Here is a 115,343-nt window from a genome sequence, read left to right on the forward strand (position 1 = left end):
CCTCCAGGCCACCCTCTTCGCGGTTGCGCAACTCAACATTGCCACCATGCATCGAAGCAATCCGCCGCACAATCGCCAACCCAAGGCCAGTGCCCTTGCCACCCCGGGCACGGTCGCCACGGGTGAAGGGGTTGAAGATGCCTTCCAGCTCGTCCGGGTCGATGCCCGCCCCCCGGTCCATCACGCTGAGCACCACATAGGGCGCTGCACTGTCGCCAGACACATACGCCGCCACTTCCACGTCAGAACCGGCGTGATGCAAGGCGTTGCCAATCAGGTTGTTCAACAGGCGTTTCATCGACACCCGACGCAACGCAAACGGCCGGATCGGCTCCAGACGCATGCGCACCTGTTCGCCGTTCTGGTTATAGGGCGCGACCACCTCACGCACCAGGTCCGTCAGGTCGACTTCTTCCACTACCTCATCACGGCCATCGCGGATAAACGCCAGGAACTGGTCGAGAATCGCGTCCATGTCCTCAATGTCGCGGACCATGTCATCGGTGAGATCAGTATGGTTGCCCATCAACTCCAGCGACAGGCGCAATCGCGTCAACGGTGTGCGCAAGTCATGGGACACCCCCGCCAGCATCAGCTCGCGCTCGCGCCCAGCCTGTTCGACGTCTTCCGCCATCTGGTTGAACGCGCCATACACCTCGGTCATTTCGCTGGGCGTATCGCTGACTGGCAGGCGCACACTACGCCCCTGACCCAACTGGCGGGCGGCAAACACAAGACGCTTGAGCGGCTGGTTGAGCTGACGCACAAAGATCCACGCCGACGCCGTTGAAAGCAGCCCGATCGCCAGGAACCAGCCCAGCACGTTCCAGATTTTCTGCCCCCGCAGCGGATGCGGATACAACGGCACCTTCAACCAGTCCTCGCCCAGGCTCGGCGCACGCACCCACAATGCCGGCGATACATGCATGCGCAACCGCACCTCGGTGTCTTCACCGAGTTCAGCCTGCATCTGGCGCTGGTAGATCTCACTGTAGGGCCAATGCTGCTCGCCTTCCGGCACACCCGCGCCCGCCACACGAACCAACGTAGCGGCCTTGGCGATTTTTTCGCGATTCTCAGGGTCAGCTGCCCAATAGGCACGCAGGGTAAGGGCAACACCGTGACTGTATTGTCGATCCACCAGCACGTCCTCGTTCATCAACAGATAAACCAGCGTGAGTGCCTTGGAAAACAGAACGACGATCAGCACCAGCCAAAGGGTGCGGGAGAAGAAACTTTGGGGGAACCACAACGGGGTTTTCATAGAAGACAGCTGGATACCTTGCAGAAACGAGCGGCGCTCGCAGAATTGCAGACGCCGGGCATCCCGTCGACCCTCATGGAGTCAGACACCGGGAGGCCCGTAACTGCAAATCATCGGTCAACTGGTTTTGTTGCCATCCGGCACAAACACATAACCTACGCCCCACACCGTCTGGATATACCGTGGCTTGGACGGGTCCGGCTCGATCATCCGACGCAGTCGGGAGATCTGCACGTCGATGGAGCGCTCCAGCGCGTCCCATTCCCGGCCACGGGCCAGGTTCATCAGCTTGTCGCGGGTCAGCGGCTGTCGAGCGTTCATCACCAGGGCCTTGAGCACGGCGAATTCGCCGGTGGTGAGCATGTGCACTTCATCGCCACGCTTGAGCTCACGGGTCGCCAGCGACAGTTCGTAGTCGCCAAAGGTGACACTTTCATCTTCGCTGCCCGGTGCACCCGGTACCGGTGGGGCCTGCCGACGCAGTACGGCCTTGACCCGCGCCATCAGCTCGTCGGGGTTGAAGGGTTTGGCCAGGTAGTCATCAGCGCCCAGTTCCAGGCCCTTGATGCGACTCAGCTCATCGCCCTTGGCGGTGAGCATGATGATTGGAATCTGGTTGTTCGCGCCGCGCAGGCGCTTGCAGGCCGTCAGGCCGTCTTCACCGGGCAGCATGAGGTCGAGTACGACCAGGTTGAAGACTTCGCGCCCCAGCAGTCGGTCCATCTGCTCGGTGTTCGGCACCGCGCGGGCACGGTAACCCTTGGAGTTGAAGAAACGCTCCAGCAGGCTGCTCAGCCCCGGATCGTCATCAACGATGAGAATTTTTTCGCCTTCAGCAGTTTGTGCAGTGCTGCTCATTGGATGCTCCTCTTATCTCGGCGCGCATTATGGCCTAGCTGCCGTTATACGCACCGTGTGCATTGTTAGCAGATTTTTCCTCTACCGCCAGCGAACCCGCGCCCTACAACCGTTGGCGCAATCCCCCCCAAGGACAGAACGCTGGTTATAATGCGCCGCCGCCGTGCAGGGCAACGTCAGATCGTTACCGTTTGCTGCCGAGGCTTTTTTCACCCGCTTGTCGCGATTTTTTCGATTTCGAGGGTCAATAGGCAGCCTCTTGACCCAGGCAGCGGCGCCAGTCGGGCCGCTCAACCAGCCTCCCAGGGCCTTGTTTTCCGGGCCTGCGAGCTGCTTTTCAGAATTTCAGGTGGTTTTATGGACAGCATCAACAGCCGCATCGCCGAGGAACTCGGTGTACGCCCACAACAGGTCGAAGCGGCCGTCGCTCTACTGGATGAAGGCTCCACGGTGCCGTTCATCGCCCGTTACCGTAAAGAAGTAACCGGCAGCCTCGACGACACCCAACTGCGTCACCTGGAAGAGCGCCTGCGCTATCTGCGAGAACTCGACGAACGGCGCATCAGCATCCTCGCCAGCATCGAGGAACAGGGCAAGTTGACCCCGCAACTCGAGCGCGACATCAAGCTCGCCGACACCAAGACCCGCCTCGAAGACCTCTACCTGCCTTACAAACAGAAGCGTCGCACCAAGGGCCAGATCGCCCTGGAAGCCGGCCTGGGCGAGCTGGCCGACGGTCTGTTCAACGACCCGTCGCTGACCCCGGAAACCGAAGCTGCCCGTTTCATCGACGCCGAAAAAGGCGTCGCCGACGTCAAGGCCGCCCTCGAAGGTGCCAAGTACATCCTCATGGAACGCTTCGCCGAAGACGCCAGCCTGCTGGAAAAGCTGCGCAGCTACCTGAAGCAGGAAGCCATCCTCAGCGCCCGCGTCATCGCCGGCAAAGAGGAAGAAGGCGCCAAGTTCCGCGATTACTTCGAACACGACGAGCCGCTCAAGAGCATGCCGTCCCACCGCGCACTGGCAATTTTCCGTGGCCGCAACGAAGGTATTCTCAGCTCCGCATTGAAGGTCGGCGACGAATTGCCGGGCACCATGCACCCCTGCGAAGGCATGATCGCCCAACAATTCGGCATCCAGAATCAGAACCGTCCTGCGGACAAGTGGCTCGGTGAAGTGGTGCGCTGGACCTGGAAGGTCAAGCTCTACACCCACCTGGAAACCGACCTGCTGGGCGAGCTGCGCGACGGCGCCGAAACCGAGGCGATCAACGTGTTCGCCCACAACCTGCACGACCTGCTGCTGGCCGCCCCGGCCGGCCCGCGTGCCACCCTGGGCCTCGACCCGGGCCTGCGTACCGGCTGCAAGGTCGCCGTAGTCGACGCCACCGGCAAACTGCTGGACCACGCCACGGTGTATCCGCATGTGCCGCACAACAAATGGGACCAGACCCTCGCGATCCTGGCCGCCTTGTGCGCCAAGCACGCGGTGGACCTGATCGCCATAGGCAACGGTACCGCCAGTCGCGAGACCGACAAGCTGGCCGCCGAACTGATCAAAAAATACCCGGCCATGAAAATGACCAAGGTCATGGTCTCCGAAGCCGGCGCTTCGGTGTACTCGGCGTCGGAACTGGCGTCCAAGGAATTTCCGGACCTCGACGTGTCGATCCGTGGCGCGGTATCCATCGCCCGTCGCCTGCAGGATCCGCTGGCCGAACTGGTGAAAATCGACCCTAAATCCATCGGCGTCGGCCAGTACCAGCACGACGTGTCGCAGCTGAAGCTGGCGCGCGGCCTGGACGCAGTTGTGGAAGACTGCGTAAACGCCGTGGGCGTCGACGTGAACACCGCCTCCGTGGCACTGCTGGCGCGAATCTCCGGCCTCAACGCCACCCTGGCACAGAACATCGTCAGCCACCGTGACGAAAACGGCGCGTTCAAAACCCGTGCCGCGCTGAAAAAAGTCGCACGCCTGGGTGAAAAAACCTTCGAACAAGCCGCCGGCTTCCTGCGCGTCATGAATGGCGACAACCCGCTTGACGCGTCTGCGGTCCACCCGGAAGCCTACCCGCTGGTGCAGCGCATCGCCGCCGAGACCGACCGCGACATCCGCTCGCTGATCGGCGACGCCGCTTTCCTCAAGCGCCTGGATCCCAAGAAGTACACCGACGAAACCTTCGGTGTGCCGACCATCACCGACATCCTGCAAGAGCTGGAAAAACCTGGTCGCGACCCACGCCCCGAGTTCAAGACCGCCGAGTTCCAGGACGGTGTCGAAGACCTCAAGGACCTGCAACCGGGCATGATCCTCGAAGGCGTGGTGACCAACGTGACCAACTTCGGCGCCTTTGTGGACATCGGCGTGCATCAGGACGGTTTGGTGCATATCTCCGCGCTTTCGGAGAAATTCATCAAGGATCCCCGCGAAGCGGTCAAGGCCGGTGACGTGGTCAAGGTCAAGGTCATGGAAGTCGACATCCCGCGCAAACGCGTCGGCCTGTCGATGCGCATGAGCGACACCCCCGGCGAGAAAATCGACGGTGCCCGTGGCGCGCGCCCAGGCTCGGCACCGCGCCAGTCGCAAAACAATACGGCTCGCAAGGAAACCGCCACCGCAGCCCCAAGCAACAACGCCATGGCCTCGCTGTTCGCCAACGCCAAGCAGTTGAAGAAGCGCTGATGGAGATCCCGGCCGGCTTGACCCAGAGCGCCTTCAGCGAACTGATCGGCTGCCGCCTGCAACGCGTTGAAGAAGGCGTTGCCGAGGTGGCCCTGACCCTGGAGCCGCAACTGCGCAACCGCGCGGGCAAGCTCCATGGGGGGGCGATTTTCAGCCTCGTCGACATTACGATGGGGCTGGCCTGTTCCAGCGTCCATGGTTTCGACCAGCAGAGCGCGACCATCGAGTGCAAGATCAATTACATCCGCTCCGTGTCGGACGGTGACGTGCTGTGCACCAGCCGGGTGATTCATGCCGGCCGCCGCACGCTGGTGGTCGAGGCGGATGTGTATCAGGACGAAAGACTTGTCGCAAAAGCACAGGGCACCTTCGCTGTCCTATAGCTCCCCACCCCCGATTTGAGTTAATTTCGGCGCTGCACTAACGGCGTCGGAATTTTCTCGCTGCGCTGTAGCCAAATTCATGGAGTGAAGTCGGCATATTCAGAGCGGGTCAAATCGACTCAAAACCAGGCGATCACGCCAGTTTCAACTTCACCCTTGTAGACCGTCCTGCCCACCCCCATATTGGGGCGACTGACGCGTGAAGGAATCCAACTTGAGCGAACTTCTCAACCGCCGCCTGGCCCTGCTCGGCAAGCGCGAACACCTCTCCCTGCTAGAGCAGTGCTTGCACGGCATCGAGCGCGAATGCCTGCGTGTCACCGGTGAGGGTCGACTGGCGCAAACGCCGCACCCCGAAGCCCTGGGCGCCGCGTTGACCCACGAACAGATCACCACCGACTACTCGGAATCGCTGCTGGAGTTCATCACTCCCGCCCTGCCCGACCCGGCCGATACCCTGAGCAGCCTGGACAAGATCCATCGCTTTGCCTATACCAAGCTCGGCAGCGAATACCTGTGGAGCCCCTCCATGCCGTGTCCGTTGCCAGCCGAGGAAGATATTCCGATTGCCTACTACGGCACCTCCAATATCGGCCAGCTCAAGTACGTGTACCGCAAGGGCCTGGCCCTGCGTTACGGCAAGACCATGCAGTGCATCGCCGGCATCCACTACAACTTTTCCCTGCCGGAACAGCTGTGGCCGCTGCTCAAGGAGACGGAAGGGTTTGTCGGCACCGACCGCGACTACCAGTCCAACGCCTATATCGCGCTGATCCGCAATTTCCGCCGCTACAGCTGGCTGTTGATGTACCTGTTCGGTGCTTCGCCGGCCCTGGACGCCGGGTTCCTGCGTGGTCGTTCGCACCAGTTGGAAGTGCTCGACGCCGACACGCTGTACCTGCCCTACGCCACCAGCCTGCGCATGAGTGACCTGGGTTACCAGAGCAATGCCCAGGCGGGCCTCACGCCGTGCTACAACGACCTGGCCAGCTACACCGACAGCCTGCGCGAAGCGGTGGCAACGCCCTACGCGCCCTACGTCGAAATCGGTACGCACAAGGACGGTGAGTGGGTACAGCTCAACACCAACATCCTGCAGATCGAAAACGAGTACTACTCCAACATCCGCCCCAAGCGCGTGACCTATACCGGCGAGCGGCCGATCCAGGCGCTGATGGCCCGTGGCATCCAGTACATCGAAGTGCGCTGCCTGGACATCAACCCGTTCCTGCCCATGGGCATCGACTTGCAAGAGTCGCGCTTCCTCGACGCCTTCCTGCTGTTCTGCGCACTGAACGACAGCCCGCTGTTCGCCAACAACGAGTGCGGCAACGCCACGTCCAACTTCCTCAGCGTGGTCAAGGAAGGTCGCCGTCCGGGCCTGCAATTGCAACGCCAGGGCCAGCCGGTGGACATGAAGGAGTGGGCGTCCGAGTTGCTGGAGCAGATTGCACCGCTGGCTGCCTTGCTGGACGAGAGCCACGGCATCACTGAGCACAGCCAGGCGCTCGACGCCCAGTTGGCCAAGGTCAACGATTCGTCCATGACCCCGTCGGCCCAGGTGCTGGCGGCGATGGCCGAGCGTAAAGAGAGTTTTGCGCAATTCTCCCTGCATCAGAGCCAGTTGCACGCCGAGCATTTCCGCAAGGAGCCGCTGGCGGCTGAAGAGCAGGCGCGCTTTGAAGAGCTGGCGCGGACGTCGCTGGCGCAGCAAGCTGAGCTGGAGCAGAACGAAGTGGGCGATTTCGATGTGTTTGTTGGGTCGTACCAGGCCAGCATTCTCGCCATCAGCAACTAAGTAAGATGAAACCGGGGCAAATATGGGAGGGGGCAAGCCCCTTCTCACATTTGACGTCATTTCAATTCACGATCAGCGCTCACGGTTCTTCTCATAAGCTAATTCGAAAATGTTATTTATTTTCGGATTCTTAGATCATTTAGGCTCCTCACACGCCGACCCTCGGCCGCCTGATTGAGGAGCTTCCCCTTGAAACTGCTAACCCCTCTGCGTCTCCTGGCCGCATTGTCCCTGGCCGGTGCCAGCCTGTTTGCCCAGGCGGCGGACGTGACCATCGCTTACCAGACCACCGTGGACCCGGCCAAAGTCGCCCAGGCCGATGGCGACTATGAAAAAGCCACAAACGCCAAGATCAACTGGCGCAAATTCGACAATGGCGCCGACATCATCGCCGCCATCGCTTCCGGCGACGTGCAGATCGGCTACCTCGGTTCCAGCCCGCTGACTGCCGCGATCACCCGCAAGGTACCGGTGGAAACCTTCCTGGTCGCCACCCAGATCGGCGGCGCCGAAGCCCTGGTAGCGCGCAACGGTTCTGGCATCAACAGCCCGCAGGACCTGGTCGGCAAGAAAGTCGCCGTACCCTTCGTGTCCACCGGGCACTACAGCCTGCTGGCCGCGCTGAAGCACTGGAACATCGACCCGTCCAAAGTGACCATCCTCAACCTCGCGCCACCGGCGATCATCGCCGCCTGGAAGCGCGGTGATATCGACGCCACCTACGTATGGGATCCTGCCCTGGGCGTGGCCAAGGAAAACGGCAAGGTGCTGATCACCTCGGGCGAACTGGCCAAGTTCGGCGCGCCGACCTTCGATGCCTGGATCGTGCGCAAAGACTTCGCCGAGAAGCACCCGGAAATCGTCACCGCGTTCGCCAAAGTCACCCTGGATGCCTACGCCGCGTACCGCAAAGACCCACAAGCCTGGCTCGCCGACAAAGGCAACGTCGACAAACTGGTGAAACTCTCCGGCGCCAAGGCCAGCGACATCCCACTGCTGCTGCAAGGCAACGTCTACCCGCTGGCCGCTGACCAGGTGACCCTGCTGGGCGCACCGACCACCAAGGCTGTGACCGACACCGCCGCGTTCCTCAAGGAACAAGGCAAGGTCGACGCCGTGCTGCCGGACTACGCCCCTTACGTCAGCGCCAAATTCATCACTCACTGATCGGGAGTTCATTGCGATGGCCTTGCTACAACTGGAGCGCATCAGCGCACAGTACCCAGGCGCCACAGAACCGGTACTGTCAGACATTTCACTCGACCTGGGGCCCCAGCAGTTGCTGGTGGCTCTCGGCCCGTCCGGCAGTGGCAAGACTTCGCTGTTGAACCTGATTGCCGGTTTCGTCGAACCTTGCGCCGGGCGTATCACCCTCGATGGCGTGCCGGTCAACGGCCCCAGTGCTGAACGCGGCGTGGTGTTCCAGGACGACGCCCTGCTGCCCTGGCAGGATGTGCTGGCCAACGTCGGCTTCGGCCTGGAGCTGGCCGGCGCGCCCAAGGCGCAACGCGAAATACGCGCCCGGGAAATGCTCGCGCTGGTCGACCTGGCCGGGTTCGACAACCGACGCATCTGGCAGCTTTCCGGCGGCCAGAAGCAACGTGTCGGCCTGGCCCGCGCCCTGGCCGCCGACCCTCGTGTGCTGCTGATGGACGAGCCCTTCGGCGCCCTCGACGCCTTCACCCGCGAACAGATGCAGGAGCTGTTGCTGCAAGTCTGGCGGCGCACGGCCAAGCCGGTGTTCCTGATTACCCACGACATCGAAGAGGCGGTCTTCCTCGCCACCGATTTGATCCTGCTGGCGCCCAACCCCGGCCAGATCGTCGAACGCCTGCACCTGGACTTCGGCCAACGCTACGCCGCCGGTGAGTCGGCGCGGGCGATCAAGTCCGACCCACGCTTTATCGAAACCCGCGAACACGTGCTGGGCAAAGTGTTCTCCCAACGGCAGGTGTCCGCATGAGCAGCTACGAACTTCCCGCCACGGTGACCAAACCGGTGGCGCACGCAGTTGTCCCGGTACGACGCAGCCTGAGCACGCGCTGGATCAGCGTGTTGACCCTGGTCGCCTTGCTGGCCCTCTGGTGGGCCGTGACCGCCAGCGGCTTGATCGAACCGCTGTTCCTGCCGCCGCCGTCCGCCGTGCTGCAAAAGGGCTGGCTGCTGGCGACCACTGGCTATATGGACTCCACCTTGTGGCAGCACCTTGGCGCGAGCCTCAGCCGTATCGGCCTGGGCCTGGGCTTCGCGGTGCTGACCGCCGTGCCGGTTGGGATCGCCATCGGTTCCAACCGAATCGCCCGTGGCGTCCTCGACCCGCTGATCGAGTTCTACCGACCGATCCCGCCGCTGGCCTACCTGCCGTTGATCGTGATCTGGTGCGGCATCGGCGAGCTGTCCAAGGTGCTGCTGATCTACCTGGCAATCTTCGCGCCGATAGCCATCGCCACCGCCACCGGCGTGCGCACCGTCGACCCGGCCAGACTGCGTGCGGCGCAGTCGCTGGGTGCCACCCGTGCCCAGTTGATTCGCCATGTGGTCCTGCCGAGCGCCCTGCCCGACATCCTGACCGGCGTGCGCATCGGGCTGGGTGTGGGTTGGTCCACGCTGGTCGCCGCCGAGCTGATCGCCGCCACCAGCGGCCTGGGCTTCATGGTGCAGTCGGCGGCGCAGTTCCTGGTCACCGATGTGGTGGTGCTGGGGATTCTGGTGATCGCCCTGATCGCCTTCGCCATGGAAATGGGCCTGCGTGCCCTGCAGCGTAAACTGGTGCCGTGGCATGGCCAGGCACACTGAGTGAATGAGAACCGCATGAGCAGCCTGACCGTTACCCCATTAAGCACCGCCCTGGGCGCCCAGATCAGTGGCGTCGATATCACCCAGCCGCTGCCCCCTGAACAGCGCGACGCCATCGAACAGGCGTTGCTCACCCACTCGGTGCTGTTCTTGCGCGGCCAGTCGATCACCCCGCAGCAGCAAGCGCGGTTCGCGGCGAATTTCGGTGACCTGCATATCCACCCGATCTACCCCAACGTGCCGGACCAGCCCGAAGTGCTGATCCTCGACACCGCCGTCACCGACGTGCGCGACAATGCTGTGTGGCACACCGACGTGACCTTCCTGCCCACTCCGGCGCTCGGTGCAGTACTCAGCGCCAAGCTGCTGCCGGCGTTTGGTGGCGATACGCTGTGGGCCAGCGGGATTGCAGCCTATGAAGCGTTGTCCGAACCGCTGAAGCGCTTGCTCGATGGGCTGACGGCGACCCATGACTTCACCAAGTCCTTTCCGCTCGAGCGCTTTGGCAACACCGCCGAAGACCTGGCACGCTGGGAAGAAACCCGCAGGAAGAACCCGCCGTTATCGCACCCGGTGGTGCGTACGCATCCGGTGAGTGGGCGCAAGTCACTGTTCGTGAGTGATGGGTTTACCACCAGGATCAATGAGCTGGAACCGGCGGAGAGTGAAGCCATCTTGAAGCTCTTGTTCGCCCACGCGACACGCCCGGAATTTACCATTCGCTGGCGTTGGCAGGAAAACGATGTGGCGTTCTGGGATAACCGCGTGACACAGCACTACGCGGTGGATGACTACCGGCCGCAGCGGCGGGTGATGCATCGGGCGACGATTCTTGGGGATGTGCCGTTCTAAGGCCAGGCCCGTTAGTCATCACACCAGAAATCAAATGTGGGAGGGGGTTGCTCCCTCCCACATGGACTGTTTATTCAGCCGTGGATGGCTTTTCCCACAGGTTGATCCCGCCTTCCTGGGCAAACCGATCGATCTCCGCCAGTTCTTCCACGCTAAAGTTCAAGTTCTTCAACGCACCGACGTTCTCGATAATCTGCTCCGGCCGGCTTGCACCGATCAGCGCACTGGTCACCCGTGGATCACGCAACGTCCAGGCCAGTGCCAGTTGGGCCAGGCTCTGACCACGACGCTGGGCGATCTCGTTCAGCGCACGCACGTGGGCGATGTTGGTTTCGGACAGGTGCTTGGCCTGCAACGAACCACCGCCCGGGCGATTCACCCGTGCATCCGCCGGTACGCCGTTGAGGTACTTGTCGGTCAGCAAACCCTGGGCCAGCGGCGTGAAGGCAATCACCCCGGCGCCGAGCTCTTCGGTGGTGTCCAGCAGGTCTTTTTCCACCCAGCGGTTGAGCAGGTTGTAGGCCGGCTGGTGAATCAGCAGCGGCACTTTCCACTCTTTGAGCAGGGCGGCAATTTCGCGGGTTTTTACCCCTGAATAGGACGAGATACCGATGTACAACGCCTTGCCTTGTTGCACAGCAGTGGCGAGGGCACTGGCGGTTTCTTCCAGGGGGGTGTCGGCGTCAAAACGGTGGGAATAGAAGATATCCACATAGTCGACACCCAGGCGTTGCAGGCTCTGGTCGAGGCTGGCCAGCACGTACTTGCGCGAGCCTCCGCCCTGGCCGTAAGGGCCGGGCCACATGTCCCAGCCGGCCTTGCTGGAGATGATCAGTTCGTCGCGGTAGTGCTTGAAGTCTTCACGCAGCAAACGGCCGAAGTTGATCTCGGCGCTGCCGTAGGGCGGGCCATAGTTGTTGGCCAGGTCGAAGTGGTTGATCCCCAGGTCGAACGCGGTGCGCAGCAAGGCGCGCTGGGTGTCGATCGGGGTGCTGTCGCCAAAGTTGTGCCACAGGCCCAGGGACAGTGCGGGCAGCACCAGCCCACTGCGGCCTACGCGGCGGTACGGGATAGATTCATAGCGGTTTTCGGCAGCAATGTAAGTCATCGAATCCTCTCTTGGACGTCGGCAAATAAGGCCTGGGAATAAGGGTATTCCCAGGCCTTTTAACCAGCTGAATCGCTTAAGTCTGCCGTTCCGTTCTACAGCAATTGCCTACCAGAGTGGAACGACATAACTCACATAGAAGCGGTTTTCATCTTGCACGGTAGCACCGCTGATGTCCGGGCTGGCATGGGCGTTTTTCCAGGTGACACCCAGGCCTTTGAGGGTGCCGGTAGGCACTTGATACGCCACGGCGACGTTACGTTCCCATTCGCTGGTAGTGCCTTGCGCCGTGCGGATGTCATCGCCGTGGGCATAGGCGGCGGAGAACGTCAGGCCCGTGAGGCCAAGCTTACCGAAGTCATACTTGTACTGCGCAAGCCAAGTGCGCTCACCGGCGTGTTGAAATTTATTCAACTGCATGTTGGTCAGCGCCGGCGTGTCGGCGCCTGAGCCTGGGCCCTGGCGGTTGTCGCCGCTGTTCAGGCCGGAATCCAGGTAGGGGAAGTCGCTGTCGCCGCTGTTCTTCTGGATGCCCAGGCCGACGGTATGACCTTCCAGGCTGTAGCTCTCAAGCAGGCTGGCGGTGGTCTGGTTGATACGCCCCTTGCCCGTGCCGTCACCGTAGAGGCCGGCGGCTGCGTAGTCTTTGTCGCCATCGGCGTTGCCGCCCACGCCCAGGCTGCGGAACACCCGCAAGTCGGTGTCGATCGCGCCCACGGACAAGGCGTCATGCCGCTTGGCGCCGAGGAAGAACTGCTGGTAGTAATCCTCAAGGTTGGAGTACCACAGGCTGACCGTGGTGTTCTGGATGCCAGTGTAGTCCGCACCGCCGAACAGGAAGCGATCGCTCTCTTTGGTGCCACCGGCGGTGATCATGCCCTGGTCGCCGGTTTCGTTGCGGATCTTGGTCTTGAAGATATCGCCGCCGGTGAAGGTGAAGTCACTGAGGTCCTTGGACACCAGCTGCACACCCGTGTTGGTCTGCTGGTAAAGGCGCCCGTCGGTGTTGGCCAGCACCGGGTTGTTGCCGTAGAGCGTACCCAAGCGCAATTCATCCTTGGCGAAACGCATCTTGAACGTCGGGCTCAACACACCGAACTGGTCGGCGGACTTGCCGTTGTCCAGCGGGAACATGCTGCCCGGGTAGCGGCCCTGGTGATCCTTGTCGTTGAGGTCGCCGCCAGAGTCCAGCTTCAACCCATAGAACGCCTGCAGGTCCAGGCCAAACCCCACCGGGCCTTCGGTGTAGCCGGACTTGAAGTTGAACTCGAAACCCTGGCCCCAATCGCGAATGCTGTGGGCCTTGGCGTTGCTGTTCACCACGTCACGCCCCTGCTGGTTGAGGTAGCGGTTGAGCAGGGTCACATCGGCGTGGCTGTCATCGATAAAATCGGCATGGGCGGACAGCATAAAGCTCGCCATGGCGGCACCCACCATAGGGCTTATCAACGTCTTCATTGGTACCGGTCTCCGTCACTGTTCTGAAATGAAAGCGTCAAACGCTTCACACAATTACGCAGTGACCAGATGACAGTTACGCGTCAAACCGTGGCGTGAACGGATGAAATTAAATTTAAGAAACCCTTCTATTACGCGGCTTAGCGGGCATTTTCGAAGACTTCGGCAAGCCAGTCGACGAACACCCGCACCCTCGGCGACAAGTGCCGGTTCTGCGGATACAACACCGACACCGGCATCGACGGCGGCGGTGTGTCAGGAAGGATTTCACGCATCACGCCCTGCTCGATCAATTCGGCCATGCGGTAGTGCGGGCACTGGATAATGCCCAATCCCGCCACTGCGCTGGCGGAATAAATCTCGGCGCCGAACACCGACAGCGCACCCTGGATACTCACTTCCTGCAGCTCGCCGTCCACCATGAACTCGAAGGGAAACAGTTTGGCCGTGGTGCGCGAAACATAGTTCACCGCGCGGTGCTCACTCAGCTCGGCCAGGCTCTTGGGTTCGCCGTATTTACGCAAGTACGCAGGGCTTGCGCAGGTGACCTGGCGCAGGTTGGCGACGCGTCGGCCGATCAGCGCGGAGTCACCCAGGGCGCCTGCGCGCAGCACGCAATCCACGCCTTCGGCGATCAGGTCGACAAAGCGATCCGCCTCGCTGATCGACAGCTCGATCTCCGGGTAACGCGCCATGAATTGCGGCAGTGCCGGCACCACAAAATACTTGGCCAGCGTACCGTGCAAATCCACGCGCAAACGGCCCTTGGGCGCCACGCTGCGAAATGCCAGTTCGGCCTCTTCCAGCTGCGCCAGCAACTGCAAACAGCGTTGGTAATACGCCTCGCCATCCAGGGTCGGGCGCACCCGGCGGGTGCTGCGTTCCAGCAGGCGCGTGCCCAGCCACGCTTCGAACTGGTTGAGGGTGTGGGTCAGGGTCGCCCGGGGCAGATTCAGGTCATCGGCCGCCAGCGTGAAGCTGGAACGCTCGTAAATCCGCACGAAAACCTTCATGGCCTTGACTTGATCCACGCTGCACTCCGTCGCGCCGATTGTTGGCGATTATTGAACAGTCAAGGCAACTCTGGCGCATTTATCGCCCTGGGTAAACATGTGAACCTGCTTCCACCTACCGTTAAAGGAACCCAGATCATGACGACTCAAGTAGCAATCATCACCGGCGCTTCCCGTGGCATCGGCGCCGTCATTGCCAAGCAACTCGCCGCCGACGGTTACGCCGTGGCCATCAACTACGCCAGCAGTGCCACCGAGGCGTCGAAACTGGTGGTGGAACTGCGCCAGGCCGGTCACCGGGCCATAGCGATTCAAGGCGACGTCGCCAACCCCGCCGACATCACGCGCCTGTTCGACCAGGCCGAGGCACAGTTGGGCAAGGTCGACGTACTGATCAACAACGCCGGCATCCTCAAGACCCTGCCCCTGGCCCAGCACAGCGATGAGCTCTACAACCAGAACTTCGATATCCACACCCGTGGCACCTTCAACGCCCTGCGTGAAGCCGCCACGCGCCTGAACGACGGCGGGCGCATCGTCAACTTTTCCAGCAGTACCGTCGGCCTCAACTTCCCCGGCTACGCGGTGTACATCGCCAGCAAGGCGGCGGTGGAATCCCTGACTCAAGTGTTCGCTAAAGAGATGCGCGGGCGCCGGATTACCGTCAACGCGGTGGCGCCAGGCCCGGTCGCCACCGAACTGTTCCTTCACGGCAAGACCGAAGAACAGATCCACGGCATGGCCAAGATGCCGCCGCTGGAACGCCTGGGCCAACCGGAAGATGTCGCCCGCGTGGTGGCGTTTCTGGTGAGCCCGGCCGGTGGCTGGGTGAATGGGCAAATCCTGCGCGCCAATGGCGGGCTGGTCTGAGTCGTACATCTGGGCCAGCGATGTTCACTTTGTGGAGTTCTTTCATGCCAACCTTATCGATCCCCGCACTCGCCCCGCTTTACCGCTTTGCCGAACCCCTTGCCTACGCGCTGCTGCGCGCAGGTTTCGGGGTAATCATGCTCACCCACGGCCTGCCCAAATTGCTGGGCCGTGCACATGGTTCGATGGCCGATCCGATGGCGGCATCCATCAACCTGATCGAGAATCGCCTGCACCTGCCGCAGCCGGAGTTGATCGGCCTGCTGGTCGCGTTGTTGGAAGCGGTGGGCGGGTTGCTGTTGATCCTCGGCCTGGGCACACGGCTGGTCGCGGCCATGATGACCGTGCAGATGCTGACCATTGCTTACTTATTGGGGCCGACGTGGGCATGGATCGACCGGGGCATCGAGTACCCGGTACTGATGGCGCTGCTAGCGTTGTACCTGGTGTTTCGCGGTGCAGGCCGTTACTCCCTGGACAATGCGTTGGGCAAGGGGTAGTCACTGCCGGCCAGCCCAGGTGTCAGAGCTGGTGATCGGCAGTGGCGTGTCCGGCGCGCCGTGAGTGGCACTGGCCCTGTACATCAGGGCCTGAACCTCAACGCACCAAGTGCAGGAACTGCAGGTGCCGTTCGTACTGGTCGAGGATGTCGTTGATGATCTGCTCCTTGGTGTAGCCCACCAGGTCGTAGTCCTGGCTGCCCTCGGCCAAGTGCACTTCCGCGCGGTAGTAGCGGCGGTTGTTGATCTCCTTGGAGCCCATGCCGCCACGGGCGAACGACGGCGTGAAGTAGCCGCGCATCTGCACCTGGTAGACGAAGGGATGTTCCTCGCCATGGCCGATTTCCAGGCTGACGCTGTCGTTGGAAGGGTCGGGCTGGGTGACCACACTCAGGCCCTTCTCGACGAACACCGCCGTTACCTCCTCAATCGCCGGACGCACGGTTGATTCCAGGAAGCGATACACCTCATCCCGCGACGGGAAATGCACCGCCTGGCTCAAACGCTGACGCCAGCCGCCTCGGCCCTTGCGCGCCGCCGAAACCGGCGCCAGCGAATGCAACTGGGCGATCTGCTTTTGCGACTCCAGGTAGAACGCCTTGTGCAGCCCCCACATCATCAGCAGCAGGATCATCGAGAACGGCAGCGAGGTCAGTACTACCGCTGACTTGAGCGAATCAATACTGCCGGCGAACAGCAAGGCGCTGGTGACCAGCGCGGTCATCGCCCCCCAAAACACACGCAGCCATTTCGGTCCGTCTTCATCGGCGTTGCCGCCCTTGGACGACAGGGTCGACAGCACCACGGTGCCGGAGTCGGCCGAGGTGACGAAGAACACGAAGCTGATAAACACCGTGACCGCGATGACGGCTTTGCTCCAGGGGTAGGTTTCCAGCAGCAGGTAGAGGCTCATCGACGGATCATCGATGGCCGACTGGCCGAGCGCGGCCATGCCGTGGTTGAGCACCTGGTCGATGGCGCTGTTGCCGAAGATCGACATCCAGGCCAGGGTGAAACCCAGCGGGATCAGCAGCACGCCGAACACGAATTCGCGGATGGTACGACCACGGGAAATCCGTGCGATAAACAGGCCCACGAACGGCGACCATGCGATCCACCAGGCCCAGTAGAACACGGTCCAGCCACCCAGCCAGTCGCTGGGTTTGTCGTAGGCGTATACGTCGAAACTCTTGGTCGGCAAGGCGCCCAGGTAGTCGCCGATGTTCTGGATCAGGGTGTTAAGCAAATGCTGGGTAGGCCCGGCGAACAACACGAACAGCAGCAGCGCACAGGCCAGCAGCATGTTGATGTCGGACATCACCCGCACGCCCTTGTCGACGCCGGCCACAGCGACCAGGATCGCGGCTCCCATCATCAGCGTGATGAGACCGACCTGGATCCACTGGGTATGGGCAATGCCAAACAGATAATCGAGACCGGAGTTGAGGTGCAGCACCCCAAAACCCATATCCGCGCCGAGGCCGAACACCGTGGCGATAATGCCAAAGCCATCCACCGCGTAACCGATGGGGCCATTGATGCGTTTGCCAATCAGCGGGTACAGCGCCGAGCGCAACGCCAGCGGCAGGTTATGCCGGTAGGCAAAGTACGCCAGGGCCATGCCCACAAACGCGAACACGCCCCAGCCATGCAGGCCCCAGTGCAGAAACAGGATCTGCATGGCCTGGCGCGCAGCGTCGGCGTTCATCGGCGCGCCCTGCGGCGGTTGCACCAGGTGCGTCAGCGGCTCGGAGACGCAGAAGAAGAACAGCGTGATGCTGATCCCGGCGGCGAACAGCATGCCGGCCCAGGACAGGTAACTGAATTCGGGCTCGTCGTGGTCGGCACCGAGTTTTATCTTGCCGTAGCCCGATAGCGCGGTGACCACCACGAAGACCAGATACAGGGTCATCGCCAGCATGTAGTACCAGCCGACCGTGTTGGCCGCCCAGTTTTGCGCCGCCAGCAGCCAGGCACCGGCCTGTTGCGGGATAGCGATGACGGTGATGCCGAACAGCAGGATAAACGTCGCGGCAAAGTAGAAGACCGGCGCATTCATGCGCACCAGGCCGCTGGATGGGGTGGACGATGCACTCATGAACGATGCACCCCAAGGATGAGGGATATGGCTGTGAAAAACGGACTCAGCAAAGGTAAGCCTCCTGTTGTGAGCGGGCAGCGAACCACCGGGTTTAACTTGAACGAGCATTCAAGTTAAACATGGATAGGCGGTCTGGGACTAATCGCAGGGCTGAGTGGTAGGTGATTCCTACACAAGCTCAAGGAAAGGTATGACGGATCGCGCTGAAAAACGTTCAGCACGCCTTTCAATATGTGCAGCCTGTCTCCTGTTGCATTCACCACAATCGAATGACCACTGCCCACCTGAGGTCATTCAGTCATGCCAGAGACATTGAAGCATTTTGATTTTATCCGGCAACAATTGCCGCCATGGTTGCGGAGCACGTCACTGCAACGTTTTGCGGCGTTGAAAAAACAGCGCCCAGACTTCACGGAACTCTATCGCAATGCCCCTGGCTCGGAGCAGCGCCTGCCCTTCAAGCACGCCCTGGACACCCACTGGGCCAGCCAGAACGCACTGGACACGCTATTCGAGAAACTCACCGACATTAAGGCCTTCGCCGAGCCCTTGCTGAAAAATGCCCTGCGTGACTACGGCGCTATTGATGTGTCGAATACTTCGATCCGTCTATACGCGCCGGCCACATTGCCCTGGTGGACGTTCGGGACGCACCCGGGTGTCTCCGTCCGGACAACGACGCTGCTCGACGCCGCCTTGCACAACTTTTCAGCTTCGGAAACCTTTGTCGATTACGCTTTCCTTGCGGCAGAGGATGCCCGTGGGCAGCGTGAGATACTCACGTTCAAACACAGGGTGACAGGTCAACCCCTCACCGCCGACCATTTCAAAACCTTGTGCCGAAACCTGGATATCGGTGCGCGCTATATGCAAAACCTCACCCTGACAGTGGGGTTCGGCAATGCCTCGGTCGCCACCTCCTTCCGACAAAAAGTCATCCACAACCTGAAAGCCGCCCTCAACAGTGCCGCTCACGTGGCGCTCGCCAAAAAAGACATCACCGAAGACAGTTACACCCTCATTCAGTCGCTGCTCCAAAGAGACGGCCCGCTTCAACTGGGCGGGCAAACGATGGACGTCTACGCGCTGAGCCTGCTGGATACACGCCTGCCGGGCATTTTCATCATCGCCCCCGCACGGTTGGACGCAGCGCTTCATAAAATCCTGGTCTATATCCCTGATGACCCCGCCCACCCTCTCAAGGACTACAGCTCGGCCCCGGCCTTCGTCAAAGAGTTGACCGGCCAACTGCGTGACCGCACGCCTCGCGACGACCCATCCCGCCCCAGCTACCAGCAGTTCTTCAGCCAGTTCGTGGCCCATCAGGAACGTGGGCGCTTTTTTTACCAACTCAATCAGTTGCTTTCCACTGTGCGCTGGCACGACAGAGAACCTGGGGACAGCCGCCCCAACTGGCGCCCAGAGCCGGTAGAAACCCCCAACCTGCAATTTCGCACCCTGGCTGTTCGTGACGATATTCAAAACCGTGGCGACGATCCGGGCCAGGATGATCTCTGGCACTACCTCTACCGCGTCAAACTGAACAAATGCGTGAACGATGCCCGAGAGATTGCCATCTCCACAGCCTACGCCGACCGCATGGCGCGCTGGAAGTGGTGGGACAACCTGGAAAAAATGCTCTCGGACATTTTCAATGCCGCGCTCCTGGTCATCACTCCGTTCGTTCCCTTGCTGGGGGAGTTGATGTTGGCCTACACCACCTACCAGATGCTCGACGATGTATTTGAAGGCATCGTCGATTGGGCCGAAGGCTTGCAGCGCGAAGCGGCAGAACATCTGCTCTCGATCGCAGAGAACACGCTGCAGCTCGCGCTGTTCGAAGCGGGAGGTAAAGTGGGTGAAATTGCCAAGGTGAAACTGTCCACGTTTGTCGAGCAACTCCAACCCGTACAGACACCTTCCGCGCAGACGCGCCTCTGGGCCCCTGACCTCGCGCCTTACCAACATACCAACCTGCGCCTGCCCGAGACCTCCATTGCGCACGAAAATGGCCTTCACCACCATCAGGGCAAGCAGATTGTGAAAGTGGAAAACCACCACTATGAAGTCCGCAAGGACCCTGTCACCCAAACGTACACCCTTGCCCATCCCAAACGCCCCAGTGCCTACCAGCCTCCCGTGGCGCTCAATGGCAGCGGCGCTTGCGTGCTGGCCGGTGAACAGCCAAGGACCTGGAACAATGCTCGCCTGCTGAGACGCCTCGGGCCACAGACAAACGGTCTGACGGTCGGTGAACTGGAGCAGGTACGGCAGATAAGCGGTGTCGCGTTCGGGGATTTACGCCATATGTACGCCAACAACGAACCCACCCCGCCCTTGCTGGCCGATACCCTCAAACGCTTTGACAGTGAGAAGCGCATCAGAGAGGCCGAAGACGCCATCCGTACAGGCCAGCCCCTTGACCCGTCATCGGACTGGTTCGAACAAATGGTCACCGAACTTGAGGGCTGGCCTCGTGACAAAGCCTTGCTGGTGTACCCGCATAGCGATTTATCAGGCACGCCCCGTCGCTATGGCAATGCACAAGCAACAGGCGCCGATGCCCTGAGCCTGAGCATCGCCGATGTCATGTCCGGCCGGCTGGCGGAAAAAGTCGTGGACTACCTGGATGAACCACAACTGACCCAGTTACTCGGCAAACAGTTGCCTGAGAATGAGCGCGTACAGGCGCTGCGTGAACGGCTGGCCGAGTATGTCGAGCAGCAAAGCGCCTCCCTCGCCCACAGCGACTACTCCCGCCAGGAGGCCAGCGACGAGCCCTCTATCCAATTGCTGCGCAGCCAGTACCCTGACCTCCCCCTGAGTATCGCTCAGAGCCTGGTTCGCCATACCCGTCGTCGCCACCTGAGCATTATGAGTGAAAAGAAACGCCTTCCATTGGAGGTAAAAAACCAAGCGCGTGAGCTGGATTTCGAAGTCCGCAGTACGCGCATGTTCGAACAGCTTGTCCAGGGTACCCCGCCCTCGACACACACCGAAAACCTGGCACTCAATACCCTCAGAATTCACTCAGACAGTTTTGCGAATCTGCGTATCCAGGTGCGTGAGCGAACCCCTACCGGCGACCTGAGAACCCAGGTCGGCGCAGAGGATGCCGCACACCTCAAGATCCTGGTGCGTAACCGAACAGGCCAGTACCGAGTGTTCAACGCCGAAGGCAAGCTGATACACGGCGCAACTGACTTCTACAATGCTGTATTCCAGGCATTGCCGCCCGAAAGCCCCTTGCGCGATAGCGACACACTGCGCACATGGCTGATTGAAAAAAACAAAGCGCCCACCGAACGGCGCTTGGCCCTCGCCGAGGCGCCTATCCCCACCCATCCTGAACGTGAAACACTGATCCTGCTCGGTGGCGGCAACAGCATGAGCCGCGTGGTCGATGTCGAGGTAAATCCCGTTACGGTGCAGGGGGATATCAAACACTGGCTGCCGGGGATGTCCGAGCAAGGCGTGAAACGCTTCGCTGAAAAAGCCGAGAGTGAAGAGGGGCGATTACAACTGGAAAACCTGAAAGCCGAAGGCAAAGCCTTAGACAAGGCGCTACACACCTATTTGCAAGACAGTACCCGATTTCCTTATCGCAACTCGCTGGAAGAGGTGCTTGCCAGGAAGGCATTTACCAGGAAGTTGAAAGAAGCCTGGCGCGAGGGGTACACAAAACTGCACGACGAGTTCAATACGGCAGGCAACGACGTGTACTTGGACCTGAGCGATACAGTGCTGCCGACTGAACTGCCCGTGCTGCCCTTTGAGTTGGGATTGGTCACGCACTTGCATATGAATGGCAGTGGGTTTGCCGCTGAACATACGCCATTCCTGGCGCATTTCCCAAAACTGAAGGCGCTTGATTTAGCGGATAACCGTCTGGTCACGCTGCCCGAGGCCATTGGAAACATGCGCTCGCTCAAAGCCCTTGACGTGAGCAACAACGCTATTGCCTTGGACAACACCGCTGTCCAGCAGTTGAAAAAACTGCGGCGGTTGCAGGGGCTGGATCTTTCAAAAAACCCTCTGGGACGGGTACCGGATATTAGTCACATGCGCGACCTGAGGGCGCTGGACCTGTCCCACACAGGGATCAGCGAATGGCCCGCGGGTCTCTTTGCGCACGAGCGAGACGCGTCTTTTGACCTGTACCTTCGCGGCAACCCCGTTACCACAATTCCAGAGGTCGCCAGGGAGTCCGCAGAGGCATTTACCGTGGCTAACACCTGGCTGGACCGCGCAACCCTCACGCCTGAAGCCAGGGCCCTTTGGGACGAGCACAAAACTGACTTTGGGTTGGACCCTTATCGCACTTACCCGCCCAAGGGCGATGCTGACTTTTGGGTGGATGACCTGGACGATGAAAACCAGATACGTTTTGCCAATGTCTGGTTTGACTTGGAAAATGAAGAAGGCTCCCAGGGTTTTTTCGAGGTCATCAAGAAACTGGAGCAACCCGAGGCTTTCGAGGACCCGATGGACCAGATGCGTTACGAACAAAACCGAAGAATCCTGACCGATCAGGTGCGGCATATGCTGTTGAGCATGCACGAAGACACGATGCTGCGTCAGGAGCTGTTCAAAATGTCGAGCTTCCCGGGGCTGTGCCCGGACGCAAGCCGCCAGATATTCACCGAAATGGGGATTCAGGTCACCGCCACCACGGCCAGGCGATACAGTCGAACGCAAGCTGAACATGAAGAGACAATCACCCGTCTAGCCCAAGGCGCCGCGAGGCTCAAGATGGTGAACGATGTCGCCCGGGCGGACATCGCCAACCGTCTCAAACCTGCCAATCAAGGTGGCCAGGGACTGCGACTGTCCACCCAGGTTGTTGATGGACAGCCCGGCAGCGTCGACGAGGTGGAGGTTTACCTGGCCTACCAGACACGCCTGTCGAAAAGCCTCAACCTGCCCTGGGTCAGCGACAGCATGACGTATCGAAACACCGCCGATGTGCCCGAGTCTTCCATCATCCATGCGGGCAAAGCCGTGAAAGACTTGAGTGAAGGCGACGGACTGGTGAACCGCATGTTGCAGGAACCCTACTGGGAGCCCTTCCTGAAGGAACGCTACGCAAAAGACTACGCAGCCAACGAAGAAAACACGGTTCAACAGTTGGAAAGCCTGGAGCAACTGGATACCGAACAAAAAGCGTTTGCCCAGGCGCAGGGTCTGAACGAGCAGGAGAAAACGCAAAAACGCGAGGCACTGAAGTCCCGGATCGAACAGTTACAGATCGAGGACCGAGTCGTCCCGGACCAGGTCATGTCCGAGGACCTGTACAACCAGCTCTACAATGACCTGTCGGAACGTCGCATGGAGTGGCTGCGCGAACAGACCCACCTGTCACTGGAGCGGCTTGAACGCTGACATGCTCACTTCTGCGTGCCGTCATCATGCTGCAGGTTCGCCTGGGTGATATTCGCCCCCGCCGGCACGCTGCGGGTCAGCCACACGTTGCCGCCAATGGTCGAGCCCTTGCCGATGGTGATGCGCCCCAGGATGGTCGCCCCGGCGTAGATCACCACATCGTCCTCGACAATCGGATGACGCGGATGGCCCTTCTGCAACTGCCCGTCCTCATCCGCCGGGAAGCGCTTGGCGCCCAGGGTCACGGCCTGGTAGATGCGCACGCGCTCGCCGATGATCGCGGTTTCGCCGATCACCACGCCGGTCCCGTGGTCGATAAAAAAACTCGGGCCGATCTGTGCGCCGGGGTGGATGTCGATGCCGGTGGCCGAGTGGGCGATCTCGGCGCTGATGCGCGCCAACAGCGGCAGGCCGGCGCGGTACAGGTGGTGGGCCAGGCGATGGTGAATCACCGCCAGGATGCCGGGGTAGCACAGCAACACTTCATCCACACTGCGAGCGGCCGGGTCGCCGTGGTAGGCGGCCAGTACGTCGGTGTCCAGCAGGCTGCGCAGGGACGGCAAGGCCAGGGCGAAATCCTGGATCAGGCGGATGGCGTGGGCATTAACGGCGCTGTCGTCCTCGCCGCTCTGGCGCGCGGCGTAGCGCAGTTCCAGGCGCGCCTGGCCGAGCAGGGCATTGAGCGCCACATCCAGGGTGTGGCCAACGTAGAAGTCTTCGCTTTCTTCACGCAGGTCCACCGGGCCCAGGCGCATGGGGAACAACGCGCCGCACAACGACTCCAGGATCTGCGCCACCGCTTCACGCGAAGGCAACTCGCGGCCACCATGCTCACCGCTCAAACGGCCATTGCGCGTTCGCCACTGGTCCCGGGCGCCGCGCAACTGGCTGACGATGGTTTGTAATTGCCAATGACTGGAACGCTCACTCACGGTTTTCACTCCTGACGTAATGGCACTCACTTTACGGTATGCACCCTGGCCGCCCTTAAGAACCAATGGTGCAATGCTAAGAACCTTCCGGAATAAGCGATTGGCGGTTGCCCGATGAAAAGTGCCTGCCTATAGTCGCCCCATCCTCATCAACCGTGCGTAGCCATGATCAAACAACAGCTCGACCGTTTTAACCGCCTGGAACTGCTGGGTGGCGCCACCGCCCTGGAAAAACTCGAGCGGCTGTCGGCCTGGTCGGGCAGAGACATCTACGTCAAGCGCGACGACACCACACCGCTGGCCATGGGCGGCAACAAGCTGCGCAAACTCGAATACCTGGCCGCCGATGCCATCGCCCAAGGCGCCGACACCCTGGTGACCGCTGGCGCGATCCAGTCCAACCACGTGCGCCAGACCGCCGCGCTGGCCGCCAAGCTCGGCCTGGGCTGCGTCGCGCTGCTGGAGAACCCCACCGGCACCGAAGACCCCAACTACCTGGGCAACGGCAACCGCCTGCTGCTGGACCTGTTCGACGCCAAGGTGGAGCTGGTGGAGAACCTCGACAACGTCGACGACCAACTCAGTGCCGTCGCCGACCGCCTGCGCAGCAACGGCAAGCAGCCATACCTGGTGCCCATCGGCGGCTCCAATGCACTCGGCGCCCTGGGTTACGTGCGCGCCGGGCTGGAGCTGGCCGCGCAGATCGAAGCCAGCGGTATCGAGTTTGCCGCCGTGGTGCTGGCGTCCGGCAGTGCGGGCACCCACAGTGGCCTGGCCCTGGCGTTGAGCGAAGTGCTGCCGCAGTTGCCCGTGATCGGTATCACCGTATCGCGCACCGAAGAAGCACAGTTCCCGAAAGTGCAGGGCCTGGCCGAACGCACCGCCGAATTGTTGGGTGTGGATATTCCCGAGGCCTTCAAGGTGATCCTGTGGGACGAATATTTTGGCCCGCGCTATGGCGAACCGAACGCAGGCACCCTGGCGGCGGTCAAGTTGCTGGCGAGCCAGGAAGGCCTGCTGCTGGACCCGGTCTACACTGGCAAGGCCATGGCCGGCTTGCTGGACGGTATCGGGCGCCAGCGCTTCGAGGATGGCCCGATCATTTTCCTGCATACCGGCGGCGCGCCGGCGTTGTTTGCCTACAACAGCGCCTTTAACTGAATCAATGCGGACTAAATGTGGACCAACATGTGGGAGGGGGCTTGCCCCCGATGACGGAGTGTCAGCCATGACTTCTGTGACTGCTACACCGCTATCGGGGGCAAGCCCCCTCCCACATTAGAACCTCTATATATTTCTTATTGGAATATCAGATTTGATTTATATTATTTTCAAGTCTTAAAAACCGGCTTTATAGTCGCGCCGTAGGCGAAGACGCGCTACGCGCTTTAAGGCAGGATACGACTACTGCGTCACCTGCTTCGCACACCATAAAAACACAGGGGCTCTTCATGACTATTTCTGTATTCCGTCGCACGTTGCTGGTTGGCACTCTGGGCCTGGCACTCGGGGCTGGCCTGATCGGCCAGGCAGTCGCGGGTGAACAACTGGGCAACATCAAAAAAGCCGGCGAGATCAAGATCGGCCTGGAAGGTACTTACCCGCCGTTCAGCTTCGTCGATGAAAGCGGCAAGCTGAGCGGTTTCGAAGTGGAACTGTCCGAAGCCCTGGCCAAGGAGCTGGGCGTGAAGGTCAAGCTGCAAGCGACGCCATGGGACGGCATCCTCGCCGCCCTTGAATCCAAGCGCCTGGACGCCGTGGTCAACCAGGTGACCATCTCCGAAGAGCGTAAAAAGAAATACGACTTTTCCCAGCCTTACACCGTCTCCGGTATCCAGGCGCTGGTCCTGAAGAAAAACGTCGACGCTATCAAGACCGCCGACGACCTAGCCGGCAAGAAAGTCGGCGTGGGCCTGGGCACCAACTACGAACAATGGCTCAAGGACAATCAACCCAAAGCCATCATCAAGACCTACAACGACGACCCGACCAAGTTCCAGGACCTGCGCATCGGCCGTATCGACGCCATCCTGATCGACCGCCTGGCCGCCCTGGAATACGCCAAGAAAGCCCCGGACACCGCTGCAGCCGGCGATGCCTTCTCCCGCCAGGAAGCCGGTATTGCCCTGCGCAAGGGTGAGCCGGAACTGCTTGATGCCGTGAACAAGGCCCTCGACAAACTGCGTGCTGACGGCACCTTGAAGAAGCTGTCCGAGAAGTACTTCAACGCTGACGTCACTCAATAATGGAAGCAGGTTTCCAACTCGCGCTGGACTCCGCGCCCTTCCTGCTCAAGGGCGCGTATTACACGGTGATCCTCAGCCTCGGCGGGATGTTTTTCGGCTTGCTGCTGGGCTTCGGCCTGGCCTTGATGCGCCTGTCCCGCTTCAAGCTGGTGAGTTGGCTCGCCCGAGTCTACGTGTCGTTCTTTCGCGGCACGCCCTTGCTGGTACAGCTGTTTTTGATCTACTACGGCTTGCCGCAAGTGGGCATCGAGCTGGATCCTATCCCGGCAGCCATGATCGGCTTTTCGCTGAACATGGCCGCCTACGCCTGTGAAATCCTGCGTGCCGCCATCGGTTCCATCGAGCGCGGCCAATGGGAAGCCGCCGCCAGTATCGGCATGACCCGCGCGCAAACCCTGCGCCGGGCCATCCTGCCGCAGGCAATGCGCACGGCCTTGCCGCCGCTGGGCAACAGTTTCATTTCGCTGGTCAAGGACACGGCGCTGGCCGCCACCATCCAGGTGCCCGAGCTGTTCCGTCAGGCGCAACTGGTGTCGGCAAGGACCTTCGAAATCTTCACCATGTATCTCTCCGCTGCCCTGATCTACTGGATTTTGGCGAGCATCCTGGCGCACTTGCAAAATCGCCTGGAAGACCGGGTCAACCGGCATGACCTGGAGTCCTGAAGCATGATCGTGGTTGAAAAACTGACCAAACAATTCAACGGTCAGGTGGTGCTCAACGGCATCGACCTGGAGGTCAAGGAAGGCGAAGTCATCGCCATCATCGGCCCCAGCGGTTCCGGCAAGACCACCTTCCTGCGCTGCCTGAATTTCCTCGAACAACCCACCAGCGGCCGCATCAAGGTGGGTGACATCGAGATCGACACCAGCAAGCCGATCAACCAGCAACAAAGCCTGGTGCGACGCCTGCGCCAGCACGTGGGCTTTGTGTTTCAGAACTTCAACCTGTTCCCCCACCGCACCGCGCTGGAAAACGTCATCGAAGGCCCCACCGTGGTCAAGAAGATGCCGCACGATGCCGCGGTCGCACTGGGTCGCAAGCTGTTGGCCAGGGTAGGCCTGGCAGGCAAGGAAGACGCCTACCCACGGCGCCTCTCCGGCGGCCAGCAGCAGCGCGTGGCAATTGCCCGCGCGCTGGCCATGGAGCCGGAGGTGATCCTGTTCGACGAACCCACCTCGGCGCTGGACCCTGAGCTGGTGGGCGAAGTGCTGGCGACCATCCGCAGCCTCGCCGAAGAAAACCGCACCATGGTCATCGTCACCCACGAGATGAGTTTTGCGCGGGATGTGGCCAACCGGGTGATCTTCTTCGACAAGGGTGTGATCGTGGAACAAGGCGAAGCCAAGGCGCTGTTCGCCAACCCCAGGGAAGAGCGCACCAAGCAGTTCCTGAGCAAATTCCTCGCCCACTGATTCCCACCTGCAGGAGCCGGCTTGCCGGCGAAAAACGTCAACGTTAACGCGGTAAATCAGGTTTACCGCGTTGCCTGATCGCTCTTCGCCAGCAAGCCGGCTCCTACAAGGGGAATCCTCGTTCTCGCGGGTAAAACACCCCGCCGCACCTACCTGAATATCCCCGCCCCAGTCAGACCGTTCTGATTATCTCCAAACCCGCCATTTAGCCCTTTGCCGCCATTGACGCCCCTCGGCCAACCCTCTTATCTAGCGCCCAGAGGATTGGATCCTATCCCGGCTATTCACTGAATCGTTTCGTTCGGCCCACCGCGCACACCTGCGCCAAAGGTCCGGAGCGATTGCTGCTGGCTGCATCAAGGAGATGACTTATGACGCGCCCCCTGCTCACCGCCCCGACACTGCCCCAGGCCGTCGGCAATGGCATCAATGCCCTGGCCGCTGCACGCTTGCAGGTTGACATCCCGCCGTATCCCGGCATGGATGAAGGCGACCTGATCGAGCTGTTCTGGAACAACTGTTTCGCCGCTTCACGTCGGATCACCACAGGCAAGATCGGCGAGTTCACTCACCTGCGGGTACCAGAGAGTTTTGTGCTGGAGGGGCCGACGCAGGTGCATTACCAAGTCATGCAGGTCGGCCACGCCCCTGCTCGCTCAGCCGTGAGGCGAGTGCGTGTAAAGACCCTGTGCCCAGGCGGCCAACCCTCGCCCCTTTGCGGTGACGAAAACCAGAACCTCGCCCCCGTGGGCCTGCCCGATATCATCCGCCGCTACGGCGTCAATGCCAGCCAGGTGCGGCGCGGTATTCCCCTGACCATCGAGCCTTACCTGCACATGACCACTGGCGATGCCATCACCTTGCGCTGGGGCGATGTGCGCCTGGATCTGCCGAAGATCCGGGCCAGGGAAGTCGGCCTGGCGGTACAGGTATGGGTACCTTCGACGGTGATTATCGAAGCGGGCGACGACTGTCGGCTGGAAGTGACGTACTGCATTCTTGACCGCGTCGGCAACAATTCACGCTGGGCACCCGCGCGCACCTTGCGCATTGCAGCAGGGGCACCGTCCCGCCCGGCCGGGACCGCGCTGACCTACCAGCCACGAGCGCCGGGATCGCCCTGTGAACCTGGGTGACAGACCTTCTATGCATATTCCCAAAAGTTAGTTTATTTAAATATTTAACACGCTTAGGGTATATACACCGGACCACCGGACATCTCTGATTTTTCTGTTTTTATTTCATTGAATGCGAGGTCGGTATGGTCAGGATTACCCCGGTGCGCAACGCCAGGGCATTACGTGCAGCCAAGGAGCGGCGCTGATGTCTAACTTGGCTCTAACCCCCCCCCAGAATGATCTGGACGTAGCCCCCCTGCTGTTGCCGGCCACCGTGCTGCGCAACGACGCAGAGGCGCTGAAGGCTGCCCATGAGTTGGCCCAGGCGGCTCGCCTGCAAGCCGCCAGGCGCGACCAGCAACGCAAACTGCCGTGGGCGCAGATCGAGCAGTTCACCCGCAGTGGGCTGGGCAGTATTTCCATTCCCCGTGAGTACGGCGGCCCGCAGGTGTCGTTCGTGACCCTGGCCGAGGTGTTCGCGATCATCAGCGCGGCCGACCCGGCCCTCGGGCAGATCCCGCAGAACCATTTCGGCATCCTGCACCTGTTGCAGGGCGCCGCCACCGAGCGCCAGAAAAAACAGCTGTTCCAGAGCGTGCTAGACGGCTGGCGCATCGGCAATGGCGGCCCGGAACGCGGCACCAGGAATACCCTGGAGCTCAAGGCGCGCATCACCGCCAACGGTGACGGTTACGTAATCAGCGGCCAGAAGTTCTATTCCACCGGCGCGCTGTTTGCGCATTGGGTCGCGGTCAAGGCGTTGAACGATGACGGCAAGCAGGTCATGGCGTTCGTGCGCCGAGGCACTGAAGGGCTGCGCATCGTTGACGATTGGTCCGGCTTCGGCCAGCGCACCACCGCCAGCGGCACGGTGCTGCTGGATCGGGTGCCGGTGGAGGCCGAACTGGTCGTGGAAAACTGGCGCATCGGCGAAACTCCGACGATACAGGGCGCCGTCTCGCAATTGATCCAGGCGGCCATCGACGCCGGCATCGCCCGTGGCGCGCTGGATGACACCATCGCGTTCGTACGCGAACGCTCGCGCCCCTGGATCGACGCCAAGGTCGAACGTGCCAGCGATGACCTGTACGTGATCGCCGACATCGGCAAGCTGAAGATCGAACTGCACGCCGCCGAAGCGCTGCTGCGCAAGGCAGGGCAAGTGCTGGACCAGGTCAGCGCCGCGCCCATCACCGCGCAGTCCGCCGCACGGGCCTCCATCGCCGTGGCCGAGGCCAAGGTGCTGACCACCGAAGTGTCGCTGCTGGTCAGCGAAAAGCTCTTCGAACTGGCCGGCAGCCGCGCCACCCTTGCCGAATTCAACCTCGACCGTCACTGGCGCAACGCCCGGGTGCACACGCTGCACGACCCGGTGCGCTGGAAGTATCACGCCATCGGCGCCTATCGCTTGAACGGTACCTTGCCGGCTCGCCATTCCTGGATCTGACCGACCAGACATCTGGAGAACATCATGACTTTCTCTCATCCCGTCGCGGTCATCACCAGCGACGAACAAGCCCTTGTTGTCGCCAGCGACCTGGCCGAAGACTTTCGCCGCGACAGCGCCCAGCGCGACCGCGAGCGCCGCCTGCCCTTGCCCGAGCTGGATGCGTTCTCGCGCTCCGGCCTGTGGGGCATCAGCGTGCCGAAGGAGCACGGCGGCGCGGGCGTATCCAATGTCACCCTGGCCAAGGTGATTGCCTTGATAGCCCAGGCCGATGCATCCCTGGGCCAGATCCCGCAGAACCATTTCTACGCCCTGGAAGTGCTGCGCGTAAACGGCAGCCCGGCACAGCAAAAACGCCTGTACACCGAGGTACTCGCCGGCCAGCGCTTCGGCAACGCCCTGGCGGAACTGGGCACCAAGACCGCCCATGACCGCGTCACCAAAATCACCCGCGACGGTGACGGTTTCCGTATCAGCGGCCGCAAGTTCTATTCCACCGGCGCGATCTACGCCCAGCGCATCCCCACGTCGGTGGTGGATGACCACGGCGTGCAGCAACTGGCCTTTGTGCCACGCGACAGCGAAGGCCTGAGCGTGATCGACGACTGGAGCGGCTTCGGCCAGCGCACCACCGGCAGCGGTTCGGTGGTGTTCGATAACGTGTGGGTGGCCGCGCAGGACGTGATCCCGTTCCAGAGCGCCTTCGAACGCCCGACCACCGTCGGCCCGCTGGCCCAGATCCTTCACGCTGCCATCGACACCGGGATCGCCCGTGCGGCCTTTGAAGATGCGCTGCACTTTGTACGCACCAAGACCCGCCCGTGGATCGACTCCGGCAACGACAAAGCCACTGAAGACCCACTGACCCTGAAAAGCTTCGGCCACTTGAGCATCCGCCTGCACGCCGCCGAGGCGCTGTTGGAGCGCTCGGGCGAGTACCTGGACCGTGCCCAGGCCGACAGCAACGCCGAGACCGTCGCTGCCGCCTCGATTGCCGTCGCGGAAGTACGCGCCTTGAGCACCGAAATTTCCCTGGCCGCCGGCAGCACCCTGTTCGAACTGGCCGGCAGCCAGGCGACCCTGGCTGAACATGGCTTGGACCGTCACTGGCGCAACGCCCGGGTGCACACCCTGCACGACCCGGTGCGGTGGAAGTACCACGCGGTGGGTAATTACTACCTGAACGATGAAAACCCGCCGCTGCGGGGGACCATTTGATGGCGAAGAAAAAAATCCTGCTCAATGCCTTCAACATGAACTGCATCGGGCATATCAACCACGGCCTGTGGACGCATCCACGGGACACTTCGACCCAGTACAAGACGATCGAGTACTGGACCGAGCTGGCGCAAACCCTGGAGCGCGGGCTGTTCGACGGTTTGTTTATCGCCGATATCGTCGGTGTGTACGACGTGTACCAGAACTCGATTGATGTGCCGCTCAAAGAGTCGATCCAACTGCCGGTGAATGATCCGTTGCTGTTGGTCTCAGCCATGGCCGCCGTCACCAGAAACCTCGGCTTCGGCCTCACCGCCAACCTCACCTACGAGCCGCCGTATTTGTTCGCCCGGCGCATGTCCACGCTGGACCACCTGAGCCGTGGCCGTGTGGGTTGGAACATCGTCACCGGCTACCTCGACAGCGCCGCCAAGGCCATGGGCCTCACTGAACAAGTCGAGCATGACCGCCGCTACGACCAGGCCGATGAATACCTGGAGGTGCTCTACAAACTCTGGGAAGGCAGCTGGGAAGACGGCGCGGTGCTCAACGACCCCAAGGCGCGGGTGTATGCGCAGCCGGGCAAGGTGCACAAGGTCGAGCACCAGGGGGAGTTCTACCAGGTGGACGGGTATCACCTGTGCGAGCCCTCTCCGCAACGTACACCGGTGCTGTTCCAGGCCGGCAGTTCGGAGCGCGGGTTGCTGTTCGCGGGGCGCCATGCCGAGTGCGTATTCATCAGCGGCCAGAACAAGGCCGCGACCAAGGTCCAGGTGGACAAGGTGCGCGCCAGCGCGGTCGAGGCCGGGCGCAACCCGGATGACATCAAGGTGTTCATGGGCCTCAACGTGATCGTGGGTGCCACAGAAGCGTTGGCCTGGGCCAAACACGCCGAGTACCTCAGCTACGCCAGCCCGGAAGCCGGCGTGGCGCATTTCTCGGCATCCACCGCCATCGACTTTGCCCAATACGAACTGGACGAGCCGATCCAGTACGTGAAGAGCAACGCGATCCAGTCGGCCACCAAGAACCTGCAGAACAACGACTGGACCCGGCGCAAATTGCTGGAGCAGCACGCCTTGGGCGGGCGCTACATCACCCTGGTCGGCTCGCCCGGACAGGTCGCCGACGAGCTGGAATCGTGGATCAGCGAGACCGGCCTGGATGGCTTCAACCTAACGCGCATCGTCACGCCGGAAAGCTATGTGGACTTCATCGACCTGGTGGTGCCGGAGCTGCAAAAGCGCGGGTCGTACAAAACTGAATATGAACAGGGAACGCTGCGGGAAAAAGTCTTCCAGGGCAGCGCCCGCCTACCCGAACAACACACCGGTTCCACCTACCGACAAACTGCTTCTCTGACTGGAAATACCCAATGAAAAAGACACTGCTCACTCATCCAGTCAAAGCACTGGCCCTGGCGTTCGGACTGTTCAGCTCAGCGGTATTCGCCGCCGATGCGCCGTTGAAGATCGGCACCACCGCCGCCTTTGCGATTCCTCTGGAAGCCGCTGTAGCCGAAGCCGGCAAGCAAGGCCTCAAAGTCGAGCTGGTGGAGTTCACCGACTGGATCGCACCCAACGTCAGCCTGGCTGCCGGCGATATCGACGTGAACTATTTCCAGCACATCCCGTTCCTGGAAAACGCCAAGGCCGCCGCCGGTTTTGACCTGGTGCCCTATGCGCCGGGCATCATCAACAACGTCGGGCTGTATTCGAAGAAGTACAAAAGCATCAACGACTTGCCCCAGGGCGCCAGCGTGGCGATTGCCAACGACCCGATCAACAGCGGTCGTGGCCTGCAACTGCTGGCCAAGGCGGGGCTGATCACGCTCAAGCCGGGCGTGGGCTACAAGGCCACCGAGGAAGACATCATCAGCAACCCGAAGAAGATCAAGATCCTGCAGGTCGAGGCCGTGCAACTGGTGCGCGCCTATGACGATGCCGACCTGGTGCAGGGCTACCCGGCGTATATCCGCCTGTCCAAGACCTTCGATGCCGAGTCGGCGCTGCTGTTCGACGGCCTCGACCATCCAGAGTACGTGATCCAGTTCGTGATCCAGCCCAAAAGCAAGACCGACCCACGGGTGATCAAGTTTGTGGATATCTACCAGCATTCGCCGGTGGTGCGTGCCGCCTTGGATAAATCCCTCGGCAAGCTCTACCAAGTCGGCTGGGAAGATAAAAAATGACCGCCGCCCATGCCCAACTGCGCGACCTGGGCCTGCCGCCCAGGGACGCCGAGCAGAGCGAATTGCACCCGGACCTCAATCGCGCGCATGTGCGTTTCATCAACCTGGGCAAGACCTACGACGGCACGGTGCATGCCTTGCAAGGCATCGACCTGGCGATCCAGCGCGGTGAAGTGTTCGGCATCATTGGCCGCAGCGGCGCCGGCAAGTCATCGCTGATCCGCACCATCAATCGCCTGGAACAACCCAGCAGCGGGCGGGTGCTGATCGATCAGGTGGACATCGGTGAGTTTGATGAAGACCGTCTGGTGGCCCTGCGTCGACGCATCGGCATGATCTTCCAGCACTTCAACCTGATGTCGGCCAAAACGGTGTGGCAGAACGTCGAGTTGCCGTTGAAAGTGGCGGGCGTGCCGAAGCAGCAGCGCGAGCAAAAAGTACGCGAGCTGCTTGAACTGGTGGGGTTGCAGGACAAGCACACGTCTTACCCGGCGCAGCTGTCCGGCGGGCAGAAACAACGGGTGGGCATTGCCCGTTCGCTGGTGCACGACCCCGAGATCCTGCTGTGCGACGAGGCCACCTCGGCCCTCGACCCGGAGACGACCCAATCGATTCTCGGCCTGCTGCGCGAGATCAACCGGCGCCTGGGTTTGACCATCGTGCTGATCACCCACGAGATGGCGGTGATCCGCGAAATCTGCGACCGCGTGGTGGTGCTGGAACATGGGCGCATCGTCGAGCAAGGCCCGGTGTGGCACGTGTTCGGCAACCCGCAGCATGAAGTCAGCAAAACCCTGCTGGCCCCCCTGCAACACGGGCTGCCGGACGAACTGCAAAGCCGCCTGCAGGCCACACCAGCGTCGGCGGACGCGGCGCTGGTGCTGCGTTTGCAATTCACCGGCGGCGACACCGACGAACCCGACCTCGCTGCCCTGTTCAGCGCACTCGGCGGTCGCGTGCGCCTTTTGCAAGGCGGCGTGGAACGCATCCAGGGGCATGCCCTGGGGCAATTGCTGCTGGCGGTAAACGGCTCGCCCCACAGCGCCGAAGAACTGCGCAAACGAGCCGGGAATTGGGCACAACACACAGAGGTGCTGGGCTATGTGGTTTGATCGTTTGGTACAAGGCGCCATCGACACCTTGTTGATGGTCGGCGTGTCATCGCTGATCGCGCTGCTGGTGGGAATCCCGCTGGCGGTATTCCTGGTGACCAGTGACAAGGGCGGCATTTACCAGGCCCCGGCGCTGAATCGCGTGCTGGGGGCGTTCGTCAATCTGTTCCGCTCGATTCCGTTCCTGATCCTGATGGTGGCGCTGATCCCGTTCACTCGGCTGATCGTCGGCACCACTTACGGCGTATGGGCAGCGGTCGTACCCTTGACCATCGCCGCCACGCCGTTCTTTGCACGCATTGCCGAAGTGAGCCTGCGCGAAGTCGACCACGGCCTGATCGAAGCCGCACAAGCCATGGGCTGCCGCCGCTGGCACATCATCTGGCACGTGCTGTTGCCGGAAGCGCTGCCGGGGATCGTCGGCGGTTTCACCATCACGCTGGTGACCATGATCAACTCATCGGCCATGGCCGGCGCGATTGGCGCGGGGGGCCTGGGGGATATTGCGTACCGGTATGGGTATCAGCGCTTTGATACGCAGATCATGCTCACGGTGATCGTACTGCTGGTGATTCTGGTGGCGGTGATTCAGGTGGGTGGGGATCGCCTGGCGCGGGGGCTCAATAAGAGGTGAGGTATAGTCGGGTCATCGAAGACGCCCGGTATTACCCGTCATGACACTCAAACCCGACGACCTTAAGCAGATCACCTCCGCCACCCTCGGCCACTACAACAAAGTGGCCGAGGACTTCCGTGAAGGCACCCGCGATCACGATGTGAGCCAGAACATCGATGCCCTGCTGCGGCATATCCAGGGTCCGGCACCGTTTACTGTGCTGGATTTCGGCTGCGGCCCCGGGCGTGACTTGCAGACCTTTACCCGCATGGGCCATATCGCGGTGGGGCTCGACGGCTCGGAGCGGTTTGCGCAGATGGCGCGGGAGGACAGTGGCTGCGAGGTGTTGCAGCAGGATTTCCTCAAGCTGGACCTGCCTGTCGAGCGCTTTGACGGGATCTTCGCCAATGCGGTGTTGTTTCATATCCCCAAGCAGGAACTGCCACGTGTGCTCAAGCAATTGCATGGGGCATTGAAGGCGGGCGGCGTGTTGTTCAGTTCCAACCCTCGGGGTGACAACCAGGAAGGTTGGAATGGGCCACGGTACGGGTCTTATCACGACCGGGCGGCGTGGCAAACACTCCTGACGCAAGCCGGGTTTGTGGAGTTGGAGCATTACTACCGGCCGGCAGGCTTGCCCAGGGCGCAACAGCCCTGGTTGGCGAGTGTGTGGCGCAAGCGGTAGATTTTCGTTGCCTGGTCTGACGCCATCGGGGGCAAGCCCCCTCCCACAGTTTGATGTGTGAATACAGTCAACATGTGGGAGGGGGCTTGCCCCCGATGACGCCTGCTGAGGCAGCCTTACTCCACCTGATACACCAACGGTTTTTCACCCACCCCATGTGCAGTCACACTGCGCCCGGCATAACCTTCTTTTTCCTCGCCAGAAAAATTCGCCACCAACCGCGTGCCATCGGCAAAGGTGGTTTGCTGCACCTGCCTGTCCGCCGTCAGCCAACGAAAATCCGTCATCGCCTGGGTCGCCAAACGCTGGTGCAGCGGCCGGAAGAACCGATCCTGCCGCTGGATCACCGGCAGCCGCTGTTTAACGGTCGAGGCACTCAGGTGATACAGCGGCGGCACGTTGTAGAGCAGTTGCGTCAGCTCATTCTCGACCCGCACATTGCTCAGTTTGAGACTGTCGAACAGCCAGTGGTGTGTGGTGATCACCGAGCCGTGGAACACCGCCTGGTACAACGGCAGCCGCATGCTCGGCTCAAAGTAGACCGTGCGAAACGGCTCTTTGAGCGGCACCGGCTTGAAGAACACCGTCGGCTGCTCCGGCGGGTACCAATTGCCCACGTAGTAGGGCGATTGCTTGTCCTGGGTCATGGCCTGGTCACCCCAGCCAATCACCGGCGTCTGCATGCCATGGGCGAACAGAATGCCTTGGGCGGTGATGGCGTTGCCGTCTTCGGAACCGGTTGGCAATTTGAGCACCGTGTTGAGCCAGCGCGAGGCGTCGACATTGCCCTCGGCGTTTTGCGCCTGGGTCATCCGGGCGCCGTCGCGGTAGCTGTCGAACACCATGCTGGTGGCATAGGCATCGAGGAACCAGGCGTTGAAACCGGCCTTGGCCTGCACGGCCTTCACACGGGCTTCGAGCAAAGGCCGCACGCAACGTGGGTCGGTGTAGTGACCGGACTGCTGGAAGCCGGTTTTCAGCTTGCCACCCTTCAACATAATCGCGCAGTCGCGGTAAGCCCTGCTGCCCAGGTGGGCGGTGGTCCAATCCGGATTTTCCGTGGCAGACAACGCGGTTTCATAGGAATCGTAGGGCGCCATCAGGTAACCCGCCTCAACCCCGGCGCGGATCGCCTCGGGGTGCCACAGGCCGCCCTCCCAGCCTTCGCCCAGGGTCAGCAGCAAGCGTGAAAGACCTGTATCACGCAGTGACTGGATCGCCCGGCTGCCCCAGGCTTGGGGGGTATCGCTCAGCGCACCGGCGAACGCGACGGCCAACTCGCTGCGCAGCTCACCATAACGTGCAGCGAGGCGCGTCATATCCGGCTCTTGCACCTGCCAACTCTGCCGGGCCTTGCTGTTGATTGCCGCATTCAGCCCCCGCAGCAGCGCGGTCTGCTCATAGCGATTCAAGGCCGTCGCCTGCGCCAGGATCTTTGTCGACTCCTTGTCGAGCAAGCCTTTGAGTTCATGGCCACGCAGGCGTTTGAGCAACAACGGCCAGTCACGGACATCCTCCGGCGCCAGCAGGTCATTACCCCACAGGTAGACATGGCTGGCACCCAGCAACTTCTCGGCCTCGGGTGTCTGCCGCAGCTTTTCCGCCAGCGCTTCATAGCGCCCTTGCTCCACCAGCCATTGGCGATAGCGCTTGGCGCCGGCCAAGGGATCGGCCTCCCCCAGGTGCAACAGCAGGGTCATCGGCGCATCAGGGTCGAGCGCGGTGAATTCGTGGGCCACGGACAGCGCCATCCCTTCCTGCCAGCGCAGGCGATTGTTGTAGGGGTTGGTCAGCAACCAGTTCAAGGTGAAGCGCCCGTGGTCCAGGCCCCACAGCGGCAGGCTGAGATCCTGGGTGGTGTTGAGATCACCTTGTTCCTGCAAAAACGCTTTCCATACAGCGTTGTCGGCGGGCACGTAATGCCCTTCGGCCAACGACCACATCAGCCCGTTGCCCAGGGCGCTGGCGGGTTGCTGAAGGATAGGTAGCTCGCCAGGCTCACGCGCGCGCAGGGTCAACTTGAGGTCGCGCTGTTCAAGGGTGGCGCTCACCCGGAAGGCGCCGTCATCCCACTGCCAACTGGCCTGTTGATCGCTCCGCACAAGCTGGCTGACGGCACGCGTCGGCAAGCCGCTGGAAGCTTGTACCGTCGCCTGCCCGTGGGGCGTCACGCGGATGGCGAGGGTGGCCGGGTCGAGTTCGACCCGCCACAGGGGGTTTTCCAATACGGTGCTGGCAAAAGCCATGGGTGACAGCAACAGTGTGCAAATCAACAGACCGTGGCGCAGGAAGTGAGGCATGTTCAGCTCTGCTCTGGTTTGGGCTCCCGGATCTTGTACCAAGCCACATAAAGCGCAGGCAAAAACAAAAGTGTTAACAAAGTCGCGATGATGATCCCGCCGATCATCGCGTAGGCCATCGGCCCCCAGAACACCTCACGGGCAATCGGGATCATGCCCAGGCTCGCCGCCGCCGCCGTGAGCAGGATCGGCCGGCGCCGATGCTCGGTGGCTTCCACCACCGCATCCCACGGCGTATAGCCGGCCACCTCATACTCATGAATCTGCGTCACCAGGATCACTGAGTTACGGATGATGATGCCGATCAACGCCAGGATGCCGAGGATCGCCACGAAACCCATGGGCGTGCCCGTAGGGATCAACGCCAGCACCACACCGATCAGCCCGAGCGGCGCGACGCTCGCCACCAGGAACATCTTCTGCACGCTGTGCAGTTGGATCATCAGGAACGTCGCCATGAGGAACAGCATCAACGGCACCACGCTGGCAATCGGTCCCTGGGCCTTGCCGCTTTCTTCCACGGTGCCGCCGGTAGCGACCTTGTAGCCCACCGGCAGGCCAGCGCTGAACTTGTCGATTTCCGGCTTGAGCTGCTTGACCAGGTCCGTCGGCTGCATCTCATCGCGCACCGAAGCTTTGATAGTGATGGTCGGTTTGCGGTCGCGACGCCATACCAGCGGCTGCTCCAGCTCGTAACGCACGGTGGCGAAGGCCAGCAGCGGAATCGACGTACCGTTGGGCGTGACGATCTGCAGGTTCTGCAAGGTTTCCGGCGTACCGCGCTCAGCGTCTTCGGCACGACCCACCACGTTGATCAGGTAGATATCGTCATGCACCTGGGTCACCGAAGCGCCGCTGACCACGCTGTTCATCAACTGCGCCACGTCTTCCGACGACAGCCCCAGTTGGCGCGCCTTGTCCTGGGCGATGTCGATGCGCAGCACTTTGCCCGGCTCGTTCCAGTCGTAGATGATCTCGCCCAGGTGAGTGTTCTTGTCCAGCAAGGTCGCCAGTTCGATGGCGTGCTTGCGCACCTGGTCGGTGTCTTTGCCCGACACGCGATACTGAATCGGCCGGCCCACTGGCGGGCCCATTTCCAGCGGCTGCACGTAGCTGCCGATCCCGACGAAATCATCACGCAGGCGCTTTTGCAGGCGCGCGATCAACTCGCCGCGCTCTTCCAGGCCCTTGCTCACGATGACCAACTGCGCGTAGTAGGGGTTTTCCAGTTGCTGGTCGAGGGGCAGGTAGAAACGGATCGCGCCCTGGCCGATGTACGTGCTCCAGCGAGCAATATCCGAGTCGTCCTTGATGATCGCTTCCAGGCGGTCGACGGCCTTGCGCGTCTCGTTGATCGAGGCGTTTTGCGGCAGGTTGAGGTCGACGAGGATTTCCGGGCGGTCCGACGAGGGGAAGAACTGGTTCTGCACGAACTGCATGGAAAACACCGACGCCGCGAACAACGCCACGGTGATGCCAATCGCCCACCAGCGGTTACGCATGGCCCACAGCATGCCGCCATTGAAAGCCCGTCCAATCCGCCCCGGCTCTGCGTTGTGAGGTTTGACGTTGGCACTCAGGATATGCACGCCGATCACCGGCGCAAACAGCACCGCCACCACCCACGACACCAGCATCGCCACGGCAATCACCGCAAACAGGGTAAAGGTGTACTCGCCCGCCGAGCTGGCGTTGAGGCCGATCGGCACGAACCCCGCGACGGTCACCAGTGTACCGGTGAGCATGGGGAACGCCGTGGAGGTGTAGGCGTAGGTCGCCGCCTGCTCCTTGGTCTCGCCTTTTTCCAGGCGTGTGATCATCATCTCGACGGTGATCATCGCGTCGTCCACCAACAGGCCGAGGGCAATGATCAGCGCGCCGAGCGACACACGCTGCATGGTGATGCCGCTGTATTCCATGAACACGAACACCAGGGCCAGCACCAACGGAATCGAGCACGCCACCACCAATCCGGCGCGCATGCCGAGGCTGATAAAGCTCACCACCAGCACGATGATGACGGCCTCAAACAAGGCACTGGTAAAACCGCCGACCGCCTCTTCCACCACTTCCGCCTGGTCGGACACCTTGTGCACGCCGACGCCCACTGGCAGGTCGGCGGTGAGTTCGTCCATGCGCTCGTGCAGGGCCTTGCCGAACGACTGGATATTACCGCCCTTCTGCATGGCAATCGCCAGACCGATGGCCGGCTTGCCGTTGAACCGGAACATCGGCCGCGCCGGGTCCACATAACCCCGGCTGATGTCTGCGATATCCGCCAGGCGATAGAAACGGTCATTGAGCCGCAGATTGACGTTGGCCAGGTCCTTCTCCGAGGCGAACTGCCCCGAGGTGCGCACCGAAATCCGCTCCGGCCCGGCCTCGATCACCCCGGCTGGCGTCACCGCGTTCTGCGATTGCAGGCTCTGCACCACCTGGCGCTGGTCAATCCCCAGCGCCGCCAGTTTGCGCGTGGAGAAGTTCAGGTAAATCACTTCATCCTGCTGGCCGATCATCTCGACCTTGCCCAACCCCGGCACCGAGCGGATCTCGGCGCGTACCTGCTCCACGTAGTCACGCAACTGGCGCATCGACAGGCCATCGCCGGTAAAGGCGTACACCGAGCCAAATACATCACCGAACTCATCGTTGAACGACGGCCCCTGCAAACCCGGTGGGAAGCTGCCACGAATGTCGTCGATCTTCTTGTGTACCAGGTACCAGATATGGGGGATGTCCTTGGCGCTGGTGGTGTCCTTGAGGAACACGAATACCGTGGACTCGCCCGGCCGGGTGTAGCTTTTCACATAGTCGAGGGAATCGAGCTCTTCGAGCTTTTTCTCGATGCGGTCGGTGACCTGCTTGAGGGTTTCTTCCTGGGTCGCGCCCGGCCAGCGGGTCTGGATCACCATGGTCTTGATGGTGAAGGAAGGGTCTTCCTCACGGCCCAGGTTCATGTACGAAAACACGCCCATCAGCAGCGCGACGAACATCAGGTACCAGACGAAGGACTGATGCTTGAGGGCCCAGTCGGATAAGTTGAAGCTCCCTTTCATCGCGGGCTGTCCTCGTCGATTTTGACTTTTTGCCCAGGTTTCAGGCTGTTGACGCCGGCGGTGACGATGCGCTCGCCGGGTTTGACGCCGCCGTTGAGCAAGGCGCTGTCGGCATCGCGGCTGATCACCGTGATATCACGCGGTTGTACCGTCTGGCTCTGGGTGTCGAGCAGCCAGATGCGGGTCTTGCCGTCGACGTCCTGCAAGGCGCTCAGGGGCACTTCGATGCGCGGGGCGATGGCGGTGCTCAACGTTACGCTGATCGCCGTGCCCAGGCGGAACGCGGGCGGCGTGTCGGCCAGGGTCAGGCGCGCACGCCGGGTGCGCGTGGCGCTTTGGGCCTGGGGTTCGATCTCGCGCACGATAGCGGTGGTATGCACGCTGGGGTCGAGCTGCCCGGCAACCAGGAACACCACGTCCGGGGGCAAGCGCTCGGCAAGGCCGGCGGGCAGGTCGATCACGGCTTCCTTGATATCCGGGCGCGCCAGGGTGACGACCTGCTGGCCGGCACTGACCACCTGGCCGGCCTCGGCATTCCAGGCGGTGACGATACCGGCGTGGTCAGTGCGCAGTTCGGCGTAGTTGAGCTGGTCCTTGGCTTGATTGACGGAGGCCTGGGCCTGATCGAGCGAGGCCTGGGTGGTCTTCAGGTCGGTCTGGGCAATATCCAGCTGGGCCTGGGCGCCGACGCCACGGTTGAACAACTCCTGCTGGCGGCGCGCATTGGCCTGGGCGTTGATGTATTGCGCCTGCACGCGGGCCAGGTCGCCCTGGGCCGAGCGCAGTTGGTTCTGTTGGTCGGTGGGGTCGAGGACGGCGAGCAAGGCGCCCTTCTCCACCTCGGCGCCCACGTCCACCGCGCGGCGGGCAATGCGGCCGGGTACGCGGAAGCCTAAATTACTTTCGTAGCGGGCCTGGATGGTGCCGGCGAAGCGACCGAGGTTTTCCTGGTCTTGCGACTTCACTTCCATGGACAGGACCGGGCGCACGGGCTCGGGCGGCGGTTCTTCCTTGGAGCAGGCCACCAGCAACACGCTGGCGACGAGTATCCCCGTGAGGCGTTTCATGGCTGCGCTCCTGGCTGGGCAATCTCGACAATCATGCCGGGATGCAGCAATTGCCCGCCGGCGACCACAACTTTTTCGCCGCCCTTGAGGCCGTCACCAATGATGACTTTGCCGGTGAGGTAACGTGCCACGGTGACTTTGTGCAATTGCGCCTTGCCGTCGCCGTCGACCAACCACACAGCGGGTTCGCTGAGGTCTTTGGTCAGCGCGGCCCACGGCAATTCGATACTGGCCTTCGCCGGGCCATTGGCGGTGGCGCTTACCACCGAGCCCAGCTCCATGCCTTTGGGTAAGGCCTGCAGGGCGATTTTCACCTGCACAGTGCCGGTGTTGGCGGCCACGGCGGGGGTGACCTCACGGACCTTGCCCACGGCCTTGATGCTGGGGTTATCCAGCAGGCTGACGGTGATCGGCGCATCGGGCGGCGGCTCCACCAGCAGGGACTCATAGACGTTGAACACCGCATCACGCTCGCCATCGCGCGCCAGGCTGAAAATCGGTACGGTGGCCTGTACCACCTGACCGACTTCGGCCTGGCGTGCGGTAATCACCCCAGGCGCTTCGGCGATCAGCGCGGTGTAGCCGAGTTGCTCGCGGGCGTTGGCCAGTTGAGCCTGGGCGGCAGCCAGGGCGCTCTGGCTGCTGCGTAACGCGGCCTGGGCGGAATCGTATTCGCTGCGGCTGGTGTAGCCCTTGGGCAAGAGTTTTTCCTGGCGCACAAATGCAGCTGCAGTCTGCTTGACCCGCGCCTGTTCGGCCACGACCTGGGCCTGCGCGGAATCTACGTTGGTCTGCAAGTCCTTGGGGTCGAGCTTGGCCAGCACTTGCCTGGCGCTCACGCGGTCGCCCACATCCACCATGCGCTGGATGATTTTGCCGCCCACGCGAAAGGACAGATCGGTTTGCACCCGAGCCTGGATATCCCCGGTCAGCGTGACCGCCGCCGCGAAGTCCGCCGGCTGCACGGTCTGCACGAACACCCGCGAATGGGCCTTGGGTTCAGCCTTGTCCTCGCCACAGCCGCTCAACAGCGCCAGTAGGCCAAGGCCGAAAATACAGGTGGAAATGCGAGCGCCCATGCAGGCTCCTTTTGCGTGATGCCGACGTGCCAGTGTGTATGCGACTGTGAGCTTAGTTCAGGGTTCCTTATCTGCATGGAGGCTCCCATACTCCAATGGTTCCCAAGGCGACTGGATGCCCATGCTCAAGACCCACGCGGTGGCCAATTACCGGTTTGCCGGCGAACAAGGTGCTGGGGGAAACCCGGATTGACGGGCAGGGGATTCTGGATGCGCCGGCTTGGCATTGGCCGGAGTAGGCGGTGGCTGTGCTGGCCTCAGCGGGGGCAAGTCGAATCGTCGCACCGCCCCTCCCACATTATTGATCTGTGAATATATTCAAGTGTGGGAGAGGCGGTGCGACTTGCCCCCGATAGCGGTATCAGCCCTGCCACTTCCCGCCTTCAACAATCACGCTTTCAGGCTTGGTGTCATCGCTCAGTTCTTTACGCACATACTGGTCATACAGCTTGAGCAAAAACTTCTCCTCGCCCAGCTTCGCCAACTCGGCATTCACCCAGTCGCGCAGTTCGATGTTGCCTTTCTTCACCGCCGGCGCGATGGGCGCTTCATCACCGAGCTTCTCTTCCAGCACGCGGTAGCCCGGGTTCTGCTTGGCCCAGCTGAACAGCACCAGGTTGTCCTGGGCGTAGGCGTCGCCACGGCCGGCGGACAACGCTTGCAGCGACTCGGAGTTCTTCTCGAACTTGAGCAGCTTCCAGTCCGGGTGGTTCTTGGTCAGCCAGATATCAGCCGTGGTGCCGGTGGTAACGATGGTGGTGCGGGTCGCCAGGTCATCCAGGCTTTTCACCGCGCTGTCGTTGGGCACCAGGGCCTGTACCGCGACTTTCAGGTTGGGGTTGGTGAAGTCCACCGCTTCCTTGCGCTCGGGCGTTACGGTCATGTTGGCGAGGATCAGGTCGACCTTGTCGCTTTGCAGGAACGGGATGCGGCTGGCCGGTTCGACGGCGACGAATTCGACTTTGTTTTCATCGCCCAGCAGGTCCTTGGCGAATTGGCGGCCGATGTCGGTATCGAAACCGACGTAGCGCCCGGCTTCGTTGACGAAACCAAAGGGCGGCTTGTCGGTGAATACACCCACGATCAGCTTGTCGCGCGCCTTGATCTTGTCGAGGTAGCTTGCGGCGGCAACCGGTTTTGCAGGCTCTTCGGCCTTTTTATCGCAGCCGGCGAGCAGGGCGACGGCAAACAGTGGCAGCAGTAGTTTTTTCATATCAGCTCCAGTTCCTGGGTTTTCTTGGGCAGTGTTGAAACAAAGGAGAACTTCTCCAGGAACTGCTGCGCGCGTGCGGTTTGCGGGTTCGTAAAGAATGCCTCGGGGGTGTTGTGTTCGAGGATGCGACCGGCCTCCATGAACACCACGCGGTCGGCGACGGCGCGGGCGAAGGCCATTTCGTGGGTGACGATCAGCAGGGTCATGCCATCGCGGGCCAGGCCCTGGATCACTTCGAGCACCTCCTTGACCATCTCCGGGTCGAGGGCAGCGGTGACTTCGTCAAACAGCATGACCTGGGGGTTCATGCACAGCGAACGGACGATGGCGATACGTTGTTGCTGGCCGCCGGAGAGCTGTCGCGGGAAAGCGTCGCGCTTGTCCGCCAGGCCGACGCGGTCCAGCAGTTTCTCGGCCTGTCCACGGGCTTCGCGGGGGTCGCGTTTTTGCACTTTCAGCGGGCCGAGCAGGATGTTGTCGAGCACGCTCATGTGTGGGAACAGGTGGTAGCTCTGGAATACCATGCCCACGTCCTGACGCACCTGGCGCCAGTCGGTGTGTTTGTCCAACAGCTCTTTGCCGGCGAAACGCAGGCTGCCGCTGTGCGCGACTTCCAGCCCATTGAGGCAACGCAGCAAGGTGCTTTTGCCGCAACCGCTGGGGCCGAGAATCACCACCACTTCACCGCTTTGCACGCTCAGGTCGATGCCCTTGAGCACCTGCGCCTCGCCAAAGAATTTGTTGAAACCCTGGAACTCGATCAATGCGTTCATGCCTGGCCCCAGCGCCGTTCCAGCACCTTGGAGGCAGCCGACAACGGGTAGCAGATAAAGAAGAAAAACAGGAACAGCACGCCGTAGATCAACACGGACTCGTAGGTGCGTTCGATGATTTGCTGGCCGACCTTGATCACGTCCACCACACCGATCAGCACCGCCAGGGAACTGGTCTTGATAATGCGTGTGTAGACGTTGATGGTCGGCGGCGTCATACGCTTGAGCGCTTGCGGCAGCAGCACGTAGCCGTACAGCTGCGGACCTGACAAGCCAATCGACAAGCCCGCTTCACGCTGGCCACGGGGCAGCGAATGCAACGCGCCGCGCACCACCTCGCCCACTTCGCTGGCGCCCCACAGCGACAGCACCAACACCGCGCACCAGAAGCTCGGAATGCTCAAACCAAAGAAAATCGGCAAGCCGAAAAACACCAGGTACAGCCACACCAGCACCGGGATCGCGCGGAACAATTCCAGGTACACCCGCAGCACGCCGTTGATCAGGCGGTTGTTCAAGGTGCGCAGTACGCCGTACAGCACGCCGCCGACGGTGCTCAAAGCGATACTCAAGAACGAAATCGACAGGGTTTGCGCAGCGCCCTTGCCCAGTTGCGGCAACGACACCCACAGCAACTCAAGACCCGAACTGGCCATGCTGGAGCCTCCTTTCCAGGCGGCTGAGCAGCAGCGACAGCGGCAAGAACAGCAACACGCAAATCAGCGTCAGCACGGCGAGCATTTCGTAGGTCTTGTAGTAGAGCGCTATGTAGCTCTTGGTGGTGTAGAGAATCTCCGGCACCGCCACGGCGGAGACCACGGTGGTCTCTTTGAGCAGGAAGATGAAATTGGCGAATAGCGCTGGCAGGCTGAGGATGCCGGCCTGGGGCAGGATCACATGGCGCAGCAGTTGCCAGTCGGACAGGCCGATGGACTTGCCCGACTCGATCTGCGCCAGCGGCACCGCTTCCACACCGGCGCGCAGCACTTCGGTGAGGTAGGCGCCGCCGAGGAAGGTCATGGTGATGATCGCCGCCCAGAACCCGGAAATATTGAACCCCAGGGCCGGTAGCGCGAAGTACACGAAAAACAGCTGAATCAGCAGCGGCGTGTTACGCGCCAGCTCCACATACAGCGCCACCAGGCGCGACAGGTAAGGTGTGCGAAACACCAGCAGCGCGGCGTTGATCAGCGCCACCAGCAGGGAGGTGGCAATGGCGATCAGGCCCACTTGCAGCGTCACCCCCACGGCCTTCAGGAACGCCGGCAGGGTGCTGAGGATAAAAGCGAAATCGAAGGTCATTTCCAGTCCATGACGCCGCAAGGGTAATGCAGCGAGCGCAATCCGATCCGGTGTGGGTAACGCCGGGTAGCGCGAACTTTAAAGGTATAAAAAGTAAAGTTTAAATACCCAAATAGCATATTGATATCACCCAAAAAGATAACCGCCGGATTCGCGGGTTTGGCGGGTGAGGACTATGGTTTGGAGGTCTGAGATTCGAGGGATCGAACCATGAAGGAAGTGAAACCGATGGATCCGCAGGAGTTGGTGAAGTGGTTGATGGCGTTGCGCAGGGCGATCAATAGCAGAGCTCTCTAGATCAAAGCGGATCAAATGTGGGAGGGGGCTTGCCCCCGATAGCAGTGGTTCAGTCAGCACATTTTTTGCTGTGCTACCACCATCGGGGGCAAGCCCCCTCCCACATTTGGATTGCATTCCAAATTCCGGGCATAAAAAACGCCGACGCTATATAAGCCGTCGGCGTTCAAACCTTGAAGGGGGTTTGGGTTACATCAGAACGCAGGCACTACCGCACCGTTGTACTTCTTCTCGATGAAGGCTTTGACTTCCGGGCTGGTCAGGGCCTTGGACAGCTTCTGGATCGCATCGCTGTCCTTGTTGTCCGGGCGAGCCACCAGGAAGTTCACGTACGGCGACTTGGCGTCTTCGATGATCAGCGCATCCCTGGCCGGGTTCAGGCCGGCTTCCAGGGCGTAGTTGGTGTTGATCAGGTCCAGGTCAACCTGGTCCAGCACGCGTGGCAGCAGGGCCGATTCCAGCTCCTTGAATTTCAGGTGCTTGGGGTTGTCCTTGATGTCTTTTGGCGTGGCCAAGGCATTGGTCGGGTCTTTCAGGGTGATCACGCCGGCTTTCTGCAGCAGCAACAGGGCGCGGCCGCTGTTGGAACCTTCGTTGGGGATGGCCACGGTGGCGCCATCTTTCAGATCTTCAATTTTCTTGATCTTTTTCGAGTAGCCGCCGAACGGTTCAACGTGCACGCCGACCACTGTCACAAGGTTGGTGCCCTTGCCTTTGTTGAAGTTTTCCAGGTACGGCAGGGTCTGGAAATAATTGGCGTCCAGGCGTTTCTCGGCAACCTGCACGTTTGGCTGTACGTAGTCGGTGAAGACTTTGATTTCCAGGTCCACGCCTTCTTTGGCGAGGGTTGGCTTGACCAGTTCGAGGATCTCGGCGTGCGGGATCGGCGTGGCGGCCACCACCAGTTTTTCGTTGGCCTGGGCGAAGCTTGCAGTCAGGGCAGCCGCCAGTGCGGTAAACAACAGAACCTTTTTCATGCAGTGTCCTTATCGGAATTCCGGGGGCGTCTCTGACGACCGTTTTTTATGTAGTGTGCCAGCGAAGTGCTATCGCGGCGTGGGAGGGACAATACCTAGATTTTTTATTCCCGAACAATATCTTTTATTCACTTTGATATTCCATTTTGTTCATGCAGGAATTTACTTAACGTTTCCCGCTCGGCGGGGCTGGCGCGCTCGAAAATCCGCCGCACCTGTTCCAGCGCAGAACCCGCCACCGGCAGATTCAAATGTTCGGGCAAAATCTCATCCCCACTGCTGACCAGCAGGGCAAAGTGAATAACGTTTTCCAGCTCGCGGGTATTGCCCGGCCAGCTGTGGTGTTCCAGCACACGCTGCGCGGCATCGCTGATCAGCGGCACCGGCAGGTCCAGGCGCTGACTGTAGATGCCCAGGAAGTATTCGGCCAGGGACAGGATGTCACCGACCCGCTCGCGCAGCGCCGGCAAATCCAACCGACCTTCGCTCAGATAGTGGAACAGGCGCTCATGGAACTTGCCGGCCGCCACGGCCTGGGCCAGGTCGATGCTGGTGGCGGCGACCAGGCGCACATCCACCGGGCTCGGCTGATGGGCACCGACACGGGTGACTTCGTGGTTTTCCAGCGCGGCCAACAGTTTCACTTGGATCGGCAGCGGTAAATCGCCGATCTCGTCCAGGTACAAGGTGCCGCCATTCGCCGAACCGAACCACCCTGCCCGGCTGCTGGCCGAACCACTGTGGCTGCCGGCGGCATAACCGAACAATTCGGCATCGGCATAGGTCGGGCTGATCGCACCGCAATTGACCGAGACAAACAGACCGGTGCGGTCGCTGCCCCGGTGAATATGCCTCGCCAGCAACTCCTTGCCGCTACCGGTCTCGCCGCGGATCAACACGGGCAAGGCACGGGGTGCGAGGCTTTCGAGGTCTTCGCGCAGCTGCCGCGAACGCGGGTCGACAAACACCAGCGCCTTGGCGCGGATGCTCAGTGGGCTTTTTTCCGCGTCGGGAAAGGTCAGCAATGGCTGGCCGTAGGTTTCATGCAGACTCATGGCAGGCTCCCGCCGCCAATCCACTCAAGGGACGGGGCGTTGAAAAAATTCAGGCAGTACGCCGGGCGTGATGCTCAAGGCGGCTTTGCAGGCGATAGAGGTAGGCGAACCCCTGTTCCCAGCGCTGGTGGCCGGACTTCACATTGATGTGCCCCGCCCCCGACAGAATGCCGGCTTCGGCGCCCCAGTTGCGGGCCAATTCCAGGGCTCGCGCGGCGCTGACAGCACTGTCGTTGTCGGAGCTGACCACCTGGCTGGGGAACGGCAACAGGTCGGTCGGGATCGGCGCAAAATTACGCAACGCAGGTGAGCAGGCGGGCCGTTCGACATCGGCCGGGGCCACCAGCAAGGCACCGCGCACCTGGCGCAGGAAGTGCACCGGCGCGGTGGCCGCCCAATGCGCCACCGTGATGCAGCCCAGGCTATGGGCGATCAGGATCACCGGCGTGCTGTCGGCTGCGATGGCCTCGGCCAGCGCAGCGACCCAATCTTCTCGACGTGGCGTCAGCCAATCGGCCTGCTCCACGCGGGCGCTGTTGGGCAGGCTGGCCTGCCAGTGACTTTGCCAATGATCTTCTGGCGATCCTTGCCAGCCCGGCACGATCAGATAACGAATCGACTCGCTGTGCATGGGTGTGCCCTCCTGCAGCGTTTAACGTTGCTGAACAGTATAGGGACGGGTGTTATATTCGTTAAGGAATAAGAAGCTATTTATTAATAACCAAAAATTCAAAATTAATGAAGTTCAAAATGTGGGAGGGAGCTTGCTCCCGATGGCGGTGTATCAGTTACAGATTGATTGGCTGACACACTGCAATCGTGGGCAAGCCCCCTCCCACATTGATCGCATTTCAAGTTGAGGATTGAATCGCAGGCAAAAAAAAGGCCGCACCCTGCCAAGGAAACGGCCAAAAACTTGTCGAGGCTTTTGCAACTAACGTGCGGTAATCACCGACAGCTTGGTAATGCCCGCGCGTTCGATAGACGCCATGGCTCGCGCCACTTCGCCGTAGTTCACGCCATCATCCGCCTGCAGTTGCACCCGCACATCGGGGTCCTTGGCCTTGGCCGCCTGCAGGTTGAACTCCAGCAGGTCCGGCTGGATTTCGTCCTTGTTGATAAACAGTTTGCCGGTGCCGTCGATGCTCACCACCAGCGGGTCTTTCTGCTCCACTGGCGCGACCGCCTCGGTCTTGGGCAGGTTGATCGGGATCGCGTTGGTCAAAAGCGGCGCGGTGACGATAAACACCACCAGCAGCACCAGCATCACGTCCACCAGCGGCGTGACGTTGATCTCGCTCAGTACCTCATCGGTGTCTTGCGTGGAGAAGGCCATGTCAGGACGCCTCCTTCACTTTCTGCGGGTTGCCGGCAGTGGGTTTGTTCAGGGTCGGGTGCAGCAGCACACGGAAGGAATTTTTCTGCGCCAGGCTGTAGAAGTCGTGGGCGAAGTCATCGAGGTCGGCAGCGGTCAGCTTGAGGCGACGCAGGAAGTAGTTGTAGACCAGCACCGCCGGCACGGCGACGGCGATACCGACGCCCGTCGCAACCAGTGCGGCACCAATCGGGCCGGCCACCGTTTCGAGGCTGGCGGAACCGGCGGCACTGATGCCCTTGAGCGCTTCCATGATGCCCCACACGGTACCGAACAAGCCGATGAACGGCGAGGTGCTGCCGATACTGGCGACCACGGCCAGGCCGGTTTCCAGGGAACGCCGCTCTCGCACGATCTGCTGGCGCAGGGCACGCTCAAGGCGGTCCTGGTGGTTGATCGCCTGGCTCAGGTCCGCTGCGTGTGGGGTATCGCCCACCTGGATCGCGGCGTAGCCGGCCTGGGCCACGCGGGCAGCGGCACCCGGCTGGGTTTGCGCCAGCTCGGCAGCCGAGTCGAGACTCGACGCCGCCCAGAACTGTTTATGGAATTTGCGATCCTGCGCCTTGAGGCGACCGAACTGCACGCCCTTGAGCAGGGCCAGGCCCCAGGTGGCGACCGAAAAAACCACCAGCAGCCAGATCACCGCGCTTTCGATGGATTCAAGTGGAGATGCTAATGCCATGATGTCTTCCCTCTGTGCAGGTCGCGGCGCGTGCAACACACCGCAGCCGAATAATTAGTGAATCTTGAAATCGATCGGGACGCTGACCCAGCCGTCCTGGGCCACCTCGCCCTGCTTGGCCGGCACGAAGCTCCAACGCTTCACGGCGGTCAGTGCGGCGTCATCGAGCTGCTGGCGACCGCTGCTCTTCTGGATCTGGATCTCGCCCGGCTTACCGCTGGCCAGTACATGCACCCTGAGCAACACCGTGCCTTCCCAACCGCGCCGCTGGGCCAGTGACGGATACTCCGGCGCCGGGTTCTTCAAGTACGCGGCGTTGGCCGAAGCGGGCGTAACCGGAGCCGGCGCCGGTGGTGCTGGAGGCGCAGGCGGCGCGGGAGTCGGTGGCGCAGGCGGTTGCTCGGGCGGTTTCGGTGCAGGCTTGGGCTCAGGCTTTGGCACTGGCTTGGGTTTGGGTTTAGGAATCGGTTTTGGCGGCGCCGGCTTGGCGGCCAATTCATCCACCACCGGCGGCGGTGGCTCGACCACAGGCGGCGGCGGTGGCGGCACGGGCGGTGGCGGCTCGACCACCGGGGGTGCCGGCTGGGAAAATTCGATGGTCATCGGTGGAATTTCCGGCGGCACGATCGGCAGCACCGGGGTCGGCTTCTGGCTCACCCAGTAGATCACCGCACCGTGCAGGGCCAGTACCAGCAGGCCGAGCAGGATACCTTCGCGACGGCTGGAGAAACGCTTCGGAGTCCTCTGCGTTCGCAGTTGTCCCAACGGCGCTCGGTGCGGCCGGCCAAGGTCGACCAACTCACCACCCGGCGCCTGGCGCCACGGCGCCTCGTGTGCACTGGCGGCGGTCTGGACATTGCCCATTGATTCACTCCCTACGGTTTTTAAGCAAAAAAACCGACAGGCCTGCTTGGAAGGCCGTCGTGGGCTGAATCATCGGCGCCAGAGGCTTATCTCTTAAAGTAACCTTTAAAGTTATACATAGACCTAAAACGAATAAATGAAACATGATGAAACGCCAAAGCCCCGTCCTGCGTGGGCTGGCGTCCAGGCGATGTTTTTCAATGCTTTCCGGGCATGAAAAATATTCGGCAAAGGCATCGTTCAGGCTGGGCTGTTAGCACACAAATCCAGCAATTGGCGTTGCAGGCTCTGCCCCGCCGCGCCGAGGCCAGTGCGCCCGTACAACGCCAGCCGCACGCCCTGCACCGCAGGCAAACCGCTGTCCGCGCCCAATACGACATGCCCGGCCTGCACCACACGCCGGGGTAACAGACTGATACCCAACCCCGCCGCCACCGCCGAACACACACTGGCCAGGCTCGCGCTGGAGTAACCGATGCGCCAGCGCCAGCCCCCCACTTCCAGATGTTGCAGCATTTCATTGCGGTACAGGCCCCCCACCGGAAAGGCCACCAACGGCAAAGGGTCGCGCCCCAGGGATGGCGTACTGCGGCTGTCCACCCAACACAACGGCTCTGGCCATGAGGCCAGGCAGTCGTCGCTGTCGCCCATCTGCTTGACCAGCAATACGTCGAACTCACCGCTACGGTACTGGCGCTGCAACTCGGGGCCAAGACCGCTGGTGACCTCCAGGCGCACCCTGGGGTACGCCAGCACAAAGGCCGATAACAGAGGCATCAGGCGTTCGGCAGCGAAGTCTTCCGGCACACCGAGGCGCAGCACGCCGTCGCTTTGCTGGTTGATCAATACGTCGGCGGCTTCCTCATGCAACGCGAGGATGCGCCGCGCATAGGCCAGGAGGCGCTCGCCTTCCGCCGTCGCCACCACACGACGTTGGTCGCGATCCAGCAACTGGCACGCCACCGCCTCTTCCAGGCGGCGGATCTGCTGGCTGACGGTGGACTGGGTCAAGTGCAGGCGCTCTGCCGCGCGGGTGAAATTGCCGCAGTCCACCACGGCGACAAAGCTGCGCAACAACACGGGATCGAACATCGTGCTTACCATTCCATTTGCCACTGGTTGGCATGGTTATATTTAATTTCAGAATACCTCGGCGACTGTGGATACTTCACGCCTCATTTGCACACTCCGCAGGTTCTGCATGTCGCTTAACTCCTCAACCGCAGGCCGGTTCGCCGGCTGGGGCCTGCTGGTGGTCCTGGGACTGAACCTGCGGCCGATCCTCAGTTCCATCAGCCCGTTGCTTGGCGAAATCCGCCTGGCCACCGGCCTGAGCTTCCAGAGCAGCGCCCTGCTCACCAGCCTGCCCGTGGTGTGCATGGGCCTGGTGGCGCTGGTGGGCGTGCGTGTTGAAGCGCAGCTGGGGGAACGACGCGGCATCGCCCTGGGCCTCATGATGATCCTGTTGGCGTGCCTGGCCCGCTGGCTGATGGGCCAAGGGTCGACATTGCTGGTGACTGCGTTGCTTGGCGGTGCCGGCGTGGCACTGATCCAGGCGTTGGTGCCGGCGATGATCAAGCGTGAATTCCATCATCGCGTGCCGGTGGCGATGGGCGTTTATTCGGCCTCGTTGATGGCCGGCGGCGGCCTGGCGGCGCTGCTCAGTCCGGTGGCAGCCACGTATTTCCAGCAATGGGAGGCCGGGCTGGGCGTGTGGTTGTTACCCGCGTTGGCGGCGCTGCTGCTGTGGGCCTGGTTGCCACTGGGTGCGGCAAAAAACGCGAACGTCATCCCTGCCTACAAGGGGCTGCGCAATCGCCGTGCCTGGCTGCTGGCGCTGTATTTCGGCTTGGTGAACTGCGGCTACATGAGCCTGGTGGCGTGGCTGCCGGCCTACTATCAGCAACTGGGTTGGGGCGTGTTGCCCAGTGGTTCATTGCTGGCGTTCATGACCATCTTCCAGGTGATCGCCGCGCTGTTGATGCCGGTGCTGGCACAACGCGGGATCGACCGTCGGCCGCTGCTGTGGATCAGCCTGTTGGCCCAGACCATCGGCTATCTGGGCCTATTGATCGCGCCGTTGCAGTTTCCGCACTTATGGGTGGCGCTGTGCGGCTTTGGCCTGGGAGCATGTTTTGCCCTGAGCCTGTTGCTGACCCTCGACCACCACCGCGACCCGCGCCAAGCCGGCCAACTGGCGGCGTTCGTGCAAGGCGTGGGCTTTTTGATCAACGCGATTTCGCCGTGGATGACCGGTTGGCTGCGCGAACTCACCGGCAGCTTTGTCAGCGCCTGGGTGGTGCTGACCGTGACAACGGTGGCGATGCTGGTGGTGACCCGCGTATTCAGCCCGGCCACCTATCGCACCGCCAGCGTACCGGCCTAAAAGTCGTAGCGACCGGTCACACCCAGGGTGCGAGGCGTGCCCAGCAAGCCTTCATAACCGCCGTTACCGCCGGTCCACAGGGTGGTGTAGTAGGTTTTGTCGAAGGCGTTTTTCAGCCACAGCGACACATCCCACTGCCCCTGCTGATAGTTGCCACGCAAGCCGGTAGACACGTTCACCACCGCGTACGCCGGGATCTGCCCGTAGTCCGAGTCCTCCACTGTCCCCACGGCCTTGGAGCGGAATGCATAGCTGGCAGTGACGTAGGGTTCCAGACCGTTGTCCAGGTTCCACTTGTACTCGCCATTGGCATTGGCGATCCATTTCGACGCGCCCACCACCTGATGCCCTGTCAGGTCACAGGAGGCCGGGGCACCCGGGCGCAGGCTGACTTCCGGTGGGCACGGGGCGTCCTTGTAGGACAGGTAGCTCACATCGTTGAACGAGCCATTCACGTTCAGCGTCAGTCCTTTGATGGGAACCAGGGTGCTTTCCACTTCCACCCCACGCGAACGTACGGAGCCTGCGTTGGTCAGGTACTGCACCCGGTTGTCCTGATCATAGGCGTTGGTCTGGTAGCCATTGACCTGGGTCCAGAACAGGTTGGCATTGAGTTGCAGGCGTCGGTCCCACAGCGTGCTTTTAAAGCCCAGTTCAGCGTTGTTGGCCCTTTCGGTGCCGACCAGCAGCGAATCCGCGCCGGCCGTTGGCGCCGAACCCACCGCCAGGTTGACCCCACCGGATTTCTCGCCATGGGACAGGGTCGCATAGCCCAGCAGGTTTTCATTGAAGCGGTAACTGAGGTTCAGCAGGCCCGAAGGGCTGGTGCTGTACTGGTTGAGGTCTGCGGAGTCGTAGGCCCCGGCACGCCCACGCCGAGCCGTAGCGGCCGCGCCCGTGACAGCCGCGCCACCCACCGGCGCATTGCGAGTCACCCAGGCGCTTTTCTCTTCATAAGTACCCCGCAGACCGGCGGTGAAATCCAGGCGCTCGGTGAGGTGCCAGGTCCCTTGGGCAAACAGCGCGAAGCTGTCGGTGCGGATGTGCCCGTTGCCCACACTGCTCACGTTGGCGAGCGCCCCCGTCGCCGTACCGTTCCAGATGTCGGCCTGGGGTCCGTAATAGGCGAAGGACTTGTTGTCCAGGGAGTTACCGAAGTAATAGGCACCCAGCACGTAATCGAAAAATCCGCCGGTCGGCGAAGCCAGGCGAAACTCCTGGGACCACTGCTTATCTTCCACCGACACCCCGGCGTTATAGGACGCCGGCACATTGAGGCCATCATCATTGCGCGGTGTGAAATTCCACCAGCGGTAGGCGCTGACCGAGGTCAGGGTGAAATCACTCGGCAGCGTCCAGTTGGCTTCCAGGGACGTACCGCCCTGGAACACCGTGACATGCTGGTCGTTGTCCAGATTGACCTTGCGGTGGGTGCCGTCCACCAGCGTTGCGCCAGCCGCCGCAGCGCGTGACTCATAGAGGTTGGTGCCATTGATCGTGGGCCCGGTGCTGTAGAGCACGCGGGTGCCGGCGCTGGAATCCTCTTCGTTGTAATCGCCAATCCAGCGCAGGTTGAACGTATCGCTCGGCTTGTACAGCAGTTGCCCGCGAAAGCCCTGGCGTGAACCACCATTGAGATCATGGCCGTCGTGCTCGTTCTTGATGTCGCCATCGCTGCGCGTGCGATAGGCCGAAAAACGTCCCGCCAGATCATCGGTGAGCGGGCCGGAAACCGTGCCCTTGGTCTGGAAATAGCCATCTTCGCCCAACGACGTCTCGATGCTGCGCTCCGGGGTAAAACTGGGCGCACGGGTACTGATATTGATGACCCCGGCAGTGGTGTTCTTGCCGAACAACGTACCCTGGGGGCCCCGCAATACCTCGAGCTGTTCGATGTCCATCAGGTCGAACACCGCCATCCCCGGCCGGCCGAGATAGACGTTGTCGATATACAACCCCACGCTGCCTTCCAGGCCATCGCTGGCCGGGTTGTTGCCCAGGCCACGGATTGACACGCTGGACTGGCGCGCATGCATGTAGGCAACGTTGACGCTGGGCACCAGTTGTTGCAAATCCTGGATGCGGTAGACCCTTTGGCTCTCCAGTGCCTGGCCGCCAACCACGCTCATCGGCGTCGGCACCTCCTGCGCGCTTTCGGTACGACGGCGTGCCGTCACCGTGACGGTTTCCAGTTGGCCGCTGGCGCTTTCGCCCTCAGGTTCAGGGGAGATCACCTCGGCCGCGTGACTGGACGACCAACTGGCGCTGCCGGCCAGCAACAAGGCCAGCGGCAGACGCTTGAGCCTCCAGGAAGAGCAAGGTACAGCGGGCTTGAACACACTCATAAGCGGCTCCGTAACCAGGAAATACTCATCGACACATATTCCCCAAGGTTATTTATTTATGTTTTTTAGAACATTTACTGCATAAGAGATAGCCTTTATAAGGAGTCGACCTAATGCATAGCCAATGCATTTCCCCGATATTTTTGATGTGAAAAATGCATATCGATTTGCGCCAGCTCCGCCATTTCATCGCCCTCGCCGAACAACGCAGTTTTGTGGCGGCGGCGTTGACCGTGAACCTGTCGCAATCGGCGTTCAGCCGCAGCATCCAGGCCCTGGAACATGCCGCCGGCTGCCAACTGGTGGACCGCGGTCGCAAGGACCTGGCGCCCACCAAACAAGGCCAGGTGCTACTGGAGCATGCCCGGCGCCTGGTCAGCGGTGCCCAGCAACTGGCCAACGAGATCAGCCAGTTCAATGGGTTGGAGGCCGGTGAGCTGCGCTTTGGGTGTGGCCCCGCACCCGCGGCCGGGTTGATTCCCCGCGCCATTGGCAGCTTTATCGGGCGCTACCCGAAGGCACGCGTGCTGTTCCAGGTAGATGACTGGCAAAGCCTGGGCAAGCGCCTGCTCAGCGAGGAGTTCGAATTCTTTGTCGCTGATACCCGTCACTTCGAAGCCAACCCTGACTATCACACCCATCGCTTGCGTCCACGCCGCTGGAATTTCTGCTGCCGCGCCGGCCATCCCCTGGCCGGTCGCGAGAGCGTGAGCGCCGCAGAGTTGATGAGTTATCCACTGGCCGTGACGATCCGCCCGCCCAACCTGCGCAAGGTCATCGTCGACCTCAGCGGACGCCCCGATTACCTGCCCAATGTGGAGTGCGAAAACGGCTACAGCTTGATGGGTGTGGTATTGCGCTCCGATGCCATTGGTATCGTCAGTGCCAACAGCGATGTGCTGCACATGGCCCGAGGCGAATTGGTGTGTTTGAAGATCGACGGACTCGCCGAAGACCTGGAGGAGCGTTTCACCCGCTACGGTATCGTCAGCCGCGCAGGGTACCGGTTATCACCACTGGCGGAGGCGATGATCGAGCAGATCAAGGAGATTGATGCGCTGGATGAGGATGTGTGTGCGCTGGAGAATTTCGCTGTCTGAACTGATGCCATCGGGGGCAAGCCCCCTCCCACTTTTGAATGCATTTCAAGTGTGGGAGGGGGCTTGTCCCCGATAACGCCTGCAGCAACGCCCATGCATGGCCTGCATGAAACCCAGTCCCCAAATGCACTTGCCAGCCCCGGCGCAAAGGACGAAAAAAGCCCCCTGTCCTCCGTTCGGTAAACCCTCATGCCTCAACCAAAACCTGTACGCAATGTGCTGTACATCATGTGCGACCAACTGCGCCGCGATTACCTGTCGTGCTACGGCCACGCTCATTTGCACACGCCGAATATCGACCGTCTCGCCGCCGCCGGGGTGCGATTCGGCCGTGCCTACACCCAGGGCACCATTTGCGGACCGTCGCGGATGTCGGCCTATACAGGACGCTATGTCAGCAGCCACCAAGTGGCTTGGAACGGGGTGCCACTGCCGTTGGATGAGTTGACGATCGGCGATTATCTGCGCCCCCACGGTATCCGCACCGCGCTGGTAGGCAAGACCCACGCCACGCCAAACCTGGACGCTTTGCAGCGCCTGAAGATCGACCCCCACGGCGCCCAGGCCGAGCCACTGAACGAGGTCGGTTTTGAAGCGTATATGCGTCACGACGGGATTTACCCTGACAGCCCGTTGTTCGACGACAAGCGCGAGTCCGCGCCCTACACGCATTACCTGCGCGAACAAGGCTACAACGGCACCAACCCATGGCATGACTGGGCCAACGCCGCAGAAGGTCAGGACGGTGAGCTACTCAGCGGCTGGCACATGCGCAATGCCGGGCTACCGGCGCGGGTAGCCGAGGCGCATTCGGAAACCGTCTACACCACCGACCGCGCCATCGACTTTATCCACGAACAAGCCGAGCAGCCGTGGTGTCTGCACCTGTCCTATATCAAGCCGCATTGGCCTTACATCGCCCCCGCGCCGTACCACGCGCTGTATGGCGCCGAGCACATCCAGGCGCCCATCCAGCCGGGGCAACCCAGCGATCACCCGGTTTATCAAGCGTTTCGCCAGCACCAGGAAAGCCTCAACTTTTCCCGTGACGAGGTACGCCTCACGGTGATCCCGACCTACATGGGGCTGATCAAACAGATCGACGATCAACTCGGGCGGCTGTTCGATGTTCTGCAAAGCAATGGGCGCTGGGACGACACGCTGATCGTGTTCACCAGCGACCATGGCGATTTCCTTGGCGATCATTTCCTCGGGGAGAAAGAATTCCTGCTGGAGCCGGCCGTAGGCGTCCCGTTGATTGTGCGCGACCCACGCGCCAGTGCCGATGCCAGCCGTGGCACATTCGACGACCGCCTGGTGGAAACCATTGATGCGCTGCCGACCTTCCTCGACGCCCTGGGGCTGCCTGCTGCCGACCACCGCCTGGAAGGCCACTCACTGATCCCACTGTTGCACCGTACGCAAAGCGCCTGGCGACGCTACGCCATCGCCGAATACGACTACGCCTTCCAGGCCCCGGCCCGTGAACGGTTGGAGCAGCCCATCGACCGTTGCCGCATGACGATGGTGCGCAGCGAACGCTGGAAATACCTGGCGTACGATGGCTTTCGCCCACAGCTGTTCGACCTGGAAAACGACCCGCAGGAACTGCATGACCTGGGGGCCGACCCGGCGTACGCCGACGTGCGCGAAACCCATTCGGGCTATCTGTTCGAATGGCTGCGCGGCCTGAAGCGGCGCACCACCATCAGCCACACAGAGATCGATCTGCGTGGCCAACGGTTTCGTTATGGAGAGCCGGAAACAGACAAGGTGGTGCAGATCGGCGTGTGGTGATCACACACCCTTGGTGGTCTTGCTGGCCTGCCCGTGCACGCTCACCGGCACATCGCCCTTGAGCGTGACCCGGCGCACGATACGCTCCTGGGTGCCATAGTCATCCACTGCGTAATGCTGGGTGGCGCGGTTGTCCCAGATCGCTACATCACCGGTGCTCCAACGCCAGCGCACGGTGTTTTCCAGGCGGGTGACGTAGCTCTGCAACAGGTTGAACAGCTGCGCCGAATCTGCCTGGGAGTATCCTTTGAGGCGCTTGACGAAGTGTCCCAGCAACAAGGTTTTCTCGCCGCTGACCGGATGTACGCGCACCACCGGGTGTTCGGTTTCGTAGACAGTGGAGGTGAACACTTTGCGGTATTCCTCCAGCGTTTCCACCGACACATCCGGCTTGCGCGCGGCGTAGTCGTATTCGTTGCTGTGCACCGCCCACAGGTTGTCCGCCAGGGCTCGCAGCTCGACGCTGAGGTCATTGTAGGCACTGGATGTGTTGGCCCAGACCGTGTCGCCGCCGGACCTGGGTGCCAGCACCGAACGCAGGATCGAAGCCTTGGGATAGGCGTCGACGAAGGTCACGTCGGTGTGCCAGGAGTTGGCGCGCTGGCCACGACCGCCGTCCAGCTCCATCAGGAAACGGGTACCGTCGCGCACTGGTACGGTCGGGTGGGCAATCGGTTCGCCCAGCAGGTGCGCAAATGCTTCCTGGCTCTGGTCATCAAGGTGGGTCTGCTCGCGGAAGAAGATCACCTTGTACTGCACCAGGGCCTGCTGGATGGCCTCGACGGTAGCGGCATCCAGGTCGCCGGACAGTCTGACCCCACGGATCTCGGCGCCAATGCGCCCGCCGACGGGGTGAATGTCCAGCGCTTGGGCGATGGGTTGAACAGCGAATGCGGCATTGCTCATTGTGGTGACCCTCATGTGCCTGATGGTGGGAACGCTTTCCGACAACGCTCTATTCATATGCAATTTAGATCTAGTAAATGAATGAATGCTTCGTTGACGGAATAAGAGCTTGCATTTAAAACCTCAGCTCCCTCGGTCGCAAATGCCTTCGACCTATTTTTAAAATGCCGGGAAAGCATATGGATCTTCGCCAACTGCGCTATTTCATCGCCCTCAACGAACACCGCAGTTTTGTGCGTGCCGCGGACGCCATGGGCATCACCCAACCCGCGTTCAGCCGCAGTATCCAAAGCCTGGAACATGAGTTCGGCTGCGTATTGGTGGACCGTGGCAACAAGGACTTGCGCCCCACTCCCGAGGGCCAGGTAGTGCTGCAACATGCGCTGAGCCTGGTGCACGGTGCCGCCTTGCTGAGCAGTGAAGTCACCCGCATGACCAAGCTCGATGCCGGCGACCTGCGCTTCGGCACCGGACCGGCGCCCGCGGTGAAACTGGTACCCGATGCGGTGGCGCGCTTTATCACTGCACACCCGAAGATCCGGACCAGTTTCCAGGTGGATAACTGGGAAAAACTCAGCCGCGCTCTGAGCCGCGAAGAAATCGAATTCTTCATTGCCGACATCCGCCAGTTCGAAAACGATCCAAACTTCCAGACCCGCGCACTGAGCCCCAAGCGTGGTGTGTTTTTTTGCCGTCCGGGCCACCCGCTGCTGGCCAAGGACAGCCTGTCGACCAACGACATGTTCGACTATCCGCTGGCGTCGCCGCTGATCTCCCAGGGCATTCGCAAACTGCTGGCGAACCTCAGCGGGCGCATGGACTTTTCACCCAGCATCCAGACCGAGCACTTCCCGGCGCTGGTGAAGATCGTGCTGCAGTCCAATGCCATTGGCGTAGGCACCGAAGAAGCATTTGCCGAAGACATCGCCCGTGGCTCCCTGGTGGTGCTGCACTGGCGCAACCTGCCGCAGAACATGGACACCATGAGTGCGCGGTGTGGGGTGGTCAGCCGCACCGGCTCGCGCCTGTCGCCGGCGGCGAAGGCAATGATCGAGACGCTGGTACAAGTCGACCGCCAAGACGTGAGCGTGGCGGTCTGACGTCGCTTAGAGACCCGCCGCCTGCAGATTCGGCGCCACCCAGTCACTGACCTGGAAGGACTTGCGAATCAGCCGCTCCTTGGTCGCCAGGTCTACCGACTCCTGCAATTTGCCGAGGAACACCGGGTCGAGGGTCGAGGGAAACAGCTCGCTGAGCTTCTCGTTTTTCAGGTCATTGCTCAGGATGATCGGTGGGTAACTGGCCAGCCCCGACACCAGGTCGATATAGGCTTGCTTGTTGTTGTCATCGGTCAACCACTGCACTGCTTGCTGCTGGGCCTTGAGCAACTTGACCACGACATCGGGGTGCTCATCGACGAACTTGCCACTGCCCACCAATACAGCCTGGATGCTGCCAGCGCCGCCGAGGTCCTTGGTGGTCAGTGGCAATTCGGCCAAGCCCTTGGCCTGCAGCGCACTGAGGCTAGAACTGCCCCAAGTGGCATCGATCTGCCTGGCAGCCAGGGCGGCGCTCGCGGCGCTGAAATCCAGATTGATTACTTTCAGGTCTTTTTCACTCAGGCCCTGGCTGGCCAGGGCGCTGTCGAACGAGAGTTGAGTGGCCGTGCCGCGAAACACCGCAACGCGCTTGCCCTTGAGGTCCTGCAGGGTCTTGATGCCAGAGCCGGGAACCACGCCCAGATACTGTTTGACGCCGCGTGCCGAAGCACTGAGCAGGCGGGTGTCCAAGCCATTGGAGCGACCGATGATCGCCGCCAGGTCGCCCAGGTAGGCCAGGTCCAGTTGACCGTTGGCGAAGGCCTCGTTGATCACCGGTCCTGCGCCCTTGAAGTAATTCCACTGGATCTTGATGCCTTGGTCGGCAAAGGCTTTCTCGAAGATCTGCTGGTCGCGCAACACATCCGTGATACCACCACCACTGTGCTGGCTCCCCGCGCTGAGGTCGGGTACGGCAATGCGGATTTCCTTGAGTTCGGCGGCCTGGACCCAACCGGCCAGGGCGGTACCCGCGAACAATGCAATCAAGCGTTTAAAGGGCAGTTTCATAAGCGCAGCTCCTGTGGGCGACGGTCGTCCGGGAGCAGAAAGTAGGCACAACCCACACAAAACTTTAAATACTATAAATGCACAATTTAATAGCTTTTAGAACTATAAGGCTTAAAACGCCGACCCTTGGGGCCTATGCATGAACAGCATTGAAAATATTCTCCGAATGCATTGGATGCGTGCCCGGCTGAGGCATTAAATGCATTTTCTTATCCCCCAATCATCTTGATTGCGTTTTTGTAAGATCAAAATCACATAACGCCATCGGCGACAACGGAGGTCCTCCATGGCCCGAATATCACTGTTGAGCCTGCCTCTGGCCGCTCCCCGTCATGATCGGGCGCACCGCTGGCCAAAACTGGGAGAACGTTTATTGCCCTGGCTGTTGCCCTTGGCGCTGTTCGCGCTGTGGTGGCTGGCCAGCCACAATCACTGGATGAGCGAGCAGATTCTGCCACCACCCTCACTGGTGTGGAGCAGCGCTGTGGAGTTGGCCGGTGGCGAGTTGTGGACTCACCTGGCAATCAGTGTTCAGCGCTTGTTCTGGGGACTTCTGGCGGGCATCGGCGCCGGGGCGTTGCTGGGTGCCCTGCTGGGGTTCAGCGCCCGTGTCGAGCGCGTGGTATTCCCCACGTTCAGCGCTTTGGCGCAAGTGCCAACACTGGCCTGGATCCCCCTGTTCATGGTGTTTTTCGGTATCGGCGAAACCTTGAAGCTGGTGGTGCTGGTGAAGGCAATCGTAGTGCCCGTCACCCTGCATGTACTGGTCGGCGTGCGTGATGCCCAGCCCCACCTGCGTGAAGCCGCCCGCGTGCTGCGCCTGCCCACTCACCTGCTGATTCGTCGGCTGATCCTGCCGGCCGCGCTCCCCGCGTTCATGGCCGGCGTACGCCTCGCGCTGGCCGCCGGCTGGACCTCATTGCTGGCCGTGGAGTTGTTGGCGTCCAGCGAAGGCATTGGTTACTTGATGGTATGGGCTCGCCAGTTGTTCATGCTCGATATCGTTTTCGTGTGCATCGTGGTGATCGGCGTGTTGGGCGTGGTGATGGATCGCGGCATCGGCTGGCTGGACCGCAAATGGGTGCACTGGCCCCATCCGGCGACGGCACAGATTCCTCAGGGCCCCCGCTATCAAGGCTGGCAACGCCTGCAACCTTGGCTGTTGCCGCTGCTGTTGCTGGCGTTATGGCAACTGGCAACCCAGCAGGATTGGGTGGATGCGAACATTCTGGTCAGCCCATGGACAGTCCTGCACACCACCGTGACGGGCGTGCTGGATGGCAGCCTGTCCGGCGCCCTGGGCAAAAGCCTGGGCCGTACGCTGGGCGGCTTGATCCTCGGCACCAGCCTGGGGTTTGCCATGGGCCTGTGGCTGGGATTGTCGCGGCGCAGCGAGCGCGTACTCGGGCCGACGCTGTCTGCGCTGCGCCAGATTGCGATCTTCGCCTGGGTACCGTTGCTCACCGCGTGGTTCGGACTGGGCGAGTTGGCCAAGGGGGTGTTTATCGCCCTCGCCGCGTTCTTCCCGTTATTTATCGCCACCCAGCGCAGCGTATTGAACCTGTCACCCCAACTGCGCGAGGCGGCGCAGGTGCTGCGCCTGAACCTGTTCCAGCGCCTGCGCCGCCTGGTGTTGCCCGGCGCTGCGACGGGGATTTTCGCCGGCCTGCGCCTGAGCCTGATCTATGCCTGGCTGGGCACCATCGGCGCTGAGTATTTCATGCCCTCCAACGGCGGCATCGGCAGCCTGATGATCGGCGCTCAACAGTTGCTGCGCATGGACCTGATCATGAGCGGCATGCTTCTGGTCGGCCTCACTGGCGCCGCCCTCAACCTTATCGGCCAACGCATCGAAACCCGCGCTACCCGCTGGAGACACGCATGAACGCACCTATCGTCCGCTTCAACCATGTGGGCAAGAGCTTTGACGTCGACGGTGTCGAGCTGGAAGCCATCCGTGAATTCAACCTGGAGATTGCCGAAGGCGAATTCGTCGCGATTGTCGGTTCCAGCGGGTGCGGCAAATCCACCCTGTTGCGCCTGCTGGTGGGCCTGGACACACAGTTCCACGGCCAGATCCAGGTGGACGGCAAAGCCGTCAGTGGCATCGGCCGTGAGCGCGGCATTGTGTTCCAGGAACACCGCTTGTTTCCCTGGCTGACCGTGGAGCAAAACATTGGGCTGGGGCTGGTCAACGAACCATCAGGCGACGCCGAGCGCAGCCAACGGGTCCATGATTTTATCGAGCTGGTCGGCCTGGCCGACTTTACGCGTGCCTACCCCCATCAGCTCTCCGGCGGCATGGCGCAACGCGTGGCAATTGCCCGCGGCCTGGTGGCCAGCCCACGTATCCTGCTGCTGGACGAGCCATTCGGCGCCCTCGATGCGCTGACACGCCAGCAGATGCAGGATGAACTACTGGCGATTCGTGCCCGCGCCAGGATCACGACAGTGCTGGTGACCCACGACGTGGAAGAAGCGATCTTCCTCGCCGACCGCGTCGTGGTGATGGAGCCAAGGCCAGGCCGGATCAAACAAGTGGTGCAAGTCACCCTGCCCCATCCGCGCCAACGCAGCAGTTTCGAGTTCCATCAATTACGTGAGGAGCTGTTGCACGAACTGACCAACGATGACCATTACCAGCCCCCTGTGCGCGAACAGATCCGCAACCTGCCCCTGGCCTTTATTGCCTGCTGAATGAGGAGTGCCTTGATGCCGCAACGTCCCAATTTTCTCGTGATACTGGCCGATGACCTGGGCTTTTCCGACCTCGGCGCCTTTGGCGGGGAAATCGCCACACCACACCTGGACGCCCTGGCCCTGAACGGCCTGCGCCTGACCGACTTCCACACCGCGCCCACCTGCTCGCCGACCCGCTCGATGCTACTGACCGGCACCGACCACCATATCGCCGGCATTGGCACCATGGCCGAGGCCCTCACACCCGAGCTGATCGGCAAGCCCGGCTATGAGGGCTACCTGAACGATAAGGTCGTGGCCTTGCCGGAGCTGCTGCGCGAGGCCGGCTACCAAACCCTGATGAGCGGCAAATGGCACTTGGGCCTGACCGCCGAACTGGCGCCCCACGCGCGGGGTTTCGAACGCTCCTTCGCGCTGTTGCCCGGCGCGGCCAACCACTATGGCTTCGAACCGCCCTACGACGAGACGACGCCCGGCCTGCTCAAATCCACGCCTGCGCTGTATATCGAAGACGACACTTTCGTCGAGCGACTGCCTGAACATTTCTATTCATCCGACGCTTTTGGCGACAAGTTGCTGCAATACCTCAGGGAGCGCGACCAGGCGCGACCGTTCTTCGCTTACCTGCCATTCTCCGCCCCGCACTGGCCGTTGCAGGCTCCCGCCGAGATCGTCGACAAATACCGTGGCCGCTACGACGCCGGACCCGAGGTGCTGCGCCTGGAACGCCTGGAAAAGCTCAAGGCCCTGGGGCTGATCGACGCGAATGTCGAACCCCATCCACTGATCGGATTGAGTGCCCAATGGGCCGGCCTTACCGAGACACAGCGCCAAGTGTCGGCGCGGGCGATGGAAGTGTATGCGGCCATGGTCGAGCGCATGGACTGGAACATCGGCCGGGTGGTGGAGTACTTGCGCCAGCAGGGTCAACTGGATAACACGCTCATCGTATTCATGTCCGACAACGGCGCTGAAGGTGCGCTGCTGGAAGCCTTCCCCAAGTTCGGCCCCGAGCTGCTGACCTACCTCAACCAGCACTACGACAACAGCCTGGAGAACATCGGGCGTGCCAACTCCTACGTCTGGTACGGCCCCTCGTGGGCTCAAGTGGCAACCGCCCCGTCACGGCTGTTCAAGGCATTTACCACCGAAGGCGGGATTCGGGTGCCGGCACTGATGCACTACCCTCGGCTGACGCTTGAAGGCCGGATCAGCCATGGGTTTGGCACGGTGATGGACATCACGCCGACGCTCCTGGACCTGGCCGGTGTGCGCCATCCGGGCCAACAATGGCGCGGCAAGCCGGTGGCGCCGCTGCGGGGCAAGTCGTGGCTGGGCTTCCTGTCAGGTGAAACCGCCGAGGTGCACGATGAGCACACCGTCACCGGCTGGGAGCTGTTCGGGCGCCGGGCCATTCGCCAGGGCCGGTGGAAAGCCGTGTACATCCCAGGCCCGGTGGGCCCGGCGACATGGCAGCTCTATGACCTGGGCCAGGATCCCGGCGAGATCCACGACCTGGCCCAGCGTCACCCGGACAAATTGGCCACGCTTATCGACCATTGGCAGCAATACGTGGACGAAACCGGCGTAATACTCAGCGCATCACCGTTTCAGCCGGATTGAGCCCCGCGTTTGTGCGCGCTTGCGGCTCCAGCCGATTAGCCCGCGCAAACGTGCCGAAATCATTGAAGCGCACGCCCATCTCAGCCATGACCTGGTGCGCCACCTTGGCGGTCATCTGGCGGATGTAAAACGGCTCCTTCACCACAAAATGGTGGATGCCATGGGTGCTGCCGAAGTTGAAGCAGAACGCCTGCAGAGGCCACATCCACCAGGGGTTCAACACTTGGGTCTGCTGGATCACATTGCCCAGTTCCACATCGCCGTAGTAGTGCATGTTGGAGCTGACAAAGTGCAGGCAAAAGGTACGCAGCACGTTGGGGCCGATGATCACCACGACAGCGATATCAATCACCTGCATCATCTGCACGGTGCCAGCTGACCACTCGATAGGCGCACCGAGCAGACTGGCAATGCCATTGGCGGCATGAAAGCCAAGGAACACATACCACGCGCCCCAATGCAGCAGTGCCAGCGGTGCGTACACCAGCAGCGAGCGCTTGAGAATCGTCAATTTGTGCGTCCAGGTCCTGGCCCGCAGGATGCGGATGAAGGCCGACATGACGTTATCGCCTACCATCAGCAACCGCGCAAAACCCCAGGGCTCGCCGTTGGTGATCGCGCGCTCTTCCATGTCGGTCTCGGTGCCGGACACCTTGTGATGGTTGAGGTGCAGGTGTCGGCGTACCCACGGGTTGATCGTACTGGGCCGCGCCAGCCATACCAGGCCCATCATCAGGTTGTGAGGCACACGCTGCTTGCGAAAGTACATGCTGTGGATCAGGTCGTGTTCCAGCTCGTGGGTCAGTGAAGCCAGGAACGCGTTGAGCAGCAGGCACACCCACCAGGCTATATGCCCGCTGATGTAGAGCGCTGCGCAGCCAATCATGCCCGCCAAGGCAAACGCCAGGATGCCCGCGCCCAACGCGTCCTGATGCAGCAGCCAAGGGTGCTGCTGGCGCAGGCGCACGCCCTCGGCCAGCACCACTTCACGGATATGCGCCGAGCGCTGTTGTGCGTTCATCTGCTGGGGACTTGCAGAAGTACCGTCCATGCTTCCATCCTCTGGTTATTGATGGATGCATCCTGGCCCAAGCGGTCCGCCAGGGCATCAGCCACGCACGCCAACCTGTTGACCGCAAGCGCCAATCGCCATGACCGAACCCACCTCCCTCGCCAGCTGGACCCGCGCCCTGCGCAAGCAGCTCGACGCCCTCGGCCTCGACAGCGCCGCGTTGTGCCTGCAAGCCGGGCTCGACCCGCAACAGATGGACGATCCCAATGCGCGCTACCCGCTGTCGGCCACCACGCGTCTCTGGGAGTTGGCGGTACAGGCCAGCGGTGATCCGGCGATTGGCTTGCGGGTGTCGCGGTTTGTCAGCCCCACCACGTTTCATGCGCTGGGGTATGCGCTGGTGGCCAGTGGGAGCTTGCGCGAGGTGTTCGAGCGCATCGTGCGGTATCACCAGGTGGTCAGCGATGCCTTGAGCCTGGAGCTGAGCGGCGATGGAGAACGTTATCGGTTCCGCCTGCTGCAACTACCGGGCAGCCCGACGCCAGCCTTCGAGGCCATCGACGCGTTTGCGGCGATCTATGTGCGTACCTGTCGCAATCGCCTCGGCCGCGAGTACGCGCCGCTGGCGGTGTACCTGCGAAGGCCTGAGCCTGCTGACCCGAAGCCTTGGCACACGGTGTTTCGCGCGCCGGTATTTTTTGGCGCTGAAGAGGACCGCTTGGAGTTCGCCGCCCAGGATTTCGACAGCCACCTGGACGACGCCAACCCCGAACTGGCCGAACACAACGAAACCGTGCTCAAGCGCGCCCTCGCCCAACTGCAACCGCTGACCTGGGAACGCAAGGTCCGCCGGGTGATCGAAGCGCAGTTGCCCGACGGCGAACCCAGCGCCGAGCGGGTTGCGCAGGCGCTGCACCTGAGCCTGCGCAGCCTGCAACGCCATCTGGCGGATGAAGGCTGCCGGTTTGATGCGTTGCTCAATGAGTGCCGGGAGAATTTGGCGTTGCTGCATTTGCGGGATCCGCAATGCTCATTGGCGGAAATCAGTCATTTGCTGGGGTTTGCTGATACCAGCAGTTTCAACCGCGCGTTCAAGCGCTGGACGGGGATGACGCCGGGGCAGTTCAGGGATGGGTTGCGGTAGGTGGATTTGCGGTGTTCGTGATGGCCCCATCGCGGGCAAGCCCGGCTCCTACAGGGAATGCATTCCAAATGTGGGAGCTGGCTTGCCTGCGATGGCGGTGGTCCAGGTATTGAAGATGCCGGATCAATCAGCGCCCACGGTCACGCCGCAACAACTTCTTCACCCGCGCCACCAAGGCCTTGGCTTCAAACGGCTTGAGCAAGTAATCATCCTCATGCAGTTCCAACTCGCGCAGACGGTCCTCGATTCCTTCCGGGGTCGTCAAGAACAACACCGGCGTCTCGCCCTTCTTGCGAATCGACTGCTGCAACCTCCAGGCATTCAAACCCGGCAACATTACATCCAGGATCACCAAGTCATAGTCAGTGCTTTCCACAAACCGCTGAGCTGCCATGCCATTGGCTGCGACTTCTACTGCGAAGCCGGCCTCACTCAAGCCCTGGGCCATAAGTTGCGCCAATTTCGGCTGGTCTTCCACTAACAACACCTGCATGCCTACCTCTTGGTTCATTACAAACCTGTAATCGAATTGTTCGGCTTTTGAGCGAGACCGCTGGCTAAGGTAACCGCCTGCTTTCTGGAGCCGTTCCCATGTACCGCAATACCTTGTTCTTGAGCTTCGCCATCAGCGCCAGCGTCCTGGCAGCACCACCGCTGCCGCGCCACGCCGACCTGGATTTGCACACCGCACGCCAACTGGCAGACGCCAGCCTGGCGCAGTGCACGGCGGCACTTACCGTACTCGACCGGGGCGGTAATCCATTGCTGAGCCTGCGGGCCGATGGCGTAGGTCCACACAACAGCATCGCCAGCCAACGCAAAGCGTACACGGCGTTGTCGACTAAAACCCCCACTCGGTTGTTTGCCGAGCGTGCGCGCAACAACCCAGAGGCCGCCAACCTTAACAGCTTGTCCGAATTGCTGTTGCTCGGGGGCGGCGTGCCGCTGTTCGCCGACACTGAACTGGTAGGCTCGCTTGGCATTGCCGGTGCCGGCGGTGCCGAGCAGGACGACGCGTGCGCGGTAAAGGCGGCCAATCAACTTGGCCTGACAATCACCCCTTGAGGAAACCTCAATGAAAACCCTGACTATGACCCTCGCCGCCCTCAGCCTGAGCGGCCTGAGCAGCCTGGCCCTGGCGGCCGGCAACCCGCTGAGCGTGCATGTGCTGAACCTGGAAAACGGTCTGCCGTCTGCCGGTGTCAACGTCACCCTGGAGCAACACGTAGGCGATCACTGGCAGTCGCTGTCCGAAGGTGTCACCAACCAGCAGGGGCGTATCGCCGAACTGTTCCCGGCCAACCAAGCCATGAAGCCGGGCGAGTATCGCGTGGTGTTCAAGACCGGTGACTACTACAAGAAAGCCAATCGCGAGACGTTTTTCCCGGAAGTCCCGGTAATATTCGAGGTCAAGCAGGCCGACCAGCACTACCACATCCCGCTGCTGCTGAGCCCTTACGGTTTTTCGACGTATCGCGGTTCCTAGCCAGCCCCCGCGGCCTGCCGCAAGCGCGGCAGGTCGAGCACTTCAATCGCGCCGTAACTCAGCTTGATGATCTCCTGCTGCTCTAACGCCTTAAGCAAACTGTTGGTGGTCTGGCGCGACAGGCTCAGCATCGCGGCCAGATCTTCCTGGGGCAGTTGCAGGACGCGACGGGAATGCTCTATCTCGCCGTACCCGCCGGCAATCATCAGCAGCCGGTGAGCGATACGTGTCGACGCCGGCATCAGGCTCATCTGTTCGATATTGATCAGCGACAGGCGCAACTTCTGGCTCATCAACAACGCCATGTCGCGCCAATACACCGGGCTTTGGTCAAGAATCTCGAGCATCGCCGATTGCGGTACCTGCAACAGCGTGCACGGCCCAACCGACAAGGCGTCGTGGGTACGTGGCAAACCATCGAACAGGCAGATCTCGCCGAACCAGTAAGGCGTTTCAACCAGGCTCAGAATAGCTTCCTTGCCCTGCGCATTGACCGCGCTGACCCGCACCGCCCCCTCCAATACCGCATACACCCCACAGGGCGGATCACCGCGCCGGAACAGGTACTGCCCCGCCGTCAGCTGACGCAGCCGAGCCGCCGCCAGCAAACTATCCTGTAGCGGTACAGGCAGGTGGCTGAACCACTGGCCGGTGGCCAATCGGGCATGCCAGGTTGCCGCAATCATGAGAACTCCAGAGATTGTCGCCCAGTTGACAGTCAGTCGCTGGCTGACGGGAGATGATCAAACATCCTACAGGAGGAATAACAATGAAAAGCCTCATCGACCACCTCAGTCAATATGCCGCGTACCACCGCGACCCGCGCAATATCGCCAGCCACTTTGTCGGCATTCCACTGATTGTGGTGGCAGTGGCCGTGCTGTTGTCACGCCCCGAATGGGCCGTCGCTGGCCTATGGATCTCACCCGCCGTTCTTCTCGCGCTGTTCTCTGCGTGGTTTTACCTGCGCCTGGAATTGGCCCTGGGCGTGTTGATGACCGTGCTGATGGGCCTGTCGTTATGGGCCGGGCACGTGCTGGCGGCGCAGAGCACGCTGGTGTGGCTCAGCAGCGGCATTGGCCTGTTCGTGGTGGGTTGGGTGATTCAGTTTGTCGGGCATTACTACGAAGGACGCAAGCCGGCGTTTGTGGATGACGTCTCGGGATTGATCGTGGGGCCATTGTTCGTGGTGGCCGAACTGGCATTCCTGTTGGGGTTGCGGCATGACCTCAAGCAGCAGATCGAGGAGCGCTCGGGGCCGGTGGTTCGACGCGATCTGAAGCCGAGAGAGGCCTAAATGTGGGAGGGGGCTTGCCCCCGATGGCGGTGTTTCAGTGACATGTTTATCAACTGACCCACTGCTATCGGGGGCAAGTCGAATCGTCGCACCGCCCCTCCCACATTGGCACCGTTTCACAGTGCGGGGTTATCAGGCTTTCTGCCAGACCTTGGGCTTGAAGAACAGCGTCTCGCCCCGCGCCAGGCCAGTCAGGCTGTCGTGGTCTTTCACCACTTCCGCTTCGATCAGCTCGCTCTGGCCTTCCACCTTCAACGTCACACGGGTGGTAGCGCCGAGCGGACGGATATCCCGCACTTCAGCAGCATGGTGGTCTTCCAGCTCATGCCGCGACAGCGACACTTCGTGGGGACGGAACAGCACGTGTTTGTCTTCACCCAGGTGCAGGCGGTTCGAATCACCCAGGAAGTGATAAACGAAATCGCTCGCCGGGTTTTCGTAGACGTCACCCGGTGAGCCGATCTGCTCGATCACACCCTTGTTCATCACCACGATGCGGTCGGCGACTTCCATGGCCTCTTCCTGGTCGTGGGTCACGAACACCGACGTCAGGTTGATGTCTTCGTGCAGACGCGCCAGCCAGCGACGCAGCTCTTTACGCACCTTGGCGTCGAGGGCGCCGAAGGGTTCATCCAGCAGCAATACTTTCGGCTCCACCGCCAGGGCGCGGGCCAGGGCGATACGTTGGCGCTGGCCACCGGAGAGCTGCTCCGGGTAGCGGTCCGACAACCAATCCAGTTGCACCATGTTCAGCAATTCGTGGACCTTGACCGCGATCTGGCTTTCGCTCGGGCGCTGGTTCTTCGGTTTCATGCGCAGGCCGAACGCCACGTTGTCGAACACGGTCATGTGGCGGAACAGCGCGTAGTGTTGGAACACAAAGCCGACGTTGCGATCACGCACGTCGTGGCCGGAGACGTCTTCACCGTGAAACACGATGCTGCCGTCATCCGGGGTTTCCAGGCCGGCGATGATGCGCAGCAAGGTGGTCTTGCCGCAGCCGGACGGGCCGAGCAAGGCCACCAGCTCGCCACTCTGGATGTCCAGGTTGATGCTGTTCAGGGCCTTGAAGGCATTGAAGTTCTTGCTGACATTACGGACTTCGATCGACATGACTTATTCCTCAGCCGCACCGGCGCGCAGGCGGTTAATACGGTTCTCGCTCCACTGCTTGAGCAGCAGGATGAAGAGCGCCAGGATCAGCAGCAGACTCGCCACCGCAAACGCGGCAACGTGGTTGTATTCGTTGTAGAGAATCTCGACGTGCAGCGGCAGGGTGTTGGTCACGCCGCGAATGTGGCCGGACACCACCGACACCGCGCCGAACTCCCCCATGGCCCGTGCGGTACACAGCACCACGCCGTAGATCAGGCCCCATTTGATATTCGGCACGGTCACATGCCAGAACATCTGCCAACCATTGGCACCGAGCAGGCGCGCGGCCTCTTCTTCCTGGGTGCCCTGTTCCTGCATCAGCGGGATCAGTTCACGGGCCACGAAAGGCACGGTGACGAAGATGGTCGCCAGCACGATGCCGGGCAAGGCGAACACGATCTGGATGTCGTGGTCCTGCAACCACGGGCCAAAGAAGCCCTGGGCGCCGAACATCAACACATAGACCAGGCCGGCGATCACCGGCGATACCGAGAACGGCAGGTCGATCAGCGTCACCAGGATGCTTTTGCCACGGAACGAGTACTTGCTCACGCACCACGCGGCGCTGACGCCGAACACCAGGTTGAGCGGCACCGAGATCACCACGGCGATCACCGTGAGTTTCAGCGCCGACAGCGCGTCCGGTTCGAGGATCGCGGTGAAGAATGCGCCGAGGCCGTTCTTCAGGCCCTGGGTCACCACGATAAACAGCGGCAACAACAGGAACAGGGCGAACACCAGCCAGCCAAGACCGATCAGGATGCGTCGCGACGCGGCGCTGCCACGGCGGGCAGCGTTGGCCGAGGACGCGGCGGAAATAGACGATTGGGACATGTTCCGCGCCTCCTTATGGACGTTCGATGCGCCGCTGCAACAGGTTGATCAGCAGCAGCAGGACAAAGGAAACCACCAGCATCAATACGCCAATGGATGTGGCGCCGCGGTAGTCGTACTGGTCGAGCTTGACCATGATCAGCAACGGCAGGATCTCGGTTTTCATCGGCATGTTGCCGGCAATGAAAATCACCGAACCGTACTCACCGACACCACGGGCAAACGCCAACGCGAAACCGGTCAACCAGGCGGGCAGGAGCGCCGGCACCAGGATGTGACGGAACACCTGCAACGGCTTGGCGCCCAGGCAGGCGGCGGCTTCTTCGACTTCCCGGGGGATATCGGCCAACACCGGCTGCACCGTGCGCACCACGAACGGCAGGGTGACGAAGGTCAGCGCCAGGGTGATACCCAGCGGGGTGTAGGCGATCTTGAAGCCCAGGTCGGCGGCGAACTGGCCGACCAGGCCGTTAGGCGTGTACAGCGCGGTCAGTGCGATGCCGGCAACAGCGGTGGGCAACGCGAACGGCAAGTCGATCATCGCATCGATGACCTTGCGGCCGGGGAAGGTGTAGCGCACCAGCACCCAGGCCAGCAGCGTGCCGATCACGCCATTGATCAACGCTGCGTACAGTGCGGTGCTGAAGCTCAGTTGCAACGCCGCCAGCACACGCGGTGCGGAGATGATGTTCCAGAACTGATCCCAGGTGAGTTGAGCGGCGTGTACAAACATCGCCGCCAGGGGGATGAGTACGATCAGGCTGAGGTACACCACGGTGTAGCCCAGCGTCAGCCCGAAGCCGGGTATGACGGGGGAGATACGACGCGACATAAGAGTCCTTGGTCAAAGGGTAGAAACCACTGTAGGAGCGCGCTTTTCTGTGGGAGCCGGGCTTGCCCGCGATGCAGGCACCACGGTGTATCAGTCACACCGCAGTGATGCTATCGCAGGCAAGCCAGCTCCCACAGAAAAGCGAGCCCCTACAGGTATTTTGGCTTACTGCGCCGTGTAGATCTGGTCGAACACGCCACCGTCGTTAAAGAATTTCGGTTGGGCAGTTTTCCAGCCGCCGAAGTCTTTGTCGATAGTCACCAGGTCCAGTTTCGGGAATTGCTGGGCGTATTTGGCGGCCACTTTTGCATCGCGTGGGCGGTAGAAGTTCTTCGCCGCAATCTCCTGGCCGGCCGGGCTGTACAGGTGTTTCAGGTATTCAGTGGCGATTTCGATGTTGCCCTTTTTCTCGGCGTTCTTGTCGACCACGGCAACCGGTGGTTCGGCGAGGATGGACAGGGACGGCACGACGATGTCGAACTTGTCGGCGCCACCGTCTTCCTTCAGTGCCAGGAACGCCTCGTTTTCCCAGGCCAGCAACACGTCACCCTGACCGTTGTTGACGAAGGTGATGGTTGAGCCGCGAGCACCGGTGTCCAGCACCGGCACGTGCTTGAACAGCTCCTTCACGTATTCCTGGGCCTTGGCTTCGCTGCCGCCGGCCTTGAGGCCATAGGCCCAGGCGGCGAGGAAGTTCCAACGGGCGCCGCCGGAGGTTTTCGGGTTCGGGGTGATCACGGACACGTCTTTCTTGATCAAGTCGCCCCAATCCTTGATGCCTTTTGGGTTGCCCTTGCGCACCAGGAACACGATGGTCGAGGTGTACGGGGTGCTCGCGTCCGGCAGGCGGGTTTGCCAGTTTTCCGGGAGGGTCTTGCCCAGCTTGGCGATTTCGTCGATATCACCGGCCAGGGCCAGGGTGACCACGTCGGCGCGCAGGCCATCGATCACGGCACGGCCCTGCTTGCCCGAACCACCGTGGGATTGCTGGATCTTGACGTTGTCACCCGGGTGGGCCTGTTTCCAGTAGTTGGTGAACTCAGCGTTGTAGTCCTGGTACAGCTCACGAGTAGGGTCGTACGAGACGTTGAGCAACTCGTAGTCCTTGGCAACCGCTGAACCTGCAAACACGGCGCTGGCCAGGGCGGCCAGGGCGTAACGGCGAATCGACGACATAGAAGCTCCTGAAATTCTTTGGGTGTTGGCTTTTTTTATAGTTGCGGGTCTATCGCCGTTCTTGCTCAGCTCGGTTTGTTACCCGGGTTCTGCAGGCGGAATTTTTCCTTGCGTTCAATCTGTACCACTTGGGCGTTGTGCACGGTGATTTCCACCGCGCCAAACCGCAGATCGCGCAAGGCGCTCTGGATCTCACGCAAAATGGCTGCTTCGTCCTGGCCGTCGACGCTACGTAGAGATGCGCTCATGGTCTCGCTCCTGAAATGAATAGTGCCTGGCAGTGGCGGCACTGCTTGCGGCGTGAGGGCGATAGTAGATAAGCGCGGATATTCTTAAAAATACTATTTAAGAATGTTTATATAACCAGAAAGAATTTTCTGGTGGGGCGCGGGGTTGCGTGCGGGTTTGGTGCCCAAGTACGTAAATAAAGCCTAGAGAAGATCCAAATGTGGGAGCGGGCTTGCCCGCGAAAGCGGTGTGTCAGCTAAAAATGTGTTAACTGATGCACCGCATTCGCGGGCAAGCCCGCTCCCACCTTTTGACTGCATTTCAGGTCTGGATTGGGGGGGCTCGGTGCCAATCAATTTCGTGGGCCGGCACCGGCCGGCCAAACCAATACCCCTGCCCCATATCGCACTGCTGATCCAGCAGAAACCGCGCCTGTTCAACCTGCTCGATTCCCTCTGCATGCACTTGCATGCCCATGCTTTTCGCCAGGGCGATTACCACGCGCACGATCGCTGCATCGTCCTCGTCCCACGGCAAACCGGCAACGAAGCCCTGATCGATCTTGAGCTTCTGCACCGGCAGGCGCTTGAGGCGCAACAGCGAGGAATAACCGGTCCCAAAATCATCGATTGCCAGGCGCAAACCCAGCTCGCGCAGGCGATGCAGTTGTTCCAGGGCCATTTCAGGGTCATCCATCACCGCGCTTTCGGTGACTTCCAGTTCCAGGCAGGCGGGATCCAGACCCGTGTCGTGCAGCACCTGTGCGACCTGCTCGTACAACTCGCGCCGGGCAAACAGGCGGCTGGAGACGTTGATGGCGATAAAACTCAGCGGCACCTCATCGGCCAGCCATTGGCACATCTGCCGACAGGCCTGGTCCATGACCCAGGCGTCGATATCGGCAATCAACCCGGTGCGCTCGGCAATCGGGATGAACTCGCCCGGCGGCACCAGACCGCGCTCCGGGTGCTGCCAGCGCACCAGCGCTTCGACGCCGATCAGGCGGCTGCCCTGCAGGTCGTGCACCGGCTGGTAGTAGACGCACAGCTCCTGCTGTTCAAGGGCACGGCGCAGCTCACTGGCGATCTCCACCCGGTTCTGCGCATGGGCGGTCAGTTCTTCGGTGTACAAGGCATAGCTTTCGCGGCCGGCACTCTTGGCCTTGAACAGCGCGGAATCGGCGTTGCGCAACAGCTGTTCGGCGCTCAGCGCGTCGTTGGGGAACAGGCTGATGCCAATGCTGGCGCTGATAAACAGCTGATGGCCGTCGAAGATGAACGGTTGCTTCATCGCCTCCAGCATGCGTTGCGCCAAACTGGCCGCTTGCGCCACCTGTGGACAACTCTCCACCAGCACGGCGAACTCATCCCCACCCAGCCGCGCCAGGGTCACGCCTGGGCCGAACAGCGCCTTGAGCCGTTCGCCGACCAGCTTGAGCAACTGGTCGCCAATGTTATGGCCCAGGCTGTCATTGATGATCTTGAAGTGGTCCAGGTCCAGCAACAGCAAGGCGCAACCACGCTTGTGGATTTGTGCCGAAGCCAGCGCCTGTTCGGCACGGTCGGTGAACAGCAGGCGGTTGGGCAGGTCGGTCAGCGGGTCGTGATGGGCGAGGTGAGCCAACTCGTGCTCGGAGTCCTTGATGGCGCTGATATCGGAAAATACCGCGACATAATGGCTGACGTGGCCCTGGTCATCGTGGATCACACGAATGGTTTGCCACTGGGGGTAAATTTCGCCGCTTTTGCGCCGGTTCCAGATTTCACCGCTCCATTCGCCGGTGCGCTCCAGGCTCTGGAACATCTGCTGGTAGAAATGCGACGAATGGCGCCCGGACTTGAACAGGCTGGGCTGCTGGCCCATGACGTCTTCGCGGCTGTAGCCGGTGATCGCCATGAAGGCACGGTTCACATGCACGATCAGCCCCTGCGCGTCGGTGACCAGCACGCCTTCGCGGGTGCAGTCGAACACGGCGGCGGCCTGGCGCAGGCGTTCGCGGTTTTCCTTCAACGGTTGCTGAAGCTGGCTGGCACGCGCAAATCGGGCGCACATCAGGTAAATCGCCAAGGCGCTGAAGGCCACCCACACATAGCCACGCACTTGCAGCCAGCGTCCCAACTCCCACGGTTCATCGAGAAAGCTGATCAATAAGTGGTTGCTGAGCTGGAGCCACGCAATGGAAACCAGCAGGTATACCAGCCCCACACGCAGGGCACCTCGGTATGAAAACGGCATATGTTCAGTAATCCTTACCAAAAAAACAGAATCGCCCTACAAAGGCTGCGGATTATAGAATAAGAAACATCCAGTCACTCCTATCTGAAAGGGCGGCTGGTTTTCTCTGTAGGCTTAGTGATAATGCGTGAGCTGTTCTTTTCTTTATCTGAGGGCCATACAGCCTATGTGGTACAACGGTTTTCTTGACCTGTCAGCCTGGCAACTGGTGGCAGTCACGCTGTTGATGACCCACGTGACCATTGTTGGGGTCACGGTCTATCTGCACCGTTATTCAGCCCATCGCTCCCTGGAGCTCAATGCCGGCCTGAAACATTTCTTCCGCTTCTGGCTGTGGCTGACCACGGCCCAGAACACCCGCGAGTGGACTGCCATCCACCGCAAGCACCACGCCAAATGCGAAACCGTCGACGACCCGCACAGCCCGGTCATCAAGGGCCTGTCCACCGTGTTGCGCAAAGGCGCCGAGCTGTACCGCGCCGAGGCCGAAAACCCAGAGACCCTGCGTATCTACGGCAAGAACTGCCCGGACGACTGGATCGAACGCAAGCTCTACACCCCCTACCCGCTGCTGGGCGTGGCGATCATGGGGGTGATCGACCTGCTGCTGTTCGGCACCATCGGCATCACCATCTGGGCGATCCAGATGATGTGGATTCCCTTCTGGGCCGCCGGCGTGATCAACGGCCTGGGGCATGCCGTGGGCTATCGCAACTTCGAATGCCGTGACGCGGCCACCAACCTGGTGCCGTGGGGCATCATCGTCGGCGGCGAGGAGCTGCATAACAATCACCATACCTACCCCAACTCCGCCAAACTGTCGGTGAAGAAGTGGGAGTTCGACCTGGGCTGGGCGTGGATCAAGGTGTTCAGCTTCCTGCGCCTGGCCAAGGTGCAGCGTGTCGCCCCCATCGCACACCGCGTGGAAGGCAAGGGCCACCTGGACATGGATACCGCCATGGCGATCCTCAACAATCGTTTCCAGATCATGGCCCAGTACCGCAAGTTGGTGATCGGCCCGCTGGTCAAGCAGGAGCTGGAAAAGGTCGATCACTCGGTGCGCCATCAATTCCACCGCGCCAAGCGCCTGCTGTCGCGGGAAACCAGCTTGCTGGATGACCGCCATCACGTGCGCATCCAGAGCATGCTTGAACACAGCCATGCACTGAAAGTGATCTACGAAAAGCGCCTGGCGCTGCAGCAGATCTGGCTCAAGACCAGCTCCAATGGCCACGATATGCTGGCGGCCATCAAGGAATGGGTGCATGAAGCCGAGGCCAGCGGCATCCAGTCCCTGCGGGATTTTGCGCACCAATTGAAGACTTATTCGCTGCGTCCTGCGGCAGTCTGATGCTGCGGTGGGAGGGCTTGCCCTCCCACCTATCGGCTTTTTGGCGTCATTTACCGGGCACCGGCAATCGGTCCTGTTGACGGAACTTCACTGCAATTCGCCTCTCTCAATGAACACTTCGCCATCATGGTGGCCCCTTGTAGTGACCGCTGCTCCTGTTTGCGGCGCGCCCAGAGAGAGTTGTGCCGATGGTTCACGAAAAGTCCTCCTTAATCGACGCGCCTGCAGCTGAGCATCCCCGCCCAGCGGCGGCGGCGACCCTGCTGGCGCTGGTGCATGCCCAGGGCGAAGTCGAGCGACTGAGCGAACGTGAGCAATTGCTGAGCTCAATGCTGGTCAGCGTGAATGCTGTGCTGTGGGCCATCGATTGGGAAACCCGCCGCGTGCTGTATGTGAGCCCCGCCTACGAACGCGTCTTCGGGCGCTCTGCCGGCCTGCTGCTGGCCGACCACCGGGAGTGGCGCAACAGCATCCACCCCGAAGACCTCGACTACGCCGAACACAGCCTGACCCGCGTGCTGGAACAGGGCGCCGTGGAAGACCGCGAGTACCGCATCATCACCGCCGACGGGCAGATTCGCTGGTTGAGCGACAAGTGCTACATCAACCAGCAGGTCGAGCCCGGCGAGCCACTGATCGTGGTGGGCATGGCCGAAGACATCACCGAAAAGAAACAGATGGAGCTGGAGCTGCACCGCCTCGCCACCACCGACGTGCTGACCCAGAGCAGCAACCGCCGGCACTTCTTCGAATGCGCCAACCAGGCCTTCGACAGTGCCTGCGCACAAGGTGCCCCGCTGGCCTTTTTGCTGCTGGATATCGATGACTTCAAGGACATCAACGACAGCTACGGCCACCTGGAGGGCGACCAGGTACTGCGGCGTATCGCCGAGAGCGGTCGAGGGGTGCTGCGCCGTGGCGACCTGTTCGGACGCATCGGTGGCGAAGAGTTCGCCGCCGTACTGCCTGGCTGTGCGCCGGAGATGGCGTTGCAGGTGGCCGAGCGCCTGGGCCGGGAGATCCAGGAGCTGAGCTTCAGCTACGAAGGCCAGGCTTTCAGCGTGACCATCAGCCAGGGCCTTGCCAGCCTCACCGAGCGCGACTCGACCCTGGACAGTCTGTTCGCCCGTGCCGATGCGGCCATGTACGAGGCCAAGCGCCTGGGCAAGAACCGTGTGATCGCGGGCTAGGAGTCGACACTGCTCAAATGTGGGAGGGGGCTTGCCCCCGATAGCAGGGGGTCAGCCAGCACATGGGTGACTGATACACTGCCATCGGAGGCAAGCCTCCTCCCACATTAGGATTTGCGTACTCGAGTCAGCTCCGAAAAGCCCAGCTTGAGCAATCGCGCCGTCTTGCCCGCCGCCAGCTCTTCCAAACCTTCATGTTCAGTCAAACGCGCCATCTGCGCCGCCAGGTTCACCACCAGCGCATCCCGCGCATACACACCGCCCTCAAGCGAGTAGATCGCCGCAATCAACTGGCGCAGCTCCAGCGGCAAACGCCAACGCGCGCGCAGTGCCGAGCCGTAGGCGGCGCCAAAGGTGTAGAGGGATTCGCCAATCGCTTCGTCATCCAGCTCGCCGCCACCCTGGCGCCAGTCCTCCAGGCAGCGTAACAGCGCCAGGTCGCCCAGCCGATGGAGGATACCCGCGCTGTAGCAGCGATCGTGATCCAGCTCCAGCATGCGGGCCAGGCGCAGGGCGTAGTCAGCGGTGTCCTGGGATAATTGCCAGTGCCGCTCGGCGTAGGCGACCAGCGCCGGGTCGCTCAGTACCACGTTGTGCTTGAGCGCCAGCCCGAGGATCAGGTTCATGCTTTGCCCCGGCACCAGCTTGTGCAGGGCGCCGGGCAGGGTCTGTACCGGTGCGCCGTGATGGCCTGCACTGTTGGCAGCGGCGATGAGCACGGCAGTGATTTGCGGGTCCATGCGCACCTGGTCTTCCAGATGCTTGAGGTCAAGGCTTTCCGGCCCGAGGCTGTGTTGCACGGCGGCTTTCACATCGACCCGCAAGGGCGCGCCATCGCACACTTCGCGGCGCCGTTCGAGGAACACTGGCAAGGTCATGCCGGGCGCCAGCGGTGGGATCTCGCAGTACACCGTTTCGCCTTCGTTGAGCAGCAGGTCCTGCAGGCGCTGGGTCAGGCCTTCCATGTTCAAGGGTTTGGTCAGGTACGCCGTGGGCGCCAGGGGCAAGGCTTCGCGCACGCTGGCGCTGTCATTGCGACTGCTCAGCAGAATGAACGGCAGAAGCGGCGAGCGGCGCTTATGGCGCACACTGCGCAGCAGGCTCAGGCCATCGATGCCGGGCAACTCCCAATCGGCCAGGATCAGGTCATAGGCCTTATCTCGCAGCAGGGTCGCCGCTTGATGCCCGTGCGCACACACATCCAGCCGCGCATCGCAGCGCACATTCAACAGCACTTGCTTGAGCAGGTCCCGCGACCAAGGGTCCGCCTCGGCAATCAACACGCGGGGTACAGCGGGTAAATCAACAGCAGTCATCCAGCACGCTCCATCGGCAATGCTTGCAACCTTAGTCAATGGAGCCGCCTACGTACAATGAACACGACCTGAATGTGCGGCAATGGGCGTAAAAAAACCCGCCGAAGCGGGTTTTTTCTGTCGAACAGGTCAACTTTCTCTTACAGCTCGGAGAAGCACTCTTCGATGATCGCCAGGCCTTTGTCCAACTGTTCGTCCGGCGAAGTCAGCGGGACCAGTACGCGCAACACGTTGCCGTAGGTGCCGCAGCTCAGCAGGATCAGACCCTTGTCACGCGCCTTGGCCACCACGGAAGCAACAGCCGCCGCATTTGGCTTGTGGGTGTCGCCGTCATCGAACAGCTCGACCGCGATCATCGCGCCCAGGGCACGTACTTCGCCGATCACCGGATACTTGGCCTGGATGGCTTTGAGACCGGTCACCAGACGCTCGCCAACTGCCTTGCAGCGGTCCAGCAGGTGCTCTTCTTCGAACACTTCCATCACCGCCAGCGCAGCTGCGCAAGCGATCGGGCTACCGGCGTAGGTGCCGCCCAGGCCGCCTGGCGCGATGGCGTCCATGTATTCGGCCTTGCCGCACACACCGGCCAGCGGGAAGCCGCCGGCGATGGATTTGGCAAAGGTGGTCAGGTCGGCGGCAACGCCCATCTGTTCCATGGCGAAGAAAGTACCGGTACGGCCGGCGCCGGTTTGCACTTCGTCGGCGATCAGCAGGATGCCGTGCTTGTCGCACAGTTCGCGCAGGCGCTTCATGAAGGATTTCGGCGCGACGTAGAAACCGCCTTCGCCCTGCACCGGCTCGATGATGATGGCAGCGATATCACGCGGCTCGGCATCGTTCTTGAAGATGCGTTCGATGCTGGCGATGGCGTCGTCGTCGCTCACACCATGCAATTCGTTCGGGAACAGCGCGCGGAACACGCCGCCTGGCATCAGGCCCATGCCGGCCGAGTAAGGCACGACTTTACCGGTGAGCCCCAGGGTCATCATGGTGCGGCCGTGATAGGCGCCGGTGAAGGCGATCACGCCGGCACGCCCGGTGGCGGCACGCGCGATTTTCACGGCGTTTTCCACGGCTTCGGAACCGGTGGTGACCAGCAGGGTTTTCTTGGCGAAATCGCCTGGGACCTTGGCGTTCACTTTCTCGCACAGTTCCACGTAAGGCTCATAGGCCAATACCTGGAAGCAGGTGTGAGTCAGCTTGTTCAGCTGCTCGGTCACAGCGGCGATGATCTTCGGGTGCACGTGGCCGGTGTTCAGCACGGCGATGCCGCCGGCGAAATCGATGAACTCGCGACCTTCAACGTCGGTCACGGTGGCGTTCTTCGCCGATTCGGCAAAGATCGGGTGAATCTGGCCAACACCGCGCGGTACAGCGGCTTCGCGGCGTTTCATCAGGGATGCGTTGGTCTTGCTCATAAAGTCCTCATTCGCCACTCATCGGGTGGCGTGGTCCAAGGAATACGTGGCGGGGAGGCAACTACGGCAGCATGCGATGATCGACTGCCACAGCTTTCCCGGCCACTACGAATTACGCGGTGAAACACGCAAAGGGTCAGCGCTCTCGTGCCCTTTGCGTTTGCTGCAAGCTCTTGCCGGGTCAGATGCCCAGGCAGAGGTATTTGATTTCCAGGTAATCCTCGATCCCGTACTTGGAACCTTCACGGCCCAGGCCCGAGGCCTTGATGCCGCCGAACGGCGCCACTTCGTTGGAGATCAACCCGGTATTGACGCCGACCATGCCGTACTCCAGCGCCTCAGCCACACGGAACACACGGCCCAGGTCGCGGGCATAGAAGTAGGACGCCAGGCCGAACTCGGTGTCGTTGGACATCGCGATCACTTCGGCTTCGTCTTTGAAGCGGAACAGCGGCGCCAGTGGGCCGAAGGTTTCTTCCTTCGCCACAGCAGCGTTTTTCGGCACGTCAACCAGGATGGTCGGCTCGAAGAAGTTACCTTCCATCACTTTGCCACCGGCCAGCAGCTTGGCGCCTTTGCTCAGGGCGTCAGCGATGTGTTCCTGCACCTTGGCCACGGCTTTCTCGTCGATCAGCGGGCCAGTGGTGGTGCCTTCTTCCAGACCGTTGCCGATCTTCAATTTGGCCACCGCCACTTTCAGCTTCTCGGCGAACGCGTCGTACACCGAGTCCTGGATGTACAGGCGGTTGGCGCAGACGCAGGTCTGGCCGTTGTTGCGGTACTTGGAGATGATCGCGCCTTCGACGGCCTTATCCAGATCGGCGTCGTCGAACACGATGAACGGGGCGTTACCGCCCAATTCCAGGGAAACTTTCTTGATGTCCTTGGCGCATTCGGCCATCAACTGGCGACCGATTTCGGTCGAGCCGGTGAAGGACAATTTACGCACGATCGGGTTGCTGGTCAGCTCACCGCCGATGTCGCCGGCACTGCCGGTGACCACGCTCAACACGCCTTTCGGGATACCGGCACGGTGCGCCAGTTCAACCAGGGCCAGGGCCGAGAACGGGGTTTGCGAAGCAGGCTTGATCACCATGGTGCAACCGGCGGCCAGGGCCGGGCCGGCTTTACGGGTGATCATCGCGGCCGGGAAGTTCCACGGGGTGATCGCGGCGGTCACGCCGATCGGCTGCTTGATCACGATCAGGCGCTTGTCCGGCTGGTGGCCCGGGATCACATCGCCGTAGATGCGCTTGGCTTCTTCGGCGAACCACTCGATAAAGGAGGCGGCGTAGACGATTTCACCCTTGGCTTCGGCCAGTGGCTTGCCTTGCTCGAGGGTCATCAGGCGACCGAGGTCTTCCTGGTTTTCGATCAGCAGTTCGAACCAACGACGCAGCTTGTTCGCGCGCTCCTTGGCGGTCAGTGCACGCCAGGCCGGCAGGGCCTTGTCGGCGGCTTCGATGGCGCGGCGGGTTTCAGCGGCGCCCATCTTCGGCACGGTGCCAAGAATCTCGCCCGTGGCCGGGTTGTTGACCTTGATGGTCTGACCGTTGTCCGCATCGACCCAAGCGCCATCGATAAAGGCTTGCTGGCGGAACAACTGGGTATCTTTGAGCTGCATGTCGGGTTTCCTTAACAGCACCGCGCGCACGCGGAGCGAATTAGAGTTGTTGAAAGGCGCCTTGTGGGCTGCCGTCAGGGAAATCAGCCCCAGCACGCGGGATAGCGTGAATAGCGCGCGGGAGACAGAGCGTTTGAAATCTCAAACGAATCCTAGGATCAATGGGGGGGCAGGGCAATAGTCTGTTCGAAAAAAAGAACGAAAACGGCGCTTTTAGTCGATCTTTCTGATCAGCGTCGTTGGGCCGGATTCTGCCCTTCTGATGGGTGGCGCCCGGCCTAGGGCCTTTATGCAGCGAATTCCTACGCTTGAACGCCCAAAGACCAGCATGGACGCCCAAGGTCGACATGGGTATGATGTCGCCCGCACAAGCATCCGTAGCTCAGCTGGATAGAGTACTGCCCTCCGAAGGCAGGGGTCGTGGGTTCGAATCCCGCCGGGTGCACCAGATACAATGAGAAAGCCCCAGGTCGAAAGGCCTGGGGCTTTTTTGTGGGCGTGGGGCAAAGACCGCATCGCCCGCCCTTCGCTTCAAACCCGGGCAGGCGACACAATGATTTTCACATTATGTTCTTTGTTTTTGACCAGTTCCTCGAAGCCCTGCCCCACGATCTGCTCCAACTGAATGCGCCCTGTCACCAGTGGCGTGATGTCCAGCCGCCCGTCCGCGATAAATGCGATCACGTCAGCGAACTCTCCGTTGTAGGCCAGCGCGCCCATTACCTGTTTTTCCGTGGCCACCAACTCGAAGAAGTTGAATTCGCTGGGCTCCTCGAAGATGCCCACCAGTACGCACTTGCCGGCCTTGCGGATCAGGTCGATGGCCAGTTTGGCGGTGTGTTTGTTCCCGATGCATTCGAAACTGACATCCGCCCCGAGCCCGCCGGTCAGGCGGCGGACTTCGGCCAGGGCATCGCATTGATTGGGATCGAGCACGTGGGTCGCTCCCACTTCCAGCGCCTTGGCCTTGCGTGCTCCGGACATCTCCAGCGCGATCACCTGAGCAGCACCGGCGGCCTTGGCGCACATGATGGTGCACAGGCCAATGGTGCCCGCGCCGACCACCACCACGTTTTGCCCCAGCAGGCTTCCGGCTTTTTTCACCGCGTGCATGCCTACTGCCAGAGGTTCGATCAGTGCCCCGGCTTCTGCCGGAAAGTTCGCCGGCAACTTGTACAACAGGTTGGCGGGCACGTTGACCCATTCGGCAAAGGCACCGTTGTTCATCAGCCCGGTGAAGGCCAGGTTTTCGCAAATGTTGTACAGCCCGTGGGTGCAGTAGTAGCACGTGCCGCAATGCTGGCAGGCATCGGCTGCCACCGACTCGCCCACGCTGAAGCCCTGCACCCCGGCACCGAGCTCGACGATTTCGCCACAAAACTCATGACCGAGAATGCACTGGCCCTTAATGCCGGTCAGCGGGTGCGGCGCATCAACCGGTATGAACACCGGACCGGCCACGTACTCGTGCAGATCGGACCCGCAAATGCCGCACCATTGCACTCGGATCTGCACCCAACCCGCAGGGGGCGAAACGGGCAGCGGCACATCTTCGACGCGGATATCGTTACGGCCGTGCCATACAGCGGCACGCATGCTGCGTTGCGAATTGCTCGAGAGGCTCATGGCGTTTTTCTCCTTGAAGCGGATGGCACTGGCGTGCCGGGCGGTTTACCAGTGCCAGAGCAAGGCCAGTGCCAGCTGCGCGAAAACGCCTGGACACGCCTTTCATAGAGCGGCCGAAGAAAACCCGAGGGTAGCCGGCATTGAGCTCAAATGAGATCCGTGATGCCAGATCGCAGGCGGCGGCCATGAGACCGTGAGACATCGCGTCTCACGGCCTTTGTGGATCAACGCTTTTGCAACGCCTCCAAACGCGCCGGCAGGTCTTCGTCAGGGAAACGCGCATGCAATGCCAGCAGTTCTTCATCCGCGGCTTTGCCTTCACCGGCTTCACGCAAGCGCACAATCTTCTGCAACCCCTCCTCTAACGAAGGCAACACCACCGGCGCACGCTTGCTGAGTTTGGCGCCGGACTCCTCCGCCATCGAGCCCATGACCTGCGCACTCTCTGCCTGGGGCGCGGCGGCCATTCGGGCGACGGGGGCAGGCGCGGACATCGCGGGTGCAGCGGGACGCGGTGCTTCGTCGCGAAGCGCGGAGAAGGTCGCGGTGGAAACGTCGGGTTGCGGCACGGGCGAGCGCATCACCACGCCGATCATCAGGGCCAACCCTGCAACGGTGACGAATGCCATCTGCCAGCGCGGCCGTTGGCAGGCTTGCAGCCAGCGTTGCCACAGGTTCGGCTGCCGCGCCGGGGCTTCACGGCGGGCGGCGTTGAGGATGAAGGCGTCGAGGGACGCCGGCGGCTCGACGGGGCTGTGTTGACGATAGTGCTGGAGCAATTCGTCGTCGGAATCGGGAGTGTTTCGGGAGTCGATCATGCGGGTATCTCCTCGGCCAGCAGGCGGCGCAGTTTCTGCTGGGCGTAACGCAGGCGGCTTTTCACGGTTTCCAGCGGGGCGTTGGTGAGGGCGGCGATTTGCGGCACTTCAAGGTCGCCGTGCAGGCGCAGCAGGAAGACTTCGCGCTGGTCTTCGGGCAGGTCTTGCAGCGCGGCATCGAGGCGCGCCTGGTCGCGGCTCAGGCTCAGTTGCTGCTCGGGGCCGGCGCTGTCGTCGGCCTGGGCATGCAGTTGTTCGTCGTAGCTGTCGTGCAAGGGGTTGTGGACGCCGTGCTTGCGCCAGTGGTCGATCAGGCGGTTGCGGGCGATCTGGAACAGCCAGGTGCGAAAACTCGCCCGGCCTTGTGGCTGGGTGGCGCTGCGGATCAGGCTGAGCCAGGTCTCCTGGTAGATTTCCTCGGCCAGTTCGGTCTTGTTGCTCAGGGACACAAGGAATCGGTACAGGCCCTGGCGGTGCCGCGCGTACAAGGCTTCGAACGCGGCACTGTCGCCGGTGCGGTAGCGGGCCAGCAGCGATTCGTCGCTGGGTAGATCATCTGGAACAGCCATGTAGGGGGCGAACTCCTTTTTATCAGCCGAAGCTGGTCTAACTGTGGGAGGGGGCTTGCCCCCGATAGCAGTGGGTCAGTAGCACACTTGATGCTGATACACCGCCATCGGGGGCAAGCCCCCTCCCACATTCGATTGTTGTCATGGCTGTGATCAGGGTTTGAGGCTTTGGGCCAACTCCACCAGTTGCACGAATTCATTGCGCAGGCCAAACGGATCATCGCCTCGGGCCGAGCGGGCCAGTGCAGCGGTGTCCTGCAGGCTCATGCTGCCAGTGTAGCGGCCATCACCCTTGAGCTGTTGGGCAAAGGCCGCCACTGCCGCCGCAAAGCGCAGGTCATCGCTGGCCTTGGTGGGCTCTTGGCTGATGGGCCTTTCGATCAGCTGGCTGGCACCGCCCGCAGCAGGTTTGTAGCGCACCCGCAGCATCGCCAGTTCAGCGGATCGATCCCCGGTCACAGGCGCAGTGGCATAGCGCAAAGGTTCCAACCACCCCTTCTCGCCTTTCGGCACAATTTCGTACAGTGCCGTGACCGTATGCCCTGCGCCAATTTCACCGGCGTCGACTTTGTCGTTATTGAAATCCTCACGTTTCAAGGCGCGGTTTTCATAGCCCAGCAGGCGATATTCACTGACCTGCGCCGGGTTGAATTCCACCTGCAACTTCACATCGCGCGCCACCACCGCCAGGGTCGAGCTGAGTTGGTCCACCAGCACTTTGCGCGCTTCGCGCAGGTTGTCGATGTAGGCGTAATTGCCGTCGCCGGCATCGGCCAGTTGTTCCATCAGGTGTTCGTTGTAGTTATCCACACCGAAGCCCAGGGTAGTAAGGGACACGCCGCTTTTGCGCTGCTCTACCGCCATCTGTTTGAGGCTGTCGAAATCACTGATGCCCACGTTGAAGTCACCGTCGGTCGCCAGCAGGATGCGGTTGATGCCCTTGTCGATAAAGCCTTCGCGGGCCATCTGGTAGGCCAGTTCGATGCCGGAAGCGCCCGCCGTGGAGCCACCGGCGGTGAGTTGATCGATGGCGTTGCGGATCTTGACCTTGTCGCGCCCGGAGGTGGGCTTGAGCACCACACGGGATTCACCGGCGTAGACCACCAGCGAAACACGGTCCTGCTCACGCAACTGATCCACCAGCAATTTCAGCGTGCTTTTCACCAGCGGCAAGCCTTCGCGGCGGTCCATGGAGCCGGACACATCCACCAGGAACACCAGGTTGGCCGGTGCCAATTGCGCCACGGCACGGTCGGACGCCTTGATGCCGATGCGCAGCAACTGGGTATGCGGGTTCCACGGTGTGGCAGCGACTTCGGTGGTCACGCCAAAAGGTGAGCCGTCGGTGGGCAGCGCGTAGTGGTAGGGGAAATAGTTGACCATCTCCTCCAGTCGCACGGCGCCTTCGGGCGGTAGGCTGCCTTGGTTGAGGAAACGCCTGACGTTGGCGTAGCTGCCGGTATCGACGTCGACGCTGAAGGTGGACACCGGCGTCTCGGCCACGCGATGCACCGGGTTGTCCGGCAGATTTGCGTATTGTTCACGGGGTTCGCTGCGGTAGTCCATCACGGCTGACTCCTGCATATGCATCGGTGCAGGCATTGCCATGCGTTTGACCAAAGCACCCTGGGGTGACGCGCTTTGCAGCTCGGCGACGGGCTCGGCCGGCTTGGCCAGCTCAGGGGATGAGGACAGCCCACAACCGGCCAACGCCACCACCATGGTAACGGCAAAGCCTTGGGCGGCAGGACGCAGGAAAAACAGAGGGTGGGACATGGGCTGAACCTCGTGAATGAATGATCCGTTCACAAGGTCAGACGCGAGGTGTGGAATGTTCGGGTTAACCCTGATTCAAATAACAGTCCAACTGTGGGAGGGGGCTTGCCCCCGATGGGGTGGGTCAGTCAAACATGGACTGACTGATCTACCGCTATCGGGGGCAAGCCCCCTCCCACATTTGGACCGTGGTGCTCTCAGAATCCGGATATCAGTCCGTGCCGTATTTGGGGTTACGCGGACCGTACAGGATCCCCGCACGCTGCCCCGGTGACAGCAGGCGCGCACTGGTGATACCGGCGATCGGGTGCGCCGCATCGGTGGAGCTGTTGATCACCTGCTTGACTGCCGCCGTGATCAGCATGCCGACGAGGCCGCCGCTGTTGTTGTTGCCCTCTTCGCTGGACGCCCGCGCCGAGCCGGTCCACAGGGTGGTGCCGGTGCGCAGGTCCACCAGTTTGGCCGAAGCCGTCACGGCGGTGTCGCTGGAGATCAGCATGTACTTGGTGCCGTACTCGGTGACGGTGATGTACAGCGCGGCGTCCGCGCCGAAGATGTCATGCAGCTTGGTCGGTGGCAGGGCCTGGATGTCGTTGGCGGTGGTGAGGCCGTTCTGGCGGAAAGTTTCGTCCACCAGGGCAATCGGCAGCACGTAGTAGCCGGCTTCCGCCAACGGGTAGGTCACTTGCGAGACCAGGCTGTAGGACGCCTGCACTTCCGGCGATTCATTGAGCGGCGGCAGTACCAGGATCGACTTCGGTCGTGCCTGCTTGTACGCCGTGTAATCAATGGTCTTGGGGGCTGCGCAACCGCCGAGCAGGGCCAGGGCCAGCAAGGCGCCCGTGAGTTTCAACAGGCTCATTTAGTGGCGACTCCGGTCTTGGCGTTTTTCAGCAGAAAGTCCATGTACGAGGCGGATTCAGGGAACAGCGCCTTCTCGGTGCGGAACTCCTGCACCATCTGGTCATCCTTGCCCATGCTCAGGTACAGCATGCCCAGGTGGGCGTGATAACCCGGCGGGGCCTTGCGGCCGCTGGCGTTGATCTTCTGCAGATCGCGCTCCAGTGCCTCGACCTGCGCCTCCTTTGGCTCACCCTTGAAGTATTCGTAAACCTGCGGCTGATAACTTTCCCATTGATACAACGGCTGGGGCGCGGTTTGGCACCCGGCGACCGTCGCCACTGCTGTCAGCATCAGGGCCAACTTGACTGCCTTGCTCATCCTTGTACTGCTCCTTGAGGTGCTGCTGATCAGTTGCGCGGGTTCCAGGCGCCGGCATTGATGCCGTCGACGAGGCGGTTGATGGCTTCGCGCATGGCCAGGTCGAGGACCTTGCCATTGAGGGTGGAGTCGTAGCTGGCGGTGCCGCCGAAGCCGACCACTTCACGGTTGGACAGCGCGTACTCACCGGCGCCCTGGGTGGAATACACCACTTCGGAAGTGCTGATGTTGACGATATTCAACGCGACTTTGGCGTAGGCCACTTGGGTCTTGCCACGGCCGAGAATGCCGAACAGCTGGCGGTCGCCGGTTTCCTTGCGGCCAAACTCGGTCACGTCGCCGGTCACCACGTAGTCAGCGCCCTTGAGCTTCTGCACGGTGCCTTTGATCGCGGCTTCCTGGGAGATTTCGCCCATGTTGTCGCGGTCCAGCACGCTGAAGCGGTTGGTCTGCTGCAGGTGGGTGATCAGGATGGTCTTGGCCTGGCCGCCGAGGCGGTCGACGCCGTCGGAGAAGATGCCGCGCATGTAGCTGGAGCGGTTGTCGAACTTGCCTACGGCAATCGGCACGCGCACGCCGGAATAAGCGACGTTGGCGCTGGCGACTTGTTCCACAGGCATAGCGCGGTTGCTCTCCGTGGCACAACCGGCCACGGTCAGCAGCGCTGCGGCGGTGAAGCCGGACAGCAGGATTTTGGACAGTGTGTTCACAGGGTGCTCCTAAGTGGGAAAACGGGTACGGCAGCTAACGCTAGCGGGACGGAATGTCACGCAGGTCGTCAACGATGAATCGGCTCAACAAACCGGTGTAGAAGGTCTCGACGCTGGAGTTGCCAGAGTTGGTCAGCACCCCGGCCATCGTTTTCATGTTCTGCCAGTCGCCCTTGTACCCGCCTGGCATCAACCCTTGGCGAGCCTGAGAGAAATGCAGCACCTCGGCGCCGGCTTTCTTGACCTTAACCTGGTAGTTGAAGTCGACACTGGCGAGGATGGTCTTGTCATCGACGATTGCCGTCATGAAACCACCTTGGGTGTCTTGTATGCGCCGGGTATAGATGACGTTCACATCCAGCAGGTAATCGGCCTTGTCCTTGCTGGCGGCGTAGCGCTTGGCCTTGAGCAGGCGGTCGACCAGATCAACCCCGAGTTGCTGGCGCACTTTGTCATCCGGCAGGAAGCGTTCGTTCTTGCCGACCACCTCGACGTCGAAGGTGTCGAGCCAGTAAGTAGCGGTCTTGGGAATGGTCACCGGCGCCGGGGAGATGTAGTAATCCGGCTTGGAGGCACAGCCCGCCATGAGGCAGGCGGCGAGAAATACGGCAAACACGCGCATGTCTGAATTCGTCCCTGAAAAGTATCGTGCTTTAAACAATCGCGGCATTCTACGGAGTTGAAAGGCGTTCTCAAGTTGTTTTGACGCCCTGGCAGCGCCGTTTTACTGGCGCTTGCGTGCAAGCCTCTGGCGAAATCTCCTAAGGCTTTGTCAGGGAAACAAAAACGATAGTGGCTATTGGCCTTTACGTAATAAATAAAAAGGTTCGCCAATCAGCCTCATTCTACTAACCGGCCACGGCGGCACCCTCCGCCCTGCTCACGTGTTGATCACAATCGTCTTGGCCAACATATCGCCCAAGCGACGGCGCAAACCGAACAGTGCAAAAAGACCGTCCAGAACACTGAACAACAGCTTCGGCACATTGCGCAGAAACGACTGGAACAGCGTGCAGTTCGTAGGATACGGGTAACCCACCACCGCCGTGCGGCACACCCGCTTACCCAGACTCTGGCCGTTGGGTAACGCATCGCAAAACAAAAAGTACCCGAAGGCTGAAAACAACAGCACATAGCGCAAGCCTTCAAACAACTTCGGACCTGCCACCAAGTGCAAATAGAGATACGCGTAGTCCAGATTGCGCAGCAAAAACAGCAGGAAAAACACAACGGCCATATCAATGAAATAGCCGAGCAAACGTCTGAACGGGCTGGCGAGATCCCAGGTTTGTGTGGCCGATACTGAATCGCTCATGACGTGCTTACCCCCTGCCGTTGTCATAAATATCCGCCAGGCCGCGCACGCTAGTCAGGTTGCCGGTCTGTATCACGATGGTCTTGGCGAACATGTCGCCCAGGCGGCGGCCGATGCTGGCCAGAATGGTCGGGCGTTTAGCGGTGTTGCTTGCGTCCATGCGGTGTTGCTCCAGCTCTAAGAAGGAAAATTGGTGTCGACAAAGTTTCTGGCAAAGTCTTCGGCGTTAATTGACACACCGGCCTGGGCGAATTTTTCCGAATTTGTGCGCCACACATCTCTGATTTTTTCCTCCAGCGAGGGCGGAAATTCCATCTGAGAGGCAACGACATCAGACCAACTGCCCTGCGTCCCATACAGCTCGTGCAACTTGGGTTCGAGTGCCGTCAAATCGGCGCGTTGCTGGTCGGACAGCGCACCAATGGCCGACAGGACGTAGCATTCAAGAAGTCGGAGAAAGGGCTTTCCTGCATATCGATTCATCATCAAAAACGCTCAATGAACATTGAAAAAATCAAAAGGACAAACCGACTGCCTATCCAAGCCCAGCCAGCTTCAAGGCGTTTGCGGCTGCTTTGAATCAGCGCAAATTTGCTCCCACCCTTTTTCAATCACACCCGTGTACTTGCCGCACGATGCCCCTTTTAACTGCGACTCCATAAAATCGCGTTCCGGCTCGACCCACAGCAGGCCAACCAGATAGGTCGCACCCGCCGCAAGCATCAGCAGCGCCACTGTCCGAGTCAACATAAACCGGAGCGTGGCTGCGGCAGTGCGAGACCGCTCAAACACAAACGCGAACAACAGGCCAATGCCGCACCACACAAAGGCGCCTGCCGCCACGCCCAGCATCGACGAACTGCGATCGAGATAGAGCCAGGCCACCATGAATGCGCTGGCGCTGCAGCACATCACCAGCAGGCACAGCCACTGCACAACCCGACACGCCCCACTCGAAAGGCTCATGGGAACGTCGTCCCGATACGCGCCCGCTCATTTGAGAACCAGATGCCCGTCACCTTGCCCACCACGTCCTTAACCGCGACCTGGCCCATGAAGCGGCTGTCGTTGCTGCTCCGGCGGTTGTCGCCCAGCAAAAAGAGGTGCCCTGGCTCGACCGTGACCGGTGCCATTTCAAGGGATTCAGACCCTTTTACGCGGTCGGCCGGTGCGTGAAACAACCCGAGGTTTTCGCCGTTGTGGATCAGTTCACCGTTCACCAGGGCTAACGTATCCCCGGCAACACCGGCCACACGCTTGACCGCTTCGGTGCCATTCCAGCGGTACACCACGATATCCCCCACCCTGGGAGGACCGGCTCGCAGGTCCGTCAGGATGTAGTCGCCAATGGACAACGTCGGCACCATCGATCCGGATGGGATGTAGTAATTCTTGAACCCCAGCACGGGTACCCGCAATACATCGAGCATCAGTACCGCAATCACCATCACCCCGACGTAAAGAACGTGGAAACGCTTTCGTGGCACATTGGACGGTCCGTTGTAGCGACGCGCCAGCACGGCGGACAGGGTGGCTGAGCCCAGCTTGACGATGATCAAAAAGGCGAATAGCCCATAAAGCCCAATGGGGGTAGCAACCAGACCCAGCGCCCCCAGCAATGCGAAACCGCCGTACAGCAATACGGCGACACAGATACCCCACTTGATACGGCCGACATACACCAGGCCCCAGCCGGCCACCAGGCAGGACATGAGGAACGCCAGGAGCGAGCACTTTACGGATTTCATTGATCATCCTTGTGGGGGTAAAAAGCATCTATAAAACAAGAAAATCCGCGGTTCAACGAACGTAGGACAACCACAGGACAACGCCTAGAATATGCACGCGCTGGCTTATTTGAGCTCTTTCACCAAATACCCACTGGAGATCTGCGTAATCCCCGTGAGCGCGCGGCGTAACGCCTCGGGGTCGGTGCGATAGGTGAGCGGCGTGTAGCCGTAGACGTTCTGGCCATTGAACGGCGTGACCGCCTCGCTGGTGCGCCAGACCATTTCATCGCCGCGATTCATCTGCGCCAGCACATTGAGGGTGGGGTACACCACACTGCTGAACCCTTGGGTCAGGCGAAAGCCCCACTCGGCCACGGTCAGCTGGATTTGCGCATCGGCGGGTTCGTCGTCACCCACCACTTTGAGGGTTGAGGTCTTGCCCAACGCATCGATAAAGCTCTGTTTGAGCAACACGCCCAAATCGATTTTTTCAGCGTCCATCACCGTAAGGATCGCTACCGGCGTCGGCATCTCGGCCAACTGCCCAAGTTTCATACCACCTGCAAACCCGGCGCCGCTCAACGCCGCCGTGCCCAACCTGGATGCACCGCTGGCCATGCCAACGCCCGCGCCAAGCCCGGCCCCCAATGCTGCGCCCCAGGCTTGCTCACGGCCCATGTAGACCATCTGTTGCGACTCCCACTTTACCGGCAGCACCTTGACCGTCTTGATCTGGGCGCGGTGTTCGGGCGTAAGGGGATGGCTGACACAGCCGCCGAGGATAAGGGTGGTAAAGAGGATGAAGAGGAGGTTTTTCACATCAGTCCTTGAAGGTTTGCGCAGGGTGAAAAATGACGGCCTGCCGGACCTGGAGCCCGGCAGGCTTCAACGGTTTAACTCACTTGCTTTCTTTTGCCACGGTGCCCAGCGACGCATCCTTGACCAGGTAACGGCCTTCGAGGTCGCTCAGCACTTTAAGGCTGTTGCGTGCGATGGCGAAGCCCATGTCGACTTCCTGCTTGAGGTAAACCACCTGACCCGCCTTGACATCAATCGGCATGTCCGCCCAGTTTTCAGCCTTGGAGCTGATCACGTGCTTGCCCGGTGTCACGAAAAAATAGATGTACTGGTTACCGCGGTTGTAACCCATCTCCGAGTCGGCTTCCTTGTCATCCAGGAACACGTTGAAGCGAACCATCATCCCCACGTTGCTCGGACGCACCACATACACCAAGCCTTTATCGGCGACAGCAGCCTTAGGCAACGAATAGTTCGCCACATCGGCCTGCATCTTCTCCACCGACGGCGTCGAGGAACAGCCAAACAGAGTGACGAGGGACAGAGCAACAGCGGCTTTGCAGAACAACTTGATCATGTATTTCTTCCTTGTGGGTAGCGGTGGGGCAGTTTCGAAAACGCCGACGACGGCCGGTTCACCTTTTCCTGATGCGTTTGGCCATCGCCAGTGTGTCGGCAGTGGGTGGCGTTACATGAGGCATTGTGCCATCACTGCGATCCCGTGTGCGGTTTTGTACAAAATGTGGTCTGGCCCGGATTTTCTCCTGATCGGCAAGTAATTATTAAATGAGACTGTCCCCTTTTTGCGGAATTTGCCGCAGAGGCCACTTAGGTGCCCTTACCGAAATCCAATAAAAACCCCGATAAATAAATAACCAATGACACGCTCGCCAAGGCTGCCCGCCCTGCGGGGTGTGCATTGTTACCTAAACCACCTGGGCCAATAGAGACCCAGCCACCTCTCAGATAGGCGAATACTGCTTGCCCAAACCACAGTTGAAACATCAGCGCACTGAAAAATGGCCTTGTGTCACCCCAAAAACGAAGAAAACAATTGAGTAACGCGGCGATCAGCAGCAATGCCGCCAATAAATACCGATATTTGTACAAGGCCGACTTCATACTGACTCCCTTGAAAGTACCGAAGGAAAAATAGGGGGCAGACCACTATTCTTCTTTAGTAAAATGCCTCATTTACCAGCTCAAGCCATACCGAGGAAGCATGCTCTTTGATTCCCAGCGATGCTAAACATAAAACAAACACCTGAACACCAGCTTCCGGATCTGACTCATAATCCATTGAGACCTCATGTAGGTTGCCCGCAACAATCATCAGCTGTTCAAAGGAGTCAGCCATTGGCCTCAACGTCAATTGCGGGCCAGAACTGATATCCAGAAAATACACCTTACCTTCATCAACAGTGTTTTTCCGCCCCAAACAAATGATATTGGCTTCCCATCGTGCAACTTCAACGACGTTGTTATCCGCATAGAATTCAAGCCAAGGATTTTCAGGACTGCTGTTTGCCTCTATCAGGCTCAGCCGCAACTCACGCCGCCCATAAGGGACAGGCCATAAGTTCAATTGGCCGATTGAAACACCGAGCACCTGCACGCGTTCAAGCAGCGCAAGATAGCTGCTAGGGAAATGTTGCCCATTCTTTCTCAGCACGGATAAGTAATCTTTAGAATACCCAGGAGAACACGGTTTTATTTCTGACGAGATCGCAGGGAGTTTCGCCGCCATTTCTTCTGAATACTTTATTAACCCCTCTAAATCATTAATCATTACGCGACCTACTGACCTGAGAAAATAGGGGGAGAAAATAGAAAGGAGATAGGGGTCAGACCTGCAATATACATAAGTGCACTAATCGTGTTCTGACCCCTATTCCCCACTGACCCCTATTCCCCATGATCCCGATTGCGCACTATAAATCAAGCCCATATAGCCCGCTCAAAAAATCAGAAAAATTTCTCGACACCAGTGTCATATTTGAATCATCGGGCTTTGTCCCGTCACACTTTTCTAATTCATGATCCCAAAAATAGACCTTGCCTCTGCCTTCCCCTTTAATACCCAAGCAAATTTGATTGCCTCCAGGGTCGCATGCAATTGCTATAAACCCCTCGGGGATACGCCCTCTATACACGTTTAAATTTCTGACAAAATCATATGTATCACTTCTATTCAAACCGTAAAAACGTTGAACAGATGACCCATCCTCACTCTCCATAAAACGGAAACTATCTGGTTCAGGGTAACCTCCTCCGTTTTGAGATAAGAACAGATAATATTCTCTAGGCAACGTCACCCCAATAAAACTCTCTAGCAATTTCATCGCGTCATCCGAGATGGAATTTCCAGGTTCTATTATTTCAAACATATCAATAAAACTCCTATTTAAGAAAAATAGGGGTCAGACCACCAATATACATTGGTGCACTAATCGTGGTCTGACCCCTATTTTCCATGCGGTAGAGGCATGTTCCATAACGTCCCCCACGGCCTTCAACGCTTGCTTGATTTGACCATAGGTCGTGCCTGCCGTCTTTGGTATCAATTCCGCAGGGGGACTAATGACTACCATGTCATCACGTTCAACTTCTCTGAAATAGGCCCGACGAAACGCTGCCTCGCTGGCTGCCCAGTAAAAAGAAACTAATCGGAGTTTGTCTTGACCATCCTCGTTAACGGTGTCGGCCAAGCAGAATTGATTATCGCAAGTTCCATAAACACCCTCATCGATGAGTGAAAGTGCCGCTCCGGATGTATCAAGGACATCACCTGCTTTTTGCTCAAGCAACAACGACCAAGGAATCATCACCACACCCTCCAGAATTATTGCGGCCATTTGAGTATTTTGCATTCGATCCTGCCAGCCTTGAGCACATTTTCAGCCGCTGTTTTATGCGGTCCCTCTGGTATTTTTTTACCGAATTAGAAAATAGGGTTCAGACCACCAATATACGTTTTAGCAGTAATCGTGGTCTGACCCCGAGTCCCCCGGCGACCTCTTCCACGTGATGACCAATGACGGTATTGAGCACCAACTGGCGTTCCGATTTCCCGGTAGGCCGGGCCTTGTAATTAAAGGGGACAGATTTATTCAATAGCTTACCGATCAAGGCCCCAGCTAAATGAATCGTCCCCTTTTTGGGTTGGTCATGGGGTTCAGTACCCCCCGGCACTGACATCCGCAACCGACAACCAATAATCCACTACTGCATCGAAGCCTCTGTCGTTGGCCCGAGCCTGCAACGCGACAAGCGCCTGCCGCGCATCGGTTATCGACCAGCCCGTGGAGTTCAGGCTCAGCCACGCATAGTCCAAGCGGCCGGCTTGCAAGAAGCTCTCAAACAACGGCTTTTTCTCTCGATCAGGATCAAACCACGCCGGCAATTGCCCTCCTGTCGGCGGGGGCATATCCCGATCAATGATTTCGAAGGAACAACTGCTTTCCCACCATGGCCGGCCAGGGTCGGACGGGTTGGGAAAGTCTCCGGTGTAGGGCCCCGCGTCTTCAGCCATGCTCTCCAGCGGCGTCTCTTTGCTAAACAATTCGACGTTGGCGAAGCCTTGGGGATCATCACCGGTTTTCAATGACTGCGCTTCTAGCTCCTCCAGACAATCAAGCCCAACCGCTTGGGCAAATTGCTCAAGCTCTGGGGTGACAGCATCTTCGACACTGATGGACATCATAGCCAGAACACCCATCAACTGGGCAGGCGTGCGGGCAATCTCGATCGTCATATGCTCGGCGGCTACATACATCTTGACGAAGCAGGGTTCACGGTCGACAAACCAGTGCCTCCAATAGCCAATATAGGTCGGCCGCGATCCATCGCTCCACAGCGGGATCAACGCCGGCGGGAACCCGTACCATTGCGCTGGGGCATCCAGCGTGCAGATGGGCGGACGGATGCTTCCATCCGCGCAGGCATCCAGCACGGCGGGCAATCCTAAGGCTTCAAAGGTCTTCTTGAGATTCATATCTTCACCGTATTGGCGCCAGAGGCGTCGACCACTCAGGGATATCTATTCTATGCAACGGAGAAATTGGGCCCACCCAGGGTTTGGAAGTTGAACTAGTTTGCTGGTGTATCAGTTGATGAGCTTCGCGCGAAGGTACGGGTACTAAATGCCGTGGGTCAACGATCTGGGTCGGGAAATCTGTCTTACCGAAGTTCCAGTGGGAAAAATAGGGGTCAGACCACTATAACTTCTTAGTTTAACTGTGGTCTGAACCCTATTTTCAAAAAATTAAAGGGAACAGATTTATTCAATAGTTTACCGATCAACACTACACCTTAATAAATCCGCCCCTTTTATCCAATCACGATCAACCTAGTAAGATATCCTGCGTATCAACGGCCTCCACAGAACCATTAGTGACTAGAACCCCCAAGCCAAGCTGGGGATCAAAAGTCGCATCAAAAATAAAACCAATTTGACGCATTCCCGCGTCAAAGGGAGACATTACTTTAATACACTTCAGATTAACCAAATCCCGCATATTATCAATTGCATGGACGTTGGGGGCTTTGACATCAACCTCATCAGCATCAAAGCCCTCTCGGTATTCCTCAGATCTACATATGTAATAGCTAAAGATAGCTTTTTCTACGGCCAAAGAGACGGCAGCTTTATTTGAATTAAACTCTCGAAACGCAAGCCTCTGAATATCAGAGATAGAATCACCATCAAAAGTTTGGACGATGAGTTCAACCTCACACAAACGTCCAAAAATAAACACTTCACATAATCCTGTCCAAGCTTCGTCAAAATGCAGCTCACCAAAATCTCTATCTGATATAACTGTCATTTCTTAAGCGCCTCCAGCAAACTTTTCTCAGCGATTTCGCCAAAATGGCCATATTTCACACCAAAACCCATCGAACCGACCTTGCCAGTATGGATAAACGAGGGCACCAACTGCAGTATTCGCATATCTTCAACCTCAGGCCACGTATATTTCTCTTCTCTAATAAACCGAGCCACATCGGCTTCTTTAATACCCAGTTGACTCGCCAACATTTTGTTAAAGACCGAAAAGGGGACAGATTTATTTAATTAAAAGAGGACTCAAAAATCAAATAAATCCGTCCACTTTTTTCTATTAAATAAATCTGCCCCCCTTTTCTCCTCCTTTTCTCCTGAGAGAACCAATTGAAGCGGCGTTATCAAAGCAACAGCTTCAAGGAGTGGCGAGTACTTTCTTTGTGGCGTTTAAGCCTGGAGTATTGGCGCAGTTGCACAGGTAGACCGAAAGTAATTAGAAATATTGGAGCATGCTCTGCGTGATGAAGTGCATCATCAGGCGCATAGCTTGGAGTAAATTTGTGGGGATCCCTCAGGGTCTGCCCCCTATTTTCCTGACCCCTATTTTCTCCTATTTCATCCTCGACCTTGTGTGCCTGTCACAGACTTCGGAGTAGTTAAGCATCACCGCATTAACGTCATTTACAACACAATTCCATTTTTTGCCAAACTCGTACGCCAACCATAAATACATCTCCGTCGAGCCTTTCGAATGACCCAACTGCATCTCGATCATTGACTGAGGAGGGGCACCCAACAATTTTTCCCAATCGAGCATATCTTGCGAGTCATAAAAATTCATGAATTTTTCGGAGTTGAGTAATGAAATATACAAAGTGGCCTCGTCCCGATTCAATACTCCACGATTACGTTTTCCGACACTAACGACTCCGCCTATAGAGTGGATAAAATCAGCAAACGCATCTTCATCAATTGCCACATCCGATACAATTGAAGCTGAGTCACTCACGATTACAACCCTCCTTTTTTGGCGCCATACTCGAACAGTTCATCGACACTATTAATTACTTTAACCCCTACCTTTTCGTAAGCTTTGATCTGCTGCGGCTTAACCACGTTCGGAGCAAAAAGTATGACCTCCTTACGGTCAGGGTTGAGCATAGTGTTATTTTGTAATTTCTGTAACTGTTCGATTTTTCCAGGCTTCGGACTGCTGGCAATTTCAATGATAAAGCGAGGTGTTTCAGCATCAATCTCGCCAATGCCAACAGGCTTCCCATCAACAAAACCTGACCTGAATTTGCTTTGATAATCCAAAAGCATCCCTTTTTCGCTCAATGCCCTTCCAACTTGCCCCTCTAATACCTCTCCCATCACATTTGATTTAAGTGCCCAGTCAATTTCATTATCAAATCTTCCCGGAACAACCGTAAGAGGTCTCCCGGCCAGGCCGGCTTCGCTATCAACTGTGCCAGCCCAATTTTTGCCCACACTCAGCTCACCGGACTTAGCTGAAGCCTTTGTAGCTGCTCCCAATTCTGCTGCGCCCTCAGCCCCCTTGGCTAACCCTCCTACGTTGCCTACCGCACCTGCTCTGCCCGCAGGAATCATCGCCAACGCAAACTCAGCAGAACTCTTTGCCGCCAACCTGGCCCTGGCGACTTCATCGCCTTGGAGCAGATACAGGAAACCCTGCGCTTCGTCGTGGGTATCAGCCTCTGGTCCACGCCCAGATATCAAAGCGACTAACCCATTGGCCATTCGCGAGCTGATACCGGGGAAGTCGGTAACAAGGCCCGTGCCAAGCGCCCAGACCCCACGAGCCGTATTCGCTGCCCCCTCACCCAATCCCTGGGGAATTCCTGTTCCTGCGCCCTCCAGCAGATCGCCAAGCGACGAGTTATAACCAAGGTTTTTCTGATAAAAGTCGTGTTGCTGGTTCACGACGGGATCGAACTTGCCGACTAGGTACTCTTCATTGATCTCAGATTTGTTGTAGCTGCCGGAATTATTGACGCGATAGTCCTGAAGTAAACGAACAGTTTCATCAGGCGTGTAAGTCTTTTTCGCACCGGCAATAACCGGTACGTCACCCATTTCAACCCGCTTGCTGTAGCTATCCCCTAAGGGCGCTAGCGCGATCCCCAGGTATTTGAGTGTGAGTGGATCCGGCTGATCCTGATGAGCGCCAACAACTTTGTTCCAAGTCGCATCGACGTAGTACACAAGCCCTCTGGCCAAGCGCTGCTCAGCCTCGGCCGTAGTGATCCCGGCCGCAGCCGCCAACGCACTGACTTGGGTTTTCAGCGCCATAACTTCCGCAGGGTGCATTTGCCGGTTGAACATCTCGACTTTCGCCGCACTGTTCGCTCCGACTGCAGCCCCGGACAGGCCAGCACCCGAGCCCGCCCCAGCGCCGATGCCTGTAGCGATCAGCACGGAGATGGCGTCTCGGCTTTGTCGCTCAACAATGGTGTTTTTCAGTGCCTCCGTGACGATAGGCGTCAAGGTCGCAGAAGCTCCTGCGCCCAACGCTCCGCTCTGCACACTGCCACTGGACAACCCCATGGCCGCGCCTGCCAGCGCGTGCAACATCACACGCGCCGCACCGCCTTCAGCCCAAGCTGCCCGAGTGGCCGCATCTGCCTTCGGATCAGTCGCACGTGAGTGGGCGTAATCACCAATTTTATTGAAGATATCGCTGGAGGCCGTGTTAGCGACAATACCCACCGTCGTTCCCACAGGTGCACCACCCAGCCCTGCCGCAATCAACCCGGTGGCAATGTCTGCCATTAACTTCTTGTCGCCACCAACCTGCCAGCGCTTGGCTTCCGCATAAGCGGCATTCGCTGCGAGCACCGTTCCAGCGGCATCCGGCGAACCGGCTTCGGTCTGGGTTTTGGCTTTATCGGCCAGTGCTTTCGCCTCATCCGCCTTGGCTTTGCCCACCGCACTAATCACCCCACTGGCCAACTGCGCCGAGCTTTGGATCAGGTCAATACGCTCTTGCATGGCCTTTTCATCAGGCCGGTCGAGTTTCTGATTGGCATTGGCGGTATCGCGATTTAGCCCCACCAGGTCATTGGCGCCTTCAGCACTGCGAACCACAATCGTGCCTTCGCTGACCGCGCTACGGGTGTAGCTATGGTCTTTTTCCTTGAGCGCTATCGGGATGCTGCCGCCCATCGAGGCACCGCTGGTGCTGCTGGACGACACCGAAATACCGGCAGACTGACTTTTGATTTCGCTGACATTCTTGATGTCGCTGACGATCAGGCGGTCAGTGCTGAGCCGGTTCTTATCAGCTGACGCTTCACTGGCAATCACCGCACCTTGCAGGGTGGTGTTCTTGCCGACATTGATGTCGTAGCCGCCCGTGCCCGCATACAAACCGCTCTGGTCGATCACGCCCTTGTAGTCGCTGTTCATATTGGCGGCGGCAAGGTTCGCCGAGCCCGCTACGGTAGAGCCGTAGCAGAACGGCGGGATGCAGATACTCGCGCCGAAGCCTGCGCTGCTCTGTCTGCTGCGCGACGACTCGGTGTCCTGGAGGGAGATGATATTGAGGTTGCCGCCAATATCTGCCTTGATACGGTCCGCACGAACCTGGGCGCCTTTGAGGGTGGTATCGCCACCGCTTTGTAACAACAGGCTGCCTGTATCCAGGGTGCTGTTGACCTGAGTGACGGAGCCACCGTTGCCATTGTTCCTGGCCCCCTGCGCACCGAGGTCGAGGGTGAAGCCGTTTTGCTCGCCAATATTGAAGCTGGCACCAATAGCGGTTTTATTTTTCGACCCTTCGTTTTTGCGGTCGGTGGTGTTTTGTGCGCTTTGCATCAACACATCGTTTTTGGCTAACAACAAGGTGTTGGCGGCTTTCAAGCTGCTGCCGGTGATCTGGATATCACCCTGAGTACCCGCCGCTGCGCCCGTGGCAACGATCGACAAGTCTTGCCCTGCGTTGAGCGTGCTCTGCTTGGCGGTGACGCTGTTGTATTCGCTGCTGTTCTTGCTGCGATTATTAGCCAGTTCAGTACCGATCTTGATCAGCGAACCGTTGCCGGGCGTGCCGCCGGTTTTGTTTTTAAAGCCGGAGCTTTGCGCATTGGCGTCCGAGGCCTGGCCGTTCAGGTTGTAAGCGGCGAGGGCCGCCTGGGCGATTTTGACTGCCTTGAGTCGTGGGTCATCAGCACTACGGGCCGCTTTGACGGCGTCGCGCATGCTGGTGGCGGTGTCCACCACCGAGCCCGCGATCACCCGCCCAACCGCCAAGCTTTTTGAGCTGTCCTTACTGGTCTGACTGGCCGTCTCCATCCCCGAAGTAACGGTGACATTCGCCCCACTCAACTCCATGTTCTTGGTGCTCACCAGATCACTGGCCACCACCTTCAACTCACGCCCCGCCGTCAGCGACACATTGCCCGCACTCGAACCAATGGTGCTGCCGGTCAAGGTCATCTCATTGGCCGTGCCATTGTGCTTGGAGCTGTTGATGTACAGCTTCTGGTTGCCGGTCATGTCGTCCAGACCGAGCTTGTTGCCGGTCAGCACGCCGGTGAGGTCGCGGTTTTTTTCCTTGTGCATGTCGGTGCGGGCGAAGGTGTTTTGCGCCGCGTCGACGGTCAGGTCGCGGCCGGCCTGGACGGCGAGGTCGCCGGTGCTGACCAGGTTGGAGCCGGTGACCGTGGCGTCGCGTTTGGCCGCGACGGTGACGGTTTCGCCGGAGACCATGCTGCCCAGGGCGGTGGTGCGTTTTTCGTCGACTTTGTCCTGGACCTTGCTCGACTTCAGGCCGCCCCAGCTGCTTTTGCTTTCTTTGCGTTCGTGGCGGGCGCTGTCGGCGTTGCTGACGGCGAGGATGTTCACGTCTTGGCCGGCCACCAGTTGGGTGGCGCCTTTTTCAGCAGTGACAGCACTGCCAGCCAACAGCAGGTCTGCACCCGCGACGACGGTGCTGTTTTTGCCAGCGCTGACAAGGCTGCCGACGTTGTTCACGGCATCGGTTTCATCCAGGCGGAATTTCTTGCCCTGGGAGGTTTTCTTGGTCTTGCTGTAGAAGCTGTAGTCCTGGTCTTGCGCGGCTTTGAGCTCAAGGTTTTTGCCGGATACCAGGTACGCCTCGTTGCCGGCATTGACTTGGCTGGCGACCAGTTGCAGGTTCTGCCCGGCACTCAGGGTGGCGTCGCCGCCGGCCTTGATCACGCTGGACACTTGCTGCACGTGGTCTTCGATGCTCTTGACCTTTTTTGTGTTGCCCGTGGAGTGCTGCTCGTTGGCCGCCGCAACAGCGTTGAAGTCGCGGGTGGCAATCAGGTTGGCGTCGCGCTTGGCCTCGACCTGGCTGGCCACGGCGCTGATATCGCGCCCGCCAATCACATGCAGGTCGCGGCCAGCGTCGACCACGGAGCCTTGCTGGGCAATGGTGGTGAAGCTGGAGCGGTTGCCGATGGCGCCGCTGTCGAGGCTTTTCGAGGCGGTGATGTTGATGTCGCCCACGGCCTTGACCGTGGTGTCGGCACCGCTCTTGAGTACGCCGCCGACGTTGTTGACGTTGCCGCCAGCCTGCATGACCAAATCGTTGGCCGATTCGATGCGCGCGGCGCTGTCGACGAAGTCGCTGCGTTCGGTGCGGTAGCTGCTGGCGCTTGCGTGGGTGGTGACGCTGCGTTCGTTGAGCAGGTCGGCGCCGGCGGCGAGGTTGACGTTACCCGCGCTGATCACACCGCCTGCGCGGTTGGTCAGGTTGTTGCCGCTGAGCAAGTCAAGGCGGCCACCGGCTTCCATCAACCCACTGGTGGTGAGGTTGCCGCCAGCGTTCGCCAACAGGCTGCCGGTGGCACGCAAGGTGCCGGCGTTGTTGAGGTTACGGCCGGTGATCAGGTTGACGTCAGTGCCGGAAATCAATGCGCCGTTTGGCGCCAGGCGGTTGCCGGCCTGGGCGAGGTACAGCACCGGCACCAGCACTTGTTGCCCGGCGACGGTGGCGTTTTCCAACCACACGATGTCGTGGGTCAGGGCGGCGACTTGTTCGGCGGTGAGGCTCACGCCTACGGACAAATTCAGCGCGCTTTTGCTGCCGATGGCGTTGTCCATCAGGTGCTTGAACAGGTCGGCGTCGCTGGTCTGGCCGTCGATGAAACGCTGGCCGGTACGGGCGAGCACGGCTTGCTGGATCAGGCGCTGTTCGTAGAAGCCATCGCCGAGGCGCTTTTGTGCGGTGTCGGGGTCGTAGCCGAGCTTGGTCAGCATGTAGTCCGAGCTCATGAACTGGCGCATGTCGGTGAGCAGCGGGTTGGTTTCGATCAGGTACTTATGCGGGTTGGCCGCGAACTGGCTGGTGGGCAGGCCTTTGGCGCCATCGCTGTCGCTGAGATGAAACAGGCCGTTCTCGCCAGTGGGCAGGTCGAAGCCGGGCAGGCCCAGCGGGTTGACCTGTTGCTGGGCAACGTCCGGCGGCAGTTGCGGGTTGAGGCTGACCAGGGTCGAGTAGCCCGGCGAATTGGTGTTGGCACCGCTGCCGACGTAGGTGTAGCCACCGCGCACGACGCTGTTGTCGATGCCGGCCTGGGCCTTCACATCCACGCTGCCGCCGGCCTGGATGACGGCGGCGTAGCTTTGGTCGGGGACCATCAGCTGGGTGGTTTTGCGCAGGTCGGTCTTTTCGCTCTCCATTTTGCCGATGAACGACGCCAGGCCGGCTTCGACGCCGGTCATGTCCTGGCCTGCCGAATAGCGCTGGGTGAAAGCCGCTGCCTCGCGGTACCAGCCCCCCGGCTTACGCTCGCGTTCAGAGGTAAAGACACGGTCGTATTGGGTGTCGTGGGTTACCAAACCAATGTTGGTCAGTTGGTCGACGCGCACGGTCATACCGCCACCGGCGGCAATGCTACTGCTGCTGTTGAGCAGCTCGCCGCCGGTGAGCAGCATGTTGCCGCCCGAGGTGATGCTGGACGCTGCCGTGGCCTGGGTGACGATGAAGTGATCACGCTGGGTAATCAGGAACGGGCGGTTCTGCTTGGGGCCGTCGCAGTCGCCACCGGTCACGCCAAAGATGCAGGCGGTGGGCGTGATGGAGGCGCTGTAGATGCCGGACTCGGTGTTGAGCACAGTCCTGATGTTCTGGATCGTGCTGGCGGCCAGGATCAGGTTGCGCTCACTTTCGAGGGTGCCCGAGCTGTTGATGATGCTGGTGGCCAGGCCACCCTGGCCGTCGCGGTCGACGCGCAAGTTGCCCATGGCGTAGATCGTGGCGCCGAGGTTTTTCAGGCGGTCGACCTTGAGGTTCAGGTCGCCGCCGCTGAAGATCAAACCGTGGTCGTTGAGCAGGTTGCCCAACGAAAGATCCAGGCTGCCCTGGCTGGCGACGCTGCCGCCCACGGTCCAGTCCTGGCCGCGGCCAACCAGGGCGCGGGTGCCGAGCAGCTTGCCGGTGGCGGTCTGGTTCAGGGTCCCGACATTGACGGTCAGGCGCCCGGCCTGGATCGCGGTGCTATTGGTCCAGTTGGCTTTATCGAGGGTCAGGTCGCCGTTGGTCACCAGGCTGCCGCCGACTTCGTCGAGGCTGATGCCACTGAGGTCAAGCACGCCGGTGCCCACGTGCAACACCTTGCCGCCGGTGTTCTGGAAGCGGGTGGCGGCGAGGCTCAATTGATCGTTGGCGGTCTCCAGGCTACCGCTGTTGTTGAGCAGGCCGCCGATGGCGTAGCGGGTTTTGCCGCTGGTGCCCAAGGCGCGCATTTGCCCGCTGTTGTTCAGGCTGGCGGTCTCGACATCGAGGGCCGTGGCGCTTTCGATCAGGCCACGGTTGGTCAGTGCGCCATTGAGGCCAACGTCGATGCGGTTGCCGGCGATCTCGCCGCCGTTATCCACATTCATACCGGTCAGGTGCACACGATCCCGGGCGAACAGCGCACCGCTGCCGTTGTTGAAATCCGTGGCGTCGATCTGCGCATCACCGGCTTTGGCGGCGATGCGGCCACCGTTGTTGTCGAGGGTGCCGGCGGTGATGGTCACGCCAGCGTTTTCACTGTGGATCAGGCCATTGCCGCTGTTCTGCAACAGGCCGCTGGTGGTCAGGACCAGGCCATCGTTGGCGGCCAGGGTGCCGTTGCTCTGGTTGTCGACGCTGTTGGCGAACACGGTCAGCAAGCCCTGGCTGGCGAGCTTGCCGCCCTGGTTATTGATGTGCGCGGCGCGCTGGATCAGCAACGGCCCGGCGCTGGCCAGCTTGCCGTTACGGTTGATCAGGTCGCCGATCAGATCCAGGGTGATCGCCCCACCGCCGGTCAGGCTACCGGCGCTGTTATCCAGGCTATTGCCGTTGAGGGTGAACGCACCGCTGCTGTCGATGATGCCGCCCTGGCTGTTGTCCAGCAGGCCGCTGACGTTGAGCGTCTGTGCGCCGTCGCTGAGCAGGCGACCTGTGTTGCGGTTGTCGACACTGGCGGCGGTGATGTTCAGCGCCTGCTTGGCGCTCAAGGTCGCGCCCTGGTTATCCAGACTTTGCGCAGTAGCGGTGAGGCTGCGATTGGCGATCACAGTGCCGGTGTTGGTGATGCGCTGGCTGTCGAGGCTGACGTCGCCACCGGCATTACGCGTGTTGTCAGGGTTGACCCCGGCTTCGATGATGCCGCTATTGGTCAATTGGCCGTTGCTGGCCAGGGTGATGCTGTCGCGCGCGGCGAGGGTCTTGCTGTTTTTCAGGGTGCCCTTGGTCTGTGCCTTGAGGGTGGTGCCGGCGTAGACCGCGCCCTTGGTCTCCAGGCTGGCGGCCTTGATGTCCACCGCACCGCTGGCGGCGGCCTGGGCCATGCTCAGGTGGCCGTTGGCATCGAGTTGAATGTCGCCGCCACTGGCGGCCAGCGTACCGTCGAGCTTCACGCCCACACCGGCTTCGGTGCCCACCAGCTTGATCGCGCCGGCGTACATGCCGCCCAAGGCCGACGAGTCAATCGCCAGCTCCGGCTTGGCACTGCCGTCATCGGCACGGGCGGTGGTTTTCAGGCTTTGGGCATCGACGTCATTGCGCCCGGCGATCACCGTGAGTTGTTTTGCGTTGATCTGCGCATTGATCTTGGCCGAACGGGTGATGATCTCGAAACGGTCGACGTTGCTCGCGTTCAGGCCTTTGCCGTCGATGGTCACGGCGCCGCCGTCGACCTGATAGCTTTTCAGTTGCCCCGCCTGATCGATCACCGGTTTACCGGTGGTCAGGGTGACGTTGGGGGTGTTGATGAAGCCGCAACCGTTGCAGCTGATGCCGTAAGGGTTGGCGACGATCACCTTGGCCGACTGGCCCGCCACTTCGGTGTAGCCGCGCAATTGGCTGGGGCTGCCGCCTTTGACTTCGTTGAGGATGACATTCGCCGCACCGCCCTTGAGGTTCGGGTTGCCGACAATGATCCCGCCCAGTTGCGTGCTTTGCACAATGCCGTTGGCGTTGTTGAGGATCACGCCGTTGGGGCCGACGTTGTAGTCCTTGAACTGGTTGTGGGACAGGCCGCTGCCATTAGGGGTGGCGATGTTCACCACCGGCACGCCGTTGCCCGCCTGGCCGACCGTGGTACCGGGGCCACTGACCACGATGCCTTCGGCGCTCGCCAGCAATGGCTGCCAGAACAGCGCGTTGGCCAGGATCAAGGCCAGGCCGCGTTGGCTCAGGGTTTTCAGGGCAGTAACAGGGCGAACGTCCATATTCAAAATCTCAAAGCAGCGGGCGTTGAATTACAGGTAGAAATCCAGGCGGAAATAGATCGGCGCTTCGCGCTCGGTCATCACGCCAGGTCGCTCCAGGGAGTGGGCAAAGGTCACGCTGGTGCTGACGTTTTTGCCGCGGGCGAACAGCTCGAGGGAGTTACTCGACACCCGGCCGTGCTGCTCATCGTTGTAGCGATCGTGGCGAATCACGCCCTGGTCATAGCCGACGCTGGCGCCGTATTCGGCAAAGGCCGGGCGCATCCAGTCGAGCGTCACCGGGCGGGCCCAGCGCACTTCGTTGCGCCAGTAGCCGCCGCTGTCGCCGGTCAGTTGCTGGTCCTTGAACCCACGCACCGAGTACGAGCCGCCGAGGCTCATGCGTTGCGCCGGGTACAACACGTCTTCACTGCGCTGCCCGGTGGCCAGGCTGGAAAAACTCAACGATTCGCCCCACAGCGTGAAAGGTTGCAGGTAGCTCAACGTGGCGGTGTATTTGCGGTAGCGCGGGGTTGGGGTGAGGTTGCCGCGGATACGTTCCTGGTCATCCTTCTGGGCGTCAAAGGCACCGGTGCCGTTCTGCATGCCGACATCCAGGTTGACGAAGGCGCTGCCGATACGGCGTCCATGGTTGATGCCCACCTGGAACTCGCTGAGGCGGTTGCTGCTGACGTCCAGGCGCTCGTCGTTGAAGTAGTTGTTGGTGCGTAGATGGGTCAGGCCGACATTGACCGAGGTCTTGCTCACGTCATCGCGATGCACCACGCGCTCGGCACGCAGCTGGTGGTTCTGGCTGTCGCCTGTCTGCTTGTACTTGTAGCCGTCAAGGTCGCCCGGCGTGCGGTAGTCGCTCTCGCTGTAGGTGTAACTGAAGTTCCACCAGCCCCACGGCACGTTGTAATACAGCATGCTGTTTTTCGAGGTTTTCTGGTGGTCGCTGATGGCGTCGTGACCACCGCGCAGGATCAGTTGATCGGCCAGGCCCAGGGGGCTGTCCCATTCCAGGCCTGCGCCCCATTGCTGTTCGCCGGTGCTTTTCTGCCCGTCGTTGTTACGCGACAGGCTGGCGCGCCAGGGCTTTTGCGGGGTGTTCTTGACCAGCACTTCACTGCCGCCGATCTGGCTGCCGGGGGTCAATTCCATCTGCGCCTGCCTGGACGGCAAGCGGCTGAGCTGGTCGACCAGTTGCTCGACCTCCCGCAGGTTCAGCGCCTCGCCGACCTTGCCAGGAAACGCCATGGCCAGTTCGCGGTCGGTGACGGTGCTACCCTGCGCGCCTTTCAAGCCTTCGAGTTTGCCTTCCACCACCAGCACCTGCAGGTGGCCACTGGAAAGGTCCTGTTGCGGCAGGTAGGCACGGCTGGTGACGCGGCCCTTGGCGATGTAGTAGTCGGTGATCACCTTGAGCAGCTCATTGAGCTGCGCCACGCCCAGGCATTGGCCGATGTAGGGTTTGAGCAGACGCGTGCGGTCGGCGCCGGACAGGCTGTCGGCGCCCTTGAGTTCGATGTCTTTGATCGGGAAGCAGCGGGTGTCGACCGGCGTGGCCGGGGCCTGGGGCTTTGCTTCTTTGCCAGGCAGGTCTTGGAGTTCTTCCAGGCGCCGACGCTGCTCTTCCAGAAGACGGTTCTGGCGGTCGCGGATCAGGTCCTGGTCCCCTGGCGTAGGGGCGGCCATGGCACTGTTCAGGCTCAAATAAGCGAGCACGAAAGTGCACAGAAAGTACCGAGTCCGTGGCAATAACAAAGACATGTTCGATCCGTCGAAAATCAAGGGCCGGCAAACTAACATCGAACTTGCACCAACTCAAAAGACCGAGCTAGTTTCACATTCGTACTAGTTATTCACGCAAGCATTTGATTAATAACAACTAAAAATAATCAATCAGATGAGCGGGCTGTCATCGGAAGTATTATTCCGACCAGCGGCAGCACTATTGATCGCGATTCATCGGAGAACTTAGAAATTGCCATTAATTGGCCATCAAGTTCCTGCCGAGATAGGTTAGTACCGGGAAAAGTAGAAAAGTTCGCGGGTGTTTTGTGAATTGGATCCCATTTGTCGGGATTAACCGAAGTCGTTCCCACGTTGCAATGGGAACGACCTTGCAGCGCACTGGCTCAGCTGGCGTCTTTGTTCTGGTCCTTGCCGGGCACCAAGGTCAGCCCCGGCTTTTCTACATCGCGGGAGACATGGGACTTCACACCCGCCACACCGCCCTCGTCGTCATTCTGGATGACCAACACCCCGGGTCGGCGCAACTGCTCCAGGTCCCCTTCACCGAGGCTGAAGCTCTCGCTCAGGCGCTTATCGCTGAGGGCGTTGCCCTCGGCACGGCGCTGGGCAAACTTGCGCCCCTTGCGTTGCTGGTAGCGCGCCCAAGTGACCAGGATCACGGCATTGAACAATGCAATCCACAGGTACACCTGCAGGGTATTGAGCGCGGCAAAAATCGGTGCCTCGATGCGCGGCCCACCGTGGGTTTCCAGCATCGAAGTGATCCCCCGCGCCAGCAGCCAGATCAACCCGGCCCAGGCCATCAGGGTCAACAGCACATCAATGATCCACATCACCAAACGTTGGCGGGTTCTGACCAGTTTCATGATCACGCCTCCTCTTCAATGGGTTTGATGCCGCGATCGGGGCTGACCCAGCGCGCACGCTTGCGATGCTGGTTGAACAGCACCTTGGGGAAACTGACCAGGGTGGTAAACAGGCTCACCAGCCAGAACACCATCGGGTACCACACCGTCCAGAACAGGGTTTTCCACAGGTCTTTTTCGTAGCGGCGGTCGATCATGATGCTCACCGCGAACTGCACCAGGCACACCATCGCCAATACCAGCCCGGTAAACGCCGGCGGTACCAGCGAGTCCACGGTAATGGCCGGTGGCAGCACCATGAATTTGCCGAGTACGTAGAAGATCACCGACAGCAGGAAGGTAAACGCCCAACCGGTGGAGAGGCAGTACTCGAACAACAGCGGCCACAGGTAGCGATGGCGCCATTGCCAGATGCCACGGATGTTCTTGAACAGCACTTCGGCACCGCCCTGGGCCCAACGCAGGCGCTGCTTCCACAGGCCGCCGACGGTTTCCGGCATCAGGATCCAGCACAGGGCGCGAGGCTCGTAGAAGATGCTCCAGTGATCGAGCTGCAGCTTCCAACTGACATCGATGTCCTCGGTGATCATGTCGGTGCTCCAGTAGTCGATGCGGTCCAGCGCCTTTTTACGGAACGCTACCACCACACCCGACACCGTGAAGATCCGGCCGAACACCCGTTGCGTACGCTTGATCAAGCCGATGATCGAAGAGAACTCGCCCACCTGCACTCGACCGATCAGCGTCGAACGCGTGCGGATGCGTGGGTTGCCGGTGACCGCACCCAGGCGCGGGTTGTCGAGCATCGGCGCGACCATGTAGGCGGCAGCGTTTTTGTCGAGCAACGCGTCGCCATCGATGCACACCAGGTATTCACTGCGCGCCGCCACGGCGCCCATGCGCAGGGCCACGGCCTTGCCCTGGTTCTGCGCCAGGTGCAGCACCCTTAGGCGTGGATGCTCCAATGCCAGGGCGTCGAGCACTGCGGCGGTGTTGTCCTTGGAGCCGTCATTGACCGCGATCACTTCAATGTTCGGGTACAACTGGCCCAACGCCGCATGGATGGTGTCGGCCGCGTTATCGCCCTCGTTGTAGCAAGGGATGATGATCGAGATCAGCGGGTTGCCGGCCAGGGTTGGTGCCGGAGTGTCTTCTTTCCACGGCCAATGGCGCTCCCAGTGCAGCCAGAAGTACAGGCCGCCCGCGATCCACAACGCCGACATGAACAGCGGGTAGAAGAACACAAAGTCCATCAGGAACTGCCCGGTGACCAGGAAGATCAGGCCCAGGGGCACACCCAATACCAATGCCAGCACGAATAAAGCCAGGATTCTATCGAACATGGTCAAGGGTTCCATTGGTTGGAAAGGGCCGGACGCACAGTCTTCAGGTCCGGGGAGTTTTCCAGGAAGTTGTCCGGGTAGTAGCCAAAACTCGTGACACCCTGGCGCTTGAGCACACCCATCCACTCAGCCATCTGTTGACTGTCGATGTCCGGTGCGGCCTTGGTGCGCCAGTCTTTGGCTTGCAGTTCGAATACGGTGCGCTCCAGCGCGCCAGGGCGTGCCTTGACCGTCGCCACCAGCTTTTCCAGCCAGGCGTTGGAGGTTTTGTATTCCTGGCCTTCCATCAGCGGCATGGCCATGGGCGCGGTCCAGTCGTAGGTCTGGAGGAAGTCATCGAGGTTCTGCGCGAACCAGGCTTCGCTGCCTGGGTTGAGCATCGGCTCGGCGAAGATATTGCGCGCCGTCAGCAACTGCGGCCCTCCGATGGCGCGGACCTTGGCGGTCAGCTCCTTGGTGAAGTCGATCAGGTAGCGGCTCTTGAAGCGCGTCCAGCGTTGCATCACCGCAGGGTCGGCACGCAAGGCCTGAATCGTGCCCGGCAGGCCGGCGGCGACATAGGCCTTGAGCGCGGCAGGGCTGGCATCTTCGAAATCGTTGAACACCGCATCGTCGTGGTACAGCACGCCGTCGATGGCGTTGTTGCGCGCCAGGTCTTCGTAGATTTCACCAATGATCTTGCGCACCTGCGGATCAAACGGCGACAGACGCTTGTATTGGTCCGGGTCGAGGCCGACCTGGCCGGTTTTCGGGTCCCAGCGCATCACCCGTGGCAGCTTGGGGTCGAGGGCAAAGCTGAGCACCGGCATCCACGCGTACACCGCAGCATGAGCCCGGGTGTGCAACTGCCAGGAGACGCGGTTGAACAGGTCGGCACGTACCGGCAGGTGACGGTTGGGGAAGTACAGTTCATGCACCAGGCCGTCGCCCTTGGGATCGGCGAAGGCTTGCAGGAACACGGTGCCCGCGCCCATGTCCACCACCCGCTGTACAAGCTGGTCGAGATTGCG

The 115,343-nt window shown here is 60.6% G+C and carries 100 protein-coding genes, 1 tRNA gene and 1 pseudogene (2 of these 102 cut by a window edge); 37 read left to right on the forward strand and 65 right to left on the reverse strand.

Annotation, left to right across the window (positions count from 1 at the left end):
* Both BM017_RS22615 and ompR read right to left on the reverse strand, forming a co-directional pair.
* A protein-coding gene (locus tag BM017_RS22615; RefSeq protein ID WP_071492496.1) for an ATP-binding protein crosses the window boundary here: on the reverse strand, positions 1–1,264 show its 5' portion. Its footprint begins 50 nt before the window's first position; the window shows 1,264 of its 1,314 coding nt (coding positions 1–1,264); it begins with the start codon at positions 1,262–1,264; its stop codon lies off the left edge, out of view.
* A 117-nt stretch (positions 1,265–1,381) separates the two neighbouring features.
* Complete coding sequence (ompR, locus tag BM017_RS22620) at positions 1,382–2,122, reverse strand: osmolarity response regulator transcription factor OmpR (RefSeq protein WP_016979041.1); 741 nt, start codon at positions 2,120–2,122, stop codon at positions 1,382–1,384.
* A gap of 357 nt (positions 2,123–2,479) precedes the next feature.
* Here ompR and BM017_RS22625 point away from each other — a divergent pair, with 357 nt between their 5' ends.
* The 7 genes from BM017_RS22625 to tauD all read left to right on the forward strand — a co-directional run bounded on the left by BM017_RS22625 (position 2,480) and on the right by tauD (position 10,633).
* Entirely contained in the window at positions 2,480–4,804 is a 2,325-nt protein-coding gene (locus BM017_RS22625; RefSeq protein WP_092248546.1) for a Tex family protein, read from the forward strand.
* On the forward strand, positions 4,804–5,187 hold the full coding sequence (locus BM017_RS22630; protein ID WP_092248549.1) for a PaaI family thioesterase: 384 nt from the start codon (positions 4,804–4,806) through the stop codon (positions 5,185–5,187). Before BM017_RS22625 ends, BM017_RS22630 begins: the two co-directional genes overlap by 1 nt.
* Positions 5,188–5,401: 214 nt before the next feature.
* Complete coding sequence (gshA, locus tag BM017_RS22635; protein ID WP_092248552.1) at positions 5,402–6,985, forward strand: glutamate--cysteine ligase; 1,584 nt, start codon at positions 5,402–5,404, stop codon at positions 6,983–6,985.
* A gap of 189 nt (positions 6,986–7,174) precedes the next feature.
* On the forward strand, positions 7,175–8,152 hold the full coding sequence (tauA, locus tag BM017_RS22640) for a taurine ABC transporter substrate-binding protein (RefSeq protein WP_092248555.1): 978 nt from the start codon (positions 7,175–7,177) through the stop codon (positions 8,150–8,152).
* Positions 8,153–8,168: 16 nt separating this feature from the next.
* A complete protein-coding gene (gene tauB / locus BM017_RS22645) occupies positions 8,169–8,948 on the forward strand; it encodes a taurine ABC transporter ATP-binding subunit (protein WP_092248559.1) in 780 nt (259 codons plus the stop codon).
* Complete coding sequence (tauC, locus tag BM017_RS22650; RefSeq protein ID WP_092248562.1) at positions 8,945–9,781, forward strand: taurine ABC transporter permease TauC; 837 nt, start codon at positions 8,945–8,947, stop codon at positions 9,779–9,781. The genes tauB and tauC overlap by 4 nt, the downstream gene beginning before the upstream one ends.
* 15 nt (positions 9,782–9,796) lie before the next feature.
* Positions 9,797–10,633: a taurine dioxygenase gene (tauD, locus tag BM017_RS22655; RefSeq protein ID WP_092248565.1), complete on the forward strand. Its 837-nt coding sequence runs from the start codon at positions 9,797–9,799 to the stop codon at positions 10,631–10,633.
* Positions 10,634–10,703: 70 nt separating this feature from the next.
* Here the strand turns inward: tauD and mgrA are convergent, their stop codons facing one another.
* The 3 genes from mgrA to BM017_RS22670 form a co-directional block, all read right to left on the reverse strand.
* Positions 10,704–11,741 carry an L-glyceraldehyde 3-phosphate reductase gene (gene mgrA / locus BM017_RS22660; protein ID WP_092248568.1) on the reverse strand — a complete coding sequence of 346 codons (1,038 nt, stop codon included), beginning with the start codon at positions 11,739–11,741 and terminating at the stop codon, positions 10,704–10,706.
* Positions 11,742–11,849: 108 nt separating this feature from the next.
* Complete coding sequence (locus tag BM017_RS22665) at positions 11,850–13,178, reverse strand: OprD family outer membrane porin (protein WP_092248571.1); 1,329 nt, start codon at positions 13,176–13,178, stop codon at positions 11,850–11,852.
* A gap of 161 nt (positions 13,179–13,339) precedes the next feature.
* Positions 13,340–14,230, reverse strand: a complete 891-nt coding sequence (locus tag BM017_RS22670; RefSeq protein ID WP_071492506.1) for a LysR family transcriptional regulator — start codon at positions 14,228–14,230, stop codon at positions 13,340–13,342.
* Positions 14,231–14,350: 120 nt separating this feature from the next.
* Between BM017_RS22670 and BM017_RS22675 the strand changes: the two genes are divergently transcribed.
* Both BM017_RS22675 and BM017_RS22680 read left to right on the forward strand, forming a co-directional pair.
* Positions 14,351–15,082, forward strand: coding sequence for an SDR family oxidoreductase (locus BM017_RS22675; protein WP_092248574.1), 732 nt, complete (start codon positions 14,351–14,353; stop codon positions 15,080–15,082).
* A gap of 44 nt (positions 15,083–15,126) precedes the next feature.
* Positions 15,127–15,582, forward strand: coding sequence for a DoxX family protein (locus tag BM017_RS22680; RefSeq protein WP_256575669.1), 456 nt, complete (start codon positions 15,127–15,129; stop codon positions 15,580–15,582).
* A 97-nt stretch (positions 15,583–15,679) separates the two neighbouring features.
* On the opposite strand, the gene betT is transcribed toward BM017_RS22680, so the two are convergent.
* Positions 15,680–17,641, reverse strand: coding sequence for a choline transporter BetT (betT, locus tag BM017_RS22685; RefSeq protein WP_170856111.1), 1,962 nt, complete (start codon positions 17,639–17,641; stop codon positions 15,680–15,682).
* Between the two features lie 342 nt (positions 17,642–17,983).
* Between betT and BM017_RS22690 the strand changes: the two genes are divergently transcribed.
* Positions 17,984–23,065 carry an NEL-type E3 ubiquitin ligase domain-containing protein gene (locus BM017_RS22690; RefSeq protein WP_092248583.1) on the forward strand — a complete coding sequence of 1,694 codons (5,082 nt, stop codon included), beginning with the start codon at positions 17,984–17,986 and terminating at the stop codon, positions 23,063–23,065.
* A gap of 5 nt (positions 23,066–23,070) precedes the next feature.
* Here the strand turns inward: BM017_RS22690 and epsC are convergent, their stop codons facing one another.
* A complete protein-coding gene (epsC, locus tag BM017_RS22695) occupies positions 23,071–23,997 on the reverse strand; it encodes a serine O-acetyltransferase EpsC (RefSeq protein WP_071492510.1) in 927 nt (308 codons plus the stop codon).
* Positions 23,998–24,162: 165 nt separating this feature from the next.
* Between epsC and BM017_RS22700 the strand changes: the two genes are divergently transcribed.
* The 12 genes from BM017_RS22700 (at position 24,163) to BM017_RS22755 (ending at position 36,045) form a co-directional block, all read left to right on the forward strand.
* A complete protein-coding gene (locus tag BM017_RS22700) occupies positions 24,163–25,158 on the forward strand; it encodes a D-cysteine desulfhydrase (protein WP_092248586.1) in 996 nt (331 codons plus the stop codon).
* Positions 25,159–25,448: 290 nt separating this feature from the next.
* Positions 25,449–26,243 carry a cystine ABC transporter substrate-binding protein gene (tcyJ, locus tag BM017_RS22705; RefSeq protein ID WP_092248589.1) on the forward strand — a complete coding sequence of 265 codons (795 nt, stop codon included), beginning with the start codon at positions 25,449–25,451 and terminating at the stop codon, positions 26,241–26,243.
* A complete protein-coding gene (tcyL, locus tag BM017_RS22710) occupies positions 26,243–26,908 on the forward strand; it encodes a cystine ABC transporter permease (RefSeq protein WP_010214112.1) in 666 nt (221 codons plus the stop codon). The genes tcyJ and tcyL overlap by 1 nt, the downstream gene beginning before the upstream one ends.
* Positions 26,909–26,911: 3 nt before the next feature.
* Positions 26,912–27,658, forward strand: a complete 747-nt coding sequence (gene tcyN, locus BM017_RS22715) for an L-cystine ABC transporter ATP-binding protein TcyN (protein WP_071492513.1) — start codon at positions 26,912–26,914, stop codon at positions 27,656–27,658.
* Positions 27,659–28,029: 371 nt separating this feature from the next.
* Positions 28,030–28,794: a hypothetical protein gene (locus BM017_RS22720; RefSeq protein WP_092248592.1), complete on the forward strand. Its 765-nt coding sequence runs from the start codon at positions 28,030–28,032 to the stop codon at positions 28,792–28,794.
* Positions 28,795–28,981: 187 nt separating this feature from the next.
* On the forward strand, positions 28,982–30,223 hold the full coding sequence (locus tag BM017_RS22725) for an SfnB family sulfur acquisition oxidoreductase (RefSeq protein WP_092248595.1): 1,242 nt from the start codon (positions 28,982–28,984) through the stop codon (positions 30,221–30,223).
* 24 nt (positions 30,224–30,247) lie between these two features.
* Complete coding sequence (locus BM017_RS22730; RefSeq protein ID WP_092248598.1) at positions 30,248–31,441, forward strand: SfnB family sulfur acquisition oxidoreductase; 1,194 nt, start codon at positions 30,248–30,250, stop codon at positions 31,439–31,441.
* Positions 31,441–32,820 carry an LLM class flavin-dependent oxidoreductase gene (locus tag BM017_RS22735; protein WP_092248601.1) on the forward strand — a complete coding sequence of 460 codons (1,380 nt, stop codon included), beginning with the start codon at positions 31,441–31,443 and terminating at the stop codon, positions 32,818–32,820. Before BM017_RS22730 ends, BM017_RS22735 begins: the two co-directional genes overlap by 1 nt.
* A complete protein-coding gene (locus BM017_RS22740) occupies positions 32,817–33,632 on the forward strand; it encodes a MetQ/NlpA family ABC transporter substrate-binding protein (RefSeq protein WP_092248604.1) in 816 nt (271 codons plus the stop codon). The genes BM017_RS22735 and BM017_RS22740 overlap by 4 nt, the downstream gene beginning before the upstream one ends.
* On the forward strand, positions 33,629–34,744 hold the full coding sequence (locus BM017_RS22745) for a methionine ABC transporter ATP-binding protein (RefSeq protein WP_092248608.1): 1,116 nt from the start codon (positions 33,629–33,631) through the stop codon (positions 34,742–34,744). Before BM017_RS22740 ends, BM017_RS22745 begins: the two co-directional genes overlap by 4 nt.
* The gene (locus tag BM017_RS22750; RefSeq protein ID WP_071492519.1) at positions 34,734–35,378 is read left to right on the forward strand and encodes a methionine ABC transporter permease; all 645 of its coding nucleotides are present in this window, start codon (positions 34,734–34,736) and stop codon (positions 35,376–35,378) included. The genes BM017_RS22745 and BM017_RS22750 overlap by 11 nt, the downstream gene beginning before the upstream one ends.
* Positions 35,379–35,418: 40 nt before the next feature.
* Positions 35,419–36,045: a class I SAM-dependent methyltransferase gene (locus tag BM017_RS22755; RefSeq protein ID WP_092248611.1), complete on the forward strand. Its 627-nt coding sequence runs from the start codon at positions 35,419–35,421 to the stop codon at positions 36,043–36,045.
* A 116-nt stretch (positions 36,046–36,161) separates the two neighbouring features.
* Here the strand turns inward: BM017_RS22755 and BM017_RS22760 are convergent, their stop codons facing one another.
* The 4 genes from BM017_RS22760 to BM017_RS22775 are packed head-to-tail and all read right to left on the reverse strand — an operon-like array spanning position 36,162 to position 43,547.
* Positions 36,162–38,345 (reverse strand): glycoside hydrolase, encoded by a 2,184-nt coding sequence (locus BM017_RS22760; RefSeq protein ID WP_092248614.1) that lies wholly within the window; start codon positions 38,343–38,345, stop codon positions 36,162–36,164.
* 2 nt (positions 38,346–38,347) lie between these two features.
* Positions 38,348–41,401 (reverse strand): efflux RND transporter permease subunit, encoded by a 3,054-nt coding sequence (locus tag BM017_RS22765; RefSeq protein WP_092248617.1) that lies wholly within the window; start codon positions 41,399–41,401, stop codon positions 38,348–38,350.
* Positions 41,398–42,468 (reverse strand): efflux RND transporter periplasmic adaptor subunit, encoded by a 1,071-nt coding sequence (locus tag BM017_RS22770; RefSeq protein ID WP_092248620.1) that lies wholly within the window; start codon positions 42,466–42,468, stop codon positions 41,398–41,400. The genes BM017_RS22765 and BM017_RS22770 overlap by 4 nt, the downstream gene beginning before the upstream one ends.
* Positions 42,465–43,547: an efflux RND transporter periplasmic adaptor subunit gene (locus BM017_RS22775; RefSeq protein ID WP_092248623.1), complete on the reverse strand. Its 1,083-nt coding sequence runs from the start codon at positions 43,545–43,547 to the stop codon at positions 42,465–42,467. Before BM017_RS22775 ends, BM017_RS22770 begins: the two co-directional genes overlap by 4 nt.
* Positions 43,548–43,714: 167 nt before the next feature.
* Here BM017_RS22775 and BM017_RS29420 point away from each other — a divergent pair.
* Positions 43,715–43,786 (forward strand): annotated as a pseudogene (locus BM017_RS29420) (ATP-binding protein); the annotation flags it as partial.
* 122 nt (positions 43,787–43,908) lie between these two features.
* On the opposite strand, the gene BM017_RS22780 reads toward BM017_RS29420, so the two are convergent.
* From BM017_RS22780 to BM017_RS22830, 11 genes are all read right to left on the reverse strand, one after another.
* The gene (locus tag BM017_RS22780) at positions 43,909–44,760 is read right to left on the reverse strand and encodes a transporter substrate-binding domain-containing protein (protein ID WP_071492525.1); all 852 of its coding nucleotides are present in this window, start codon (positions 44,758–44,760) and stop codon (positions 43,909–43,911) included.
* Positions 44,757–45,533 (reverse strand): amino acid ABC transporter ATP-binding protein, encoded by a 777-nt coding sequence (locus BM017_RS22785; protein ID WP_092248626.1) that lies wholly within the window; start codon positions 45,531–45,533, stop codon positions 44,757–44,759. Before BM017_RS22785 ends, BM017_RS22780 begins: the two co-directional genes overlap by 4 nt.
* Positions 45,530–46,189 carry an amino acid ABC transporter permease gene (locus BM017_RS22790; RefSeq protein WP_092248628.1) on the reverse strand — a complete coding sequence of 220 codons (660 nt, stop codon included), beginning with the start codon at positions 46,187–46,189 and terminating at the stop codon, positions 45,530–45,532. The genes BM017_RS22785 and BM017_RS22790 overlap by 4 nt, the downstream gene beginning before the upstream one ends.
* Entirely contained in the window at positions 46,170–46,835 is a 666-nt protein-coding gene (locus BM017_RS22795) for an amino acid ABC transporter permease (protein ID WP_003187615.1), read from the reverse strand. Before BM017_RS22795 ends, BM017_RS22790 begins: the two co-directional genes overlap by 20 nt.
* Before the next feature lie 491 nt (positions 46,836–47,326).
* The gene (locus tag BM017_RS22800; RefSeq protein WP_092248631.1) at positions 47,327–48,109 is read right to left on the reverse strand and encodes a MetQ/NlpA family ABC transporter substrate-binding protein; all 783 of its coding nucleotides are present in this window, start codon (positions 48,107–48,109) and stop codon (positions 47,327–47,329) included.
* Between the two features lie 128 nt (positions 48,110–48,237).
* Positions 48,238–49,164 carry a sigma 54-interacting transcriptional regulator gene (locus BM017_RS22805; protein ID WP_092248634.1) on the reverse strand — a complete coding sequence of 309 codons (927 nt, stop codon included), beginning with the start codon at positions 49,162–49,164 and terminating at the stop codon, positions 48,238–48,240.
* Positions 49,165–49,213: 49 nt separating this feature from the next.
* Positions 49,214–49,795, reverse strand: coding sequence for an alpha/beta hydrolase (locus tag BM017_RS22810; protein ID WP_092248637.1), 582 nt, complete (start codon positions 49,793–49,795; stop codon positions 49,214–49,216).
* A 303-nt stretch (positions 49,796–50,098) separates the two neighbouring features.
* On the reverse strand, positions 50,099–50,500 hold the full coding sequence (locus BM017_RS22815) for an ExbD/TolR family protein (protein WP_092248640.1): 402 nt from the start codon (positions 50,498–50,500) through the stop codon (positions 50,099–50,101).
* A gap of 1 nt (position 50,501) precedes the next feature.
* A complete protein-coding gene (locus BM017_RS22820; protein WP_371914407.1) occupies positions 50,502–51,221 on the reverse strand; it encodes a MotA/TolQ/ExbB proton channel family protein in 720 nt (239 codons plus the stop codon).
* A 54-nt stretch (positions 51,222–51,275) separates the two neighbouring features.
* Positions 51,276–52,085 carry an energy transducer TonB gene (locus tag BM017_RS22825; RefSeq protein ID WP_071489784.1) on the reverse strand — a complete coding sequence of 270 codons (810 nt, stop codon included), beginning with the start codon at positions 52,083–52,085 and terminating at the stop codon, positions 51,276–51,278.
* A gap of 240 nt (positions 52,086–52,325) precedes the next feature.
* Positions 52,326–53,177 carry a LysR family transcriptional regulator gene (locus tag BM017_RS22830; protein ID WP_071489783.1) on the reverse strand — a complete coding sequence of 284 codons (852 nt, stop codon included), beginning with the start codon at positions 53,175–53,177 and terminating at the stop codon, positions 52,326–52,328.
* 109 nt (positions 53,178–53,286) lie between these two features.
* On the opposite strand from BM017_RS22830, the gene BM017_RS22835 reads away from it, so the two are divergent.
* On the forward strand, positions 53,287–54,471 hold the full coding sequence (locus BM017_RS22835) for a CynX/NimT family MFS transporter (RefSeq protein WP_071489782.1): 1,185 nt from the start codon (positions 53,287–53,289) through the stop codon (positions 54,469–54,471).
* Here BM017_RS22835 and BM017_RS22840 read toward each other — a convergent pair.
* A complete protein-coding gene (locus BM017_RS22840; RefSeq protein WP_071489781.1) occupies positions 54,468–56,816 on the reverse strand; it encodes a TonB-dependent receptor in 2,349 nt (782 codons plus the stop codon). The genes BM017_RS22835 and BM017_RS22840 overlap by 4 nt on opposite strands.
* A gap of 155 nt (positions 56,817–56,971) precedes the next feature.
* Here BM017_RS22840 and BM017_RS22845 point away from each other — a divergent pair, with 155 nt between their 5' ends.
* Together BM017_RS22845 and BM017_RS22850 are read left to right on the forward strand one after the other, a co-directional pair.
* On the forward strand, positions 56,972–57,916 hold the full coding sequence (locus BM017_RS22845) for a LysR family transcriptional regulator (protein ID WP_092248643.1): 945 nt from the start codon (positions 56,972–56,974) through the stop codon (positions 57,914–57,916).
* Between the two features lie 189 nt (positions 57,917–58,105).
* Positions 58,106–59,713 (forward strand): alkaline phosphatase family protein, encoded by a 1,608-nt coding sequence (locus tag BM017_RS22850; RefSeq protein ID WP_092248646.1) that lies wholly within the window; start codon positions 58,106–58,108, stop codon positions 59,711–59,713.
* On the opposite strand, the gene BM017_RS22855 is transcribed toward BM017_RS22850, so the two are convergent.
* On the reverse strand, positions 59,714–60,619 hold the full coding sequence (locus tag BM017_RS22855; protein WP_092248649.1) for a TauD/TfdA dioxygenase family protein: 906 nt from the start codon (positions 60,617–60,619) through the stop codon (positions 59,714–59,716).
* A gap of 179 nt (positions 60,620–60,798) precedes the next feature.
* Here BM017_RS22855 and BM017_RS22860 point away from each other — a divergent pair, with 179 nt between their 5' ends.
* Positions 60,799–61,719 carry a LysR family transcriptional regulator gene (locus BM017_RS22860; protein WP_071489777.1) on the forward strand — a complete coding sequence of 307 codons (921 nt, stop codon included), beginning with the start codon at positions 60,799–60,801 and terminating at the stop codon, positions 61,717–61,719.
* Between the two features lie 6 nt (positions 61,720–61,725).
* Here BM017_RS22860 and BM017_RS22865 read toward each other — a convergent pair whose 3' ends face one another.
* A complete protein-coding gene (locus BM017_RS22865) occupies positions 61,726–62,727 on the reverse strand; it encodes an ABC transporter substrate-binding protein (protein ID WP_092248652.1) in 1,002 nt (333 codons plus the stop codon).
* Between the two features lie 286 nt (positions 62,728–63,013).
* Between BM017_RS22865 and BM017_RS22870 the strand changes: the two genes are divergently transcribed.
* Genes BM017_RS22870 through BM017_RS22880 form a run of 3 tightly spaced genes read left to right on the forward strand, consistent with a single transcriptional unit; the run spans position 63,014 to position 67,050 of the window.
* Positions 63,014–64,612 (forward strand): ABC transporter permease, encoded by a 1,599-nt coding sequence (locus BM017_RS22870; RefSeq protein ID WP_092248656.1) that lies wholly within the window; start codon positions 63,014–63,016, stop codon positions 64,610–64,612.
* Entirely contained in the window at positions 64,609–65,424 is an 816-nt protein-coding gene (locus tag BM017_RS22875) for an ABC transporter ATP-binding protein (protein ID WP_092248659.1), read from the forward strand. Before BM017_RS22870 ends, BM017_RS22875 begins: the two co-directional genes overlap by 4 nt.
* A gap of 15 nt (positions 65,425–65,439) precedes the next feature.
* Positions 65,440–67,050: an arylsulfatase gene (locus tag BM017_RS22880; RefSeq protein WP_092248661.1), complete on the forward strand. Its 1,611-nt coding sequence runs from the start codon at positions 65,440–65,442 to the stop codon at positions 67,048–67,050.
* On the opposite strand, the gene BM017_RS22885 is transcribed toward BM017_RS22880, so the two are convergent.
* A complete protein-coding gene (locus BM017_RS22885; RefSeq protein WP_092248664.1) occupies positions 67,022–68,101 on the reverse strand; it encodes a fatty acid desaturase in 1,080 nt (359 codons plus the stop codon). The two genes, BM017_RS22880 and BM017_RS22885, sit on opposite strands and share 29 nt — an antisense overlap.
* A 100-nt stretch (positions 68,102–68,201) precedes the next feature.
* Here BM017_RS22885 and BM017_RS22890 point away from each other — a divergent pair, with 100 nt between their 5' ends.
* On the forward strand, positions 68,202–69,206 hold the full coding sequence (locus tag BM017_RS22890) for an AraC family transcriptional regulator (RefSeq protein WP_092248667.1): 1,005 nt from the start codon (positions 68,202–68,204) through the stop codon (positions 69,204–69,206).
* A 127-nt stretch (positions 69,207–69,333) separates the two neighbouring features.
* On the opposite strand, the gene BM017_RS22895 is transcribed toward BM017_RS22890, so the two are convergent.
* The gene (locus BM017_RS22895; RefSeq protein ID WP_071489770.1) at positions 69,334–69,699 is read right to left on the reverse strand and encodes a response regulator; all 366 of its coding nucleotides are present in this window, start codon (positions 69,697–69,699) and stop codon (positions 69,334–69,336) included.
* 98 nt (positions 69,700–69,797) lie between these two features.
* Here BM017_RS22895 and BM017_RS22900 point away from each other — a divergent pair, with 98 nt between their 5' ends.
* Positions 69,798–70,271 (forward strand): GlcG/HbpS family heme-binding protein, encoded by a 474-nt coding sequence (locus tag BM017_RS22900; RefSeq protein ID WP_092248670.1) that lies wholly within the window; start codon positions 69,798–69,800, stop codon positions 70,269–70,271.
* A 10-nt stretch (positions 70,272–70,281) separates the two neighbouring features.
* Positions 70,282–70,692: a hydroxyisourate hydrolase gene (gene uraH / locus BM017_RS22905; protein ID WP_058424846.1), complete on the forward strand. Its 411-nt coding sequence runs from the start codon at positions 70,282–70,284 to the stop codon at positions 70,690–70,692.
* Here the strand turns inward: uraH and BM017_RS22910 are convergent.
* Positions 70,689–71,378, reverse strand: coding sequence for a Crp/Fnr family transcriptional regulator (locus BM017_RS22910; RefSeq protein WP_092248673.1), 690 nt, complete (start codon positions 71,376–71,378; stop codon positions 70,689–70,691). The genes uraH and BM017_RS22910 overlap by 4 nt on opposite strands.
* An 83-nt stretch (positions 71,379–71,461) precedes the next feature.
* Between BM017_RS22910 and BM017_RS22915 the strand changes: the two genes are divergently transcribed.
* The gene (locus tag BM017_RS22915) at positions 71,462–71,989 is read left to right on the forward strand and encodes an Mpo1 family 2-hydroxy fatty acid dioxygenase (protein WP_092248675.1); all 528 of its coding nucleotides are present in this window, start codon (positions 71,462–71,464) and stop codon (positions 71,987–71,989) included.
* Between the two features lie 132 nt (positions 71,990–72,121).
* Here the strand turns inward: BM017_RS22915 and BM017_RS22920 are convergent, their stop codons facing one another.
* The 6 genes from BM017_RS22920 to dibA form a co-directional block, all read right to left on the reverse strand.
* Positions 72,122–73,102 (reverse strand): sulfate/molybdate ABC transporter ATP-binding protein, encoded by a 981-nt coding sequence (locus tag BM017_RS22920; protein WP_034101869.1) that lies wholly within the window; start codon positions 73,100–73,102, stop codon positions 72,122–72,124.
* A gap of 3 nt (positions 73,103–73,105) precedes the next feature.
* Positions 73,106–73,978: a sulfate ABC transporter permease subunit CysW gene (gene cysW / locus BM017_RS22925; RefSeq protein WP_010214166.1), complete on the reverse strand. Its 873-nt coding sequence runs from the start codon at positions 73,976–73,978 to the stop codon at positions 73,106–73,108.
* Positions 73,979–73,991: 13 nt separating this feature from the next.
* Positions 73,992–74,810, reverse strand: coding sequence for a sulfate ABC transporter permease subunit CysT (gene cysT, locus BM017_RS22930; RefSeq protein WP_016975029.1), 819 nt, complete (start codon positions 74,808–74,810; stop codon positions 73,992–73,994).
* A gap of 165 nt (positions 74,811–74,975) precedes the next feature.
* Complete coding sequence (locus tag BM017_RS22935) at positions 74,976–75,986, reverse strand: sulfate ABC transporter substrate-binding protein (protein WP_092248678.1); 1,011 nt, start codon at positions 75,984–75,986, stop codon at positions 74,976–74,978.
* 65 nt (positions 75,987–76,051) lie between these two features.
* Entirely contained in the window at positions 76,052–76,234 is a 183-nt protein-coding gene (oscA, locus tag BM017_RS22940; RefSeq protein ID WP_003170956.1) for a sulfur starvation response protein OscA, read from the reverse strand.
* Between the two features lie 301 nt (positions 76,235–76,535).
* Positions 76,536–78,449: a phosphodiesterase DibA gene (dibA, locus tag BM017_RS22945; protein WP_092248681.1), complete on the reverse strand. Its 1,914-nt coding sequence runs from the start codon at positions 78,447–78,449 to the stop codon at positions 76,536–76,538.
* A 166-nt stretch (positions 78,450–78,615) separates the two neighbouring features.
* On the opposite strand from dibA, the gene desA reads away from it, so the two are divergent.
* Together desA and BM017_RS22955 are read left to right on the forward strand one after the other, a co-directional pair.
* Positions 78,616–79,800: a delta-9 fatty acid desaturase DesA gene (desA, locus tag BM017_RS22950; RefSeq protein ID WP_092248684.1), complete on the forward strand. Its 1,185-nt coding sequence runs from the start codon at positions 78,616–78,618 to the stop codon at positions 79,798–79,800.
* 188 nt (positions 79,801–79,988) lie between these two features.
* Complete coding sequence (locus BM017_RS22955; RefSeq protein WP_092248687.1) at positions 79,989–80,990, forward strand: sensor domain-containing diguanylate cyclase; 1,002 nt, start codon at positions 79,989–79,991, stop codon at positions 80,988–80,990.
* 107 nt (positions 80,991–81,097) lie between these two features.
* On the opposite strand, the gene BM017_RS22960 is transcribed toward BM017_RS22955, so the two are convergent.
* The 3 genes from BM017_RS22960 to gabD all read right to left on the reverse strand — a co-directional run bounded on the left by BM017_RS22960 (position 81,098) and on the right by gabD (position 85,348).
* Positions 81,098–82,306, reverse strand: a complete 1,209-nt coding sequence (locus BM017_RS22960) for an HDOD domain-containing protein (protein WP_092248690.1) — start codon at positions 82,304–82,306, stop codon at positions 81,098–81,100.
* 140 nt (positions 82,307–82,446) lie between these two features.
* Positions 82,447–83,724 carry a 4-aminobutyrate--2-oxoglutarate transaminase gene (gene gabT, locus BM017_RS22965; RefSeq protein ID WP_092248693.1) on the reverse strand — a complete coding sequence of 426 codons (1,278 nt, stop codon included), beginning with the start codon at positions 83,722–83,724 and terminating at the stop codon, positions 82,447–82,449.
* Between the two features lie 181 nt (positions 83,725–83,905).
* Positions 83,906–85,348: an NADP-dependent succinate-semialdehyde dehydrogenase gene (gene gabD, locus BM017_RS22970; protein ID WP_092248696.1), complete on the reverse strand. Its 1,443-nt coding sequence runs from the start codon at positions 85,346–85,348 to the stop codon at positions 83,906–83,908.
* Between the two features lie 371 nt (positions 85,349–85,719).
* Here gabD and BM017_RS22975 point away from each other — a divergent pair.
* Positions 85,720–85,796, forward strand: a tRNA-Arg gene (locus tag BM017_RS22975).
* A gap of 83 nt (positions 85,797–85,879) precedes the next feature.
* Here BM017_RS22975 and BM017_RS22980 read toward each other — a convergent pair.
* From BM017_RS22980 to pgaB, 28 genes are all read right to left on the reverse strand, one after another.
* Complete coding sequence (locus BM017_RS22980) at positions 85,880–86,944, reverse strand: 2,3-butanediol dehydrogenase (protein ID WP_231999541.1); 1,065 nt, start codon at positions 86,942–86,944, stop codon at positions 85,880–85,882.
* Between the two features lie 254 nt (positions 86,945–87,198).
* The gene (locus BM017_RS22985; protein ID WP_092248699.1) at positions 87,199–87,792 is read right to left on the reverse strand and encodes a hypothetical protein; all 594 of its coding nucleotides are present in this window, start codon (positions 87,790–87,792) and stop codon (positions 87,199–87,201) included.
* Positions 87,789–88,361, reverse strand: coding sequence for an RNA polymerase sigma factor (locus BM017_RS22990; RefSeq protein WP_071489758.1), 573 nt, complete (start codon positions 88,359–88,361; stop codon positions 87,789–87,791). The genes BM017_RS22985 and BM017_RS22990 overlap by 4 nt, the downstream gene beginning before the upstream one ends.
* A gap of 153 nt (positions 88,362–88,514) precedes the next feature.
* Entirely contained in the window at positions 88,515–90,137 is a 1,623-nt protein-coding gene (locus tag BM017_RS22995) for a vWA domain-containing protein (protein WP_071489757.1), read from the reverse strand.
* 211 nt (positions 90,138–90,348) lie between these two features.
* A complete protein-coding gene (locus BM017_RS23000; protein ID WP_058426354.1) occupies positions 90,349–90,999 on the reverse strand; it encodes a DUF799 domain-containing protein in 651 nt (216 codons plus the stop codon).
* Positions 90,996–91,358: a DUF4810 domain-containing protein gene (locus tag BM017_RS23005; RefSeq protein WP_025855472.1), complete on the reverse strand. Its 363-nt coding sequence runs from the start codon at positions 91,356–91,358 to the stop codon at positions 90,996–90,998. The genes BM017_RS23000 and BM017_RS23005 overlap by 4 nt, the downstream gene beginning before the upstream one ends.
* A 29-nt stretch (positions 91,359–91,387) precedes the next feature.
* Positions 91,388–92,068: a CsgG/HfaB family protein gene (locus tag BM017_RS23010; protein ID WP_071489756.1), complete on the reverse strand. Its 681-nt coding sequence runs from the start codon at positions 92,066–92,068 to the stop codon at positions 91,388–91,390.
* Positions 92,069–92,108: 40 nt separating this feature from the next.
* Positions 92,109–92,690 carry a hypothetical protein gene (locus BM017_RS23015; RefSeq protein WP_092248702.1) on the reverse strand — a complete coding sequence of 194 codons (582 nt, stop codon included), beginning with the start codon at positions 92,688–92,690 and terminating at the stop codon, positions 92,109–92,111.
* Positions 92,691–92,948: 258 nt separating this feature from the next.
* Complete coding sequence (locus tag BM017_RS23020; protein ID WP_256575666.1) at positions 92,949–93,410, reverse strand: RDD family protein; 462 nt, start codon at positions 93,408–93,410, stop codon at positions 92,949–92,951.
* Positions 93,391–93,543: a hypothetical protein gene (locus BM017_RS29180; protein WP_170856110.1), complete on the reverse strand. Its 153-nt coding sequence runs from the start codon at positions 93,541–93,543 to the stop codon at positions 93,391–93,393. The genes BM017_RS23020 and BM017_RS29180 overlap by 20 nt, the downstream gene beginning before the upstream one ends.
* Before the next feature lie 17 nt (positions 93,544–93,560).
* On the reverse strand, positions 93,561–93,869 hold the full coding sequence (locus BM017_RS23025) for a hypothetical protein (protein WP_092248709.1): 309 nt from the start codon (positions 93,867–93,869) through the stop codon (positions 93,561–93,563).
* 69 nt (positions 93,870–93,938) lie between these two features.
* Positions 93,939–94,349 carry a hypothetical protein gene (locus tag BM017_RS23030; protein WP_256575665.1) on the reverse strand — a complete coding sequence of 137 codons (411 nt, stop codon included), beginning with the start codon at positions 94,347–94,349 and terminating at the stop codon, positions 93,939–93,941.
* The gene (gene lepB / locus BM017_RS23035; protein WP_092248712.1) at positions 94,346–95,131 is read right to left on the reverse strand and encodes a signal peptidase I; all 786 of its coding nucleotides are present in this window, start codon (positions 95,129–95,131) and stop codon (positions 94,346–94,348) included. Before lepB ends, BM017_RS23030 begins: the two co-directional genes overlap by 4 nt.
* A gap of 105 nt (positions 95,132–95,236) precedes the next feature.
* Positions 95,237–95,932: a hypothetical protein gene (locus BM017_RS23040; protein ID WP_071493221.1), complete on the reverse strand. Its 696-nt coding sequence runs from the start codon at positions 95,930–95,932 to the stop codon at positions 95,237–95,239.
* Between the two features lie 79 nt (positions 95,933–96,011).
* Positions 96,012–96,404, reverse strand: a complete 393-nt coding sequence (locus BM017_RS23045; RefSeq protein WP_170856112.1) for a DUF2846 domain-containing protein — start codon at positions 96,402–96,404, stop codon at positions 96,012–96,014.
* Positions 96,405–96,739: 335 nt separating this feature from the next.
* On the reverse strand, positions 96,740–97,033 hold the full coding sequence (locus BM017_RS23050; protein WP_092248715.1) for a hypothetical protein: 294 nt from the start codon (positions 97,031–97,033) through the stop codon (positions 96,740–96,742).
* A 55-nt stretch (positions 97,034–97,088) separates the two neighbouring features.
* Positions 97,089–97,700, reverse strand: coding sequence for an SMI1/KNR4 family protein (locus tag BM017_RS23055; protein WP_139216873.1), 612 nt, complete (start codon positions 97,698–97,700; stop codon positions 97,089–97,091).
* Between the two features lie 142 nt (positions 97,701–97,842).
* A complete protein-coding gene (locus tag BM017_RS23060) occupies positions 97,843–98,298 on the reverse strand; it encodes an SMI1/KNR4 family protein (protein ID WP_092248721.1) in 456 nt (151 codons plus the stop codon).
* A gap of 33 nt (positions 98,299–98,331) precedes the next feature.
* The gene (locus tag BM017_RS23065) at positions 98,332–98,781 is read right to left on the reverse strand and encodes a hypothetical protein (RefSeq protein WP_092248724.1); all 450 of its coding nucleotides are present in this window, start codon (positions 98,779–98,781) and stop codon (positions 98,332–98,334) included.
* Between the two features lie 305 nt (positions 98,782–99,086).
* A complete protein-coding gene (locus BM017_RS23070) occupies positions 99,087–99,905 on the reverse strand; it encodes a hypothetical protein (RefSeq protein WP_071489610.1) in 819 nt (272 codons plus the stop codon).
* A gap of 349 nt (positions 99,906–100,254) precedes the next feature.
* Positions 100,255–100,737 (reverse strand): DUF6985 domain-containing protein, encoded by a 483-nt coding sequence (locus BM017_RS23075; RefSeq protein WP_092248727.1) that lies wholly within the window; start codon positions 100,735–100,737, stop codon positions 100,255–100,257.
* Positions 100,734–100,949 (reverse strand): HNH endonuclease family protein, encoded by a 216-nt coding sequence (locus tag BM017_RS23080; protein WP_092248731.1) that lies wholly within the window; start codon positions 100,947–100,949, stop codon positions 100,734–100,736. Before BM017_RS23080 ends, BM017_RS23075 begins: the two co-directional genes overlap by 4 nt.
* 355 nt (positions 100,950–101,304) lie before the next feature.
* Positions 101,305–101,703 (reverse strand): hypothetical protein, encoded by a 399-nt coding sequence (locus BM017_RS23085; protein WP_092248735.1) that lies wholly within the window; start codon positions 101,701–101,703, stop codon positions 101,305–101,307.
* A gap of 2 nt (positions 101,704–101,705) precedes the next feature.
* Complete coding sequence (locus tag BM017_RS23090; protein WP_256575662.1) at positions 101,706–110,387, reverse strand: two-partner secretion domain-containing protein; 8,682 nt, start codon at positions 110,385–110,387, stop codon at positions 101,706–101,708.
* 30 nt (positions 110,388–110,417) lie between these two features.
* Positions 110,418–112,139, reverse strand: coding sequence for a ShlB/FhaC/HecB family hemolysin secretion/activation protein (locus BM017_RS23095; protein WP_092248738.1), 1,722 nt, complete (start codon positions 112,137–112,139; stop codon positions 110,418–110,420).
* A gap of 368 nt (positions 112,140–112,507) precedes the next feature.
* Entirely contained in the window at positions 112,508–112,990 is a 483-nt protein-coding gene (gene pgaD, locus BM017_RS23100) for a poly-beta-1,6-N-acetyl-D-glucosamine biosynthesis protein PgaD (protein ID WP_071489608.1), read from the reverse strand.
* A 2-nt stretch (positions 112,991–112,992) separates the two neighbouring features.
* Positions 112,993–114,333, reverse strand: coding sequence for a poly-beta-1,6-N-acetyl-D-glucosamine synthase (pgaC, locus tag BM017_RS23105; RefSeq protein WP_071489607.1), 1,341 nt, complete (start codon positions 114,331–114,333; stop codon positions 112,993–112,995).
* A gap of 2 nt (positions 114,334–114,335) precedes the next feature.
* A protein-coding gene (gene pgaB, locus BM017_RS23110) for a poly-beta-1,6-N-acetyl-D-glucosamine N-deacetylase PgaB (RefSeq protein ID WP_092248741.1) crosses the window boundary here: on the reverse strand, positions 114,336–115,343 show its 3' portion. 990 nt of this gene lie beyond the right edge of the window; only the last 1,008 of its 1,998 coding nucleotides appear in the window; the start codon falls outside the window, past its right edge; it ends in the stop codon at positions 114,336–114,338.

Source organism: Pseudomonas sp. NFPP04 (assembly GCF_900113815.1).
Taxonomy (GTDB): Bacteria; Pseudomonadota; Gammaproteobacteria; order Pseudomonadales; family Pseudomonadaceae; genus Aquipseudomonas; species Aquipseudomonas extremorientalis.

Coding starts and splice junctions, on each gene's coding strand:
- ompR (WP_016979041.1), bottom strand. CDS start 2,122: ATGAGCAGCACTGCACAAACTGCTGAAGGCGAAAAAATTCTCATCGTT.
- BM017_RS22625 (WP_092248546.1), top strand. CDS start 2,480: ATGGACAGCATCAACAGCCGCATCGCCGAGGAACTCGGTGTACGCCCA.
- BM017_RS22630 (WP_092248549.1), top strand. CDS start 4,804: ATGGAGATCCCGGCCGGCTTGACCCAGAGCGCCTTCAGCGAACTGATC.
- tauB (WP_092248559.1), top strand. CDS start 8,169: ATGGCCTTGCTACAACTGGAGCGCATCAGCGCACAGTACCCAGGCGCC.
- tauC (WP_092248562.1), top strand. CDS start 8,945: ATGAGCAGCTACGAACTTCCCGCCACGGTGACCAAACCGGTGGCGCAC.
- tauD (WP_092248565.1), top strand. CDS start 9,797: ATGAGCAGCCTGACCGTTACCCCATTAAGCACCGCCCTGGGCGCCCAG.
- mgrA (WP_092248568.1), bottom strand. CDS start 11,741: ATGACTTACATTGCTGCCGAAAACCGCTATGAATCTATCCCGTACCGC.
- BM017_RS22665 (WP_092248571.1), bottom strand. CDS start 13,178: ATGGTGGGTGCCGCCATGGCGAGCTTTATGCTGTCCGCCCATGCCGAT.
- BM017_RS22675 (WP_092248574.1), top strand. CDS start 14,351: ATGACGACTCAAGTAGCAATCATCACCGGCGCTTCCCGTGGCATCGGC.
- BM017_RS22680 (WP_256575669.1), top strand. CDS start 15,127: ATGCCAACCTTATCGATCCCCGCACTCGCCCCGCTTTACCGCTTTGCC.
- betT (WP_170856111.1), bottom strand. CDS start 17,641: ATGAATGCGCCGGTCTTCTACTTTGCCGCGACGTTTATCCTGCTGTTC.
- BM017_RS22690 (WP_092248583.1), top strand. CDS start 17,984: ATGCCAGAGACATTGAAGCATTTTGATTTTATCCGGCAACAATTGCCG.
- BM017_RS22700 (WP_092248586.1), top strand. CDS start 24,163: ATGATCAAACAACAGCTCGACCGTTTTAACCGCCTGGAACTGCTGGGT.
- tcyJ (WP_092248589.1), top strand. CDS start 25,449: ATGACTATTTCTGTATTCCGTCGCACGTTGCTGGTTGGCACTCTGGGC.
- tcyL (WP_010214112.1), top strand. CDS start 26,243: ATGGAAGCAGGTTTCCAACTCGCGCTGGACTCCGCGCCCTTCCTGCTC.
- tcyN (WP_071492513.1), top strand. CDS start 26,912: ATGATCGTGGTTGAAAAACTGACCAAACAATTCAACGGTCAGGTGGTG.
- BM017_RS22720 (WP_092248592.1), top strand. CDS start 28,030: ATGACGCGCCCCCTGCTCACCGCCCCGACACTGCCCCAGGCCGTCGGC.
- BM017_RS22725 (WP_092248595.1), top strand. CDS start 28,982: ATGTCTAACTTGGCTCTAACCCCCCCCCAGAATGATCTGGACGTAGCC.
- BM017_RS22730 (WP_092248598.1), top strand. CDS start 30,248: ATGACTTTCTCTCATCCCGTCGCGGTCATCACCAGCGACGAACAAGCC.
- BM017_RS22735 (WP_092248601.1), top strand. CDS start 31,441: ATGGCGAAGAAAAAAATCCTGCTCAATGCCTTCAACATGAACTGCATC.
- BM017_RS22740 (WP_092248604.1), top strand. CDS start 32,817: ATGAAAAAGACACTGCTCACTCATCCAGTCAAAGCACTGGCCCTGGCG.
- BM017_RS22745 (WP_092248608.1), top strand. CDS start 33,629: ATGACCGCCGCCCATGCCCAACTGCGCGACCTGGGCCTGCCGCCCAGG.
- BM017_RS22750 (WP_071492519.1), top strand. CDS start 34,734: ATGTGGTTTGATCGTTTGGTACAAGGCGCCATCGACACCTTGTTGATG.
- BM017_RS22755 (WP_092248611.1), top strand. CDS start 35,419: ATGACACTCAAACCCGACGACCTTAAGCAGATCACCTCCGCCACCCTC.
- BM017_RS22760 (WP_092248614.1), bottom strand. CDS start 38,345: ATGCCTCACTTCCTGCGCCACGGTCTGTTGATTTGCACACTGTTGCTG.
- BM017_RS22765 (WP_092248617.1), bottom strand. CDS start 41,401: ATGAAAGGGAGCTTCAACTTATCCGACTGGGCCCTCAAGCATCAGTCC.
- BM017_RS22770 (WP_092248620.1), bottom strand. CDS start 42,468: ATGAAACGCCTCACGGGGATACTCGTCGCCAGCGTGTTGCTGGTGGCC.
- BM017_RS22775 (WP_092248623.1), bottom strand. CDS start 43,547: ATGGGCGCTCGCATTTCCACCTGTATTTTCGGCCTTGGCCTACTGGCG.
- BM017_RS22780 (WP_071492525.1), bottom strand. CDS start 44,760: ATGAAAAAACTACTGCTGCCACTGTTTGCCGTCGCCCTGCTCGCCGGC.
- BM017_RS22785 (WP_092248626.1), bottom strand. CDS start 45,533: ATGAACGCATTGATCGAGTTCCAGGGTTTCAACAAATTCTTTGGCGAG.
- BM017_RS22790 (WP_092248628.1), bottom strand. CDS start 46,189: ATGGCCAGTTCGGGTCTTGAGTTGCTGTGGGTGTCGTTGCCGCAACTG.
- BM017_RS22795 (WP_003187615.1), bottom strand. CDS start 46,835: ATGACCTTCGATTTCGCTTTTATCCTCAGCACCCTGCCGGCGTTCCTG.
- BM017_RS22800 (WP_092248631.1), bottom strand. CDS start 48,109: ATGAAAAAGGTTCTGTTGTTTACCGCACTGGCGGCTGCCCTGACTGCA.
- BM017_RS22805 (WP_092248634.1), bottom strand. CDS start 49,164: ATGAGTCTGCATGAAACCTACGGCCAGCCATTGCTGACCTTTCCCGAC.
- BM017_RS22810 (WP_092248637.1), bottom strand. CDS start 49,795: ATGCACAGCGAGTCGATTCGTTATCTGATCGTGCCGGGCTGGCAAGGA.
- BM017_RS22815 (WP_092248640.1), bottom strand. CDS start 50,500: ATGGCCTTCTCCACGCAAGACACCGATGAGGTACTGAGCGAGATCAAC.
- BM017_RS22820 (WP_371914407.1), bottom strand. CDS start 51,221: ATGGCATTAGCATCTCCACTTGAATCCATCGAAAGCGCGGTGATCTGG.
- BM017_RS22825 (WP_071489784.1), bottom strand. CDS start 52,085: ATGGGCAATGTCCAGACCGCCGCCAGTGCACACGAGGCGCCGTGGCGC.
- BM017_RS22830 (WP_071489783.1), bottom strand. CDS start 53,177: ATGTTCGATCCCGTGTTGTTGCGCAGCTTTGTCGCCGTGGTGGACTGC.
- BM017_RS22835 (WP_071489782.1), top strand. CDS start 53,287: ATGTCGCTTAACTCCTCAACCGCAGGCCGGTTCGCCGGCTGGGGCCTG.
- BM017_RS22840 (WP_071489781.1), bottom strand. CDS start 56,816: ATGAGTGTGTTCAAGCCCGCTGTACCTTGCTCTTCCTGGAGGCTCAAG.
- BM017_RS22845 (WP_092248643.1), top strand. CDS start 56,972: ATGCATATCGATTTGCGCCAGCTCCGCCATTTCATCGCCCTCGCCGAA.
- BM017_RS22850 (WP_092248646.1), top strand. CDS start 58,106: ATGCCTCAACCAAAACCTGTACGCAATGTGCTGTACATCATGTGCGAC.
- BM017_RS22855 (WP_092248649.1), bottom strand. CDS start 60,619: ATGAGCAATGCCGCATTCGCTGTTCAACCCATCGCCCAAGCGCTGGAC.
- BM017_RS22860 (WP_071489777.1), top strand. CDS start 60,799: ATGGATCTTCGCCAACTGCGCTATTTCATCGCCCTCAACGAACACCGC.
- BM017_RS22865 (WP_092248652.1), bottom strand. CDS start 62,727: ATGAAACTGCCCTTTAAACGCTTGATTGCATTGTTCGCGGGTACCGCC.
- BM017_RS22870 (WP_092248656.1), top strand. CDS start 63,014: ATGGCCCGAATATCACTGTTGAGCCTGCCTCTGGCCGCTCCCCGTCAT.
- BM017_RS22875 (WP_092248659.1), top strand. CDS start 64,609: ATGAACGCACCTATCGTCCGCTTCAACCATGTGGGCAAGAGCTTTGAC.
- BM017_RS22880 (WP_092248661.1), top strand. CDS start 65,440: ATGCCGCAACGTCCCAATTTTCTCGTGATACTGGCCGATGACCTGGGC.
- BM017_RS22885 (WP_092248664.1), bottom strand. CDS start 68,101: ATGGACGGTACTTCTGCAAGTCCCCAGCAGATGAACGCACAACAGCGC.
- BM017_RS22890 (WP_092248667.1), top strand. CDS start 68,202: ATGACCGAACCCACCTCCCTCGCCAGCTGGACCCGCGCCCTGCGCAAG.
- BM017_RS22895 (WP_071489770.1), bottom strand. CDS start 69,699: ATGCAGGTGTTGTTAGTGGAAGACCAGCCGAAATTGGCGCAACTTATG.
- BM017_RS22900 (WP_092248670.1), top strand. CDS start 69,798: ATGTACCGCAATACCTTGTTCTTGAGCTTCGCCATCAGCGCCAGCGTC.
- uraH (WP_058424846.1), top strand. CDS start 70,282: ATGAAAACCCTGACTATGACCCTCGCCGCCCTCAGCCTGAGCGGCCTG.
- BM017_RS22910 (WP_092248673.1), bottom strand. CDS start 71,378: ATGATTGCGGCAACCTGGCATGCCCGATTGGCCACCGGCCAGTGGTTC.
- BM017_RS22915 (WP_092248675.1), top strand. CDS start 71,462: ATGAAAAGCCTCATCGACCACCTCAGTCAATATGCCGCGTACCACCGC.
- BM017_RS22920 (WP_034101869.1), bottom strand. CDS start 73,102: ATGTCGATCGAAGTCCGTAATGTCAGCAAGAACTTCAATGCCTTCAAG.
- cysW (WP_010214166.1), bottom strand. CDS start 73,978: ATGTCCCAATCGTCTATTTCCGCCGCGTCCTCGGCCAACGCTGCCCGC.
- cysT (WP_016975029.1), bottom strand. CDS start 74,810: ATGTCGCGTCGTATCTCCCCCGTCATACCCGGCTTCGGGCTGACGCTG.
- BM017_RS22935 (WP_092248678.1), bottom strand. CDS start 75,986: ATGTCGTCGATTCGCCGTTACGCCCTGGCCGCCCTGGCCAGCGCCGTG.
- oscA (WP_003170956.1), bottom strand. CDS start 76,234: ATGAGCGCATCTCTACGTAGCGTCGACGGCCAGGACGAAGCAGCCATT.
- dibA (WP_092248681.1), bottom strand. CDS start 78,449: ATGCCGTTTTCATACCGAGGTGCCCTGCGTGTGGGGCTGGTATACCTG.
- desA (WP_092248684.1), top strand. CDS start 78,616: ATGTGGTACAACGGTTTTCTTGACCTGTCAGCCTGGCAACTGGTGGCA.
- BM017_RS22955 (WP_092248687.1), top strand. CDS start 79,989: ATGGTTCACGAAAAGTCCTCCTTAATCGACGCGCCTGCAGCTGAGCAT.
- BM017_RS22960 (WP_092248690.1), bottom strand. CDS start 82,306: ATGACTGCTGTTGATTTACCCGCTGTACCCCGCGTGTTGATTGCCGAG.
- gabT (WP_092248693.1), bottom strand. CDS start 83,724: ATGAGCAAGACCAACGCATCCCTGATGAAACGCCGCGAAGCCGCTGTA.
- gabD (WP_092248696.1), bottom strand. CDS start 85,348: ATGCAGCTCAAAGATACCCAGTTGTTCCGCCAGCAAGCCTTTATCGAT.
- BM017_RS22980 (WP_231999541.1), bottom strand. CDS start 86,944: ATGCGTGCCGCTGTATGGCACGGCCGTAACGATATCCGCGTCGAAGAT.
- BM017_RS22985 (WP_092248699.1), bottom strand. CDS start 87,792: ATGATCGACTCCCGAAACACTCCCGATTCCGACGACGAATTGCTCCAG.
- BM017_RS22990 (WP_071489758.1), bottom strand. CDS start 88,361: ATGGCTGTTCCAGATGATCTACCCAGCGACGAATCGCTGCTGGCCCGC.
- BM017_RS22995 (WP_071489757.1), bottom strand. CDS start 90,137: ATGTCCCACCCTCTGTTTTTCCTGCGTCCTGCCGCCCAAGGCTTTGCC.
- BM017_RS23000 (WP_058426354.1), bottom strand. CDS start 90,999: ATGAGCCTGTTGAAACTCACGGGCGCCTTGCTGGCCCTGGCCCTGCTC.
- BM017_RS23005 (WP_025855472.1), bottom strand. CDS start 91,358: ATGAGCAAGGCAGTCAAGTTGGCCCTGATGCTGACAGCAGTGGCGACG.
- BM017_RS23015 (WP_092248702.1), bottom strand. CDS start 92,690: ATGCGCGTGTTTGCCGTATTTCTCGCCGCCTGCCTCATGGCGGGCTGT.
- BM017_RS23020 (WP_256575666.1), bottom strand. CDS start 93,410: ATGACAACGGCAGGGGGTAAGCACGTCATGAGCGATTCAGTATCGGCC.
- BM017_RS29180 (WP_170856110.1), bottom strand. CDS start 93,543: ATGGACGCAAGCAACACCGCTAAACGCCCGACCATTCTGGCCAGCATC.
- BM017_RS23025 (WP_092248709.1), bottom strand. CDS start 93,869: ATGATGAATCGATATGCAGGAAAGCCCTTTCTCCGACTTCTTGAATGC.
- BM017_RS23030 (WP_256575665.1), bottom strand. CDS start 94,349: ATGAGCCTTTCGAGTGGGGCGTGTCGGGTTGTGCAGTGGCTGTGCCTG.
- lepB (WP_092248712.1), bottom strand. CDS start 95,131: ATGAAATCCGTAAAGTGCTCGCTCCTGGCGTTCCTCATGTCCTGCCTG.
- BM017_RS23045 (WP_170856112.1), bottom strand. CDS start 96,404: ATGCAGGCCGATGTGGCGAACTATTCGTTGCCTAAGGCTGCTGTCGCC.
- BM017_RS23050 (WP_092248715.1), bottom strand. CDS start 97,033: ATGAAGTCGGCCTTGTACAAATATCGGTATTTATTGGCGGCATTGCTG.
- BM017_RS23055 (WP_139216873.1), bottom strand. CDS start 97,700: ATGATTAATGATTTAGAGGGGTTAATAAAGTATTCAGAAGAAATGGCG.
- BM017_RS23060 (WP_092248721.1), bottom strand. CDS start 98,298: ATGTTTGAAATAATAGAACCTGGAAATTCCATCTCGGATGACGCGATG.
- BM017_RS23065 (WP_092248724.1), bottom strand. CDS start 98,781: ATGCAAAATACTCAAATGGCCGCAATAATTCTGGAGGGTGTGGTGATG.
- BM017_RS23070 (WP_071489610.1), bottom strand. CDS start 99,905: ATGAATCTCAAGAAGACCTTTGAAGCCTTAGGATTGCCCGCCGTGCTG.
- BM017_RS23075 (WP_092248727.1), bottom strand. CDS start 100,737: ATGACAGTTATATCAGATAGAGATTTTGGTGAGCTGCATTTTGACGAA.
- BM017_RS23080 (WP_092248731.1), bottom strand. CDS start 100,949: ATGTTGGCGAGTCAACTGGGTATTAAAGAAGCCGATGTGGCTCGGTTT.
- BM017_RS23090 (WP_256575662.1), bottom strand. CDS start 110,387: ATGGACGTTCGCCCTGTTACTGCCCTGAAAACCCTGAGCCAACGCGGC.
- BM017_RS23095 (WP_092248738.1), bottom strand. CDS start 112,139: ATGTCTTTGTTATTGCCACGGACTCGGTACTTTCTGTGCACTTTCGTG.
- pgaD (WP_071489608.1), bottom strand. CDS start 112,990: ATGAAACTGGTCAGAACCCGCCAACGTTTGGTGATGTGGATCATTGAT.
- pgaC (WP_071489607.1), bottom strand. CDS start 114,333: ATGTTCGATAGAATCCTGGCTTTATTCGTGCTGGCATTGGTATTGGGT.